Here is an 86,113-nt window from a genome sequence, read left to right as displayed (position 1 = left end):
CTGATCTACGAAGGCGGCATCGCCAACATGAACTACTCGATCTCGAACAACGCGGAGTACGGCGAATACGTGACCGGCCCGCGCATCATCAACGAAGAGAGCAAGAAGGTCATGAAGCAAGTGCTGACCGACATCCAGACCGGCGAATACGCCAAGAGCTTCATCCTGGAAAACAAGGCCGGCGCGCCGACCCTGCTGTCGCGTCGCCGCATCAACGCCGAGCACCAGATCGAAGTCGTGGGCGAGAAGCTGCGCGCCATGATGCCCTGGATCAAGGCGAACAAGCTGGTGGACCAGACCAAGAACTAAGATCGGTTTAGTCTTTAGGCTGTACAAGGAAAAGGACGCTTCGGCGTCCTTTTCTTTTTCTGCTCCAATAAATATCCCTCGTCATTCCAGCGAAGGCAGGGGGATGAGCCGCTCGGCGCAAGCCCGGCCCGCTTGCTGTAACATCGCCGTTCCCGCTTTGTTCCCCCTTTATTGGAGCGTCACATGCAATTGATCGGCATGCTCGATTCACCCTTCGTACGCCGCGTTGCGATTTCCCTGCAACTGCTTGGCCTGCCGTTCGAGCACCATCCGGTATCGGTGTTTCGCACCTTCGACCAGTTCCTCGGCATCAATCCGGTCGTCAAGGCGCCGACGCTGATTTGCGACGATGGCGAGGTGCTGATGGATTCCACGCTGGTCCTGGAATATGCCGAAGCGCTGTCGGCCTCGGTCTCCGGGCGCAGCCTGGTGCCGTCCGACCTTCCCGGCCTGCAGCGCTCGCTGCGCGTGACCGGTCTGGCCATGGCGGCGTGTGAGAAAAGCGTGCAAATCGTCTACGAACGCGAGCTGCGTCCGGCCGAGAAACTCCACCAGCCATGGCTGGTGCGTGTCTCCGGCCAGTTGCTGGCGGCCTATGATGCGTTGGAAGCGGGCTTTGAAAAACACCCGGCCGTGATTGCCAGCGCCACCATCGACCAAGCGACGCTGACGACGGCGGTGGCCTGGCAATTCACGCAGCAGATGGTGCCGGATACCGTGCCCGTCGCGCGCTACCCGGCGCTGGCGGCATTGTCCGCAGCCGCCGAGCAGCTACCTGAGTTCGCCGCCGCGCCGCATGGCGCGGGTACTTACCGCCAGCCCGGCTGAGGCGCTTATTCCGCCAGCAGCTTCTCGATGTCGGACACCATTTCCTCGGGGCGGGTCTGCGGCGCGTAGCGCTTGTAGACACTGCCGTCCTTGCGCACCAGGAACTTGGTGAAATTCCATTTGATCGCCTTGCTGCCCAGCAGGCCGGGCGCTTCTTTCTTCAGGAACTTGAACAGCGGCGCGGCATTGTCGCCGTTGACGTCGATCTTGGCGAACAGCGGGAAGCTCACGCCGTAGTTCTTCTCGCAGAAGGCGCCGATCTCGTCGGCGTTGCCCGGCTCCTGCGCGCCGAACTGGTTGCAGGGGAAGGCCATCACTTCCAGGCCGCGACCCTTGAACTGGCGGTGGATATGCTCCAGCCCGTTGTATTGCGGGGTGAAGCCGCATTTGCTGGCGGTATTGGCGATCAGCATGACTTTCCCGCGCAGCTGTTCCAGCGGGAATTCGGTGTTGTCGGCCAGCTTCGGCTGGAATTCATAAATGGTTGTCATCGCGGCCCCCTGGGTCTGAGTCTTTGCTGGCTATCATTTTAGCTATAACGGGAAATAATCGGGCGAACGCGCATGGCTGCGGGCCGTTTCCAGCGAAATAAGTTCGCGGTGCACCAGTTCGCCCATGCTGCCTTCCAGCGTCTGCATGCCAATCCCGGTGGCGGTCTGGATCGCGGAATACATCTGCGCGGTCTTGCCTTCCCGGATCAGGTTGCGGATCGCCGGGGTGGAGAGCATGACCTCGTGCGCCGCCACCCGGCCGTTGCCGTCCAGCGTCTTGAGCAGCGTCTGCGAGACCACCGCCTGCAGCGATTCGGCCAGCATGGCGCGCGCGCTTTCCTTGTCGCCGGCGGGGAACACGTCGACGATGCGGTCCACGGTCTTGGCAGCCGATGCGGTGTGCAGCGTCCCGAATACCAGGTGGCCGGTTTCGGCTGCGGTCAGCGCCAGGCGGATGGTTTCGGCATCGCGCAATTCGCCTACCAGCAAGACGTCGGGATCCTCGCGCAGCGCCGCCCGCAGCGCGCTGGCGAAGGAGCGCGTGTGCTGCCCGACCTCGCGCTGACTGACCAGCGAGCGGCGCGGTTCGTGGATGAACTCGATCGGGTCTTCGATGGTGAGGATATGGGCGGCGCGCTGCTCGTTGATGTGGTTGACCATGGCCGCCAGCGTGGTGCTTTTGCCCGAGCCGGTGGGGCCGGCCACCAGCACCAGCCCGCGCGGGCGCGAGGCCAGTTCGGCGCAGATGGCCGGCGCGCCGATGCCGTCGAGCGTGGGAACCTGCTGCGGGATATGGCGGATCGCGATGGCCGTGCCGCGCTGTTGCCGGAAGGCGTTGATGCGGAAGCGCCCCAGCGCCTGGTGCTGGAACGAGAAGTCGCATTCCAGGTGTTCGGCATAGGCGCGCCGCTGCTCATCGTTCATCACCGACAGCAGCATGGCTTGCAGCGTCTCGTCGGACAGGGGGCTGAGGTTGATGCGGCGGATGTCGCCATGCACGCGCAGCATGGGCGGCAAACCGGCCGACAGGTGCAGGTCGGATGCCTGGTTTCTGACGCCAAATGCCAGTAGTCCGGCAATGTCCATTTATAATCCTTGCAAGGAAATCACTAAGCCATCTATTTATATTCCCCGCAGCCGAGCCCCTCCCGGCACCGGATTATGTCGTCAATCGCCAAAAACTTGCAACACGTGCAACACCAGATCGCGTCGGCCGCCGAACGGGCGGGCCGCTCCCCGTCATCGGTACGATTGCTCGCCGTCTCCAAGACCTTCGGCGCCGATGCGGTGATGGCGGCGGTGCAGGCGGGGCAGCGGGCATTCGGGGAAAATTATTTGCAGGAAGCGCTGGAAAAGATCGCCGCGATGCAATCGCTGGCGCCGGCGGCCGGGTTGCAGTGGCACTTCATCGGGCCGATCCAGAGCAACAAGACCCGCCCCATCGCCGAGAGCTTCGACTGGGTCCATTCGGTGGACCGCGAGAAGATCGCCCGCCGGCTGTCGGAACAGCGCCCGCCGGAACTGGGGCCGCTCAATATCTGTCTGCAGGTGAACATCAGCGGCGAAGCGAGCAAAAGCGGGCTGGCGCCGGAGGAATTGCCCGGCGTCGCGGCGCAGGTGGCGGCATTGCCCAACCTGGCGCTGCGCGGCCTGATGGCGATCCCCGAACCGACCGACGATGTGGCGCGTCAGCGCGCGGCGTTCGCGGCGGTGCGAGGTTTGTACGAGTCGCTGCGCGCCGGCGGCTTGCCGCTGGACACGCTGTCAATGGGCATGTCGGCGGACCTGGAGGCGGCTGTGGTCGAAGGGGCGACCATCGTGCGGATCGGCAGCGCCATCTTTGGCGCGCGCAATTACGGGTAAGGAATATTCCGGCGTCGCCCAGGCGGCGCCTCTTTTATTGAGATCATCGAGAACAGCGCCCCGGAGCGGTTTTCCGGGCGCAACACAAGGAGCGAAAATGAAGATAGCGTTTATCGGCGGCGGCAACATGGCGACCGCCTTGATCGGCGGACTGGTCGGCAAGGTGGCGGAGCCGCAGAACATCCACGTGGTCGACCCCAATGCCGATTCGCTGCTGGCGCTGCAAAACAAGTTCGGCATCACGACCGCCACCGCCATCGACGGCACGCTGGCCTCCAGCGACGTGATCGTGCTGGCGGTCAAGCCGCAACAGATCCGCGACGTGATGGCCGCGGTGAAGCCGCTGATCGGCGCGCAGCTGGTGCTGAGCATTGCCGCCGGCATCCGCATCGCCGACATTTCGCGCTGGCTGGACGGCCACCAGGCGGTGGTGCGCGCCATGCCCAACACGCCGGCGCTGATCGGCCGCGGCATCGCCGGCATGGCGGCCGGCAACGGGGTCTCGACCCTGCAGCGCGCCCAGGCCGATTCCATCCTCAAGGCGGTCGGCGAGACGGTGTGGGTGTCGTCCGAAGAACAGCTCGACGCGGTGACCGCCATTTCCGGCAGCGGCCCGGCCTACGTCTTCTATTTCCTCGAAGCGATGGAGAAGGCGGCGGTGGAACTGGGACTGTCGTCGGCCGAGGGCCTGCAACTGGCCAAGGCCACGTTCGACGGCGCCACCGAGCTGGCGCGCCGTTCCGAAGATCCGGTCGCCACGCTGCGCGATCGCGTCACCTCTAAGGGCGGCACCACTTACGCGGCGCTGGTCTCGATGGAGCAGTCCGGCGTCAAGGATGCCATCGTCACCGCGCTCAAGGCCGCGGCCACCCGCAGCAAGGAGCTGGGCGACGAATTCGGCAAGGACTGATGAAGAGGATTGCAAGCATCGTCGCGGCGCTCCTGTTGGCAGGGTGCGCCTCGACAGCCGACAACGACGGTTATTACACCGTGCGCCGCGGCGACACTCTCTATAGCATCGGCCGCGATTTCGACCAGAGCCCGTCCAACCTGGCAGCCTGGAACCGCCTGCGCAATCCGAACGACCTGGAGGTCGGCCAGCGCATCCTGGTGCGCCCGCCTACCGGCATCGTGGCGCGTACCGGCGCCGGGCAGGGCAGCCGCGGCGCAGCGCCGACTCCGGCTCCGGCACGCAAGGCGGCGCCGGCCGCCAAGCCTGCGGCCAAGGGGGGCGACGATGACGCCCCGGCGCCCGCCGACGCCAAGCTGGACTGGATGTGGCCCACGCAGGGCAAGTCGGCGCCCAGCGGCGACAGCTACAAGAAGGGTATCGACATCGCCGGCAGCGACGGCCAGCCAGTCGTGGCTGCGGCCGCCGGCAAGGTGACTTATGCCGGCCATGGCATCCGCGGCTACGGCAACATGGTGATCATCAAGCATACGCCGGCGCTGTTGTCGGTCTATGCGCACAACAAGAGCATCGCGGTCAAGGAAGGGCAGATGGTCACGCGCGGCCAGCAGATTGCCGCGATGGGCAACAGCGATACCAGCCGCGTGAAACTGTATTTTGAAATCCGCCGCAACGGCAAGCCGGTCAATGTGATGGCCTTGCTGCCGCCGCGCTGAACCGTTCGGGAACTGTCATGGCAAGGCTTGAAGATATCGTCAGGAAACAGAAGGCGGGGGCTACTTTTGTCATCAGCGCCCAGATGCTGCATATGAGTCCGCGGGAGTTTGATGCGTTGGCCCAGGTTTGGGATGACGAGGGGGGGCCTGGGTTCAATGTGGCGGGGGTGCCGTTTCGGGTGGTGGTGGATGGGGAGTTTGTTATCAGTCGGGTTACTGTGATTCGGACTACTGCGGAGGTTTGATTTCTTTGGGTAGTCTGGTCTTGCTGCGTTCTGATGCACTGGCTTTATTGCTTGGTCTCTCCGGCCGGAGGTGAGCGCCGGGGGCGGCCCGGCAGCCGCTCACTTTTCTTGTCTCGCCAAGAAAAGTAAGCAAAAGAAGGTTGGAGCACTGCTCCAACAAGGCTACTAACCAGCCCCTTCGGGGTTCCCGCATTCCAGCGGCTGGTCAGAAGCGGACTTCTTATCCGGCTCGCCTTCGGCCTTGCGGTACTTTCCCTCGCCTGCGGCATCGATGCGGTGGCTCGCTATCTTCTATCGCCGTCATCCTGACGAAGGTCAGGATCCAGCGTCGTTTGCCGTTTGGTTCAATCCTTGCGCTGCAACCGATACACCACCGTATCCAGCGCCTTCAACCCACGCTCGATGAACTTGGGCTCCTTGTCCAGGATGTCGCGGCGGTCGATCGCCTGCGCCGCCGTATGCGGCGCGTAGATCTCCAGCACTTCCTTTTCCAGCACCGAGAACGGCGGCCCGTCCATCTGCTCCTGGGCATATTCCAGCGTGATCAGGATGCTGCGCGCACCGGCCGGCAGGCGGCCGTAGACTTGCTCTGCGTAACGCGCACGCATTTCCGGCGGCAGGGCGATCAGCGCGGCGCGGTCGTAGGCGCCGGTGCAGCCGGCCAGGGTGGCGTCGTCGAGGTTGAAGATGTCGCCGCAGATGATTTCGATATCGCCGGCCGTGTAGTGCATCCCTTGCGCCGATTCACGCACCTGCGGCGCGAGCCGGTTTTCGTTGAAGAACTGTTCTACGGCCAGCTGCGACAGTTCCACGCCCAGTACCTTGTGGCCTTGCCCGGCCAGCCACAGCATGTCCAGCGACTTGCCGCATAACGGCGCCAGCACCGTGCTGCCGGCCGGCAGTTCCAGCGAGGGCCAGTACTTCTGCAGCAGCGGCGTCACGCGCTGCTGGTGAAAATGGGTGCGTCCCTCGCGCCAGCGCTCCAGCCAGAATTCCGCTTCCATCGTGTCTCCTCTTGATCGTGATCCTGTGCGCCGTCAGCGCAACAGGTAATCCAGCGCTACGCCGGCGAAGATCGCCGCGCCCAGCCAGTTGTTGTTGTTGAAGGCCGCGAAGCAGCGCATGCGGTCGCGGCCGCGGATCAGCGTGTAGTGGTAGACGGCGAAGCCGCAGGCGACCAGCATGCCGGCCGAGAACCACAGGCCCAGGCCGTATTGCAGGCCCACGGCCCAGATCAGCGCCAGCGCGGCCGCGTAGCACAGCATCACCGCCAGCACGTCGTGGCGGCCGAAGGTGATGGCGGAGGTCTTGATGCCGATCTTGAGGTCGTCGTCGCGGTCGACCATCGCGTATTCGGTGTCGTAGGCGACGGCCCAGAAGATATTGGCCACCAGCAGCACCCAGGCCGCCGGCGGCACCGTGCCGGTGACCGAGGCGAAGCCCATCGGGATGCCGAAGCCGAACGCGATGCCGAGATAGGCCTGCGGGATCGCGAAGAAGCGCTTGAAGTAGGGATAGGTGGTGGCGATGATCACCGCCGCCACCGACAATTGCTTGGTCAGCGCGTTCAGCGGCAGGATCAGCAGGAACGACACCACCGCCAGCACGCCGGCCACCATCAGCGCTTCCCACGACTTGATCTTGCCGGAGGTCAGCGGGCGCTGTTCGGTGCGCTTGACGAAGCGGTCGAAGTCGCGGTCGGCGTAGTCGTTGATGGCGCAGCCGGCCGAACGCATCAGCGCGGTGCCGACGATATAGATGGCCAGCACGCCCGGCGTCGGGACGCCGCCCGAGGCCAGCCACAGGGCGATCAGCGTGGGCCACAGCAGCAGCAGGATTCCGATGGGTTTGTGCGCGCGCACCAGAAGCGCGTAAAGCTTGAGCCTGTTCATGCCGGGTCCGGAAAAGCGAAAGCCGCATTATAATTCGCCGCCGCGCGGCTTGCCGCTGGCCTTATGTGCCTGTTTTCATGTGACATTTGTTCAATCTCGCGGTGCTATTTTGAACAAGTTGTGGCGTCCGGACGGCCCGTCGTTGCAGTGCGATGCCATTTGGCCATGCTCTGCTGCACAGCGGCATAGGTTTTCTTTGCGCGCAGCCTTCGGTGCCGTTAATGTAACGCGGCTGTCACGGTGCATTGTTAGCATCAATACCCCTTTTTTCCGGAGTCTCCGATGAATGTAAAACAACTGGTCGCGGCCGGCATGCTGGCGACGATTGCATCTTCCTCCTATGCCGCCACTGAAATCTCCTGGTGGCATTCGATGACCGGCGCCCTGGGCGAGCGCGTCAATGCCCTGGCCGACGATTTCAACAAGAGCCAGTCCGACTACAAGGTGGTCCCGGTCTACAAGGGCACCTACGACGAGTCGATGGCCGCCGCCATCGCCGCCTACCGCGCCGGCAACGCGCCCGACATCCTGCAGGTGTTCGAAGTGGGCACCGCCACCATGATCTACGCCAAGGGCGCGGTCAAGCCGGTGTATGAAGTCATGCACCAGGCCGGCGAGAAGTTCGACCAGAACGCTTACGTGCCGGCCATCGGCGGCTACTACTCGACGCCCAAGGGCATGATGTCCTTCCCGTTCAACAGCTCCACCACCATCATGTTCTACAACAAGGACATGTTCGCCAAGGCCGGCCTGAATCCCGAGAAGCCGCCCGCCACCTGGCAGGAGTTCGTCGGCATGGCCGCCAAGATCAAGGCCAGCGGCGCATCGTGCGCATACACCACGACCTGGCAATCCTGGGTGCATTTGGAATCGTTTTCAACGTGGCACAACGTCGAGCTGGCGTCCAAGAGCAACGGCTTCGGCGGCCTCGATGCGCGCCTGAAGCTGAACAGCCCGCTGCACGTGCGCCATATCGAAAACCTGGCGAACTGGGCCAAGCAGGGCTACTTCACCTATGCCGGCCGCAAGGATGAAGCCAACGCCAAGTTCAATGCCGGCGAGTGCGCGATGATCACCGGTTCTTCCTCGGCCTATGCCGATATCCGCAAGAACGCCAAGTTCAAGTTCGGCGTCGCTCCGCTGCCGTACTACAACGACGTGCCGGGCGCGCCGCAGAACACCGTCATCGGCGGCGCTTCGCTGTGGGTGATGAACGGCAAGAAGGCCGACGAGTACAAGGGCGTGGCCAAGTTCTTCTCCTATCTCTCCAAGCCGGAAGTGGCGGCCAAGTGGCACCAGGACAGCGGCTACCTGCCGGTCACCAAGGCGGCCTACGAGCTGACCAAGCAATCCGGTTTCTATGAGCGCAATCCCGGCACCGACGTCGCGGTCAAGCAGATGATCGTCAAGACCACCGAGAAGTCGCGCGGCCTGCGCCTGGGCAACTACGCGCAGGTGCGTATCGTGTTCGACGAGGAACTGGAAAACGTCTGGACCGGCAAGAAGACCCCGAAGGATGCGCTGGATTCGGCCGTCAAGCGCGGCGACGAATTGCTGGCGCGCTTCGAGAAAGCCAACAAGGGCGCCCAGTAACATCGGTACCCGGTAGTGCCGTCGGCCGCGCCATTCGCATCGTTTGATGGGAGGCGCGGCCGATGGATTTTCCTGAAACTTCTTTTTTGGCCTGAGCGAACGTGGAAAAACGCGCGCGATTCAAATCCAAGTGGCTGCCGTATCTGCTGGTCGCACCGCAGATCCTGATCACTTTGCTGTTCTTTTTCTGGCCTGCGATCCAGGCGCTGTACCAGTCCGTGCTGCTGGAAGACGCTTTCGGCGGCTATTCCGAATTCGTCTGGCTGGACAATTTCGCCGCCCTGTTCGGCGATCCGACCTATCTCGAATCGTTCCGCACCACCGCGGTGTTTTCCCTGCTGGTGGCCTTCTCCGGCATGGCGATTTCGCTGCTGCTGGCGGTGTTCGCCGACCGCGTCACCAAGGGCGCGTCGATCTACAAGACCTTCCTGATCTGGCCGTATGCGGTGTCGCCGGTGGTGGTGGGCGTGCTGTGGATGTTCCTGCTGAGCCCGTCGCTGGGCGTGCTGTCGCACCTGCTGGGCAAGCTCGGCATCGGCTGGGACTACATGGTCAACGGCCGCCACGCGATGATCCTGATCGTGATCGCCGCCGTGTGGAAGCAGATCAGCTACAACTTCCTGTTCTTCCTGGCCGGCCTGCAATCGATTCCCAAGTCGCTGATCGAAGCCGCCGCCATCGACGGCGCCGGCCCGGTCAAGCGCTTCTTCACCATCGTGTTCCCGCTGATCTCGCCGACCACCTTCTTCCTGCTGGTGGTCAACGTGGTCTATGCCTTCTTCGACACCTTTGTCATCGTCGACGCCACCACCCACGGCGGCCCCGGCAAGGACACCGAGATCCTGGTCTACAAGGTGTTCTCGGACGGCTTCAAGGGCGGCGACCTGGGCAGCTCGGCGGCGCAGTCGGTGGTGCTGATGGCACTGGTCATCCTGCTGACCGTGGTGCAATTCAAATACGTTGAAAAGAAGGTCCAATACGCATGATCGAGAGACGTCCCATCCTTGATGCGATCGGCCACCTGGTGCTGATCCTTGGCGTGCTGGCGGTGGTGTTCCCGCTGTACGTCGCCTTCGTCGCCAGTACCCAGACCGCCGAGCAGTCGGCCATGTCGCCGCTGTCGCTGGTGCCTGGCGGCGAATTGTTCAACAACTACAGCACCGTGCTGTTCAAGGGCGCTTCCGGCCAGGTGGTGGCGCCGCCGGTGATCAACATGCTGTGGGTCAGCCTGGTGACGGCGCTGGTGATTGCCGTGGGCAAGATCGCCATCTCCATGCTGTCGGCCTTCGCCCTGGTGTATTTCCGCTTCCCCGGCCGCAACCTGTTCTTCTGGATGATCTTCGTCACCCTGATGCTGCCGGTGGAAGTGCGCATCACGCCGACCTACCAGGTGGTGTCCAACTTCGGCATGCTCAACAGCTACGCCGGCCTGACGATCCCGCTGATCGCCTCGGCTACCGCCACCTTCCTGTTCCGCCAGTTCTTCCTGACCGTGCCCGACGAGCTGGCCGAGGCCGCCCGCATCGACGGCGCCGGGCCGCTGCGCTTCCTCAAGGACGTGCTGTGGCCGTTGTCGCGCACCAACGTGATCGCGCTGTTCGTGATCATGTTCATCTACGGCTGGAACCAGTACCTGTGGCCGCTGATGATCGCCACCCAGCAGGACATGTACCCGATCGGCATCGGCATCAAGACCCTGATCTCCGGCGGCGATTCGGCCGTCGAGTGGAACATGGTGATGGCCACCATGATGCTGGCCATGCTGCCGCCCGGACTGATCGTGGTGGTGATGCAGAAATGGTTCGTCAAGGGCCTGGTCGATTCCGAAAAATAAATCTTTAGGCATTTAGGCAGAGCGAATATGGCAGCAATCCATCTCAAGCAAGTCCGCAAGACCTACGGCAAGGGCGGCAAGGCGGTCGACGTCATCCACGGCATCGACGCCGAGATTGCCGACGGCGAGTTCATCGTCATGGTCGGCCCCTCCGGCTGCGGCAAGTCCACGCTGCTGCGCATGGTGGCGGGCCTGGAAGAAGTCAGCGGCGGCCAGATCGTGATCGGCGAGCGCGTGGTCAACGACCTGGAACCCAAGGAGCGCGACATCGCCATGGTGTTCCAGAACTACGCGCTGTATCCGCACATGAGCGTGTATGAAAACATGGCCTACGGCCTGAAGATCGCCGGCCTGACCAAGGCGGAGATCGACGAGCGCGTGCAGCGCGCGGCGGGTATCCTGGAACTGGGCGCCTTGCTGGAGCGCACGCCGCGCCAGCTTTCCGGCGGCCAGCGCCAACGCGTGGCGATGGGGCGCGCCATCGTGCGCAAGCCGGCGGTGTTCTTGTTCGACGAACCGCTGTCCAACCTCGACGCCAAGCTGCGCGTGCAGATGCGCCTGGAGATCCAGAAGCTGCACGCCAACCTGCGCACCACCAGCCTGTACGTGACGCACGACCAGGTCGAGGCGATGACGCTGGGCCAGCGCATGATCGTGATGAACCGCGGCGTGGCCGAGCAGATCGGCACCCCGGCCGAAGTCTATGCGCGCCCGGCGACCACCTTCGTGGCCGGCTTCATCGGCTCGCCGCCGATGAACCTGCTGCGCGGCAAGCTGTCGGCCGACGGTGCGGCGTTCGAAGCCGAACAAGGCGGCGAGCGCGGCACGATCCGCCTGCCGCAGCCGGTGGCCGCGGCGGCGGGGCAAGAGCGCATCTGGGGCGTGCGCCCCGAGCACCTGCTGCCGGTGCTGGACGGCTCGCCCGCGCAGCTGGCGCTGGATGTGGAACTGGTCGAGGCGCTGGGCGCCGAGCTGCTGGTGCATGCGCGCTGCGGCGGGCAGTCGCTGGTGCTGCGCTGCCCGGCCAACATCCAGGTGGCGACCGGCCAGCGAATCGGCGCCACGTTCGGCGCGGCGGATGTGCACTGGTTCGATGCGCAGACCACGCATCGTCTCTAAGCACGTAGCGGAAAGTAAAAAGCCTCGCAATGCAAATTGCGAGGCTTTTCTTATTCAGGACCGGGGATGTGCTCCTGTTCCCCTAGCCGGTCGGCATGCAGCGCGTGCGTAGCGCACGGTCCGGGTCTTGTTGCGGCCACCAGCCATCGGCCTGCTCCTGCCCGGCCTTGCGCAAGGCCTGGCGCACTTCGGCGGCGGGCTCCAGGTCCAGGCGCATGCCGTGTTCGGACATGCGCGCGTAATTTTCCTGGATGCGGTTCTTGACGATCGACCAGCTCTCCTGCTCGGTCGCCTGGGCGGCTCGCGTCAGCGCGGCTTGCTGTTGCGGCGTCAGGCGGTTCCAGGTCTCGAGGTTGACCACCGTGTAGCTCAGCGGAATGGCGTAGCTGATGGCGGTGAAGTGGCCCAGGTGGTCCCACAGCCGGTTGCCCGCGCCGCCGTCGCCGGACGAGAGCGCCGCGTTCAGTTCCCCCGAGGCCAGCTTGGCGACGAGCGCCGAAAACGGCAGGTTGGCGCTGCGCGCGCCGACGCGCTGGAAGACGCCGCGGCTGTTGTCGTCATAGGTACGGATATCGAGGGCCTTGAGCGCGGCGATGTCGGCCACCGGCCGGGCCGACCAGATGCCGGAGGGCGGCCACGGGGTGGCATACAGCAGGCGCAGGTTCAGCGCCGCCAAGTGGCGTTCCAGTTCCGGTCGGGTACAGGTGAACAGCGCCTGCGCCTGTTCGAATCCGTCCACCAGGAAGGGCAGGGAAGAAAGCAGGAAAAACGGATCGCTGCCGCCCAGGATGCCGGCGAACAGCGTGCCGATCTCGGCCCGGCCTTCGCTGACCGCGGCGACCTGGTCACGGCCTTTGTAAGGATTGGCGGCTTCCTGCAGCGTCGTGACGGCGACTTCGCCGTTCGACATCCGGGCCGTACTGGCGGCGAACCGCAGGTCGGCGCTAGCGGTGATGGAAGCGGCAGGGTATTCGTTGATCAGGCGCAGGTTGGCGGCCTGCGCCAGCACCGAAGCTGCCGGCAGCAGGGAAATGGCGGCGGCGCAGGCCATTCGGCGCAATAGCAATATTGAGGATGCGGTATCGGACATGCTCTCTCCCCCGTTGCCGGCGTGATTGATGGCATTACTGCGATCCGGCGCCTGCGCGCGTACGGCCCTGCCAGGCGTGGTGCGGTCAGCTTTCGGCCAGTTCCGGCTCGCGCAGCATTTCCACGCCGTTCAGGTTGCAGGCGAACACCGCCTTCTGCACGGCATCGATCGCCGCCTGGCGGGTGAAGCTCTTGCGCCAGGCGATCACCACGCGGCGCGACGGCGCCGGGGCGATGAAGGGGACGTAGCGCACCATGCCGTCGCGCGCGTTGAGGTCGCTGATCGAGGCCTTGGGCAATACGGTGATGCCGATGCCCGACGACACCATATGGCGGATCGTCTCCAGCGACGAGCCCTCGAAGGTGCGGGCGATGCCGTCGCCGTTGGTCGAGAAGCGCGACATCTCGGGGCAGACTTCCAGCACCTGGTCGCGGAAGCAGTGGCCGTTGCCCAGCAACAGCATGGTTTCGTTCTTGAGGTCGCGCGCGTCGATTTCCTTGCGGTCGGCCCATTTGTGGTGGCGCGGCAGGGCCACCATGAACTCCTCGTCGTACAGCGGCAGCACGTTCAGGCCGTGGTCGGGGAAGGGCAGGGCCATGATGGCCGCATCCAGTTCGCCCTGGCGCAGCAGCTCGATCAGGCGAGTGGTGAAATTTTCCTGCAGGATCAGCGGCATCTGCGGCACGGTCTCGATCATGGTCTTGACCAGCGAGGGCAGCAGGTAGGGGCCGATGGTGTAGATGATGCCCAGGCGCAGCGGGCCCGACAGCGGGTCCTTGTTCTGGTTGGCGATTTCCTTGATGGCCGCGGTCTGCTCCAGCACCCGTTCGGCCTGCGCCACGATCTGCGCGCCCAGCGGCGTGACCGAGACTTCGGTGCCGCCGCGTTCGAAGATCACCACGCCCAGTTCGTCTTCCAGTTTCTTGATGGCGACCGACAGCGTGGGCTGGGCCACGAAACAGGCTTCCGCCGCGTGGCCGAAGTGCTTTTCGCGGGCGACCGCCACGATGTATTTGAGTTCTGTGAGTGTCATGCTGATAGGGCCAAATCCGATTTCAAGGACTATAGCGTATTTTTGAAATGGAGGCTCCGCGCCGCTTTGGCGGGCGCTGTCACGGCTTGGTCACAAAGGGCATGTATGTTGTCACGCACTTTTGGATGGGCGGGAATGCCCGCCGGCGCGTCAATCTTGCTCAAGGGAAATTCATGGATAACGAAGAACTGGTCAAGCGCATTCACCGCGAACTGGCCGACAGCTATGACGAAGAGATGGAGCTGGAGATCGAAGACCGCACCGTCGATCCGGTGACCGGCGAGATTGCCAGCGCGCACGGCGACGCCGAGAAGGAGTACCGCCGCCTGTATTTCCGCGAACTGTTCCGCCTGCAGGGCGAGCTGGTCAAGCTGCAGGACTGGGTGGTGAAGACCGGACACAAGGTGGTGATCGTGTTCGAAGGCCGCGACGCGGCCGGCAAGGGCGGCGTGATCAAGCGCATCACCCAGCGCCTGAATCCGCGCGTGGCGCGCGTGGCCGCGCTGCCGGCGCCCAACGACCGCGAACGCACCCAATGGTATTTCCAACGCTATGTGTCGCACCTGCCGGCAGCCGGCGAGATGGTGCTGTTCGACCGCAGCTGGTACAACCGCGCCGGCGTCGAGCGCGTCATGGGCTTTTGCAGCGACGAGCAGTACGAGGAATTCTTCCGCTCGGTGCCTGAGTTCGAGCGCATGCTCACCCGCGCCGGCATCCAGGTGATCAAGTACTGGTTCTCCATTACCGACGACGAACAGCACCTGCGCTTTCTTTCACGCATCCACGACCCGCTGAAGCAGTGGAAGTTGAGTCCGATGGACCTGGAGTCGCGCCGCCGCTGGGAGGAATACACCAAGGCCAAGGAAGTGATGCTGGAGCGCACCCACATTCCCGAGGCGCCGTGGTGGGTGGTGCAGGCGGTGGACAAGAAAAAGGCGCGCCTGAATTGCATCGAGCACCTACTGCGGCAGATGCCGTACCAGGAAGTGCCGCATCCGCCGGTGATACTGCCGGAACGCGAGCGCCACGAGGACTACGAGCGCCACCCGGTGCCGGATAGCATGATGGTGCCGGAGTACTACTGAGCCGGCGCGCAAACAAAAATGGCCGGTGCATCGCACCGGCCATTTTCATTCGTGGCTGCTGAGGCTGCTGAAAAACGGATCAGCCGAAATGCTTCTCGATGATTTCCCCGAACGCCTGTTCGGCGGACATGCCTTTGAGCATCAGCGCGCTGATGTCGTCCGAATACTGGTTGATCCCTTCCGGCAGCATGTCGCGGTTGGCCTTGAAGTAGGCGTACTTCTCGCCGTCGATGGCTTCGCGGGCGCGCGCCGCCGCAGTCGTCGGGCGGGCGGTGCCGGTGCTGCGGGCCGAGGCCGCGCGTGCCGCGCGCGGGATGCTGCTGCGCACGCCGCTGCCGCCGGTGGCTATGATGCGCTTGATCTGGTCCATCGTGAAGATGGGGGTGACGTTGCCCGCGCCGAATTCCTCGTCATCGGGACGATGCAGGTGGTGGTTGCCGTCGAAAGCCATCTTCTTGTCGAAGCTGTTGATGACTTCGTAGTGCGGCTTTTGCACCGAGCCGAACATGGAGAAATGGACACGGTCGCCATAGGCGGTCATCTGCCCGACGACGCCGTTGAGGAACTCGGGCTTGATGGCCTCGACGTTGCCGTGCCAGCGCTTGGTTTTGCTTGAACTCAAAATAAATCTTCCAATGAACCATGCGCGTCCTTGTACCGATGAGGTCATGCGGCAATCGCCGGCAAGGTCGCGCAAAATAAAAAAAGCGGGGATCGAGACAATATTATCCTCCTCTGTTCGTCATCTTGCATGCTCATCGTCGATTTTTTCTGCGCGGCGGGTTCGGGAAATCGCCCGCAAAGCCAGGTCCGATATGGATTTTCGGGTATTTGGATGGCTGCGATTGAAAACCCGCCATCAAGCCGCCATATCGCTATTTCGATGCAAGCATTTAATCGCATTTTTCGCCATGCCGGCCTGGGGCCGGGCTTCGGCTTATCCTCCCAACAACAAGAAAGTCCCCATGCGCCGCACCTATTTCGGAGTCATCGTCTTTCTCGGCATCCTCGCCGCCCTGCATGCGTGGATAGGCTGGCAACTATTGCCGGCGCTGACCGCCGATGCCGGCTGGATTGCCGCCGGCGCCGCCGTGCTGGCCCTGTCGCTGCTGCTGATGCCGGCCGCCTTGTTCGCGCCCATCCTGAAACGGCGCGGCATGGCCGAAGCCTCCGCCGACCGCCTGGCCTGGGCCGGCATGCTGGCCATGGGCGCATTCTCGTCGGCGCTGCTGCTGACCTTGTTGCGCGCCGTCGGATTGGCGCTGGCGCCGTTGCCGGACTTGTCGGCGATCCATCTGCATGAGTTGCGCGAGACCAGTGCCTGGCTGGTGCTGGCACTGACCGTCGCCGCGACCGCGATCGGTTTTCTCAACGCGCGCCGCACGGCGGCCGTGGTCAAGGTCAGCGTGCCGATCGCCAACCTGCCGTCGCAGCTGGAAGGCTTCACCATCGTGCAGATCAGCGACATCCACGTCGGGCCCACCATCAAGCGTCCTTACCTGCAGGCCATCGTCGACAAGGTCAACGCGCTCGATCCCGACGTGGTGGCCATCACCGGCGACCTGGTCGACGGCAGCGTGCGCCAGCTGGCGCCACATACCGCGCCGCTGTCGCAGCTCAAGGCGCGCCACGGCGCTTACTTCGTCACCGGCAACCATGAGTACTATTCGAACGCGCACGAATGGATAGCGGAGATCAGGCGCCTCGGGCTGACCGTGCTGATGAACGAGCACGTGGTGCTGCGCCATGAAGGCGCCGGGCTGGTGCTGGCCGGCGTGACCGATTTCACCGCCCACCAGTTCGACCCGGCCCACCGCAGTGATCCGCATGCCGCCATCGAGAATGCGCCCGCTGGCAGTCCGCGCATCCTGCTGGCGCACCAGCCGCGCAGCGCGGCGGCCGCCGCCGAGGCCGGCTTCGACCTGCAGCTGTCGGGCCACACCCACGGCGGCCAGTTCTTTCCCTGGAATTTTTTCGTGCCGCTGCAGCAGCCTTATGTGGCGGGCTTGAAGCGCCTGCGCAAGCTATGGGTCTACGTCAGCCGCGGCACCGGCTACTGGGGGCCGCCCAAGCGCCTGCTGGCGCCGTCGGAGATCACGCTGGTGACGCTGACGGCGGCTTGATTTCAGGCCGCCGCCTGTTCCTCATGCCCGCGCGCCAGCCGGCGCAAGGTCTGCGGCGGCTGCCCGAACAGCCGCATGCAGGCGCGCCGCATGCGCTCGGCGTCGCCGAAGCCGGAGGCGCGGGCGATCTGTTCCAGCGAGTCGGAGGATTCCTCGATGCGGATGCGCGCCGCTTCCGCGCGCATCTGCTCGATCGCCTTGGCCGGTGTCTGGCCGGTTTCGGCGGTGAAGGCGCGGTCGAACTGGCGGCGCGAGAGGCAGGCCACTTCGGCCAGCGCATCGACCGTCAAGTCCTGCTGCAAATGTTCGCGCGCGAAGCTCAATGCGCGGCGGATGCGCTCGCTGCCGCCGTCCATTTCCTGCAGCGCCGAGAATTGCGATTGCCCGCCCGGGCGGCGATGGTAGACCACCAGTTCGCGCGCTACCGCACGCGCCAGTTCGGCGCCATGGTCGTCCTCGATCAAGGCCAGCGCCAGGTCGATGCCGGCTGAGATGCCGGCCGAAGTCCATACCGATCCATCGCGCGAATAAATCCTGTCGCTGTCCACCAGCACCTTCGGATGCATCTTCTGCAGCTTGGCGGCCACGCGCCAGTGGGTGGTGGCGCGCTTGCCGTCCAGCACGCCCGCGGCAGCCAGCACGAAGGCGCCGGTGCAGACGCCGGCGATGCGGCGCGAGCGCTTGGCCGCGCGCACGATGTAGCTGCGCAACGCTTCCGACACCAGCCCCTCGCGCGGCGCGCCGCCGCCGGCGACCAGCAGCGTGTCGAATTTGGCATCACCGATGCGTTCGGTCTGGATGAGGGCACCGGCCGAACTGCGGATCAGGCCGCCCGGCTCCGACAGCAGCGACAGGCGGTACAGCGTCTTGCCCGCGACCCGGTTGGCGGCGTCGAATGCCGAGAGCGGGCCGGTGAAGTCGAGCATGCTGCAATCGGCAAAGATCAGGAAGGCGGTGTCGCGGATGGGCATGGGCGTCTCCGGAAGCGAATGGCTTGAAATGCCGGAATTATGACATTTTGGACGCAGATATGCAGCGCACACTGCGCAGGTCGATTTCACCGGAGCCTGTCATGGAACCCACCGCCGCTACCGTCGCCCAAGCGCATATCACCACACCCAACGCCGCCCGCCACCGCTGGAAGGTCCTGGCCGCCGGCGTGGCCGCCAATGCCAGTTTTTCCGCCATCTTTTCCGGCATCCCGGTGACCTCGGTGGTGTTGCGCACGGATTACCAGCTCAGCAATACCCAGCTCGGCCTGGCCTTGGGCCTGCTGAGCCTGGGTGTGGCGCTGGGCGAGCTGCCCTGGGGCGTGCTGACCGACCGCCTGGGCGACCGCAAGGTGCTACTGGCGGGTTTGCTGGGGACGGTGGCGGCGCTGTGGCTGCTGGTGCTGTTCGGGTTGCCGGGGCAGGGCGCCAACACTTACCGTTGGCTGTGCGCCGGGCTGATGCTGGCCGGCTTGCTGGGCGGCAGCGTCAACGGATCGAGCGGGCGCGCGATCATGGGATGGTTTCGCGACGGCGAGCGCGGCCTGGCGATGAGCATCCGCCAGACCGCGGTGCCGCTGGGCGGCGGCATCGGCGCCTTGCTGCTGCCGTCGCTGGCGGCCCATGCCGGCTTCGGCGCGGTCTATGGCGCGCTGATCGCGGGATGCCTGGCCGGCGTCTGGCTGACCTTGCTGTGGCTGCGCGAGCCGCCGCCATCGGCGCAGCCGCAGCAGGCCATCCGGCAGGAACATACCGCAACGCCGGCCTTGCGCAACGGCACAGTCTGGCGTCTGGCGCTGGGCACCGGTTTGCTGTGCGCGCCGCAAGTGGCGCTGATCAGTTTCGGCGGCATCTTCCTGCACGACTTCGGCCATGCCGGCCTGGTGCTGATCAGCGCGGTGATGACGGCCGTGCAAGTCGGCGCCGCGGTGTCGCGCATCGCCAGCGGGCGCTGGACCGATCGTCGCGGCAATCGCCGCGGGTTCCTGCGCGGCTGCGCCTTATTGAGTGCCGGTCTGTTCGCGCTGCTGGGCATGCTGGCCTTATGCGGCGCCGGGCTGGCGCCGCTGGCCTTGTCGCTTGCCGTCGCCGGTATCGCGGTGTCGGCCTGGCACGGCGTGGCCTATACAGAACTGGCGGTGCAGGCCGGGCCGGCGCAGATCGGCACCGCGCTGGGCCTGGGCAATAGCTGCGTATTCACGGTGTTCTTCCTGAGCGCGCAGGCGGTGCCGGCGCTGCTGCAATGGCGGGGTTGGGCCGCCGTCTGGCTGGCGATGGCGGCGGTGGCATTGGCGGTACGGCCGTTATTCCCGGCGCCGGGAAAGCAATGACGGAGGCGTGTTTTTCCGAAAAAGGCCGGTCTTAGACGACCGGTCTAATTTTTCGCTAGAATGTCCGCCATGCGAGAAAATTACGACGAAAACAAGCGGAACATCCTCATGGCCGGGCGCGCGATCATCGCGCAAAAAGGCTTCTCCGGCGTCGGCCTGTCCGAGATCCTGGCGGCGGCCGATATTCCCAAGGGGTCCTTCTATCACTACTTCGGCTCTAAGGAGCGCTACGGTCGCGAGCTCATCGAGCACTACGTCGAAGGCTACCTGGAACTGCTGGGCAAAGTGCTCGGAGACGCCGCCTATGGCGCCAGCGCGCGCGAACGCCTGCTGACCTACTGGGGCTATTGGCTGGAAAGCCAGTGCTGCCAGGAGTTCGAGCAGCGCTGCCTGGTGGTCAAGCTCAGCGCCGAAGTGGCAGACCTGTCCGACGACATGCGCGTGGCCCTGCATGAAGGCACCGGGCGCTTCATCGACCGTATCGCCGATTGCATCGGCGAGGGCATCGCGGACGGTTCGCTGCATACCGTGCTGGAACCGCAGGCCACCGCCACCATGCTCTACCAGCTTTGGCTGGGGGCGAGCCTGCTGTCCAAGCTCAGCCGCGACCGCGCGCCGATGGAAAGCGCGATGCACGTCACCCGCCGGGTGCTGGTTGTGCCGCAGTAGCTTCGCCGTTTTCTCTTGTCTTCCAAGCCCAGTCATTCCAGAAAGGACTCGCCATGAGTGCCAACCATACCGTCAACCGCCGGATCGTCCTCGCTTCGCGCCCCACCGGCGCGCCCACGGCCGCCAATTTCCGCCTCGAAGAAGCCGCCATCCCCGCGCCCGCGGAAGGGCAGGTCCTGCTGCGCGCCGAGTGGCTGTCGCTCGACCCCTACATGCGCGGACGGATGAGCGATGCGCCGTCCTATGCGCCGCCGGTCGAGATCGATGCGGTGATGACCGGAGGTACGGTTTCGCGCGTGGTGGCATCGCGCCATACCGATTTCCATGAGGGCGACCTGGTGATGGCCTACACCGGCTGGCAGGAATACGCGCTCGCCGACGGCAGCGGCCTGACCAAGCTGCCGGCTGGCTTCAGCCATCCTTCGCACGCGCTGGGCGTGCTCGGCATGCCCGGTTATACCGCCTACGCCGGACTGATCGACATCGGCCAGCCGCGTCCCGGCGAAACCGTGGTGGTGGCCGCCGCCACCGGCGCGGTCGGTTCGCTGGTGGGACAGATCGCCAAGATCAAGGGCTGCCGCGTGGTCGGCGTGGCCGGCGGCGCGCAGAAGTGCGAGTACGCGGTCAAGGAACTAGGCTTCGACGCCTGCATCGACCACCGCTCGCCGGATTTCGCCGCGCAGTTGGCCGCTGCCTGCCCCAAGGGCATCGATGTCTATTTCGAGAACGTCGGCGGCGCCGTGTTCGATGCCGTGGTGCCGCTGCTGAACGTGCATGCCCGCGTCCCGGTGTGCGGCCTGATCGCGCATTACAACGGCGGCCAGGTCCAGGCCGATGCCAGCGCGTTGCTGCGGCGCGTGCTGACGCAACGCATCCAGATCCGCGGCTTCATCATTTTCGACTACTACGTCAACCGCCCCGATCTGCTGGCGGCGTTCCACCACGATGTCGGCGGCTGGCTCAAGGAAGGCCGGCTGCGCTACCGCGAGGACGTGGTGCAGGGGCTGGAGAACGCGCCGCAAGCCTTCATCGGCCTGCTGGAAGGCAAGAACTTCGGCAAGCTGGTGGTCAAGCTGGACTGACAATCTATCCGGGCGCGCTGCCCGGCAACCCGGCGCGGCGGCGATCCCGCCGCGCTTTCAAGGATCGCATCCCCATGATTCCGTTTTCCGTCCTAGACCTGTCCCCGATCAACAAGGGCAGCACCGCCGCCCAGGCCTTCAACAACACCAAGGAACTGGCGCAACTGGCCGAAAAACTCGGCTACCGGCGCTACTGGCTGGCCGAGCACCACAACATGGCCGGCATCGCCAGCGCCGCGACTTCACTGGTGATCTCGCATGTGGCGGCCAATACCCAAAGCATCCGTGTCGGCTCCGGCGGCATCATGCTGCCCAACCATTCGCCGCTGGTGATCGCCGAGCAGTTCGGCACGCTGGAGTCGCTCTATCCCGGCCGCATCGATCTCGGCCTGGGGCGCGCGCCCGGCTCGGATCAGCGCACCGCCCGCGCGTTGCGCCGCCACATGGGCGGCGACACTGCCGAGAATTTTCCGCAGGACGTGCAGGAGCTGCAGGATTATTTCGCCGGGCCATCCGACTACCAGCCGCTGCGGGCGGTGCCGGGGGCCGGCCTGAACGTGCCGATCTGGCTGCTGGGGTCAAGCATGTTCAGTGCCCAACTGGCGGCTGAGATGGGCCTGCCGTTCGCCTTCGCCTCGCATTTCGCGCCGGGCTTCATGAAGTCGGCGGTGGAGATCTACCGGGCCCGCTTCAAGCCGTCAGCCGCTCTGCAAAAGCCGTATGTGATGCTGGGCCTGAACGTGTTCGCCGCCGATACCGACCGCGAGGCGGTGCGCCTGTTCAGTTCGCTGCAGCAGCAGTTCATCAACCTGATCCGGGGGACGCCGGGACAGTTGAATCCGCCGGTGGACGATATCGCCGATTACTGGCAGCCGGGGGAGCAGACGCATGTGGAGCGGTCGCTGGCTTGTGCCGTGGTGGGGGATCGGGAGTCCGTGCGTGAGGGGTTGCAGAACTTTATTGACGAGATGGCGCCGGATGAGTTGATGATTACTGCGCAGATTTATGATCATGCAGCGCGGTTGTATTCGTTTGAGATTGTGGCTGAGGTTCGGGATCAGTTGGAGCGTAGTGCTGTTGTTTAATGTGGTGGTATAGGTAGTCTGGTCTTGCTGCGTGCAGATGTACTGGCTCTATACTTATCTTTCTTCGGTCGGGAGGGAGCGCCGGGGGCGGCCCGGCAGCCGCTCACTTTTCTTGTCTCGCCAAGAAAAGTAAGCAAAAGAAGGGTTGGAGCACTGCTCCAACAAGGCTACTAACCAGCCCCTTCGGGGTTCCCGCTGGAATGAGGGGAAAAATGGGAAAGGCCGCAAGTCGCTGCGCTCCGGCGTCCTTTCTGATCCATTTTTCCCCTCATTCCAGCGGCTGGTCAGAAGCGGACTGCGGAGACGGCTCGCCTTCGGCCTTGCGGTGCTTGCATCTCGCCTGCGGCTTCGGTGTTTTTGATCGCTATCGCATCTACGCGTCATCCTGACGAAAGTCAGGACCCAGTGTCGTTAAGACGTTAGCAAAGCCGCAGAAGATAGCGAACCACGGTCCCAATCCCGATGCCGAAGGCGAGGCATTTAAGCATTTCCCCTTGTGGGCCAGCCGTTGGAGTGCGCTGAAAAATGGATCAGAAAGGACGCCGGAGCGAAGCGACTTGCGGCCTTTCCCATTTTTCAGCGCACTCCAACGGGTACCCCGAAGGGGCTGGCACTTAGGGGCCGTTTTCTTTGCTTACTTTCTTTGGCGGGCCAAAGAAAGTGAGCGGCTGCCGGGCCGCCCCCGGCGCTCCGCTTCGACCGGAGAAAGAAAAGCATAGAGCCAGTACATCTGCACGCAGCAAGACCAGACTGCCCAGAACAACCCAAGCAATCCAGAGATGTTGCCTTGCTTCAACTCCAACTTCAACGCCAAGAAAACATCGGCGCACCACCATCCCATCCCCAACTGACGGCAGCCCCCCCCCCTCCATCCCGCGTTCGTTGTCTTTTTGCACCGCCCCCTCCTCACAGAATTTCCCATTGTTTGAGATTTCGCGCCTATCTCCGGCATGTTGCCCGCATCCGTTTCCACCGTGCTCGTATTGATGGATATACTCGCCCACACCGCTTTCCCCCCGGAAAAATATTTGTCGTACTTTTGATTAAAGCCGATGAAAAAATGTGAACGTTCTGGCAAGATGCCATGTAAACAACGAGCGCGGCTCTCAGGGGGGAACCGTCATGCACTTGCCCGTATCGCCGCAATTTGTCCCAATTGAATAACAAAAAAGTCCCATCTCCTCCGAATCTGTCATCGCTGATCACGATGGGGGTGGTCGTTACCGTGCTGATCACGACCGTGTCGGTGCTGATCCTGGTGGATCAGTTCACCCGGGGCTACGCGCGCTCGGAAGCGGAGACTCGCCTCAAGCAGATCGCCTGGCAGATGCAGGAGGCGCTGGAGCGCAGCATGGCCGAGCGCCAGATCGATTTGCGCATCCTGGTGGCGCGACCGTCCGTCCGTGCCGGCAAGGATGTGCCGCATATGCGCGACGTCTTCAACGACTTGCAGGCCAATGTTCCCAACTACGCCTGGATCGGCATGGCCGCTCCCGACGGCACGGTATTGGCGGCGACCAACGGTGTGCTTGAAGGCCAGAGCGTGGCTGAGCGCCCATGGTTCAAGGAAGGCCGGAGCCATTTCTATTCCGGCGATTACCATCCCGCCATCCTGCTGGAGCCGAAGCTGCCGCAGCAGCCGGAACCCTGGCGCTTCGTCGATCTCTCCGCGCCGGTGCAGGACGTGCAGGGGCGCTTTATCGGCGTGGTCGGCATCCATCTCTCCTGGACCTGGGCGCGCGAGATCGCGACCAAGCTGATCAATCCGGCCGGCGACCGGTATGGCGTCGAAGTCATGGTCGTGCGCGCCGACGGCACCGTGATACTCGGTCCCAAGGAACTCGAAGAACGGAAGATCGCCACCGCCAGCTTCACCGCTTCGCAAAAATCGCAGGACGGCGGCGTCGTGCTGGAAGCATGGCCTGACGGCCGCCGCTACATCACCGGCTTTTCGCGCACCGGCCAGGGCAGCAGCATGATGCCCAACTGGAGCGTGATCGTGCGCCAGCCCGAGCATATCGCGCTGGAAGCCTTCCATAGCCTGGAGCGTCGGGTGATCATGGTCGGCGCGCTAATCGGCGCGGTGCTGGTGATCCTGGCCTATGCGCTCACGCGCCGCCTGGTGGGACCGGTCAATGCCTTGAGCGCGGCGCTGGAGCTGCGCGGCGCCGGGGCGCAGGACGTGCCTATCCCGCTGGTCAACAGCTACCGCGAAGTGCAGTTGCTGTCGGCGAGCTTGGTCAACATGGTGGAGCGGGAAGAAACCTACCTGCGCGAAATGCGTTCGCTCAACGAAAGCCTGGAACAGCGGGTCGCCGAGCGCACCAGCCGCCTGCATGAAACCGCCATGGCGCTGCAGCAGTCGCTGGACGTGCAGCACGCCAACCAGATCAAGCTGGAAGAAACCGCCGACGAACTGCGCGCGATCCTGGAGAACGCCCAGGATGCTTTCATCGCCGCCGACGAGCAGGGCGTGATCGTCGAATGGAACCGCCAGGCCGAACTGCTGCTGGGCTGGATGCGCACCGAGGCGGTGGGCCGCAAGATGGCCGAGCTGATCATCCCGCAGGACATGCGCGAGGCCCACTACCGGGGCATGAAGGAATTCCTCGAAACCGGCGCCAGCGTGGTCATCAACAACCGTATCGAACTGCAGGCCCTGCACCATGACGGCCACGAACTGCCGGTCGAGATCACGGTCGGCCACGTCAAGCGCCACAGCGGGCACCTGTTCATCGCCTTCCTGCACGACATCACCGAACGGCTGGCCTTCCGCGACCAGATGCGCGAGCTGGCGCTGACCGACATGCTGACCGGCCTGCCCAACCGCCGCGCCTTCTCCGACCGCCTGCCCGAAGCGATGATGCGCGCGCGCCGTGCGCATGAGCCGATGGCGCTGTTCTTCATGGACATCGACGGCTTCAAGGGCGTCAACGACCGTTACGGCCACGAGGCCGGCGATGAGCTGCTGGTCCAGTTCACCCGGCGCCTGCAGGATTCGGTGCGCGACGTCGACACCGTGTCGCGGCTGGCCGGCGACGAGTTCGTGGTGATCCTGGAAAAGTTGCAGACCCAGCAGGATGCGGTCAACGTGGCCGAAAAGATCCTCAATGCCATACGCGAACCGTTCGAGCTGACGCATTCGCGCATCAATGTCTCCAGCAGCATCGGCGTGGCCGTCTACCTCCCCGACGAGGATGGCGAGACCGGGCCGGAAGAACTGCTGGCCATGGCCGACAAGGCGATGTACGCCGCCAAGCGCCTGGGCAAGGACCGGGTGCATGTGGCCAAGATCACCGACGTCTGATCCCGCCTTTCCGCATTTCCCTTCATCTCGCCAATCCAGTGCCGCTCCGGTTTTCCCCAGGCCGGCTGCCGGCGCCTGTTTACATCCTGTTTACACCCCATCCCCATAGTTTTACCAGGATTTAACGCCCATCCGCCTATCGTTGGACTGTCTCCGATTCCGCATGCGGAACGGATCGAACAACGCAAACAATGGAGTGGGAAATGTGGCAAACCGATTTTCTCTATGTAGGCATGCTGCTCTTGTGCGGCGCCTCGATGTGGGGCTTCATCGCCCTGTGCAGCCGCCTCGAACGGCAGGAGGGCGACAAGAAATGAACGCCATGACCTTGCTCGGCCTGGCCGTTTCGGTCGGCCTGCTGGCGTACCTGGTGTACGCCCTGATCAAGCCGGAGGAGTTCTGACATGGACGGCAACGCCTATCTCCAACTAGCCCTCTATCTCGCCATCCTGCTGGTGCTGTCGGTACCGCTGGGCGGCTACATCGCGCACGTGATGGAAGGGAAATCGGCAATCAACCGTATCTTCGGCGGCGTGGAGCGCGTGCTGTGCCGCCTGTGCGGCATCCAGCGCGATGCCGAGATGGACTGGAAGCAATACGCCATCGCCGCGGTGCTGTTCAACCTGCTCGGCCTGCTGTTCGTCTACGCCCTGCAGCGCGTGCAGCAATGGCTGCCGCTGAACCCGCAGGCACTGGGCAACGTCGGCGTCGATTCCTCGTTCAACACCGCAATCAGTTTCGTCGCCAACACCAACTGGCAAGGCTACGTGGGCGAGTCCACCATGAGCTACCTGACGCAGATGGTGGCGCTGGCGGTGCAGAACTTCGTCTCGGCCGCCACCGGCATCGCCATCGCCTTCGCGCTGATCCGTGGCTTCGCCCGCCACAGCAGCAAGAGCATCGGCAACTTCTGGGTCGACATGCTGCGCTCCTCGCTGTACGTGCTGCTGCCGCTGTCGGTGGTCCTGGCGCTGGCGCTGGTGCAGCAGGGCAGCATCCAGAACTTCAAGCCCTACCAGGAAGTGAAGACGCTGGAAACGACCCACTACACGACGCCCAAGCTGGACGCCGCGGGCCAGCCGATGAAGGATGCCAAGGGCGAGCCGGTGGTCGAGGCCAAGAGCACCGATAAGCAGATCCTGCCGATGGGGCCGGTCGCCTCGCAGGAAGCGATCAAGATGCTGGGCACCAACGGCGGCGGCTTCTTCAACGCCAATTCGGCACACCCGTACGAGAACCCGACCCCATTGTCCAACTTCCTGGAGATGCTGGCGATCCTGATCATCCCCGCCGCGCTGTGTACCAGCTTCGGCGTATTGGTCGGCGACCGCCGCCAGGGCTGGGCCATCCTGGCGGCGATGACCATCCTGTTCGCGGCGATGACGCTGACGATCATGTATTTCGAATCGCAGCCCAACCCCATGCTGGCGTCGCTGCACGCCTCCGGCCCCGGCATGATGGAAGGCAAGGAAACCCGCTTCGGCATCATCGCTTCCAGCCTGTTCGCCGCCATCACCACGGCCGCTTCCTGCGGCGCGGTCAATGCCATGCATGATTCGCTCTCGCCGCTGGGCGGGCTGGTGCCGATGCTGCAGATGCAGCTGGGCGAGGTGGTCTACGGCGGCGTCGGCGCCGGCCTGTACGGCATGCTGATCTTCGCCGTGCTGGCGGTGTTCATCGCCGGCCTGATGATCGGCCGCACGCCGGAATACCTGGGCAAGAAGATCGGCGTGTTCGACATGAAGATGATGTCGATCGCCATCTTGATGACGCCGGCGCTGGTGCTGATCTTCACCGCCGTCTCGGTGATGGTGGAGAGCGGCCTGGCCGGCATCGCCAACCCCGGCGCGCACGGCTTCTCCGAAATCCTGTACGCCTTCAGTTCGGCCGCCAACAACAACGGCAGCGCCTTCGCCGGGCTTTCTGCCAACACGCCGTACTACAACATCACCACCGGCATCGCCATGTGGCTGGGCCGCTTCGGGATCATCGTCCCGGTACTGGCGATGGCCGGCTCGCTGGCCGGCAAGAAGCGGCTGGCCGCGACTTCCGGCACCTTGCCCACGCACGGCCCGCTGTTTGTGGCCCTGCTGATCGGCGCGGTGATCCTGGTCGGTGCGCTGACCTATGTCCCGGCGCTGGCGCTGGGTCCGGTGGTCGAGCATCTGCAAATGATGGCGATGTAAAAAATGGATACTGATATGACTACTCCTTCCTCCCATACTCCGTCCGGCGCCGCTGCGGCATCGGATGCGATACCGTCCGCCGCGCAGACCGCGCGCTGGATGTTCGATCCCAGGATCGTCAAGCCGGCACTGGTCGACTCTTTCCGCAAGCTGTCGCCGCGCGTGCAGTGGCGCAACCCGGTGATGTTCGTGGTCTACCTCGGCAGCATCCTGACCACGCTGCTGTTCATCCAGGCGCTGGTGTCCAAGGGCGAGGCGCCGGCCGGCTTCATCTTCGCCATCGCCGCCTGGCTGTGGTTCACGGTGCTGTTCGCCAACTTCGCCGAAGCGCTGGCCGAGGGCCGCAGCAAGGCCCAGGCGGCGGCGCTGCGCGGCGTCAAGAAAAGCGTGCTGGCCAAGAAGCTGCGCCGCGCCGAGCTGGTGCGCGGCGCCGGCGTCAGCCATGACCAGTGTGAAGTGGTGGAGGGCGGCTCCTTGCGCAAAGGCGACCTGGTGCTGATCGAAGCCGGCGACACCGTGCCGGCCGACGGCGACGTCATCGAAGGCGTCGCCACCGTGGACGAGAGCGCCATCACCGGCGAATCAGCCCCGGTGATCCGCGAATCCGGCGGCGACTTCTCGGCCGTGACCGGCGGTACCCGGGTGTTGTCGGACTGGATCGTCGTGCGCGTCTCGGTCAACCCGGGCGAAGCCTTCCTCGACCGCATGATCGCCATGGTCGAAGGCGCGCGCCGCCAGAAGACGCCCAACGAACTCGCGCTCACGCTGCTGCTGGTGGCGCTGACCATCGTGTTCCTGCTGGTGACGGTGACCCTGCTGCCGTTCTCGCAATTCTCGGTTACGGCTGCCGGCGCTGGCGCGCCGGTCACGGTCACCGCCCTGATCGCGCTGCTGGTCTGCCTGATCCCGACCACCATCGGCGGCCTGCTGTCGGCCATCGGCGTGGCCGGCATGAGCCGCATGATGCAGGCCAACGTGATCGCCACCTCCGGCCGCGCGGTGGAAGCCGCCGGCGACGTCGACGTGCTGCTGCTGGACAAGACCGGCACCATCACGCTGGGCAACCGCCAGGCCGCCGCCTTCCTGCCGGCGCCGGGCGTGTCCGAGCGCGAGCTGGCCGATGTCGCGCAACTGGCATCGCTGGCCGACGAGACGCCGGAAGGCCGCAGCATCGTGGTGCTGGCCAAGAACCGCTTCAACCTGCGCGAACGCGAAATGGCGGGCATGGGCGCGCAATTCATCCCGTTCTCGGCCCAGACCCGCGTCTCCGGCATCGACCTCGGCGCGCGCCGCATTCGCAAGGGCGCGGCCGACGCCATCCGCAAGCTGGCGCGGCAAGCCGACCAGCGCCTGCCGAACCAGGTCGAAACCGATATCGAAGCGATCGCCCGCCGCGGCGGCACGCCGCTGGTGGTGGCGGAGTGGCATAGCGATGCCGAAGCGGTCCATAACGGCGCGCCGATCCGCATCCTCGGCACGGTGGAACTGAAGGACATCGTCAAGGGCGGCATCAAGGAGCGCTTCAGCGAGCTGCGCCGCATGGGCATCAAGACCGTGATGATCACCGGCGACAACCGCCTGACCGCCGCCGCCATCGCCGCCGAGGCTGGCGTCGACGACTTCCTGGCTGAAGCCACGCCGGAGCAGAAGCTGGCGCTGATCCGCCAGCACCAGGCCGAAGGCAAGCTGGTGGCGATGACCGGCGACGGCACCAACGACGCCCCGGCGCTGGCCCAGGCCGATGTGGCGGTGGCCATGAACAGCGGCACCCAGGCCGCCAAGGAAGCCGGCAACATGGTCGACCTCGACAGCAACCCGACCAAGCTGATCGAGATCGTTGAGATCGGCAAGCAGATGCTGATGACGCGCGGCAGCCTGACCACCTTCAGCATCGCCAACGATGTGGCCAAGTATTTCGCCATCATTCCGGCCATGTTCGTTGCGACCTATCCGCAATTGGGCGCGTTGAACGTGATGCATCTGGCCAGCCCCGACTCGGCCATCATGTCGGCGGTGATCTTCAATGCGCTGGTGATCGTCGCGCTGATTCCGCTGGCGCTGCGCGGCGTGCCTTACCGCGCGCTGGGCGCGGCGGTGCTGCTGCGGCGCAATCTGCTGATTTATGGCGTGGGCGGGTTGCTGGTGCCGTTTGTCGGCATCAAGTTGATCGACATGCTGCTGGCTGCCTTTGGCTTGGTTTGAGCCATCCTGACTTCTCAAGGAAACATCATGAAATCACCTTTTTCGAATAATGCGCTGCGTCCCGCGCTGACCTTGTTCATCCTGTTGGGCGTGGTGCTCGGCGGCATTTACCCGGCGGTCGTTACCGGGCTGGCGCAGGCTTTCTTTCCGCGCCAGGCCAATGGCAGCATCATCGAGCGCGGCGGGGTGGCGGTTGGCTCTGAGCTGATCGGCGAGAATTTCTCCGGGGCCGGGTATTTTTGGGGGCGGCCGTCGGCTAGCGGCGAGTTTCCCAATAACGGCATGGCTTCCGGCGGCAGCAATCTGGGGCCGACCAATCCGGCGCTCAAGCAGGCTGCCGAGGAGCGGGTCAAGGTGTTGCGCGAGGCTGGCGGCGGGCCGGCTGTTCCTATCGATTTGTTGACGGCTTCCGGTAGCGGGCTGGATCCGCATATCAGTCCGGCGGCTGCGGATTATCAGGTGGGGAGGGTGGCTCGAGCTCGGGGGATTGGGGTTGAGCTGGTTCGTGGGTTGGTTGGGACTTATACCGAGGCGCCGCAGTGGGGGTTTTTAGGGGAGGCTCGGGTTAATGTGTTGAAGTTGAATTTGGCTTTGGATGAGGTGGCGCCTTTGCCTTTGGCTGCTAAGTAGTTTGGGTTTTTGGGTAGTCTGGTCTTGCTGCGTGTCGGTGTACTGGCTCTATGCTTATCTTTCTTCGGTCGAAGGTGAGCGCCGGGGGCGGCCCGGCAGCCGCTCACTTTTCTTGTCTCGCCAAGAAAAGTAAGCAAAAGAAGGCGACCGCTACTGCCCAGCCCCTTCGGGGTACCCGCTGGAGCGAGGGGAAAAATGGGAAAGGCCGCAAGTCGCTGCGCTCCGGCGTCCTTTCTGATCCATTTTTCCCCTCGCTCCAGCGGCTGGTCAGAAGCGGACTGCGGAGACGGCTCGCCTTCGGCATTGCGGTGCTTGCTTCTCGCCTGCGGCATCGGTGCGGTGTATCGCTATCGCATCTACGCGTCGTCCTGACGAAAGTCAGGACCCAGTGTCGTTAAGACGCCGGCAAATCCACAGTAGATAGCGAACCACGATCCCAATCCCGATGCCGCAGGCGAGGCATTTAAGCATTTCCCCTTGTGGGCCAGCCGTTGGAGCGCCATGAAAAATGGGCTCGGCAGAGTCGCTTCGCTCCGACTGCCGCGCTGATCCATTTTTCATGGCGCTCCAACGGGCACCCTCCGCAGGAGGGCTGGCACTTAGGGGCCGTTTTCTTTGCTTACTTTCTTTGGCGGGCCAAAGAAAGTGAGCGGCTGCCGGGCCGCCCCCGGCGCTCCCTTTCGACCGGAGAGACCAAGTAATAAAGCCAGAGCATCAGAACGCAGCAAGACCAGACTACAATGCTCTAAAACCATCCTCAAAATGACCACCCGCCCCAACCCCGACGACCTGCTCGAACGCGTAATGCGCGAGGAAGACCGCCAATCCCGCGGCCGCCTGAAGGTCTTTTTCGGTTTTTCGGCAGGCGTAGGCAAGACCTTCGCCATGCTGGAAGCCGCCCAGGTCCTGCGCGCGCAAAACATCGACGTGGTCGCCGGCGTGGTTGAAACCCACGGCCGCAGCGAGACCGAGGAACAACTGCAAGGCATCGAACGCCTGCCGATGAAAAAGGTCGCCTACCGCGACCGCCTGCTCCCCGAGTTCGACCTCGACGCCGCCCTGCAACGCAAGCCGCAAGTCATGCTGGTGGACGAACTGGCCCATTCCAACGTGCCCGGTTCGCGCCATGCCAAACGCTGGCAGGACATCGACGAACTGCTGCGAGCCGGCATCGACGTCTACACCACCCTCAACGTCCAGCACATCGAAAGCCTGAACGACGTGGTCGGCCAGATTACCGGCATCCGCGTGTTCGAGACCGTGCCCGACCACGTGTTCGACCAGGCCGACGACGTCATGCTGGTCGACATCCCGCCCGACGAACTGCTGGCGCGCCTGAAGCAAGGCAAGGTGTATATGCCGCAGCAGGCCGAGAAGGCCGGGCGCAATTTCTTCCGCAAGGGCAACCTGATCGCGCTGCGCGAGATCGCTTTGCGCCGCACCGCCGACCGGGTCGATGCCGACATGCGCGAGTACCGCGCCGACCGTTCCATCGCCCAGCTATGGCAGGCGCGCGAGCGCATCGTGGTGGCCGTCGGTAGCGGTGCCGGCGAGGAGCGGCTGATCCGCGAGGCGGCGCGGCTGGCGGCCAAGCTGCAGGCCGAATGGCTGGCGGTGCATGTCGACCTGGCCAATGGCAGCCAGGCGCTGGCCGGGCGCGAGCGCGTGCTCGGCTATCTCAAGCTGGCGCAGTCGCTGGGCGCGGAAACCGCCAGCATCAGCGGCGACGAACTCGCCACGGCGCTGCTGCAGTTCACCAAGAGCCGCAATGCGGGCAAGCTGGTGATCGGCCAGCAGCGCGGCCGGCTGGCCAAGCGCATCGCCGCGCTGGGCGAAGGCGTCGACATCTATACCGTCGCCCGCAGCCGGACCGCCGCCGGCGATGGCGACAGCCGCGAAGATTCCGTCGCCGATGCGGCGCAGGACCTGCTCACGCGCCGTCGGCGCATACGCGGCTATGCCTGGGCGGTGGCCAGTTGCGCCGTCACCACCGCGCTGGCTTTCGTGCTCAACGACTTCCTGCATCCGGCCAATGTCATCATGCTGTACCTGGTCGGCGTGATGCTGGTGGCGATGCGCCATGGCCGTTCGGCTTCGGCGCTGGTGTCGGTGCTGTCGGTGCTGTCCTTCGATTTCTTCTTCGTCGATCCACGGTTTTCGATCTCGGTCTCGGATGTGCAATACCTGCTGACGCTGCTGGTGATGCTGGCGGTGTCGCTGTTCATCAGCTCGCTGACCGCCAGGCTGCGGCGCCAGGCCAGCGTGGCCATGCAGCGCGAGACGCGCGCCTCCAACCTGTACATGCTGGGCAAGGAATTGTCGGCCCTGCTGACGCTGGACCAGATCCTGGAAATCGGCCGCCGCCACCTGGCCGCGGTGTTCGGCGCGCGCATCGCCTTTTTCCTGCCCGACAGCGCCAACCAGCTGCATCTGGCCGAGCCGGAGCAGGAGGCGGGCGGCGCCCATGTGCTCAAGAGCGTCGATGCCGGGGTGGCGCAATGGGTCTACGACAACGGCCAGCCGGCCGGCAAGGGCACCGCCACGCTGCCTTCGGCCGCCGCGCTTTACCTGCCGCTGACGGCCACCATGCGCACCCGCGGCGTGCTGGCCTTCGCCATCGAAGGCGCCAGCGAGGACGAGCGCCAGCTTGCCGCGGCACAGCTGGCATTGCCCGAGAACCGCCAGATGCTGGAAATCTTCTGCTCGCAGATCGCCATGGCCATCGAGCGCCTGCATTACGCCGAGGTGGCGCAGGATGCGCTGGTGAGCATGGAGTCGGAACGCCTGCGCAACTCGCTGCTGTCGGCCATCTCGCATGACCTGCGCACACCGCTGACTTCCCTGGTCGGCAGCGCCGACGTGCTGGCCGCCAATCCCCGGCTGGACGAGGATGCCCGCGCCATGGCGCGCACTATCGGTGAACAGTCGCAGAAGATGGTCGGCCTGATGAACAACCTGCTCGACATGGCGCGCCTGCAGGCCGGCGCAGTCACGCTGAATCGCCAGTGGAATGCGCTGGAGGAAGTGGCGGGGTCGGCGCTGCGCTTGCTGTCAAAGACGCTCGAAGGCCGTTCGGTCGAAGTGCGCCTGCCGGCCGGTTTGCCGCTGCTGCGGGTCGATGCGGTGCTGCTGGAACGGGTATTCTCCAACCTGGTGGAGAATGCGGCCAAGTATTCGCCGCCGGGCAGCGCCATCGCCATCGCCGCCCATGTCGAGACGCTGGACGGCGCGCAGCAGGTCAAGGTCAGCGTGTCCGACCACGGCCGCGGATTCCCGCCGGCGATGGCGCAGCACGCTTTCGAAAAATTCACGCGCGGCGACAATGAGTCCAGCACGCCCGGCGTCGGCCTCGGCCTGGCGATCTGCCGCGCCATCGTCGAAGCCCACCAGGGCCGCATCTGGATCGCGCCGCAAGAGCCGGGGCAAGGCGCTACCGTCTGTTTCACGCTGCCGGTGGAGGCGCAGCCCGACTTGCCGGAAGAATAAGGAAAGAACATGCAGGAACACGCAGGCAACATCGTATTCATCGAAGACGACCCGCACATCCGCAAGCTGGTGAAAGGCGCGCTGGAGCAAGAGGGTTTCATCGTCCATGAAGCCAAGACCGCGCGCGAGGGCGTGACCGAAGCCGGCACCCGCAAGCCCGACCTGATCATCCTCGACCTCGGCCTGCCCGACCTCGACGGCAAGCAGGTCATCAGCGAGATCCGCAGCTGGAGCGGCGTGCCCATCGTGATCCTCTCGGCCCGCACGCAGGAGTCGGAAAAGGTCGAAGCGCTCGACGCTGGCGCCGACGACTACCTGACCAAGCCGTTCGGCATGCCCGAACTGCTGGCCCGCATGCGCGCCCAACTGCGCCGCCACGCGCGCGCCTCCGGCGTCGACAAGGCGAGCGGCCGCTACCGCCTGGGCGAGGTGGTGGTCGACCTGCCGGCGCGCAGCGTCACCCGCAACGGCGAGGCGCTGCACCTGACGCAGATCGAATACCGCCTGCTTGCCACCCTGCTGCGCGACGCCGGCCGCGTGATCACGCACCGGCAATTGCTGGTGGCGGGCTGGGGACCGTCGCATGCGGAAGACCACCATTACCTGCGCATCTACATGCAGCGCCTGCGCCAGAAGCTGGAGCGGGATGCGGCGCAGCCGGTGCATATCCTTACCGAGATCGGGGTGGGGTATCGGGTGGCGGAAGTCGTGGGGGAGCCATGAGGAGGTGTGATTTCAACAGAATCGTTGTGATCGGGAACTCGGGGTCGGGGAAAAGTTGGCTGGCCGAGCAGTTGCAGCGGGAGACCGGAATGAAGTGGACGGACTGGGATTCCATCCATTGGCTGGCGGATGGCTATAACAAGGCACGCGAGCGGACAGAGGTGATTCGCATGGCCAAGGAAGTTGCTGTAGGCGATCAGTGGATTATGGAAGGTATCTACGGTTGGATTGCGACCGAAATTGCCGATAGGGCGACCATGCTGCTCTGGCTTGATATCGGGGAGGAGGAATGTGTCGCCAATATCCGGCAACGCGGCCCACGTGGCGGCGCGTCGGAACAGTCGTTTGCGGATTTGCTGGCCTGGGCCGACAGCTATTGCACGCGTGATGGATCGAGCGCCCGTATTTTTCATCAATCCTTCTTCGAAGGTTTTGCCGGAGCCAAGCTTCGCTTGTGTTCCAGAAAGGAGGCGAGGGATCTGATGGAAATGGTAATGCGGCAATTTTCGTATTGAACGATTTCACTCTATCGTTCTGAACCTAAAGATCCCCCCAGATATCGATCTGCCTGCGTATTTCGCCATTGCGGGCATCGCAGATGAACATCACCTCGCGCAGCTTCTGGCGCACCACGTAGCGGAAGTATTCGCGGTCGGTGCGAGCGACGAAATCCTCGCTTTCTATCTTCCCGTTCACCGCTTGCAATACCTGGCGGCGGCAGTCGCCGCGGTGCCGTTGCGCTTGCGGCGAAGGGCCGTAGTCGTCGGGTGAGCGGTAGGGGACCACCGCCTGGGCCAGTGGCAGCAGGCCGGCGCAGGCGATGAAGACCAGCAGCGCGGCCAGCGCGCAGCGGTAGTGGTGGCGGCGGCCGGTACGCAGGAAGAGATGGCGCGGGGAGAGCGGATGTAGGCGTTGGGTGCGCATGATGATGACTCCTTGTACCGGCCTTTCAAGTTCAAAACGTCTTGTTCAGCGACAGCACCACCTGGCTGCGCCCGATGTTCTTGCCGCGGATGGTGTAGCCGGCATCCGATGCGTTGGTGCCGGTATAGGCCAGTCCCAAGACGTAGCCGGAGAAATCACGGCTCAGGCCGAGCTTCCAGTCGGTATAGGACAGCATGGAAGCATTCGCTCCGGTATAGCGCTGGCGGCCGATGTGGGCAGCGCCGGTAATGCCGGCGAACAGTTCATGGTTGACCGACAGGTCGGCATAGCTGCTGCCGCTGGTGCCGGCGTTGCCGAAGGTATTGCCGGTGCTGTACGAATATTTGAAGGCGATCCATTTGGCATCCAGGCCGGCGTAGATTTCGGTAGTGTCGGGGCTGGTCATGCCGTCCGGATAGCTGCCGGGATAGGCGTAGTGCAGCACGCCGAGGTCGGCGTTGAGCCAGTCGGTGACGGCCGGTTTCCAGCCGGCATAGAGATCGGCTTCCAGGCTGGCCGAGGCGGCCGGGTTGCTGTCGGAGATCCAGCTGATGTTGGACATCCAGAGGCCGGCGTACAAGCCGTTGTCGTGGGTGAGGTCGAAGCCGCCTTGCAGTGCCGGCTTTTCGTTGGTCTGGGTGGTGCCGCGGAAGACGTACTGGCTGACGATGCCGAGATTGCCGGCCAGGTGCAGCGGCGAGGCGCCGGCGGCTTCGGTGTTGTCGGCGGCTTGCGCCGGTGCGATGACGGCGATGGCCAGCAGCGCGCCGGCAGCGGCCAGCGTGGCAATGCCTGCGAACTGGGCGTTGCGCAGGCGCCGGCGGCCCAGCGGCGCGTGTTGCGGGAAGACAGGACCTTGTTCTTGTTGTGCCTTGCGGTTCATGCTGGAAACTCCACGGGTTGAGGAGCTTCCAGCTTAGTTTTATGCGCGTTTAATCCTGGTAAAACTTTCGGTGCGCCGCATTAACGGGGCGTAAAAATTACGCCGGCGGCCCCCACTTCGGCGTGCGTTTTTCGAGGAAGGCATCGATGCCTTCCATCGCATCGTCTTCCATGATGTTGCGCGCCATGACATCGGCCGCGTATTCGTAAGCGTCGGACAAGGCCATCTGCTTCTGGCGATAGACCATGGCCTTGCCGTAGCGGATCGATACCGGGCTCTTGGCGACGATCTGCGCCGCCAGCGCGGCGACGGCGGCATCCAGTTCTTCCTCGGCCACCGCGTGGTTGATCAAGCCCCAGTCGGCGGCGGTTTGCGCATCGATGAACTTGCCGGTCACCAGCATCTCGAAAGCGCGCTTGATGGGGATGTTGCGCGTGAGCGCTACCGAGGGCGTGGCGCAGAACAGGCCGACGTTGATGCCCGAGACCGCGAAGCGTGCCGCATGCGAGGCCACGGCCAGGTCGCAGCTGCCGACCAGCTGGCAGCCGGCGGCGGTGGCGATGCCGTGCACGCGCGCGATCACCGGCATCGGCAGCGCCTGGATGGCCTGCATCACGCGGCTGCAGCGCTGGAACAGTTCCTGGTAGTAGCCGAGTTGCGGCGTGGCGCGCATCTCGCGCAGGTCATGGCCGGCGCAGAAGGCGCGGCCGCTGGCGGCCAGCACCACGCAGCGCACGCTGTCGTCCGCGGCCAGCCGGTCGAGCTGCGCCTGTAGCGCATCGAGCATGGCTTCGGACAGGGCATTGAATTGCTGCGGGCGGTTCAGCGTCAGCGTGGCCATGCCCGCCTTGTCTTCGCGCAGCAGGATGGGTTGGGATGCGTCTGTGCCGTTGGCTGCACTCATCGCAGGTCTCCTCGGTGTTTTTGGTCTGCGGAGATGGTAACGCGATGGCGATGCGATGTGCTTGCAATTATTTCACGCGGGTCCAACGGCTGCTGTTTCGCGCCAGCCATTGCGCGGCGATGGCGCGGTTGTCGTCGTCGTCCGGATGAAAGCCGGGGCGCAGGTAGCCCAGCAGCGCCCCGGTGCAACGGCGCAGCTGGCCGTTGCGGCCGAACCAGAAGCGCAACGCCGAACCCCAGGTGCGGGGGCGGAACAGGCTGCCGTCGCGCTTGAGGTTGAGCAGCGTTTGCACATTGCTTTCCAGCGAGAAGATGGCGAACACGTAGAGATACCAGGCCATCCGGCGCAGATTGCCGCCGCCCATGGCGCGGTAGAGGTCGAAGGCGACCGCCTTGTGTTCGGTTTCTTCCGAGGCGTGCCAGCGCCACAGCGTCTGCATCGGTTCGTCGGCGCCGTCCATCCAGCCGTGGCGCAGCAGGGCGTCGGAGAAGACGGCGGTGAGGTGTTCGTAGGCGGCGGTCACCGCCACCAGGTTCAGCGGCGAGAGGCCGAGCGCATGGCACCAGTCGACGCGGCGCTGGGCCCAGCCTTGCCAGCGGTTGCGCAGGTTTTGCCGTTCAAGATGGCGGTTGTACAGGCCGTGCAGGTGGCGATGCGTGGCTTCCTGGCCGGTGAATTGCGCGACCAGCGCATGCAGCGGGGCATGGGCCTCATCGTCCGGCAAGGTGGCGGCGCCCGCGCGCACCGCGTCGATGAAGAATTGTTCCCCCACCGGGAAACTCATCGACAGCGCATTGAAATACATGCTGCGATAGGCGTCGCCACCATGCCAGTGGCGTGCGAAGCCGGATGACAGGTCGATGGCGAGTTTGCGCACGGGAAGGTCGATGGCGGCGATGGGCATGAGGGCGGCTTGCTGCGATTAAAGAATATGAGCATTATTCAGTTTTGCCCGGCACCCCTCAACTCGTTTCAGGCTCAGTTTTCCATCATGGCACTTTCCCGCAAGAAAAAAACGCCGGAGGCCGCGCAGGCCATGCGCAAGCAGCCGGTGCAGGACCGCGCGCAGCGCACCATCGAGACCATCTTCGACGCCACTGCTCAGATCGTCGACGAACAAGGCGAGGCGCAACTGACCACCAACAAGATCGCCGAGCGGGCCGGTTTTTCCATCGGTACCCTGTACCAGTACTTCCCGACCAAGGAGGCGATCCTGCTGGCGATGATCCACCGCGGCCGGCGCAAGGTGATGGATGAGATGCAGGAAATGCTGGCCAGGTCGGTGGCGCAGGGCGCCGATCCGGAACGCATCATCCGCGAACGCATCCGGGTACTGATCGAAGCCTTCGGCGCCGGCGGGGTGTTCAAGCGTTCGATGATACGGCTGGCCTGGCGCATGGATCATCACGAGAACATCATGCAGGCCATGCGCGAGGGCGCCGAGCATATTGCGGCGGCATTGGCGCAGGTGGAGTCGCCGGGGATGCGCGTGCCGAACGCGGCGGGAATTTTTGTCCTCACCCGGGCAGTGATGGGGGCGATACGCAGCGCATCCCTGGAAGAGTCCCCCTTGCTGGGGACACGGCAGTTCGAGGACGAACTGGTGCGCCTGGCCTGGGGGATGTTGAGGGCTTGATGTTGTGGAGCGCCTCGGCGCGTTCACACCATGCCCAGCATCGCCTCCAGATCCTCGTCCTCGCTGGGCGGCGCCGACATGTCCAGTACTTCCTCAATATGGTGCAGGTGCCCGATCATCGCGGCCACCGCGTCTTCGGCGCGGCCGGCGGCGATCGCGTCGATGATGCGGCCGTGTTCGTCGTGGGCGCAGGCCGGCATCGTGGGGGAGTCGTACAGCACGATGATCAGGCAGGTGAGCGAGGCCAGTTCGCGCATCATCTTGCTCATCACCGGGTTCCCGACCATGTCGGCGATGCGGATGTGGAATTCGCCGGAGAGGCGGATGATGGCGCGGCGGTCGTTGTTTTCGCGGGCACGCGCTTCCTGGGCCACATGCTCGCGCAGTTGCGCGATGTGCGCGGGCTGGGTGTGTTCGCACAGGTGGCGCAGCAGGGCCGGTTCCAGCAGGCGGCGCGCGCCGAAGATGGCGCGCGCTTCGTCCGGCGTGGGGCTGGCGACGAAGGCGCCGCGGTTGGGGATGGTCGTGATCAGGCCTTCGTGCGACAACCGCGCCAGCACCTCGCGTACCCGTGTACGGTTGACGCCGAAAATGCCGGCCAGCTTTTCTTCCACCAGCTTGGTGCCGGGAGTGAGGCGATGTTCCATGATCGAGCCCAGGATGCGCTCGTAGATAAGGTCGCCGGCCATCGGGCGGGCGTTGATGGCTTGGCCGGGCAGGGGGCTGTTATCGGGTTTGGCGATGCTCTTTTTGCGGCTGGACTGGGTCGTGCTGGTGCTCATGTCGTCTCGGCGTAGGTTCTCGCCCGCAGCGTATGCCTGGCGTTATCGGTGTCGTGGTTGGCGCCATGATAGCTGAAAATTGTGGGATTGATTTGTCACAAAATAATAAGAATCCGTTGTGCGGGAGCGGGTCATTTTGGCGCACTTATGTGGTGAGATTTTTCTCTGCCTGATGCGTTTTTAGTTGCAAGTTGGTGCGAACCGCGATCTTTCCTCTTCGCCATCTTTTTGTCCTCACGGCTTGCTTGCCTCTGTGAGGCATGTCTTTGCGCGCCATCGCGTGGCGCATTCACCGTCATCTCCCTGGCTGGCACATCTATTGCATAAACGGTGGCAATGAAAAATTAAATTGTCACAATTTTTATGTGGTTTGTTAATTTCAGGGAGAAAACGATGCAAAAGCAAGTTCGCAAGTCCCCGTTCGGCCTGTCCTTCAAAGGTGTCGCCCTGGCTGCCATGCTGGCCTGCGGCGCGATGGCGGCGGGTTCGGCCGCCGCCCAGTCCAAACCGAAGATCAAGCTGGCCTATGCCAAGTGCGCGCACTGCATGTCGATGGCCATGGTGCCGGCGCTGGCGCAGAACGTGGAGATCGAAGGCATCAACTTCACCGCCGGTAGCGACGCGCTGACGGCGCTGGTCTCCAAGAGCGTGGACATCGCCCAGGTGACCTACCTCGCGTATGTGAGCGGCCTGGACAAGGGCTTCGACCTGGTGGCGGTGTCGGGCCAGGTCAACGGCGGTTCCGAGATGCTGTTGGGCAAGGACACCAAGCTGGCCTCGGACGACTGGGCCGGCCTGAAGAAGCTGATCGCGGACTACAAGGCGCAGGGCAAGCCCTTCCGCATCGCCGCCTCGCGCGGCAATGCGCAGGATCTGCACATGCGCGGCGAGCTGGCCGCGCACGGCATCGACCCGTCCAAGGACGTGCAGTTCGTCAATATCCCCAATCCGTCCGACCACGCGGCGGCGCTGTCGCGCGGCGAGGTCGAGCTGATCTGCTCGGTCGAGCCGTTCGCATCCCAGATCCGCATGACCGGCGTGGGCAAGCACTTCGCCTATCCGTACGACCAGGCGGCCGGCCGCCTGACCAACCTGATCGTGACCCGTTCGGACGTGATCAAGGAGCATCCGGCTGAAGTGAAGGAGACGGTGGCCGCCGTGGTCAGGCTGGTGGACGGCTTGCAGAAAGACAAGCAGGGCTGGGTCAACAGCATCGTCAAGGGCACCGGCCTGGATGCCAAGGTCGCTACCGAGGCGCTCAACAATGCCTATCCCGATTACCGCATGTACCGCACCCAGACCAAGGCTATCGCCGGCATGATGAAGGACCTGAAGTATGTCTCCGGCGACGTTTCCGCATTGGCGGAAAAGAACATGGACTACAGCTTCCTGATGGGCGTCACGGGCAAGCCGAAGTCCGAGCTGGGCTATTGATGAAGACGGAAGGAATCGCCATGAATGGATTGATGCGTTCCCTGTCGGAGGCGAAGTGGCGCTTCGCGGTTCCGGCGCTGCTGGTGCTGTTCTGGGAGGCATTCTCCCGTTCCGGCGTGATTCCGCCGGCGTTGCTGCCGGCGCCGTCGCGCGTGTTCGCCACCTGGATGGACTGGATCTTCGGCATCAACGATGCCGCCCAGGACAGCAGCGGCAAGTGGATCTACGACGCCATGGCAAGCTGCATGCGGGTGACCGCCGGTTACCTGATCGCGGCCGTGTCCGGCATCGCGCTGGGCGTGGCGATCGGCTGGTGGCGCTGGGTCGAGCGCGCCATCGAACCGACCGTGCAGATGCTGCGGCCGATCCCGCCGGTCTCGTGGATTCCGCTGGCCATCATCTGGTTCGGCATCGCCAACAAGCCGGCGATCTTCCTGGTGTTCCTCGGCGCCTTCTTCCCGATCCTGATGAATACCGTGCATGGCGTGAAGACGTCCGACCGCAACCTGCTGCGCGCCGCCGCCATGGCCGGCGCCAGGCAAGGGCAGCTGCTGCGTTTCGTGATCCTGCCGGCTGCCATGCCGAGCATCTTCGCCGGCTTGCGCATCGGCATCGGCAGCGCCTGGATGCTGACGGTGACGGCCGAGATGGTGGCGGTCAAGAGCGGCCTGGGCTATGCGCTATGGGATTCGTATTACTTCCTGCGCTATGACCTGGTGATCGCGGCGATGATCAGCATCGGCCTGCTGGGATTTCTGGCCGACTGGATATTGAAGCGGATCATGAATTCGGTGCTGCGCTGGCAGCATGTCTCCACCGTACAAGGCAAAGCGTAAGAAAGGAACATCATGGCATTCATCGAACTGAACGACATCGTCAAGGTGTTCAAGGACAGCAAGCGCGGCACGGAAATGCTGGCCATCGACAACGTCAGCCTCAAGTTGGAAAAGAAGGAATTCCTGTGCCTGCTCGGCCCCTCCGGCTGCGGCAAGTCGACGCTCTTGAACATGATCGCGGGCTTCGAGTTCCCGACCGGCGGCGAAGTCAAGGTGGCTGGCAAGGCCATCGCCGGCCCCGGCGCCGACCGCGGCATGGTGTTCCAGCAGGCCAACCTGATGCCCTGGCTGCCGGTGTGGGACAACGTCGCCTTCTCGCTCAAGCTGCAAGGCAAGAGCGCGGCCGAACGGCGCGCGGCGGCCCAGCCCTTCATCGAGACCGTGAAACTCAAGGGGTTTGAAAATCACTATCCCAGCGAGCTCTCCGGCGGCATGGCGCAGCGCGTGGGCATCGCCCGCGCCTTGCTGCAGAACCCGTCCGTGATCCTGATGGACGAGCCCTTCGCGGCCCTGGATGCGCAGACCAAGCTGGAGATGCAGGAAGAGCTGGTCGCGCTGTGGCAGCGCTATGAAGGCACCATCGTCTTCGTGACCCATAGCGTGGACGAGGCATTGATCCTGGCGACCAAGGTGGCGGTGATGACGCACCGGCCAGGGCGCATGCGCGAGCTGATCGACATCGACCTGCCGCGCCCGCGCGACACCACTACGACCGAATTCAACCGATACAAGCGCCATGTGCTGGGCCTGATCCGCGAGGAATCGGCGCTGGCGCATGCGGATGCCGCGAAGCTGGCGGCGTGAAAGGATACCAATGACGCAACGTACTTTGCTCGGCATGCTGACGCCGTCCTCCAACACTACGCTGGAGCCGGTGACCACCGCGATGATCGCCGATATCCCCGAGGCCAGCGCCCACTTCGGACGCTTCCGCGTCACCGAGATAGCACTGTCCAACCAGGCGCTGGCCCAGTTCGACGATGGCGAAATCCTGCGCGCAGCCGAGCTGCTGTCGCATGCCAAGGTCGGCAGCATCGGCTGGAATGGCACTTCGTCCGGCTGGCTCGGTTTCGAGGCGGACGAGCGTTTATGCAAGCGCATTACCGAAGCCACCGGCATTGCCGCCTGTACTTCCGTGCTGGCCTTGAACGAGATTTTCGATAAGACCGGCGTCAAACGCTTTGGACTGGTAACGCCCTACCTGGACGACGTGCAGGCCGCCATCGTCAAGAACTACGGCAGCGCCGGCTATGAATGCGTGTCCGAACGCCACTTGCGCAAGCAGGATAATTTCTCGTTCTCCGAAGTGGGCGCCGACGCGTTGCGCGCGATGGTGCGTGAAGTCGCCAAGGACAAGCCGCAGGCCATCACCATCTTCTGCACCAACCTGCGCGGTGCGCCGCTGGTGGAAGAGCTGGAGAAGGAAATCGGCATCCCTATCTATGACACCATCTCCACCGTAGTGTGGAAGTCGCTCAAGCAGGCCGGCGCCGACCCGTCGCGCATCCGCGGCTGGGGTTCATTGTTCCGCGACGTGAAGTAGGATCTTATGGACGCATTCGATGTAGTGATCCGCAACGGCACCGTGGCTACCGCTGCCGACATCATGCAGTGCGACGTCGGCATCAAGGACGGCAAGGTCGCCATGCTGGGACGTGGCCTGGCGCCCGGCAAGAAAGAGATCGATGCGACCGGCAAGCTGGTGCTGCCCGGCGGCGTGGATGCGCACTGCCACCTCGACCAACCGATGGAAGAGGGATTGAAGATGGCCGACGATTTCAGGAGCGGCACCATTTCAGCCGCTTGCGGCGGCACCACCACCGTCATCCCGTTCGCCGCCCAGGCCAAGGGCGGTTCGCTGCGCGCGGCGGTCGAGGACTACCATCGCCGCGCCGAGGGCAAAGCGGTGATCGACTACGCCTTCCACATGATCGTCAGCGACCCCAGCGAGCAGGTATTGAAGGAAGAGTTGCCGCAGCTGGTGCGGGAGGGCTATACCTCGTTCAAGATCTATATGACCTATGACGACCTGAAGCTCAATGATCGCCAGATACTCGACCTGCTGGCCCTGGCGCGGCGCGAGGGAGCGATGGTCATGGTGCACGCCGAGAACGCCGACTGCATCGGCTGGCTGACCGAGCAGTTGGAGCAGGCCGGCCTGACCGCGCCGAAATACCACGCGGCTTCGCGCCCGATGCTGGTCGAGCGCGAGGCCACGCACCGCGCCATCGCCTTGTCGGAGCTGGCGGACGTGCCGATCCTGATCGTGCATGTCTCGGGGCGGGAGGCCATCGAGCAGATCCGCTGGGCGCACGGCCACGGCCTGCGCATCTATGCCGAAACCTGTCCGCAATACCTAGTGCTGACGGCGGACCATCTCGACGACGGTTACCACGGCGCCAAGTGCGTGTGCAGTCCGCCGCCGCGCGACAAGGCCAACCAGCAATATGTATGGGACGGCCTGGCCAGCGGCCTGTTCACGGTATTCTCGTCCGACCATGCGCCGTTCCGTTACGAAGACCCGCAAGGCAAGAAACCGGGCGGCAAGGAGGTGCCGTTCCGCTACATCCCCAACGGTACGCCCGGGCTGGAGACGCGCATGCCGATCCTGTTTTCGGAAGGCGTGGGCAAAGGGCGCATCGACCTGAACCGCTTTGTCGCGCTGACCGCTACCGATCCGGCCAAGATGTACGGCCTGTATCCGCGCAAGGGCACGATCGCTATCGGCAGCGACGCCGATATCGCGATCTGGGATCCGCATAAGGAAGTCATTATCCGCAATGAGATGCTGCACCATGACGTCGATTACACGCCATATGAAGGCATGCGGATCACCGGCTGGCCCGAGACCACGCTCTCGCGCGGGGAAGTGGTGTGGGATGGCGGGCAGGTCCGGGGGGCTGTTGGCCGCGGGCAATTCCTGGCGTGCGGCTTGCCCGATCCGGCGCGCCCCAGGAAAAATATTCCTGCTTGATGGGAAAATATTTTTCGTGTCGCATGCCGGACAGCCCTTTAGCGGCGCCTAGTCCTTGCCGTAAACGCAGCAGGGGAAGGTCAAAGATAATGTCAGCCAGGCCAGTCCCGGGCACGCCAAGGGCGTGCCCGGGCGAGTTCTGGCGTTGCGCGCCGCCGATTGGCGGCGGCCATCGATGACGCCCCGGAACCCATTCCAACAACGTTCCGATGTCGATGATGAACAATCTTTCGCTCAAGAAAAAACTCTGGCTGCCCCTGATCTTCTCCCTGATCGCCTTGCTGTTCCTCTCGGTCTGGCACGCTTACCAGACCCGCGACCTGCAGATCGCCGAACGCCAGCGCGCGCTGGAAGACGTCACCGAGATGGCCTATACCGTGATCGCCGGCTACGCCAAGCTGGAGGCCGATGGCCAGATGTCGCATGAGGATGCGCAAAAGGGCGCCATCGCCCGCGTCAAGGGGCAGCGCTATACCGGCGACGGCTATGCGACCATCATCGGCGCCGATTCGACGGTGGTGATGCATCCGATCAATGCCAAGCTGGACGGCAAGAACCTGCTCGACTTCAAGGATGCCAAGGGCAACGAGCTCTACAAGATGATCGCCGCCATCGGCGCCTCGCCTGCCGGCAAGGGCTTCCTGGAGTACTGGTGGCCGCGTCCCGGCGCCGACAAGCCCAGCCCCAAGATGGGCTTCGTCAAGCGCTTCAAGCCCTGGAACTGGGATCTGATCTGCAGCGTGTACTCGGACGACATCGAAGCCGACTTCCGCAAGGCGCTGATCCAGGCCGTGGCGGTGCTGGTGGCGCTGGGCGTGCTGCTGTCGCTGATCGCCGGCCTGGTTTCGCGCAATATCTTCCGTTCCATCGGCGGCGAACCGACCGAGGCTGCCGAGATGGCGCGCAAGATCGCCGCCGGCGACCTGACCGGCACCATCCACACCGGCGCCGGCGACAACCGCAGCCTGGTGGCGGCGGTGGCCTATACGCGCGACCGCCTGGTCGATACCGTGCACGGCATCCAGAACGCCACCGAATCGATCAAGACCTCGGTGGACGAGATCGCCACCGGCAACATGGACCTGTCCAACCGCACCGAGCAGCAGGCCGGCTCGCTGGAAGAGACCGCCTCGGCGATGGAGGAGCTCACTTCCACCGTCAAGCAGAACGCCGCCAACGCCCAGCACGCCAACCAACTGGCGGCGACCGCCTCCAAGGTGGCCATCGCTGGCGGCGACGTGGTCGGCCAGGTGGTGCAGACGATGGATTCGATCAACGATTCCTCGCGCAAGATCGTCGACATCATCAGCGTGATCGACGGCATTGCCTTCCAGACCAACATCCTCGCCCTGAATGCGGCGGTGGAGGCCGCGCGCGCCGGCGAGCAGGGGCGCGGCTTCGCCGTGGTGGCTTCCGAGGTGCGTTCGCTGGCGCAGCGCTCGGCCGCGGCGGCCAAGGAAATCAAGACCTTGATCGATGATTCCGTGGGCAAGGTCGATGCCGGCACCCAACTGGTGCAGCAGGCCGGCCAGACCATGCAGGAGGTGGTCGCCAGCATCCAGGGCGTTTCCACCGTGGTCAACGAGATCGCCACCGCCAGCCACGAGCAGAGCGCCGGCATCGAGCAGGTCGGCCATGCCATCACGCAGATGGACGAAACCACGCAGCAGAACGCCGCGCTGGTGGAACAGGCCGCGGCGGCGGCGCAGTCGCTGCAGGAACAGGCGCAGAAGCTGGTGGCGCTGGTCGGCGTGTTCACGCTCGACCGCGGCCGGGCGGCGGCAGGGCAGAAGGCGCTGCCGCACTGATTGGCGGCGGCAGTCTGGACAACGGCGCCCCTGGTGGGCGCCGTTGTCGTTTGCGGGCTCCGTGGTGCGTCACGGCAGGCTTGGGCTGGAAGCATGGTGCAAAGCCAAAGATGCTGCACCAAAATGATTTGAAAAAATAATAAATCTGTAAAAATATTTTTTACAGCAGTAAATGCTGCAAAAGCCGCTTTCCTCTCTGCAATACGGCAGCACTATTTGCCGCCTCTTCTCTACCATGTAGCCGTTTTGGATGCATTGCAACATGCGCTGTTGCCATGCTCCTTTTGCCTTCCACGGAGTCCTGCATGTCGATCGAAAACGCGGTCCCCCGCGCCACCCCCAAGCCCGCCGCCAAACACAAGCCGATGAGCGGATGGTTCCTGGCCTGCGTGGTGCTGGCGATCTGCATCTGGGGCGGCAACTGGCCGGTGATGAAGATCGGCAGCCAGTTCATCTCGCCGCTGTGGTTCGCGGCCAGCCGCTTCTTCTCGGCCGCGGTATTGAGTTTCGCGATCGCCTTCGCCATCGGCAAGCTGCGCCTGCCGACGCGCCGCGAATGGCCGGTCGTTATCGGCGTGGGCGTGCTGCAGATGGGATTGTTCACGGCGCTGGTGACCGGCGCCCTGCATTTCGTCATGCCCGGCCGCGCCTCGCTGATCGCCTACGCCACCTCGATCTGGGTGGTGCCGGGGGCGGCGCTGGTGCTCAAGCAGAAGCTGACCCAGCAGCAGTCGCTGGCTTCGGTGTGCAGCTATGCCGGGATCGCGGTCATCGTGTTGCCCGCGCTGCTGCATGCCGACCTGCACAGCATGGTCGGTTACCTGATGCTGGGCGCGGCGTCGCTGTCGTGGGCCGCCAACATCCTGCAGATCAAGCTGACCCCGGGCGTGAAACTGGACTTCGACCTGCTGCCCTGGCAGACGCTGGTGGCCGCGTTGCCGCTGTGCGTACTGGCGTTCGCCTTCGAAGGCGCGCCAGCCTTCCTGCTCGACCATCACTCCTGGTACGTGATCGCCTATACCGGCCCGCTGGCTACCGCGCTGACGTTCCTGGTGGTGCTGCAGATGACCCAGCGCCTGTCGCCGGTGACGGTGTCGGTGTGCATGCTGGGCGTGCCGGTGGTCGGCTTGACGCTGTCGTCGCTGTTCTTCGGCGAGCGGCTGTCTTCCGACCTGCTGCTGGGCATGGGCTTGCTGTGCCTGGGGCTGGCCTTGCCCGCGCTGCCTTCCTTCGGCTGGCGCCGCGTGGCGCTTAGAACCCGTTTCACAATGAAACGGGTTCTTAAGGCCTGAACGGAAGCCGCGGCGTCAGCGCGCCGCCATGTAGCGTCCGATCCGTTCCACCAGCAGTTCGCGCAACGCCGTCACCGTGGGCGACAGCATCCTGCGGTGCGTGCAGACCAGGTTGAGCGGCGCGTTTTCCCCGTCGTAGTCGTCCAGCACGGTTTCCAGCCGGCCGCTGCGCAGGTCGGCCAGCACGTCCAGGCGCGACTTGTAGGCGATGCCGTGGCCGTTGGCGGCCCAGCGGTGCACCATTTCCCCATCGTCGCAGACGCGGTCGCCGTTGACCGCCACGTGCGACAACACGCCTTCCTTGATGAAACTCCAGCGCGTATGCAGCGTGTCCGACAGCAGGTAGCGCAGGCAGTTGTGCTGACGCAGGTCGGCCGGCGTGCGCGGGCGGCCGTGGCGCGCCAGGTAGTCGGGCGAGGCGCAGGCCACGCGGCGGTTGTCCGGCGCCAGCGGCAGCGCCACCAGGCTGGAGTCTTCCGGCGCGCTGTAGCGGATCGCCACGTCCACCGGCTGGCGGAACATGTCGGCCACGCGGTCGCTGATGCGCACCTGCAGCGTCACCGCCGGATGCAGCGACTGGAATTCGTCGAGCCATTGGCACATCAGGTTGCGTCCCAGGTCGGACGGCACCGACAGCGACAGGTTGCCGCCCACGATGCGGCGCCCGTGCGCCACCGCGTCGCGCCCGGTATTGACCTCGGCCAGCGTGTTGCGCGCGTATTGCAGGTAGCGCTCGCCATCGGGCGTCAGGCGCAGGCTGCGGGTGGAGCGCGTCAAGAGGCACGCGCCCAGTTCGCTTTCCAGTCGTTTCATGGCGGCGCTGGCCACGGCGGGCGTGATATCGTGCTGGCGCGCGGCGGCCGAGAGGCTGCCGTTGTCGGCGGCGCTGACGAAGATGAGCAGGTCTTCCAGGCGGATCATGGCAAGGGGCGGGAACGCAAAAAGGAAATGGCCCTTATTCTACTTTCAAAATATTTTTGAAAATGTTTCTGCGGCCATCTCCTTTTTCGAGACTGGCGGATCGCCGATGATAGCGGCCGGGGAACGCAGCAATGCGCTTCCATTCAGATCCAATGCGACCGCCATCAACAAGGAGAATCCATGAGCATCGTCCAATTCGCCAAGAAGCGCCATTCCGCCAAAGCCTTCGACCCCAACCGCAAGATTCCCGCAGGCGTGATCGCCGAGCTGCGCGAGCTGCTGCGCTTCTCGCCGTCCTCGGTCAACTCGCAACCCTGGCACTTCGTGCTGGCGTCCACCGATGCGGGCAAGGCGCGCATCGCCAAGGCGGCGGAGGCGGGTTTCCCTTATAACGTCTCCAAGATCGTCGACGCTTCGCACGTGCTGGTGCTGTGCACCCGCACCGCGATCACCGAGGCGCACCTGGAAGCGCTGCTGGCGCAGGAAGAGCATGACGGCCGCTTCGCCAATGCCGACGCCAAGGCCGGCCAGCGCGGTTCGCGCCTGTCGTACAGCGACCTGCACCGCTACGACCTGAAGGATGCGCAGCACTGGATGGACAAGCAGGTCTACCTGGCGCTGGGCACGCTGCTGCTGGGCGCGGCGACCTTCGAGATCGACGCGGTGCCGATGGAGGGCTTCAACGCCAAGGTGCTGGACGAGGAACTGGGCCTGCGCGCCAAAGGCTTCACCAGCACCGTGCTGGTCGGCCTGGGCTACAGCGGCGCCGGCGATTTCAATGCCAAGCTGCCGAAGTCGCGCCTGCCGGCAGCGACGGTGTTCACCGATATCTGAAAATGAAGATGCGGCCCGGACCTCAGATCTCCACGATCAGGTCCGGGTCGTAGCGCTCGTTCTCCGGCGTGCCGTCGCGCCGGAGATAGCCGCAGGGATTGCACACGACGCGGCAATCGCCGACGCGGTAGTCGAAGGAGTCGTGGGTGTGGCCATGCACCCACAGGTCGGCGCGTTCGACCAGCGCATCGAGGTTGGACGAGAACGCCGCCGACACCAGGTCTTGCGCATACCGTTGCGCCACCGAGCGCAGCGACGGCGCCATGTGGGTGATCACCACGGTGCGGCCGTCGAAAGGCGTTTCCAGTTTTTCCGCCAGCCAGGCGAGGTCGGCGCGGTGCAGCCGCACCGTGTCGTCCGGCGTCATCGGACGCACGCCGCCGTCTTCCACTTCGATGCGGCGATAGTCCATCATCACCGGCTCGGCCGCGGCCATCGCGCGCTGCCGGTTTTCCTCCCCGAACAAGGCGTAGTCGGTCCACAGCGTGGCGCCGAGGAAACGCACGCCGCCGATCACGGTTTCACCCCGCTCCAGCAGGCGCACGTTGGATGACGCTGCGCCCCGTTGCGCTAGATCGCGCAACGTGCCTTCCCAGGTATTCCCATAGCCTTCGTGGTTGCCGCTGACGTAGAGCACCGGCAGGCCGGCGAACGTGCGTTCGGCCCAGGCCAGCGCGCGCGCCGGCTTGTCGATGTCGCCGGCCAGGATGACGACGTCGGGGCGGCTGGCTTCGGGGCGGATGGGTGGTGCGTTTTCACGCCAGACTTCAAGGTGCAGGTCGGACAGGATCAATAGACGCATGGGGTGGGCGGGCCTTCGGCCGGCAAATAGTGGCATCGATACGACACCTTAACAGGGATTGGCCATCCCGGTGGCGCACCGATTCAACCCTTCCGCGACAGCTCGCAATACGGATGGAATTTCCTGCGTCGGCAGAGGAGATGCAATGTCGCCGGCGGCCTGGCATCGATGGCGCCGGCTCCTTGGCGGGAGAAAAATTTGCGAGTTTTTATGAGTTTATCGGCAAAGATTTTCTGTATAACGTTGTGAATAAGGGAAGCATTGCCAAGCTCCTGAGGGTGGGCCCGGACGTGTGTTTGGCAGGGGCGCGGCGGCGATGCTTCCAGTAGTCATAAGAATAGTATCGTCCGGAACGCTAGATAGATGAGAGTATTAATCGTTGAAGACGAGATCGACTGGCGCAACTCGCTTGCCGCCCATGTCGGGGGATTGGGCTACGAGGCCGGCACCTGCTCGGCCCTCGCGCAAGCGCTTGAAATCCTGAAAAACCGCCAGCCGGACATCCTGATCGCCAATGCCAGCCTGCCGGACGGCAATCTCCTGGCAGAACTCGCTTCGATCCGCCAGCATTTCCCATCGATGGGCATCGTCATCCTGGCAGCCAGCACCCGGCTGGAAGAGCGCGTGCGCGGCATGCGCGACGGCGCCGATTATTACCTGGTCAAGCCGGTCAAGCTCGATGAGATCTCGGCCACGCTCACGGCGCTGTCGCGCCGCATGAAGACCGTGCCGCACCAGCACCTGCCGGAGTCGGAGAAATGGAGCTTCAGCCGCAAGTCGGGCCGCCTGGCCGACGGCAATTCGGTATCGCTGCAATTCACCGACAAGGAAAGCATCGCGCTGGCGGCATTGCTGCAAAGCCCCAACTATCCGGTCTCGCACGCGCAGCTGTTCGACCTGCTCAGGTCCGGCGCCGAGGAATACGATTCACACCGCATCGATGCGCTGATTTACCGCGTGCGGCAGAAACTGCGTTCGCTGGAGGATGCGCCGATGCAGATCCGCAACATCTATGGCGAAGGATTCCTGATGCTGCGCCGGAGCGCATCGGTGGATATCGTGCTGGATTTCTGAGGCCGGCGGCTCGCAAAAGACGGCGATCGGAATTCGTGTCTTGGAACGGTATTCATCGCTGCTTTTACGGAAGTTGTGAAGGAGGCGGGTCGTATTGCTCATGAAATGACGGAGCGATGGCTCGCCTTGATTCTTTTGCTGCGATGCAAATTAATTCGCATCCGTTCGTCGCCAGGGTGAAGAATGAATTGGATGCTGCCATTGGCGTGAACGGCGGCAAAAAATGCTGCGTTGCGAAAGATTTGCCGCTTTCAGGTATCATGTTCCCTGTTTCGCCGCTAAAACGTAAATCTTCGCTTTGCGTTTTCCGCTGAATCTTCCTTCGCAGGCATGCCGCTTGCGATCCACCCGCTTGAAGACGATACGAAACCGGCCATCGGATCCGGGCGCCTTGGCATTTGCATCGGCAAATGCGGGGCGCACGGGCCGCGAGGGCCGCGTTGCCGGTCGTGTTGAAAAAACATGTCTATTTCCGCTCAATACTCCGGGGCCATCGACGAGTCCCGGCATCGACCCCTCACTTCCTCCGACTACAAGACGCTCGGCCTGTCGGCCCTGGGCGGCACGCTGGAATTCTATGACTTCGTCATTTACGTATTCTTCGCGGCGGTGGTCGGCAAGCTGTTCTTCCCGGCCGACATGCCGGAGTGGCTGCGCATGCTGCAGACCTTCGGCATCTTCGCCGCCGGCTACCTGGCGCGCCCGGTGGGCGGCATCATCATCGCCCACTACGGCGACGTGATCGGCCGCAAGCGCATGTTCACGCTGTCGATCTTCCTGATGGCGGTGCCGACGCTGGTGATCGGCCTGCTGCCGACCTACGCCAGCATCGGCGTGGCCGCGCCTATCCTGCTGCTGCTGATGCGCACCCTGCAGGGCGCGGCCATCGGCGGCGAGATGCCGGGCGCCTGGGTGTTCGTGGCCGAACACGTGCCGGCCAACCGCTATGGCTTCGGCGTCGGTTCGCTGACCTCGGGCATCACCGGCGGCATCCTGCTGGGTTCGCTGATGGGCATCTTCATCAACAGCGTGTTCGAACCCGGCGAGGTGGCCGGCTATGCCTGGCGCATCCCCTTCATCCTGGGCGGCGTGTTCGGCCTGGTGTCGGTCTACCTGCGCCGCTACCTCGAAGAGACGCCGGTGTTCCGCGAGCTGGCCGCGCGTCGCGCTCAGTCCCGCGAACTGCCGCTCAAGACGGTGCTGCGCGAGCACCGTGCCGCCAGCGTGCTGACCGCCGGCATGACCTGGTGCCTGTCGGGCGCCGTCGTGGTGGTGATCCTGATGACGCCGTCCTACCTGCAGACCGTGCACCACCTGCCGGCCAAATTGGTGATGCAGGCCAATTGCGCCGGCACGCTGATGCTCACCATCGGCTGCCTGGTTATCGGCTGGCTGTGCGACCGCATCGGCACGCGTGCCTCGATGATCATCGGCTGGGGCGGCCTGGCGCTGTCGAGCGTGTGGTTCTACGGCCAGTTGCCGGGTTCGCCCGAATCGCTGGTCTGGGGCTACGGGCTGGTCGGCCTGTTCGTGGGCAGTATCTCGTTGACGCCCATCGTCGCCACCCGCGCCTTCCCGCCGCCGGTGCGCTTCAGCGGTTTGTCCTTCGCCTACAACATGGCATATGCGGTGTTCGGCGGGCTGACTCCGATCCTGATTTCGCTGTGGATCAAGCAAGACGTGCAGGGGCCGGCGCACTATGTGCTGGCGCTGTCCATCCTCGGCGTGCTGCTGGCGTTCGTGCCGATGAGCAGCAAGGGATACCGCGCTGCCGGCAAGAACTGAGAACCAGGCATACCCATGAAAACCCGGAGTCCGCGATGCGGCTCCGGGTTTTGTTTTTTTGCCGCTCGCAGTCATATGGTTGTCATACGAATTACATATGATCGCCGATCAATCAAAAAAACATGACAGGGGTCGAGCATGGTGGACAGCCATTTCAGCCTTACCCCGGCGCTGGGGAGCAGCCTTTATCAGCCGACCGCAGGGGCGCTGGCGGTAGGCGTTCCGGTGGTCTCGTTCGATGAGAACAATGCCAAGGTGCTGGAAATCTTCGGCCAGCACAGGGAGCTGGTCAGCTTGCCGGTAGTCGAGCAGGGGCGGCCGATCGGCCTGATCAGCCGGCATATCTTCATGTCGCAGATGTCCAAGCCCTACCACCGCGAACTGTACGAGCGCAAAAGCTGCATCGCGTTCATGGACAAGGATCCGCTGATCGCCGACGCCGATACCCCGATCGAGACGCTGGGCGCGCTGGCGGTGGCTTCCGGCGACAAGACGCTGGCCGACGGTTTCCTGATCGTGCAGGACGGCAAGCTGTCGGGCCTGGGCTCGGGGCTGGAGCTGATGCGCATGCTGGTGGCCCAGCAGGAAGAAAAGAACCGCCAGGTGATGCAGAGCATCGACTACGCCAGCGTCATCCAGCGCGCCATGCTGAGCGCGTCGCGCTCGGCCATGTCGCAGGCGCTGGACGATGCCTGCCTGGTCTGGGAGCCGCGCGACGTGGTCGGCGGCGACTTCTACCATTTCGAACACCATGCCGACGGCTGGTTCGCCGCCGTTGCCGACTGTACCGGCCACGGCGTGCCCGGCGCCTTCCTGACCCTGATCGCTTCCTCGTCGCTGAAGCAGGCGCTGGAGCTGTACGGCCCGCGCGACCCGGCGCGGGTGATGCACGAGGTCAACCGCGGCATGAAGCGGGTGCTGGGCCAGCAGGCGGGTTCGGACAAGCCGTCGGAATCCGACGACGGCATGGACGCCTGTTTCTTCTGGTTCGAGACCGCATCGCGCCGGCTGGTCTGCGCCAACGCCAAGATGCCGCTGTTCGTCTTGTCCGGCGACGGCGCAACGGTGGAAGCCATCGAAGGCCAGCGCACCGGCCTGGGCTATGTGGATACGCCCGACGGCATGCAGTGGGAAAACCGCAGCATCGAAGTGGAGCCGGGCGCGCTCATCTTCGTTTCCACCGACGGCGTGACCGACCAGATCGGCGGCGCCAAGAACATCGCCTTCGGCAAGCAGCGCCTGCGCAAGCTGCTGCAGGAGCACAGCGACGCGCCGATGCCGGAACTGGGCCGGCAGGTGATGGCGGCGCACCGCCAGTACCAGGGCGCGCAGCGCCGGCGCGACGACGTCACATTTTTCGGGTGCCGGCCGGGCGCGGCGCCTTTCAACAACCACAGGCAACAAGAGCAACGGACATGAGCGTCATTGAGCGGGAATGGGAGTGGGCCGATTTCTACAGCTACGTCGAACGGCGCGACGTGATCTTCTACTACGTCGGCTATTTTTCGCAAACGATCATCGCGGCCATGGCCGATGCGGTCAAGTTGCGGGTCGAGCATACCGGCGCGGTCGCGCAGACCCGCCGCAAGCTGTTTTCGTCCTTCATCGAGATGGCGCAGAACATCCTGCATTACTCGTCCGACCTGCATGAGAAGGAAGGCCAGGCGACCGAACCGTTGATGCGGCATGGCGCGGTCTTCATCTCGCTGACCGAAGGGCGCTACTACCTGCATTGCGCCAATCCGGTCCGCAGCGAGATCGTCGAGAGCTTGCGAGAAAAGCTGGCGCACCTGCGTTCGCTGACCATCGACGAGATCAAGTCCGAATACAAGGAAATGCTGCGTGCGGAAACGCCGTCCGACAGCAAGGGCGCCGGCCTCGGTTTCCTGACCATGGCGCGCGATGCCAGCGCGCCGCTCGATTTCGAATTCTCGCCCGCCGCCGCGGACGACACCTCGATGTTCTACCTGAGGGCCACCATCTGAGGGGCCGGCGTATTCAGTCCGGTATCCGGCCCGTATTTTTGGAATGAATGTATGGATAACTTATTTATAGCGGCCAGTCCCAGTTCCCCGGAAGTGGATTTCCGCTTCGATGAACGCACGCTCTCCCTGAAAGGGGAGTCCTATCCCGAAAACGCGGCCCAGTTCTGGGGCGAGATCATCGCCGCGCTGCGCCGCTTCCTGGCCGCTGACGATGCGTCCGCCGCCATCACCGTGAACGTGGCGCTGGCCTACTTCAACAGCTCCAGCACCAAGATGCTGTTCTCGCTGTTCGATGCCTTGAACGAGAAGGCCGAGTCCGGCGCCGAGGTGGTGCTGAACTGGTACCACGACGAAGACGACGACACCATTTTCGAATTCGGGCAGGAACTGCAGGAGGATTTCCCCGCGCTCGCTTTCCATGACCATGCGGTAAAGAGCCAATGACCGACGCTGACCTTTTCGAGGCGGAAGCGGAAGCGCTGGAAAGCGCCCGGCGCGTGCTGGCCAGCGGCACCGGCGAGCTCGACCATTATCGCGGGGCGCTGGAAGTGCTGGTGCAGAACTACGGCCAGCTGATGCGCCAGAGCCGCCGCCTGATCTCGCGCAGCGACCGCACCGAGCGCGAACTGAACCAGCTCAATTCACGGTTGCAGCAGCTCAGCGACGAACTCGACTACAAGGCCCGGCACGACAACCTGACCGGCGCCCTGAACCGCGGCGCGGTGTTCGACTGCGCGCGCCAGATCCTGGAAAAATCGGCGATGTCGCTGGTGGTGCTCGATATCGATTTCTTCAAGCGCATCAACGACGAGTTCGGCCACCCCACCGGCGACGCGGTCATCCGCGAACTGGTGAGCCGGCTGCGCAACGTGGTCGATGGCATGGGATTGATCGGCCGCGTCGGCGGCGAGGAGTTTTCCATCCTGCTGCCCGGCATGCCGCTGGACGAGGCCGTGGCGCTGGCTGAAAAGATCCGCGCCGCGATCGCCGGCGAGCGCTTTTGCTGCCTGTCGGCGCGGCCGGTGACATCGAGCTTCGGCGTCGCCTGGAGCGCGGCGCAAGGCAATTTCGAAGATGCCTACGCGCGCGCCGACGAGGCCTTGTACCGCGCCAAGCGCGGCGGCCGCAACCACGTCGAACGCGAACAGTAATTCAGACCGACCGGGTCAGTCCGCCGTCGACGCGGATGTTCTGGCCCGTGATATAGGCCGCGCCCTCGGACGCGAGGAAGGCCACGGTCGCCGCGATCTCCTCGCTTTTCCCATACCGCTGCATCGGCACGCTGGCGCGGCGCTCTTCGCGCGCCGGCAGGCTGTCGATCCAGCCCGGCAGGATGTTGTTGATGCGGATGTTGTCCTTGGCGTAGGTGTCGGCGAAGATCTTCGTGAACGCCGCCAGGCCCGAACGGAACACCGCCGAGGTCGGGAACATGTCGCTAGGCTCGAACGCCCAGGCGGTGGAGATGTTGATGATGGCGCCGCCTTTTTGCTGCTGCATGAACGGCGTCACCAGCCGGGTCGGGCGGATCACGTTGAGGAGATAGGTGTCCATGCCGCGGTGCCAGTCGTCGTCGCTGATTTCCAGGATAGGCGCGCGCGGGCCGTGCCCGGCGCTGTTGACCAGCACGTCGATGCGGCCCCATTGCGCCACCGCCAGATCGACCAGTGCCTTGAGGTCGTCGGCTGACTGGTTGGAGCCGGTCACGCCAATGCCGCCCAGTTCTTTGGCCAGCGCCTCGCCCTTGCCGGAAGAGGAGAGGATGGCGATCTTGTAGCCGTCCGCCGCCAGTTTCTTCGCGGCGGCGGCGCCCATGCCGCTGCCGCCGGCGGTGATCAGGGCAACCTTGTCAGTCATGGAAAATCCTTTGTGTGTATGTGTAGAGTGTGGATTGAATGGAATGGCGGGATTCTAGCCGTATTGCGCGCACTTATCCGAGGCGCGCCTCGCTGGGCGGATGGCCGATGATGCGCTTGAAGGCGCGGCTGAACGAGGCTTCCGAATCGTAGCCCAGGCGGTTGGCGACCACCGCCACGCGCATGCCTTCGCGCGCGATCCAGTGGCGCGCCTGGAACATCTTCACGCGCGCCACGTACTTGGCCGGCGTTTCGCCGACGGTATTGGAAAACTTCTCGATGAAGCTGGAGCGCGACGCGCCCATCACCCCGGCCAGTTCCGCCACCGACCATTCGCGTTCCGGTTGGCGATGCACCGCCGCCAGCACGCGCCCGACCTGCGGGCAGCGCACGGCGGCGATCCAGCCGGTGGCATCGCTGCAGGCGCATTCGACCCAGGCGCGGATGATGCTGGCCGACAGCACATCGGCCAGGCGCGCCAGGATGCCGCAGGCGCCGATGCGGTTCAGGGTCACTTCGCGCTCCATCGCCTCCAGCATGGGAAGCACCGCCGGGTCCCGTTGCGCCAGGTCGTTGGCGCGCATGACATCGGGCATCATCGCCAGCAGCGGATGCAAGGGGTCGAGGTTGAAGCGCATCGTGCCGGTGAACAGGGTGTGCGACGGTTCGGCCTCGGTGCCGGCATCGGCCTCGGCGTTTGCCGTTTGCGCGGGCTTGGCGCCGACAGCCGCGCAGCCTGTGCCGTTGACCAGGTAGAGGTTTTCCGACACGGCCTTGCGCGCCAGCGTATCGATGTCCACGCAAGGCGCATCCGGCGAACTCGCCAGCACATGGAAGGTGCTGCGCGGCAACAGCAGCGCGTCGCCGGTGCGGAGCTGGATCCAGTCGGTCGCTTGCGTGCGCATCCAGCAATCGCCTTGCGCGACGAAATGGAAGGTCGCCTCGGGTCTGGCGGGGAACGCCACCGCCCACGGCTCGCGCATCACGCAGCGGCCATACTCCACCCCGTCCAGGCGCAAGCCCAGCAGGATCTCGGTCAGGGGATCGGGAATGTCTTTGGCGGCCATGGGGGAAGCACCTTTCGTTGTCTTGGACGAATAGTCAAGAGAATAGACGTTAATGGCATGGAAAGTCCAGTGGCTTGACCGTAGACTGCGGCATCCACCTTATATTGAGGACCGCCATGTCTGATTCCGCTTGCATTGAATGCCCCGATTCGTCCTACCCGGGCGACCCGGCCGCCATGACCGCCGACACTTCCGGCCGCGCCAACTGGGCCGGCATCGCCAGCCTGGCGCTGGGCGTGTTTGGCCTGGTGACCGCCGAATTCCTGCCGGCCAGCCTGCTGACGGCCATGTCGACCGACCTGGGCGTGTCGGACGGCGCCGCCGGCCAGGCCGTGACTGCCACCGCCATCGTCGGCGCCATCGCCGCGCCGACGATTCCGGTGCTCACGCGCAACTTCGACCGCAAGAAGGTGGTGCTGGCACTGACCGCCTTGCTGGTGCTGTCGAACGTGCTGGCGGTGACTGCCGGCAGCCTGTCGGTGCTGCTGGTCTCGCGCGTGATGCTGGGCGTCGCGCTGGGCGGTTTCTGGTCGATGGCCGCCGCGCTGGCGATGCGCCTGGTGCCGGAAAACGTATTCGCGCGCGCCATGTCCCTGATCCTCACCGGCGTATCGGTGGCCACCGTCTGCGCCGCCCCCATCGGCGCTTACATGGGCAACCTGTGGGGCTGGCGCAGCGCCTTCGTGGCGGCCGGTATCGTCAGCGTGGCGACGCTCGCGGTGCAGGTGTTCGCCATTCCCAAGCTGCCGCCCAAGGACAATCCGAACCTGAAGGTGCTGTTCGAACTGCTGGGCCGCTCCCATGTACGGGTAGCCTTGCTGGCCGTGCTGCTGGTGATCTCGGGCCACTTCGCCGGGTTCACCTATATCCGTCCGCTGATGGAACACATCACGCATCTGTCGGTGGCTACTATCTCGGCGGTGCTGCTGGGCTACGGCATCGGCGGCTTCTTCGGCAACTTCGCCGGGGCCTTCATCGCCGAACGCAGCGAGCGCCATGCCATCGTCTTCGGCGGGGCGGCGATTACCGTGCTGGCCGTCGCGCTGTGGGTGGCCGGCACATCGTCGGCGGTGACGGCGGTGTCGATCGCGCTCTGGGGCTTCGCCTTCGGCGCCTTCCCGGTCGGTTTCCAGACCTGGATCGTGCGCGCCGCGCCGGACCAGGCCGAAGGCGCGGGCGGCTTGCTGGTGGCGGCCTTCCAGATCGCCATCGCCAGCGGCGCGGTCGGCGGCGGCATCCTGGTCGACCAGGTCGGCGCGTTGGGCGGCCCCATCTTCGCCGCCATCGCGATCATGCTGGGCACCTTGCTGACCTTGCGCTACGGCCCGCGTCCGGCGCGCATCGAAACCGCGTGAAGCCGCTGTCGCGATGTTTTCCAACCTGAAAGCGAGTTAACGACATGCCATCCGATAAGCCCGTCAACCGTCGCATCGTCCTGGCCGCCCGTCCGCATGGCGTGCCGGTTCCCGCCGATTTTCGCCTGGAGCAGGGGCCGGTGCCGGCGCCGCAGGAAGGCCAGGTATTGTTGCGCACGGAATGGCTGTCGCTTGATCCTTACATGCGCAACCTGATGGAGGAAACCGGGCCGGGATATGCCGAGTCGATGTCCCTGGGCGCGACCATGGTCGGCGGCACCGTCAGCCGGGTCGTTGAATCGCGCCATCCGCAGTTCAAGGCCGGCGAGCTGGTGGTCGCCTACGCCGGGTGGCAGGACTACGGGATTTCCGATGGCAGCGACCTCATGCCGTTGGGCGACATCGGGCAGCCTTCGCTGGCGCTGGGCGGGCTCGGCATGCCGGGGTTCACGGCCTATGTCGGCATGCTGGATATCGGCGAGCCGAAACCGGGTGAAACGGTGGTGGTCGGTGCCGCCACAGGCGCGGTCGGGGCGGTGGCCGGGCAGATTGCGAAACTCAAGGGAGCGCGCGTGGTGGGCATCGCCGGCGGCCCCGACAAATGCCGCTACGCCGTGGAGGAACTCGGTTTCGACGCCTGCGTGGACCATCGCGACCCGCAGTTCGCGCAGCGCCTCGCGGCTGCCTGCCACGATGGCATCGACGTGTATTTCGAGAGCATCGGCGGCGCGGTGTTCGATGCCGTGCAGCCGCTGCTCAACCTCAATGCGCGCGTGCCGGTATGCGGCTTCATCTCACACTACAACGACAAAACGGCAAGCGGCCCGGATCGCCTGCCGGGATGGATGGCGACGCTGCTGGCCAAGCGCATCCGCATGCAGGGCCTGATCATCCTCGACCATTACGCCACGCGCTTCGATGCCTTCCGCCGGGACATGCTGGCATGGCATGCCGCTGGCCAAGTGAAGCTGCGCGAAGATATCGTCGACGGGCTGGAAAACGCCCCCACGGCATTCATCGGCCTGCAGCAGGGCCGCAATTTCGGCAAGCTGGTGGTGCGCGTCGCCGGGACCTGAGAGAAAGGCTTATTGGCGCGCCGCCAGCAGCAATGCGCCGGCGCCGATGAAGAAGCCGCCGGTCGCCTTGTTCAGGCGCGCCACGCCGCGCGAGGTGCGGATGAAGTGGCGGATCTGCTTGCCGCAGGCGGAGTAGACCGTGCTGGAGACGAACTCGGCGCCCAGGTAGATCGACCCCAGCACCAGGAATTGATGCGGAGCCGGCCGCGACTGGTCGATGAATTGCGGGAAGATCGCGGCGAACAGCATGATGGCTTTGGGGTTGGTGATGCCGAGCAGGAATTCCTGCATGACCAGCGCCCGAATGCCTTTTTGGGATGGGCGGCCAGCAGTCGGCGCCGTGCCGTCGGCCAGTTCCAGCCCCTGGAATTCGCGGCTGCGCCAGGCGCGCCAGCCGAGATAGAACAGATAGAGCGCGCCGACCCACTTGACCGCCGTAAACGCCGTTTCCGACGCCAGCAGCATGGCGCCCAGCCCGATCGCTGAAATCGTCAGGAAAATGGCGAACGCTGCCACGCGGCCGAAGGTCGCCAGCAAGGCGGCGGCGATGCCGCGCCGGATACCGTTGTTAAGTGCACAAAAGTTGTTCGGGCCGGGAACCAGGGCCAGCATGATGGCAACGGGGATGAAGAAGAGGGCATCCATGGGAATCGTCTTCGATGCAGGAAAAGACTGACGATTCTATAGCAGCGCCGGCACGTCCGGTAAAAATGCCTTACGCTGCATGCTGTTCCCATGACTGTCCAGGTTCCCATGAGCGATCTAATGCTGGCGAGTGCCTCCAGCGCCGATGCGGCCGCAGGCGATGAACTGGCGGCGCTGGCGCATCTGTTGTTCGCGCGCGGCCAGGTGCTGGTGCTGACCGGCGCCGGTATCAGCACCGCTTCCGGCATTCCCGATTATCGCGACGAAGACGGCGTGCGCCGCGGCCGCCTGCCGATCCAGGGCGCCGAATTCCGCGCCTCGGAGGCGGCGCGCAAGCGCTACTGGGCGCGCAGCATGCTGGGGTGGCCGCGCCTGGCGCAGGCGCGGCCCAATGCCGCGCACCTGGCCATCGCGCAACTGGAGGCGGCCGGGCGTGTGGCTGGCGTGCTCACCCAGAACGTCGACGGCCTGCACCAGCAAGCCGGCAGTCGCCGGGTGATCGAACTGCATGGCAGCATTCACGCGGTGCGTTGCCTGTCTTGCGGCACGATGCATGAGCGGGCGCAGGTACAAGAGGAACTGGAGCGGCTCAACCCGGCGCTGGCGCACGCCGAGGCCGCTGCCTTGCCCGATGGCGACGCCCAACTGGAACCGGACGCCGATGCCGATTTCCATGTGCCGCCGTGCGGCCGCTGCGGCGGCATGCTGCAGCCGGATGTGGTGTTCTTCGGCGACGGCGTTCCCGCCGCGCGCAGCGCCGAAGCGGAACAGGCCGTGCATGCCTGCGATGCCATGCTGGTGGTGGGATCGTCGCTGATGGTGCTGTCGGGATTCCGTTTCGCCCGCATGGCGGCGCAAGCGGGCAAGTCGCTCGCGGCCATCAATCGCGGCCTGACGCGTGCCGATCCGCTGCTTGCCTTGAAGCTTGCGGCATCGGCCGAGTCGGTGCTGCCGCGGCTGGCGTTGCTGCTGCTGGAAGGGCAACGTGGCTGATTGTGCGGCTGCATATCGATATCCGTTTTCCTTCCTTCAGCCGGGGGGCTGTGCTGCCAGATAATTCCTGGGATTCACCATCCCGAGGACATCATGAGCACAACCGCCAACGCATCCGCCCACGCGCTGCACCAACGCTTTTCCGACCTGTTCGAACTGATCGGAAAAGACGCCATCGCCCGCGAGGCGGAACGCCGCCTGCCGTTCGAGGAGGTGCGCCAGTTGAAGGAAGCCGGCTTTTCTTCCCTGCGCGTGCCGCTCGCGCACGGCGGCGCGGGCGTGAGCCTGGAGGATTATTTCTACCTGCTGATCCGCCTGGGCGAGGCCGAATCCAACCTGCCGCAGATCCTGCGCGTGAACGCCGGCTTCACCGAGATGCTGCTTGAACGCAAGGACGACGCCGATACCCGCCGCTGGCTGGAGCTGATCGGCAGCGGCAAGACTTTCGGCGCGGCCACATCGGAGCGCAATGCCGCCACCGGCAATTCCGTGCTGCTGGAAAGGGACGGCAACGGCCATCTGCGCCTGAACGGCGAGAAGTATTATTCCACCGGTACCTTGTATGCCGATTGGATACTGGTGCGCGCGCATGACGACGTGTCCGATTTCATCGTGCTGGTGCCGGCCGATGCGCCGGGCGTCGAACGCGTCGACGACTGGGACGGCTTCGGGCAACGCCTGACCGGCAGCGGCACCACGCGCTTCGATAACGTGCTGGTCGACGACAAGCAGGTGCTCGACCGCTACCATTCGTCGCAGCCGCGCCGCAACTCCATCCTCACCTCGTTCTACCAGACCTTCCACCTAGCCGCGCTGGCGGGCATCGCGCGCGCCGCGCTGCGCGATGCGGTGGTCTTCACCCGACCGCGCACGCGCACCTTCGGCGTGCCGGGCAATTCCAGCCCGCGCGAGAATCCGCTGGTGCATCGCGTGGTCGGCCGCCTGGCCAGCCTGGCGTGGTCGGCCGAGCAGCTGACGCTGGCCGTGGCGCGCGAGCAGGATGCGCTGCATGCCGCGCGACGCGCCGGAACGGTCACTACCGAGGATTACGACGCGCTCGACATCAGGACCTTCGAAACGCAGCAGATCGTCCTCGGTCAGGTGCTGGAAGCCACCACCTTGCTGTTCGAAGTCGGCGGCGCCTCCGCTACCAGCGAAACCCTGCGGCTGGATCGCCACTGGCGCAACGCCCGCACGCTGGCTTCGCACAACCCGGCGATCCAGCGCGAAGCCGCCATCGGCAATTACCATCTCAACGGCTTGCCGCATGATGAGCGCTTCGGCAACGGCTACGCCTGATCCCGCTCATTCGGCAACTATCCTCATGCGTATTGCTTCGTTCAACTGAAGCGATATTGTCCATGCTGAAACGACTTTTCTCCTCGCTGCTGTTGTCTGCCGCCGTTATCGGCATCGCCCATGCCGCGCCCCAGGAGCGCGAACTGAAGATCGGCTTCGTCCCCGGCCCCTACATCGACGAATTCAAGCTGGGCGTGCAGCCCGAGCTGGAGAAAAAGGGCTACAAGATCCGGTTCTACGAATTCACCACCGGGCTGGAAGCCAACAGCGCCGTCTTCAAGGGCGATATCGACGCCAACGTGATGCAGCACACGGTCTTTCTCGATTCCTACAACGAACGCAACAAGACCGACCTGGTGGGCATCGTCCAGGTGCCCACCCCGCCGATGGGCTTGTACTCCAAGAAACACAAGGATCTGAAGAACCTCAAGAAAGGCTTTACGGTGGCCGTCCCGAATGACCCGGTCAATTTGCAGCGCGCCTTGCGGATCTTGCAGCGGCTGGGCTGGATACGCATCCGCGAGAACAAGCCGGTCGATGTGACCGAACTCGATGTGGTGGAAAACAAGGTCGGCCTGAAGCTGGTGCCGCTGGAAAATGCGCAGGGGCCGCGGGCGCTGGACGATGCCGACTTCGCCGCGGTGCAGGGCAACTTCGCGATCTTCGCCAAGCTGAAGTTGTCCGAGGCTTTCGCCCTGGAAGAGATGACGTCGCCTTACATCAATGTGGTGGCGGTGAAGAAGACGCGCCAGGCCGAAACCTATGCGCGGGATCTGGCGCAGGCCTACCGTTCGGAGAGCTTCCAGAAGGCGATCCGTGGAAATCGCTTTTACGATGGGTTTACCTTGCCGGATTACTTTGCCGCCGATAAGCGCAATTAAGGCGTAGCCCGGTCATGAGTGTAGTGCGGCCGGGCGCGCCAACCCGAAATGCTCCCGCAATGTCCGCCCCGCATATTCGCGGCGGAACAATCCACGCTGCTGCAGGATCGGCACCACGCCATCGACGAAATCCTGCAGGCCGCTGGGCAAGGCGTCCGGCATCAGGTTGAAGCCGTCGGCCGCTCCGGCCTTGAACCACGCTTCGATCTCATCGGCCACCTGTTCCGGCGTGCCGACCAGCACGCGGTGTCCGCCGCCGCCGCATAGCGCGCGGATCAGGTCGCGTACCGTGTGCTGCCGGCCTTGCACCAGCGATAGCGTGGCGTGGAAGAAGGTGTGGTTGCCGTTGCCGCCCGCGGGCAAGGCCAGATCGGTGGGCAGCGCCTGGTCGAGGTGCAGGCGTTCGACCGGGAGGCCGAGGATGCCGGCCAGGCGTTTGAGGCTGTAGCTCCAGGGGATCATGTCGATCAGTTCGTCGCGCCGGCGCAGGGCCTCGGCTTCGGTGGCGCCGATGATGGTGGCCAGGCCGGGCAGGATCTTGACCGCGCGCGGGCCTCGTCCCAGCGCGGCGGCGCGTTCGTTGACGGCGCGGCTGTATGCCAGCGATTCTTCCAGGGTGTGCGCGGCCGAGAAGACGGCTTCGGCGTGGCGCGCCGCCAGCTCGCGGCCATCGCCGGAGCCGCCGGCCTGCACCAGCACCGGCTGGCCCTGCGGCGTGCGCGGCAGGTTGAGCGGGCCTTGCACGCTGAAGTGCCGGCCACGGTGGGCGATGGGGTTGACCTTGGCTTCATCGATGAAGCGGCCGCTTTGTTTGTCGCCGATGACGGCATCGGCGTCCCAACTGTTCCACAGCGCCTTGACCACCCCGGTGAATTCGTCGGCGCGCGCGTAGCGGCCGGCATGGTCGGGCGTGGCATCGAGGCCGAAGTTGCGCGCCGAGGCGGCATCGGCGGTGGTGACGATATTCCAGCCGGCGCGGCCGCCGCTGACATGGTCCAGCGTGGCGAAGCGGCGCGCGATGTTGTAGGGCTCGTTGTAGCTGGTGGAGGCGGTGCCGATCACGCCGATGCGGGTGGTGGCGGCGGCCACGGTAGCCAGCAATACGGTGGGCTCCAGCGCGGTGATCGGGCGAAAGTCGATCTGTTCGACGATGGCGGCGTTGTCGGCCAGGAACACGGCATCGAACTTGGCGGCCTCGGCGATCTGCGCCACCTTCACATAATGGGCCGCATCGGTGAAGGCCAGCGGGTCGGCATCGGGCAGGCGCCATGCCGAAGGGATGAACCCGGAATGCAGGATGTTGACGTTCAGGTGTAACTGGCGGGGCGGAGCGCTCATCGGTGGCCTTGCTGCCGCGTCAATGCACGCGCGCGAAGCCGTGGCGCTGCGCCAGCAGCTCGAGGATGCGGCGCGTATCGGTGACGAAGCGTTTGCCGTCCAGGCTGTGTGCGTCGTCCGGCGCCGGCAGCTGATCGCCAAGGATCAGCACCGGCAGGCTCTGGTGTTCGGCATCGAGCGCGGCGACGACTTCGGCCCGCGGTTTCGGGAAGGGCAGGCGCTTGATGTCCAGGTTTTTCGCGCGCTGCGGGTCGCCCGCCAGCAAGCCTTCGATAGGAAGGCCATCGGGGCAGGCGAAGCGTTCGCCCGGATGGGCGGGATCGGTGAAATCTTGCTCAAGCAACAGCAACAGGTCGCGGCTCATGGCGTTTCCTCAGGGTGGCGATCCGGGGATTTTGTGCCGCGTGCCTGGCGTCGGCCACGAATATATCCGCATAAACATATGTGCAGCGCGCGTCAGCCATGTGAGGGAAACCTGCATGCCTGAAACAATCACTTCTATCTGCGCGGGAAAATGAAAAATGCAGGGAGCGATCCCTGCATTTTTTCATGGCTTGGGCGAGAAGCCGGGGAGGCGGCAATGGACTCAGGTTGATGCCAGCGCTTGTTCCAGATCGGCCAGCAAGTCGTCGATATGTTCGATGCCAATCGACAATCTCACCGTGTCTTCCGTCACACCGGCCTTTTCCAGTTCGGCCGGCGACAGTTGCCGGTGCGTGGTCGAGGCCGGATGGGTGGCCAGCGACTTGGCGTCGCCGATGTTGACCAGGCGGGTGAACAGCTTCAGCGCATCCTGGAAGCGCGCGCCGCCTTCGCGGCCGTTGCCTACGCCGAAGGTCAGCAGGCCGGAAGCACGGCCGTTGAAATACTTGCGCGCCAGCGCATGGTCGGGGTGGTCTTCCAGGCCGGCGTAGTTGACCCAGCGCACCTTGGGGTGGCGTTTGAGGTATTGCGCCACCGCCAGCGTGTTGGCGGTGATGCGGTCCAGGCGCAGCGCCAGCGTTTCGATGCCTTGCAGGATCTGGAAGCTGTTGAAGGGCGACAGGGCGGCGCCGGTATTGCGCAGCGGCACGACGCGTGCGCGGCCGATATAGGCGGCCTCGCCCAGCGCTTCGGTATAGACCACGCCATGGTAGCTCACGTCCGGTTCGTTGAGGCGCTTGAAGCGTTCCTTGTGCCTGGCCCAGGGGAACTTGCCGGAGTCGACGATGGCGCCGCCCAGCGTGGTGCCGTGGCCGCCGAGATATTTTGTCAGCGAATGCACCACGATGTCGGCGCCGTGTTCGAACGGCCGCAGCAGGTAGGGCGTGGCCACCGTGTTGTCGACGATCAGCGGTACGCCGTGGCGGTGTGCGATCTCGGCCACGGCGGCGATGTCGGTGATGTTGCCCAGCGGGTTGCCGATCGATTCGACATACACGGCCTTGGTGCGCGCATCGATCAGAGGCGCGAACGACTCCGGCCGGCGCGGATCGGCGAAGCGGGTCTGGATGCCGAATTGCGGCAGGGTGTGGGCGAACAGGTTGTAGGTGCCGCCGTACAGCGTAGAGGCGGAGACGATATTGTCGCCGGCCTCGGCGATGGTCTGGATCGCATAGGTCACCGCCGCCTGGCCCGAGGCCACGGCCAGCGCCGCGATGCCGCCTTCCAGCGCCGCCAGGCGCTTCTCCAGCACGTCCTGGGTCGGGTTCATGATGCGCGAATAGATATTGCCTTGCACCTTCAGGTCGAACAGGTCGGCGCCATGCTGGGTATCGTCGAAGGCGAACGCCACGGTCTGGTAGATCGGCACCGCCACCGCGCGCGTGGTCGGATCGGGCGCGTAGCCGGCGTGGACGGAGAGGGTTTCGAATTTCCAATCGGGAGTATCAGCCATGGTGTCTCGCTCATCGTTGTTGGGAAGAATGTTCCGAGACGCTAGCGCGAACGCCCAAGCCGGCCAAGGAATGATTTGTCATATCGTTATTCCGGATGGCCGATGCAAAACAGCCCGGAGACGTTGCCGGCCCCGGGCGATCCCTGCCATGGATATATCCGCCGCAACACGGATGAGCCAGGCGGCTACAATGCCGCTTGGCGCCGGAAACTCGGGAATCCGGCGCGCCTTTCCTTTCTTTGCGGCGTGATTTCCAGATGGCGGTTCTGACTTCCTTATTGTGGCTGCGCTGGCCGTTGCTGCTGCCGCTGGCCGGCCTGGCCGCCTGGGGCGCGTGCGCGCTGTGGTTCCAGTTACCGGCGCCGCCGTGGGCGCGCAATGCGGCGATAGCCGCCTGGTCGTCGCTGGCGCTGGCGGCATCGGTTGCGCTGGCGGGGATGGCCGGCGCCGGCGGGTTCTGGTGGCTGGCGGCGTTCCTGTCGGCTGCCGTGGCGCTGCTGGCGTGGTGGCATACCATCCGGCCGTCGCATGGGCGGGTATGGGCCGACGATGTCGCGCGCCTGCTGGAGGCGCAGGTGCAGGGCGGCCAGGTGACGCTGGCCAATGTGCGCAACTTCGCCTGGCGCAGCGAGACCGATTACGACGCGCGGTGGGAAACGCGCCGTTACGACCTGGCGCGCCTGGCCTCGGCCGACCTGGTCCTGTCTTACTGGATGGGGCCGGCGATCGCGCATACGCTGGTCTCGTTCGGCTTCGACGACGGCCGGCGCCTGGTGTTCTCGCTGGAAATCCGGCGCGAGAAAGGCGAGAACTTTTCCGCCATCGGCGGTTTCTTCCGCCGCTTCGAGACGGTCATCGTGGCGGCCGACGAGAACGACATCCTGCGCACCCGCACCAATGCGCGTGGCGAAGACGTCTATTTGTACCGGCTGCGGCTGCGTCCCGAACAGTTGCGCAAGGTGTTCCTCGGCTACCTGGAGCGGGCCGCCCAGCTGCAGGCCGCTCCCCGTTTCTACAACACGCTCACCAGCAATTGCACCACCATCGTGTTCGGGCTGGCGCGCCGGCTGTCGCCGCTGCTGCCGCTGGACTACCGGCTGCTGCTGTCGGGATATTTCGCCGGATATGCCTACGACCACGGCGGCCTGGTGCCGGGTTATTCCTTCGAGCAACTCAAGGCCGCCGGCCGCATCACGCAGCGCGCCCTGGCGGTGCGGGCGGGGGATGACTATTCGACGGCGATCAGGCAGGGCGTGCCGGGCGTGGCGGAATCGGAACTGGAATGGGGAAATCGGCCGTCGGGACCGTTTTTTTCGGCGGGCGATACGAAATATTGAATTTAGCGGTCCGGAAATCGCTGTTCGCTTCGAATAGGCAATGGTGAGCTGCCGCATGGTGCGGCAGCCGCACCAACGCGACAGGTTTCCGATGACACCCCATATTCCCGCTCTGCTGGAGCAATTCCGTACCGATGGCATTTCTGCGACCCTGGATGGCGACGACGATATCGTCTTTACCCACAACGGCCTCTCCTATGTGCTGTGCCTGGATGCCGGCGACGCCCAGTTCGGCTGCCTGCTGCTGCCCAACGTCTGGCAGGTGGTTTCGCCGGCGCAAGCGCAGCAGGCGCTGATCGCGCTCAACGACATCAACTGCCGGCTCAAATTGGTCAAGGGAGTGATGAACGAGAACCAGGTCAGTTTCCTGATCGAGCTGTGGTTCCCCGATCCCGCCGCCTGGCGCTATTGCCTGGTGCGCACGCGCGATACGCTGGTGCACGCGGTGCATTTGTTCGTCGATGCGATGCAAGACGCTGCTGCTGCGCAATCTGCCTTACAATCCCCGCTTGGGGAAAACAATCACCGAGCCTGACTGTGGCGGATAACGTGAATAACAACGAGGAACTGGCGCGCCTGCTGAAGCTGTTCGCGTCCAGGAATCCGGCTGACCGCGGCGTGCAGGCGGCGCAGCGCGAGTTCTATGAATACCTGGTGAAGGGCCTGGAACGGCATGTGCTCACGCAGGTCATGTTCAACGAAGATGTGGCGCAGGCTGCGTTGCAGAATGCCTGGCTCAAGATTTTCATGACCGCGCATACTTACGATCCGAAGCTGGCCTCGGTGAAGACCTGGGCCAAGAAGATCGGCGAGCAGTGCGCCATCGACGAATTGCGCCGGTTCTATAGCCAACAGGAAAAGATCGTCGATATCGAGAAGCATGGCAGGGATGACGACGAACAAGGCGAACTGTCAGGCCTGGATGGTTTCGCCTGCAATTTGCCGGGGCCGGAGGAAGAGCTGGAGGCCAAGCAGGTGCAACAGGCCATCGCCCAGTGCATCGAGCGCCTGCCCAAGGGAAAGGGGCCGAATTACCGCCTGGCGATGAAGCTGTCGCTGGAAAACGAGTTGAACTACAAGCAGATGAAAGACATCCTGTCGGCGCAATCGCCGCGTTACCAGGACCTTAACGACGAGCAGGTGCGCAAGTGGGTACGCAAGGCGGCGGAGCGGATGAAGGGCTGCATTACCGCGAAGCTGGGGCGTCTCGGCAAAGGAGGCATGAAATGAGCGATGACCTGAACCGTTTCCGGGCGCATTGCTTCCAGTTCGCCTGCGACAAGCTCGACCCCGAGGAAGCCGCCTGGATGGAGGACATGCTGTCGCGCCATCCGGAACTGCAGGCTGAAGTCGATGCCGAGCGCGAACTGGTGCGCCTGGCGCGGGAAGGGTTGGAGCAGGAGCGCAAGCCGCTGGTGTCGTTCGAACAGATCCGCCTGGCGCTGGAGGCCGAACAGGCGCGGCGCGGCGCGGCCGGCGGCCGCCTGGCCGGCTGGTGGCGCCGGCTGGTGTCGACCCCGGCCAGCAACGGCAGCCGCTGGGCGGTGGCCGCGGTGGTCATGCTGTGCGTGACGGCGGCTTTCCAGGCGCGCCACCTGTTCGAGCGCGACGGCATTCCCGACGACGGCTATCGGGCGGTGGAGCCCGCCGGGCAGGGAGAAGAGGGCGTGCTGCTGGTCAGGTTCCGCGACGATGCCGCGCTGGGCGGCCTGCGCGAGCAATTGGCGGAGATGCACCTGCGCATCCGCAGCGGCCCGGCGGCCGACGGCACCTACCAGGTGGTGGTCACCGAGGGATCGCTGGCGCAGGCGATACAGCGCCTGCAAGCGTCATCGCTGGTCACGGAGGTGCATGCGATGGATCTGCGCGGCAGGGATCGGCCCTGATCGACAGGATCATTCCAATAGAACAGAACCCGACGTCGGTGCGTCGGGTTTTTTATTTTCCGGCGTCACAAAATAAATTTAAAAATTCCTTTCCGCTTTTTCGCCGTCGCTTCGAATAGGAGGGTGTCGGCGTCCGATCCCGGGCGCCCAACCCTACGACGGAGTGCATATGAACAAGCGCGGCAAAGTGGTGCGTGACACCAATGCAGGCACCGGCCTGATCTCGATCGACGGCCAGCAGTTCCCTTTTGAGCTGGAAGGCATGTGGAAATCCGACGTGGCGCCGTGCGTGAACATGGTGGTGGAGGTCGGCTTTGGCGCCGACGGCCGCGTGGCCTCGGTGCAGGTCGTGCCGGAAAGCCAGTTGGCGCGCGAGCAGGCCGAGGCGGCGATGCGCGCGACCAAGGACAAGGGCGCGGCGCTGGGCAAGGAGATGGTGGCGCGCTTCGGCGCGGGCACGCTGGCCGGCATGGCCGCGCTGGTGTGCGGCTGGTTCGTCTTCAACACGATCACCGTGCAGATCGCGGCCGGCTACAGCAGCGGGCTGTCGTTCTGGAAAGTGCTGGGCGTGCTCAATTCCCCGCTCGGCTTCATGAATGCGCTGGGAGGAGCGGGCGGCGGCAGCGGCGCCTATGGCCTGTTCGCGGTGCTGGCGCTGTGCGGCCCCCTGCTGCCGTTTTTCGTGCGCAACCCGCTGGCGCACCTGGCCAACCTGCTGCCGTTGCTGTTCATCGCGGCGGTGTGCGCGATCGGCTATTTCGGCCTCATGGACGGCCTGAAGCAGGCGCAAGGCGCGGCACTGGCGTTCGGCGGCCGGCAGGCGGCGGCGATGGCGGCCGAAATGGCGTCGGGGATGATGAAGGAAGCGCTGCGCGCCGTCTCCTTCGGCCTGGGCGCCTACCTTTCCGTGCTCGCCAGCCTGTACTTCGCGGGGCGCGGCGCCATCAAGTACCTGTCGTCGCGGGCCTGATCGGCCATCCGGCCGCGGCCTTTCACCATGCATCGCCCAATGTTTATTACCTGGATCAAGGAGAACCCCATGCGCCACATTCTTTATTCGCTGGCTGTCGCAGCAAGCATCGCCGGCCTGGCCGGCTGCAACGACAAGGCGGCGCCTGCCGCGAATGCGCCCGCCGCGCCGACACTGGCGGATGCGACCTCGGCCAAGGCGGCCGAAGCCGCCAAGCAGGCGGTGATCGCCAATGCCCGCGAGAAGGCCGACAAATCCACGCCGCTGGAGAATTACCAGGCGCTGGAAAGCGGCAACCAGCTGATGTATTCCTACCTGGCGCTGGCGGGCATGCCGGTCGACTACCGCGATATCGCCCGCAATGTGTCGGCCGACTATGCCCGTTCCAGCGACGAGTTCCAGAAGAACGACCTGCTCAAGGCCCTGCAGCCGAAGATCGACGCTTCGGTCGCCGCCGCCCGCGCCAACCGCTACTTCAAGATCGTGCTCAGCGACCCGGTGCAAAAGTACGACTTCGACAAGCAGGGTTTCCCCCTCAACAGTTCGGTGTGGGAAAACGGCGCGTACCGTTACTTCAACGACAACAGCGCGTACCACCTGAGCTTCACCAACGGCGAGGCGTTCCGTTATCTCTCCAACGTCCCCGAGGATGTCGCGCGCAATATCGAGCATCTGCGCGGCACCTATAACGCGCTGGAGCTGGTGGTCTATTGCTTCGCGCAGGAAGCGGATACGGCATCGCGCCAGGTGAAGGCGGAAATCGTCAAGGTGGCGGTGCGCGACAAGAAGGGCAATGTGCTGGCCCAGCAGTAGTTTTTCCTGGCGGCGATGCCCGGCTCGACAGGAGGGCATCGCCGTTTTTTTGACCGCCGGGGCGGCGCGGGCGGGCCGGCGGATTCGGGTAGAATCTGCTGCCAAAATCGGCGGCACTGCTCCAAGGGAAAATGCAAACAACAATGAAGCTGGAATCGTTCGCGGCGAGGGCCGGATGAAGCGCCGCGCCATCTTGCTGGGGGCCGGCGCTCTGTGCGCGGGAATGCCGCGCTGGCTTCTGGCGCAGGCGCAGGGCATGGAGCAGGTCGCCCTGTCCATCGGCAACAACGATTACAAGGATGCCGCGCAACTGGTCAACGCCGGGCGCGACGCCAAACTCATGCACGACACCTTCGGCCGGCTGGGGGCGCGCAGCGAACTGTGCACCAACCTCAACGGCGTCGGGCTGAACAAGGCGGTCGGCGATTTCATCCGCAAGATCCAGGGCCGCGAGATCGGCGTCGCCTGGTTCTTCTTTTCCGGACACGGCGCGGCGCTGGAGGGCAAGAGCCTGCTGCTGGGCACCGACGTGTCGCTGCGCTCGCAGGAAGAACTGAAGAAATCCGGCTTCGACCTGGACCGCCTCAAGGGCATGCTGGCGCAGGTCAAGCCGCGCATCTCGGTGGTCATCATCGACGCTTGCCGCAACAATCCGTTCCAGACCCGCGGGCTGGAACGCGGCGACAAGGGGATCGTCCCCAAGGCTTGGGACGGCACGCTCGTGGCTTATTCGACCGCCGAATATACCAAGGCGCTGGACTGGCCGCAGAAAAGCAATGGCCCGTATGCGGCCGCCTTGTCGGCGGCACTCACCGATTCCCACGCGCGTGGGCTGGAAGATGCCTTCCGCGCCGCGTCCGACCAGGTCTTCGCACAGACCGGCCATCAGCAGACGCCAGGTTATTACTCCGATTTGCGCAGCCAGGTCTGGCTGGAGGCGGGCAAGGTGAGCCTGCGCGCCTTGCCGCAAACGCAACTGGCCCAGCAGGCCGGCGGCGCGGCACGCTCCCTGGCCATGACCAGCTACCGCGCCGACCTGCCACTGGACGACCGTTACATCGGCACTCCGGTCGCCGAATGGGCCGAGACGATGTACCGCCTGGAAATCGGCGTGCCGCGCATGGACCGTTTCGAAGCGGCGCAGGCGATGGCGCGCGCCCGCCAGGGCAATGCCGCCGACCGCGACTTGTGCATCGCCGGACTGTTGCTGGAGGCGGGCAATCGCGGGCAGGGCATCGAAAAGAACCGGGGGCAGGCCGCCAAATTCTATGAGCGCGCCGCGCTGCGCGGTTATGTGCCGGCTCAGACCCTGCTGGGCGAGCTGGCGTATGCGCGGCAGGATTACGCGCAGTCGTACAAATGGCTGTCGGTGGCGTCCCGTTCGGGATACGGCCGCCCGCTGCTGGACCTGGCGCAACTGACCGGCGAAGGGCTGGGCACGGCCCAGGATCCGCAAAAGGCCGCGCAGTTGCTGCTGGAGTCGTTCAAGTCCATTCCGGGCCTGGCCGCGCCCGGCAAATAAACCGGCGTCACGGCGACTTATTCCGGAGCATCGCAATGTCCCGACAGGATTTTTTCTCTTCTTCCCGGCCGCAGCCGCCGGGATCGTTTTTCTCTTCCCAGGCGATGCTGTGCGTGGTGGCGCTGGCGGCCTTGCTCGGGCTGCTGGCCACCCTGGCTTATTGGTATCGGCCGGAGACGGGGGGCGGGCGTGCAGCGGCCTGCAATCCTATCCTTGTGACCTTCGCTGAAGATGCGCCGTTGGGGAAGCTGAACGGCCTGCTCGCCCGTCTCGATACCGGCATCGCCTTTGGTCCGGACCAGAATGGAGCGTTCGAACTGAGGCCGGCCGGCGGGAATGCCGGCGCCGTGGTCGATGCGCTCAACCGCGAGCCCGATGTGGTGCTCGTGGCGTCGCTGCGCGAGGCATGCGGACGGGCGCCATGACGCCTTGGCGCGGAATTTGCAAAAAGAAGCGATTTTTTGTTCCGCTTTTTGACGGTGCCAACGAATAGGAGGATGTCCCCGCGCAAGGTTCGCTATTCCGGAACCTGACCGCGAACCGGATACCCGTTCAACTTACTATGGCATCTCGATAATGAAAACTGCACACATCCTGCTGGCCGCCGCCTGCATCGCCACTTCCGCATCGGCGCTGGCCGCGCCCAACGAAGGCTTGTATGTCGCCGCCTCGCTCGGCCAGGCGCATACCTCGCTCGATACGTCCAACACCATGCACGCCACCACGATCACCAGCGACAGCACCAACAAGCTGGGCCTGGGGCTGGCGCTGGGCTATCGTTTCAACCAGCACATCGGCGCCGAACTGGCCTACGTCGACTTCGGCAAACCGACCTACGACCTGGTGCGCGGCACCAGCGGCGAGGTCAGCCAATTGACGGTCCAGAATACCGCGCTGGTGCTGTCGGCCGTCGGCTACCTGCCCCTGAACGAGGCGTTTACCCTGACCGGCAAGGCCGGCGCCGCTTTCGTGCATACCAAGGTCGACCGCGTCGGCGCGCCGGGGCATGACGACACTTACCATGTCTCCGACGACCAACTGCATCCGACCTTCGGCATCGGCGCCACCTACAAGTTGTCCTCCAACCTGGATCTGCGCATGAACCTGGATTGGTATCCGAAGATCACCAAGACCAATGACAATGCGACCGATACCAATGCCTACATGCTGGGCCTCGGTCTGCAATACAACTTCTGACGGCCGCGGCGGCGCGGGCTGTGCCTGGCCCGCGTCGCCGGCCATCGTTCACATCAGCGTCGGTCCGAACCGATCGGGAGTTCCATGAAAAACATCATTGCCGCATGCCTGCTCGCCTCATCGCTGGCCGGATGCGCCAGTTGGAAAGAAGAGCCGGTGTATATCGCCTACGGCAAGATCGTGGCGGTGCAGCCGCGCCTGGTGAGCGTGAACCGGCCCAACCTGGCGGGCGCCGCGGTGGGCGGCCTGGCGGGTGGCGTGGTGGGGCACCAGTTCGGGCAGGGCAACGGGAAAACCGCCCTGACCATCCTCGGCGCCGTCGCCGGTGCGGCGGCCGGCAGCCAGGTCGGCAGGCACCAGGAACTCAGCCAGGTGTTCGACCTGACGGTCAGGACCAGTAACGGCGGCACCACCGTCGTTACGACGCCGGAGCAGGGATTCATGCCCGGCCAGCAGGTGAGGATCGTGCAGCAGGGGGAGCGGACCGAGGTGGCGGCGATCCGCGAGTGACGCCGGGGCGGGTGCCCCGGCAGGTACTGAGGATCAGGCTGCGGGGGAAGCGCTGAGCATGCGTTCGACGTAGCGCGCGATCAGGTCGATTTCCAGGTTCACCTTGCTGCCGGCCTTCAGGTGCTTGAGCGTGGTCACTTCCACGGTATGCGGGATCAGGTTGATCGAGAAGCGGCAGGCATCGGCCAGGTCTTCGACGCGGTTGACCGTCAGCGAAACGCCGTTGACCACGATCGAGCCCTTGTAGGCGAGGTACTTGCCCAGCGACTTGGGGGCGTCGACGATCAGTTCGCGCGATTCGCCGACCGGTTCGAAGGAATGCACCCGGCCCAGGCCGTCGACGTGGCCCGAGACCAGGTGGCCGCCCAGGCGCTCGGCCAGGGTCAGGGCTTTTTCCAGGTTGACTTCGCCGGGGGCGTCCAGGCCGGCGGTGAGGTTCAGGCTTTCGCGCGAGACGTCGACGGTGAAGCCGCTGGCGCTTTTTTCCACCACGGTCATGCAGGCGCCGTTCAGGGCGATCGAATCGCCCAGGCCGACGTCGGCCATCGGCAGGGCGCCGGCATCGACGGTCAGGCGCACGCCGGCGTCGGGGCCGGCGGCGAGCGGTTGGACGGAAGTGATTTTGCCGACGGCGGCGACGATACCTGTGAACATGCTGTTGCCTCTGTAATGGAGCTGGCTTGCTGATTAATTGAACCGTGCAAGGATACGCAAATCCGGGCCTATCTGCTTGACCTCGTAGAAGTCGAGGCCGACCTTGCCCGACAGGTCTTCCAGCGGCGGCAGGTCGAACATGTTGCGGCCCTCGCCCAGCAGGTTGGGCGCGAGGTAGAGCAGCAGTTCGTCGACGCAGCCGGCGCGGATCAGCGCGGCGTTGAGCTTGGAGCCGGCTTCCACATGCAATTCATTGATCTGGCGCTGGCCGAGTTCGCGCACCAGCGCGGGCAGGTCGACCTTGCCGTCGGCGTTGGGCAGCACGATGACTTCGGCGCCCTGGTCGGCCAGCATGGCGGTTTTCTGCTTGTCGTCGGTGGCGGTGAAGATCCAGGTGCCGCCGCCCTGGATCACGCGCGCCTGCGGCGAAACGACGAGCTTGCTGTCGACCACGATGCGGCGCGGCTGGCGCGGCGTGTCGATGGCGCGCACGGTGAGTTGGGCGTCGTCCTTGGCGATGGTGCCGATGCCGGCCATGATGGCGCAGGCGCGGGCGCGCCAGATATGGCCATCGTCGCGCGCTTCCTGGCTGGTGATCCACTGGCTCTTGCCATTGTGCAGGGCGGTCTTGCCGTCCAGGCTGGCGGCGCTTTTCATGCGTACCCAGGGCAGGCCGGTGCGCATGCGCGTCAGGAAGCCGATGTTGATTTCGCGCGCGTCTTCTTCCAGCACGCCGCAGGCGACCTCGATGCCGGCCGCCTGCAGCTTGGCCAGGCCCTGGCCGGCCACCAGAGGGTTGGGGTCGGTGATGGCGGCCACCACGCGGGCCACGCCGGCGCGCACCAGCGCATCGGCGCAGGGCGGGGTGCGGCCGAAGTGGCTGCAGGGTTCCAGCGTGACGTAGACGGTGGCGCCGCGCACGTCCTGGCCGCGGGCGCTAGCATCGGCCAGCGCCTGGATCTCGGCGTGGTTGCCGCCGGGCGGCTGGGTGAAGCCGGCGCCGATGACGCGGCGCTCCTTGACGATCACGCAGCCCACGCGCGGATTGGGCGTGGTGTTGAGCATGCCGAAACCGGCCTGGATCAGCGCCAGCGCCATGGCCTGGTGGTCGTTGCCGACGTCGAGTTGGTAGAGCGGGTCTTCTGTCTGGGTCATGGGATGCAGTAAGGATGGGGCGGTATTGCCGCCGGATGCCCGTCAATATACACGGCTTTGGCGCCGGCCCGGCTGCGCGGCCGGATCGGGAAAAGCGGTTCAGCCGCTGCCGCAATTGTTGTCCCTGGCGGGATTGCAAATACGGACCCGTCCGATGAAATTGATGATGACGACCCGCGTCATGCCGCCGGCGCTGAAATACCAGCTACCCCTTGTAAGCGGTTGCCCGCTCGGATGGAACGCCACGACTGCGCCGCCCTGGGTGTAGGCCACGGCGATGCCGGGCGGCAATGGCGGTTGCGTCATCACGGTACGCCGGCCGGCCAGGATGCGCCAGCCGCTGTTCCAGTCGCGGCCGTCGGCTGGCGCCATTTCGGCGCGGCCGCCCTGGCGCAGGGCTTCGGCGCGGGTCAGGCTGGCGCCGTGGAAGAAGGCGTTGGCGGCGCCGATGAGTTGCTGTTCGGCGATGAAGTTCTGCAGCGCCGGCACGCCCGCGGCCAGCAAGATGCCGGCGATCAGCAATACCGCCATCAGCTCGACCAGGGTGAAGCCGCCGGAACGCATGGCCTTGCTCACCAGCAGCCGTCGCCGTCGGCGCCGCGCCGGCCGCGGCTGTCGGCGTAGAGCGCGCCGCATTGCGCATCGCGATAGCCGGCATTGACCAGCGCGCCGCCGGGCGTGGCCGTCACGCGCACGCAGCTGCGGATGTCCTCGTCGTCGCAGGCTTGCGCGGCGATGCTGTAGGCGCTGGTTTCCGGCCGTTCGCCTGAATACCATTTGAATTCGGTCTGGGCGGCGCCCGGAGAGAAGGCCTGGTAGCTGTGGCGGTAGGAGAATTGGCGTTCCTGCTGCAGCAATACCTGCAGCAGCGCGGCGCGGCCTTCGGCGCGTCTGGTCTTGAGGATGTGCTGGCTGTAGCCGCTCCAGCCCAGCGCGGCGAGGATGCCGATGATGGCGATGGCCACCGTCAGTTCGATCAGGGTGAAACCGTGCGGGGCGTTTTTCTTCATTGCGGGGATCGGAGTGTGCGCCATCCGATGGCCAGGCACTGTGCCTGGCCTGCGGCATCGGTGCGTCGTTGGACGATGCTTTGCAGTGGAACCTGTGCGCCGTCGCGGCCGAAGCCGGTGGCGCTGATCCGGTATAGGGAGGCGGCGATGCGTTCGATCCGGTAATGCGGCGGCAGCGTTGCGCCCCCGACATCTGGCGGCAGGCTGGCGGTGGATTGGCCGTCGGCCACGATGTGTGTATTGTTCCGTATCTGTTCGCAGGCATCGTCGAGCGCCGCCTGCGCCGCCATCCGCGCTTGCTCATGGAAACGATGGTTGCGCGCCGCCCGTTCGTCGAGCATCAGCAGCGATGCCGAGGCAACGCCCAGCAGCAGGATCACGGTCAGCATGATCAGCGCAATCATCAGCGTGGCGCCGCGCTGGCGGGAAGGCGGGTGGTTCATGGCAGCGCTGCCGGCATCGTTGCGGCGTTGCGCAGGAACACCGTGGTTTGAAAGACGGAGCGAAGGCGATGGTCGCCTTCCTTTTCCGTGAACCGGTAGGCGCTGTTGCCCTGATGGTCGAGGAACAGGTCGTAATTGCGCGCAGGTGTAGCGGGCGCCGACGCGCGCCGCTGGTTCCCGCGCACCAGCAAGGCGATGCGCACCAGCGCCACGCGCGGCCACATCGCGGTGTCGATGGCCGAAGCGTCGAGCCAGCGGTCGGGGCGGCCGTCGCCGTCGCTGTCCACGGCGTAGCGGACTTGCATCGCTTCGATGCCGCGCGCAACCGCGTCGGATGTCCAGGCGCCGCTCCGGCCCCGATAGCGGCAGCGCAGTTCGGGTTCGTTGCCGGCGCCTGCGGCGATGTAATAGATGACCCAACTACGCGCCGTTTCCACCAGCGGTCCGTCCGGCACGGCCGCGCCGCTGCAGTTGACGATGCCGCCGCCGGCATGTAGCGGCGCGCCGAAGAAGCCCAGCATCAGGATATCGCTTTGGTTGAGGCCGTTGCCGCTGGCGGCGCCGAAATGTCCCCATGCGGGATCGAGCTTGTTGGCTTGCCGGCTGTTGTCGATGCCGCGCAGGCCCGGCGACAGTACCGGGCGTTGCTGCATCGCCAGCGCGCTTTCCCATGGCAGGTGATTGGCTTGGCGCAATGCGTCGGCCAGGTGCGCCAGGGCCATGCGTCCGGTTTCCTGCACGCGGTTGGCGTCGTCGATGTCCTGGTATGCGGCGCGGGCGTTGTGCAGCAGCGCCGTGGCGGCCAGGATGAGCAGCAGGCCGGCGGCCAGCGCGGACATCATCTCGACCAGCGTCAGGCCTTGTTGGGGATGGTGTTGAAGTCGCCGCATGGGGATTCAGCGGCCGATGAAGACGCGCATCAGCGGCGCCGTGCCGGATGCGCTGCCGGTTTCTGCATCGGCGCGATGCCAGCCCAGCTTGACCATGATCGGCGAGGCCGGATTGCCGTCGCACTGCCAGCCATCGGCCGCGCTGTCGCGGCAGACCGTGGCGCGGGCGCCGGGGAAGTCGCGTGCCAGCCTGGCAGTCCAGTCGGCGATGGCGGCGTGGGCGAAGCCGGCGGCATCGCATGGCGAGGAGGCGCAGCCGGCGCCGGATGCGCCGGGCGTCTTGCCGGCATCGAAGACGAACAGGTAGGGATCGGCGCCATCGGCCGTCATCGCATGGTGCGCCGCCCGCAGTTCTGCCAGTTCGGCGGCCATGATGGCGGCCCTGGCTTGCAGGCCGTTGTCGCGGCTGCTGCGCAGGGCATGCAACTGCAGCATGACCATCGCCAGCGCGCCGGTGCCGATGACGAGCATGGCGACCAGCACTTCTATCATCGTGAAGCCGGAGGAACGGTGGGACATGGCCGGATTGCGGGAGGAACGAGGCAAGCGGCGAGTGTAGGGAAAGAAAAAGCGCCTTCACAGGGAAGGCGCTTTTTTGTGCGGCGGCGTCGAACTACTTCATCGGCGGCGTCGAATTTCAGAACGAGGAACCGGGCTGCTGCAGGAAGGCGCTTTCCTCGGCGCTGGAGGCGCGCCCGAGCAGCTTGTTCCGGTGCGGGAAGCGGCCGAAGCGCTCGATGACCTGGTGGTGCCGCTTCGCGTAATCGGCGAAGCCGTCGAAGGTTTCCTTGTCGGCGGCGCCAGCCTGCTTGGCCAGCGCGCGGAACAGGTCCAGCGCGTATAGCTGGTCGTCGATGTCTTCCGAATGCTCCAGCGGCAGGTAGACGAACACGCGGGCGATGGCCGGCAACTGCTGGTCGATCCCCATCGCCAGCGCCAGGTGGCTGTGCCGGCGCGCCAGCTCGTCGAAGGCGAACGCCTGCGCGGTATCGCGGTAGATGTTGCGCGGGAACTGGTCCAGCAGCACCAGCAGCGCCAGCATCGAACGCGGGGTATCGGCCCAGTCGGCCAGCCGGTTGGCGGCGGCCTCTTGCAGCAGCGGTTCGAAGCGCTGGCGGCAGTCGGCGTCGATCTCGGGATTCTTGCTCCACCACAGCGCCTTCTGGCGCGTGGCGACTTCGGTAGCCGGGACTTGCTCGAAGTCCTTGCCGAACCAGAAGTCGAGGACGGCGTCGGCCTGCTGTGGCGATGGCGAGGTCATGCTCATTCTTCGGTCACGGTGATCTGGACGTCGCCCAGCACCACCTTCTGGCCGGCGGTGATCTTGCAGGTCTTGCGCGATTCGGGTTTGCCGTTGACCTTGACGTGGCCGTCGGCCACCAGTTGCTTGCCGGCGCCGCCGCTGTCGCACAGGCCGCACAGTTTCAGTAACTGGTTCAGCTCCACGTGGGGGTGGCCTTGCAGCGGGAAGGTAATCTTTTGCATTGAGGTTCTTTCAGCAGCGCGGCATCAGGCCAGTGCCAGGGTGTGGGTGGCTTTGTCTAGCCAGGTGTTGAGGCTGTCGATCAGGTCGTGCTGGCTGAACGAGCAGCTTTCCTCTGTGAACAGGCTGCCGGCTTCCAGGCGGCCGAGCAGGTCTTCGGCGACTTGCTCGTAGCGCGGCGGCAGTGCCGCCAGTACGGTGCGCTGGGAGCGCCAGGCGCCGCACAGGGCTGCCACGCCGATGTCGCCATCCTGTAACTGGCGCAGCGCGGCGCGCATGGCGCCGAGATGTTGGGTGAGGTCGTTGGGCATGGATTTATCTGTGGTTAAAGCTGTTGCGCGGCAAAGGTATTGCAGGCATTGACCTTGCCTTCAGTGATGCCGCGCTTGAACCAGGCCACGCGCTGGGCCGAGGTGCCGTGGGTGAAGGAGTCCGGCACGACTTCGCCGCGCGCCTGGCGCTGCAGGGCGTCGTCGCCGATGGCCGAGGCGGCGTTCAGGGCTTCCTCGATGTCGCCGTCTTCGATGATGTGGCGCGCCTGGTTGGCGTGGTAGGCCCAGACGCCGGCGAAGCAGTCGGCCTGCAGCTCCAGCCGCACCGACATGGCGTTGGCCTGCTTCTCGGTCGCATTGCGGCGGGCGGCGTCGACTTTGTCGGAAATGCCCAGCAGGTGTTGCACATGATGGCCGACTTCGTGCGCGATGACATAGGCCTGGGCGAAGTTGCCGGAAACCTTGAAGCGCTGCTTCATCAGTTCATAGAAGGACAGGTCGATGTAGACCTTCTGGTCGCCCGGGCAGTAGAACGGGCCGGTGGCGGTCTGGCCCATGCCGCAGGCGGTCGGGGTGCGGCCGGAGAACAGCACCAGCTTGGGACGGACGTATTGTTTGCCGCTGTCGGCGAACAACTGGCCCCAGGTGTCTTCGGTATCGGCCAGCACGGTCGAGACGAAGCGTGCCATCTGGTCGTTCGGCGACGGTTTATGGGCCGGCGCCTGCTGTTGCTGCACCGGCGCCTGGCCGCCTCCGCCGCCGGAGAGCAGGTCCAGCATGGTCAGCGGATTGATGCCGAGGAAGTAGGACGCCACCAGCGCCACGGCCACCGTGCCCAGTCCGATCGAACGGCCGCCGAACGGCAGTCCGCCGCCCCCGCCATAACCGCCGCCGTCGCCATCGCCGCGGCGGTCTTCAACGTTGTCGCTTTCGCGGTTGCCTTCCCATTTCATGATGTGTCCTTTTCGATGCTGGCGCCGCATTTGCGGGCAATGCCGGGATTGTAATGGACTGCGCCTTCCTGCGGCGGATATGGCGTGTCGGTTTTGTCTGACGGCGCGGTGGCGACGCTGTCCGATTGCCATGGGCGAATCCGGCGGGCTATGTTGCAGCGTAAAAATGGAAACTCTTTGCAGTCAGGCAATTTGGTGGGACGATGGATGTATCTGGCACCTGTTGATCAATCAATAATAAAACTGGAGACTCGACATGATCTTGTGGCTAATCATTCTGATGGCCGGCGCCCTGGCGCTGATGATGGCACGCGCCAATGCATGGATGTGGATGCTGGCCGAGGCCGTCTGGATCTGGCTGGGCGGTTCGCTGGCCGGGGTCGATCTGCCGGTGATGGTGCTGCTGGCGATCCTGCTGTTTACGCCGACCACCTTGCTGGCCATCGTCTCGATCCGCCAGGCGCTGATCAGCCGCCCGGCCCTGGATGTTTTTCGCAAGATATTGCCCCGCATGTCGTCCACCGAGCGCGATGCCATCGAAGCCGGCACGGTCTGGTGGGATGCCGAGCTGTTTTCCGGCAAGCCGGACTGGCGGCGCCTGTTCGACGTGCCGCCGCCGCGCCTGACGGCCGAGGAGCAGGCCTTCATGGACAACGAGGTCGAGCAGCTGTGCGCGATGGTGAGCGACTGGGACACTACCGTGAAGTACCAGGACATCCAGCCCGAGGCCTGGCAGTTCATCAAGGACAAGGGCTTCCTGGGGATGATCATCCCCCGCCAATACGGCGGCAAGCAGTTCTCCGCCTTCATGCATTCGCAGGTGGTGATGAAGCTGGCTTCGCGCAGTTCGGCGGCGGCCATTTCGGTGATGGTGCCCAATTCGCTGGGACCGGCCGAGTTGCTGCTGCACTACGGCACCGAGGAGCAGAAGAAGCATTACCTGCCGCGCCTGGCGACGGGCCAGGAGATCCCGTGTTTCGCGCTGACCAGCCCGTATGCGGGATCGGATGCGGCGGCCATTCCCGATGTCGGCATCGTCTGCAAAGGCATGCACGAGGGCCGCGAGACATTGGGTTTCAAGGTGAGCTGGAACAAGCGCTACATCACGCTGGCGCCGGTGGCGACCGTGCTGGGGCTGGCGTTCCGCGTGCGCGATCCGGATGGTTTGCTTGGCGACGATCCCGAGCCGGGCATCACCTGCGCGCTGATCCCCGCCAGCCATCCGGGCGTGGTGATCGGGCGCCGTCATTGGCCGCTCAATGCGGTGTTCCAGAACGGCCCGACGCAGGGGGATGAGGTGTTCATTCCGATGGAGTGGGTGATCGGCGGCCTGGCGCAGGTCGGTCGCGGCTGGCGCATGCTGATGGAATGCCTGGCGGCGGGACGGGCGATTTCGCTGCCGTCTTCCAGCGTCGGCTTTTCCAAGCTGGCGGTGCGCGGCACCAGCGCTTACGCGGCGATGCGCCGCCAGTTCAAGATCGAGATCGGCAAGTTCGAGGGCGTGCAGGAGGCGTTGGCGCGCATGGGCGGCCACCTGTACATGATCGATGCCGCGCGCCGGCTGTCGGCTTCGGCGGTGGATGCGGGCGAGAAGCCTTCGGTGATCTCGGCCATCTCCAAGTACCACGTGACCGAGCGCGGGCGCATGATCGTCAACGACGGCATGGATGTGATCGGCGGCAAGGGCATCTGCATGGGGCCGGGCAATTTCCTGGCGCGCGCGTACCAGCAGCTTCCGATCGCGATCACGGTGGAGGGAGCCAATATCCTGACGCGCTGCCTGATCATCTTCGGGCAGGGGGCGATCCGCTGCCATCCTTATGTGCTCAAGGAGATGGCGGTGGCGGCGGACGATAACCCGGAACGGGCGGTGCAGGAGTTCGACAGGCTGCTGTTCGAGCATCTTTCCTTCGCCGCGGCCAACAAGGCGCGCGCGTTTGTCGGGGGCATCAGTTGCGGCTGGCTGTTGCCGTCGTCTTCCTACGCGGCGCGGCAGACGCGGCGTTATTACCGTTCGGTGGTGCACCTGTCCTCGGCCTTTGCCTTGTTGACCGATGCCAGCATGGCGGTGCTGGGCGGGTCGTTGAAGTTTCGCGAGCGTATTTCGGGGCGGTTGGGGGATGTGCTGTCGCAGCTTTATCTGGTGTCGGCGGCGCTCAAGCGGTATGAGGATGAGGGGCGGCAGGAGGATGACCTGCCTTTTGTCGAGTGGTCGGTGCAGGATGCCTTGCATCGGGCGCAGGAGGCGATCGTCGATGTGCTGCATAACTTTCCCGACCGCTGGGTTGGGCTGGGATTGCGGGTGGCGATCTTTCCGTTGGGGATGATTTATCGGAAGCCTTCGGATGCCTTGGGGACGTTGGTGGCCAAGGCGATGCAGAAGCCGGGGGAGAGCCGGGATCGGCTGGTTGCCGATGCTTATCTGCCTCGGGGGGAGGATCCGCTGGCTTGCGGGGAGAGGGCGTTTGCCTTGGCGCCGGTGGTGCAGCAGTTGGAGCAGAGGTTGAAGCAGGTGGTCAAGGATGGGGAGTTGCCTGCCATGCCGCAGAGCCTGGTTGAGATGAAGGCCTGGAATGCTCTTGCTTTGGAGCGTGGGTTTATTTCCGAGACGGAGAAGGTGGCGTTGGATGAGTTTGCTTATTACGGGGATTTGACTGTTCGGGTGGATGATTTTTCTGCGGATTTTGATCGGAATGAGATATTGGGGCGGTTGCCTTGAGGTTTGGTTTTCTTCTTGGGTAGTCTGGTCTTGCTGCGTGCAGATGTACTGGCTTTAGGTTTTTCTTTCTCCGGTCGGAACGGAGCGCCGGGGGCGGCCCGGCAGCCGCTCACTTTTCTTGTCTCGCCAAGAAAAGTAAGCAAAAGAAGGCGACCGCTACTGCCCAGCCCCTTCGGGGTACCCGCTGGAGCGAGAGGAAAAATGGGAAAGGCCGCAAGTCG

The 86,113-nt window shown here is 64.7% G+C and carries 87 protein-coding genes and 1 pseudogene; 56 read left to right on the top strand and 32 right to left on the bottom strand.

Going from position 1 to position 86,113, the window contains the following annotated elements:
- Positions 1-309, top strand: a pseudogene (locus J7548_RS20080) (ketol-acid reductoisomerase); the annotation flags it as partial.
- A gap of 183 nt (positions 310-492) precedes the next feature.
- Positions 493-1,137, top strand: coding sequence for a glutathione S-transferase family protein (locus J7548_RS20075; RefSeq protein WP_290978113.1), 645 nt, complete (start codon positions 493-495; stop codon positions 1,135-1,137).
- Positions 1,138-1,142: 5 nt separating this feature from the next.
- On the opposite strand, the gene J7548_RS20070 is transcribed toward J7548_RS20075, so the two are convergent.
- Both J7548_RS20070 and J7548_RS20065 read right to left on the bottom strand, forming a co-directional pair.
- Positions 1,143-1,628, bottom strand: a complete 486-nt coding sequence (locus J7548_RS20070; RefSeq protein WP_290978110.1) for a glutathione peroxidase — start codon at positions 1,626-1,628, stop codon at positions 1,143-1,145.
- 42 nt (positions 1,629-1,670) lie between these two features.
- A complete protein-coding gene (locus J7548_RS20065) occupies positions 1,671-2,714 on the bottom strand; it encodes a type IV pilus twitching motility protein PilT (protein ID WP_290978108.1) in 1,044 nt (347 codons plus the stop codon).
- 75 nt (positions 2,715-2,789) lie between these two features.
- Here J7548_RS20065 and J7548_RS20060 point away from each other — a divergent pair, with 75 nt between their 5' ends.
- From J7548_RS20060 to J7548_RS20045, 4 genes are all read left to right on the top strand, one after another.
- A complete protein-coding gene (locus J7548_RS20060; RefSeq protein WP_290978106.1) occupies positions 2,790-3,491 on the top strand; it encodes a YggS family pyridoxal phosphate-dependent enzyme in 702 nt (233 codons plus the stop codon).
- 97 nt (positions 3,492-3,588) lie between these two features.
- Entirely contained in the window at positions 3,589-4,401 is an 813-nt protein-coding gene (proC, locus tag J7548_RS20055) for a pyrroline-5-carboxylate reductase (protein ID WP_290978104.1), read from the top strand.
- Positions 4,401-5,117 (top strand): peptidoglycan DD-metalloendopeptidase family protein, encoded by a 717-nt coding sequence (locus J7548_RS20050; RefSeq protein WP_290978102.1) that lies wholly within the window; start codon positions 4,401-4,403, stop codon positions 5,115-5,117. The genes proC and J7548_RS20050 overlap by 1 nt, the downstream gene beginning before the upstream one ends.
- 17 nt (positions 5,118-5,134) lie before the next feature.
- Positions 5,135-5,362, top strand: a complete 228-nt coding sequence (locus J7548_RS20045) for a hypothetical protein (RefSeq protein ID WP_290978100.1) — start codon at positions 5,135-5,137, stop codon at positions 5,360-5,362.
- Between the two features lie 344 nt (positions 5,363-5,706).
- Here J7548_RS20045 and J7548_RS20040 read toward each other — a convergent pair whose 3' ends face one another.
- Positions 5,707-6,366 carry a thiopurine S-methyltransferase gene (locus J7548_RS20040; RefSeq protein WP_290978098.1) on the bottom strand — a complete coding sequence of 220 codons (660 nt, stop codon included), beginning with the start codon at positions 6,364-6,366 and terminating at the stop codon, positions 5,707-5,709.
- Positions 6,367-6,399: 33 nt separating this feature from the next.
- Entirely contained in the window at positions 6,400-7,254 is an 855-nt protein-coding gene (gene ubiA, locus J7548_RS20035) for a 4-hydroxybenzoate octaprenyltransferase (protein ID WP_290978096.1), read from the bottom strand.
- Positions 7,255-7,536: 282 nt separating this feature from the next.
- Between ubiA and ugpB the strand changes: the two genes are divergently transcribed.
- From ugpB to J7548_RS20015, 4 genes are all read left to right on the top strand, one after another.
- The gene (ugpB, locus tag J7548_RS20030; protein ID WP_290978094.1) at positions 7,537-8,847 is read left to right on the top strand and encodes a sn-glycerol-3-phosphate ABC transporter substrate-binding protein UgpB; all 1,311 of its coding nucleotides are present in this window, start codon (positions 7,537-7,539) and stop codon (positions 8,845-8,847) included.
- A 101-nt stretch (positions 8,848-8,948) separates the two neighbouring features.
- On the top strand, positions 8,949-9,833 hold the full coding sequence (ugpA, locus tag J7548_RS20025) for a sn-glycerol-3-phosphate ABC transporter permease UgpA (RefSeq protein ID WP_290978092.1): 885 nt from the start codon (positions 8,949-8,951) through the stop codon (positions 9,831-9,833).
- Entirely contained in the window at positions 9,830-10,681 is an 852-nt protein-coding gene (gene ugpE, locus J7548_RS20020) for a sn-glycerol-3-phosphate ABC transporter permease UgpE (protein WP_290978090.1), read from the top strand. The genes ugpA and ugpE overlap by 4 nt, the downstream gene beginning before the upstream one ends.
- 27 nt (positions 10,682-10,708) lie before the next feature.
- Complete coding sequence (locus tag J7548_RS20015; protein ID WP_290978088.1) at positions 10,709-11,800, top strand: sn-glycerol-3-phosphate import ATP-binding protein UgpC; 1,092 nt, start codon at positions 10,709-10,711, stop codon at positions 11,798-11,800.
- A gap of 82 nt (positions 11,801-11,882) precedes the next feature.
- Here J7548_RS20015 and J7548_RS20010 read toward each other — a convergent pair whose 3' ends face one another.
- Together J7548_RS20010 and J7548_RS20005 are read right to left on the bottom strand one after the other, a co-directional pair.
- Positions 11,883-12,890, bottom strand: coding sequence for a TRAP transporter substrate-binding protein (locus tag J7548_RS20010; protein WP_290978086.1), 1,008 nt, complete (start codon positions 12,888-12,890; stop codon positions 11,883-11,885).
- 85 nt (positions 12,891-12,975) lie between these two features.
- Positions 12,976-13,923: a LysR substrate-binding domain-containing protein gene (locus J7548_RS20005; RefSeq protein ID WP_290978084.1), complete on the bottom strand. Its 948-nt coding sequence runs from the start codon at positions 13,921-13,923 to the stop codon at positions 12,976-12,978.
- A gap of 173 nt (positions 13,924-14,096) precedes the next feature.
- On the opposite strand from J7548_RS20005, the gene ppk2 reads away from it, so the two are divergent.
- Positions 14,097-15,008 carry a polyphosphate kinase 2 gene (gene ppk2 / locus J7548_RS20000; RefSeq protein WP_290978082.1) on the top strand — a complete coding sequence of 304 codons (912 nt, stop codon included), beginning with the start codon at positions 14,097-14,099 and terminating at the stop codon, positions 15,006-15,008.
- A 79-nt stretch (positions 15,009-15,087) separates the two neighbouring features.
- On the opposite strand, the gene J7548_RS19995 is transcribed toward ppk2, so the two are convergent.
- Positions 15,088-15,630 (bottom strand): hypothetical protein, encoded by a 543-nt coding sequence (locus J7548_RS19995; protein ID WP_290978080.1) that lies wholly within the window; start codon positions 15,628-15,630, stop codon positions 15,088-15,090.
- 343 nt (positions 15,631-15,973) lie between these two features.
- On the opposite strand from J7548_RS19995, the gene J7548_RS19990 reads away from it, so the two are divergent.
- Complete coding sequence (locus J7548_RS19990) at positions 15,974-17,131, top strand: metallophosphoesterase (RefSeq protein WP_290978078.1); 1,158 nt, start codon at positions 15,974-15,976, stop codon at positions 17,129-17,131.
- Positions 17,132-17,133: 2 nt separating this feature from the next.
- Here the strand turns inward: J7548_RS19990 and J7548_RS19985 are convergent, their stop codons facing one another.
- Positions 17,134-18,102 (bottom strand): GlxA family transcriptional regulator, encoded by a 969-nt coding sequence (locus J7548_RS19985; protein WP_290978076.1) that lies wholly within the window; start codon positions 18,100-18,102, stop codon positions 17,134-17,136.
- A gap of 101 nt (positions 18,103-18,203) precedes the next feature.
- On the opposite strand from J7548_RS19985, the gene J7548_RS19980 reads away from it, so the two are divergent.
- The 12 genes from J7548_RS19980 to J7548_RS19925 all read left to right on the top strand — a co-directional run bounded on the left by J7548_RS19980 (position 18,204) and on the right by J7548_RS19925 (position 35,336).
- On the top strand, positions 18,204-19,451 hold the full coding sequence (locus tag J7548_RS19980) for an MFS transporter (protein WP_290978074.1): 1,248 nt from the start codon (positions 18,204-18,206) through the stop codon (positions 19,449-19,451).
- 69 nt (positions 19,452-19,520) lie between these two features.
- On the top strand, positions 19,521-20,120 hold the full coding sequence (locus J7548_RS19975) for a TetR/AcrR family transcriptional regulator (protein WP_290978072.1): 600 nt from the start codon (positions 19,521-19,523) through the stop codon (positions 20,118-20,120).
- A gap of 53 nt (positions 20,121-20,173) precedes the next feature.
- Positions 20,174-21,202, top strand: a complete 1,029-nt coding sequence (locus tag J7548_RS19970; protein WP_290978070.1) for an NADP-dependent oxidoreductase — start codon at positions 20,174-20,176, stop codon at positions 21,200-21,202.
- Between the two features lie 74 nt (positions 21,203-21,276).
- Positions 21,277-22,287: an LLM class flavin-dependent oxidoreductase gene (locus tag J7548_RS19965; RefSeq protein WP_290978068.1), complete on the top strand. Its 1,011-nt coding sequence runs from the start codon at positions 21,277-21,279 to the stop codon at positions 22,285-22,287.
- 1,207 nt (positions 22,288-23,494) lie between these two features.
- A complete protein-coding gene (locus tag J7548_RS19960; RefSeq protein ID WP_290978066.1) occupies positions 23,495-25,594 on the top strand; it encodes a diguanylate cyclase in 2,100 nt (699 codons plus the stop codon).
- 313 nt (positions 25,595-25,907) lie between these two features.
- Complete coding sequence (gene kdpF / locus J7548_RS19955) at positions 25,908-25,997, top strand: K(+)-transporting ATPase subunit F (RefSeq protein ID WP_290978064.1); 90 nt, start codon at positions 25,908-25,910, stop codon at positions 25,995-25,997.
- Position 25,998: 1 nt separating this feature from the next.
- Positions 25,999-27,780, top strand: coding sequence for a potassium-transporting ATPase subunit KdpA (gene kdpA, locus J7548_RS19950; RefSeq protein ID WP_290978062.1), 1,782 nt, complete (start codon positions 25,999-26,001; stop codon positions 27,778-27,780).
- A gap of 99 nt (positions 27,781-27,879) precedes the next feature.
- On the top strand, positions 27,880-29,982 hold the full coding sequence (kdpB, locus tag J7548_RS19945) for a potassium-transporting ATPase subunit KdpB (RefSeq protein ID WP_290978117.1): 2,103 nt from the start codon (positions 27,880-27,882) through the stop codon (positions 29,980-29,982).
- Between the two features lie 27 nt (positions 29,983-30,009).
- On the top strand, positions 30,010-30,612 hold the full coding sequence (kdpC, locus tag J7548_RS19940) for a potassium-transporting ATPase subunit KdpC (protein ID WP_290978060.1): 603 nt from the start codon (positions 30,010-30,012) through the stop codon (positions 30,610-30,612).
- 762 nt (positions 30,613-31,374) lie between these two features.
- Complete coding sequence (locus J7548_RS19935) at positions 31,375-34,098, top strand: sensor histidine kinase KdpD (protein WP_290978058.1); 2,724 nt, start codon at positions 31,375-31,377, stop codon at positions 34,096-34,098.
- A 9-nt stretch (positions 34,099-34,107) separates the two neighbouring features.
- Entirely contained in the window at positions 34,108-34,821 is a 714-nt protein-coding gene (locus J7548_RS19930) for a response regulator (protein ID WP_290978056.1), read from the top strand.
- A gap of 89 nt (positions 34,822-34,910) precedes the next feature.
- Positions 34,911-35,336 (top strand): adenylate kinase, encoded by a 426-nt coding sequence (locus tag J7548_RS19925; protein WP_290978054.1) that lies wholly within the window; start codon positions 34,911-34,913, stop codon positions 35,334-35,336.
- 25 nt (positions 35,337-35,361) lie between these two features.
- On the opposite strand, the gene J7548_RS19920 is transcribed toward J7548_RS19925, so the two are convergent.
- The 4 genes from J7548_RS19920 to J7548_RS19905 all read right to left on the bottom strand — a co-directional run bounded on the left by J7548_RS19920 (position 35,362) and on the right by J7548_RS19905 (position 38,436).
- The gene (locus J7548_RS19920) at positions 35,362-35,745 is read right to left on the bottom strand and encodes a hypothetical protein (RefSeq protein WP_290978052.1); all 384 of its coding nucleotides are present in this window, start codon (positions 35,743-35,745) and stop codon (positions 35,362-35,364) included.
- A 31-nt stretch (positions 35,746-35,776) separates the two neighbouring features.
- Complete coding sequence (locus J7548_RS19915) at positions 35,777-36,628, bottom strand: TorF family putative porin (protein WP_290978050.1); 852 nt, start codon at positions 36,626-36,628, stop codon at positions 35,777-35,779.
- Positions 36,629-36,725: 97 nt separating this feature from the next.
- The gene (locus tag J7548_RS19910) at positions 36,726-37,532 is read right to left on the bottom strand and encodes an enoyl-CoA hydratase (RefSeq protein ID WP_290978048.1); all 807 of its coding nucleotides are present in this window, start codon (positions 37,530-37,532) and stop codon (positions 36,726-36,728) included.
- A 67-nt stretch (positions 37,533-37,599) separates the two neighbouring features.
- Positions 37,600-38,436, bottom strand: coding sequence for a metal-dependent hydrolase (locus tag J7548_RS19905; protein WP_290978046.1), 837 nt, complete (start codon positions 38,434-38,436; stop codon positions 37,600-37,602).
- Between the two features lie 87 nt (positions 38,437-38,523).
- Here J7548_RS19905 and J7548_RS19900 point away from each other — a divergent pair, with 87 nt between their 5' ends.
- Entirely contained in the window at positions 38,524-39,168 is a 645-nt protein-coding gene (locus J7548_RS19900; protein ID WP_290978044.1) for a TetR/AcrR family transcriptional regulator, read from the top strand.
- A gap of 23 nt (positions 39,169-39,191) precedes the next feature.
- Here J7548_RS19900 and J7548_RS19895 read toward each other — a convergent pair whose 3' ends face one another.
- Positions 39,192-39,950 (bottom strand): GntR family transcriptional regulator, encoded by a 759-nt coding sequence (locus J7548_RS19895; RefSeq protein WP_290978042.1) that lies wholly within the window; start codon positions 39,948-39,950, stop codon positions 39,192-39,194.
- A gap of 393 nt (positions 39,951-40,343) precedes the next feature.
- Here J7548_RS19895 and J7548_RS19890 point away from each other — a divergent pair, with 393 nt between their 5' ends.
- The 7 genes from J7548_RS19890 (at position 40,344) to J7548_RS19860 (ending at position 48,294) form a co-directional block, all read left to right on the top strand.
- Positions 40,344-41,384, top strand: a complete 1,041-nt coding sequence (locus tag J7548_RS19890) for an ABC transporter substrate-binding protein (protein ID WP_290978040.1) — start codon at positions 40,344-40,346, stop codon at positions 41,382-41,384.
- 20 nt (positions 41,385-41,404) lie between these two features.
- Positions 41,405-42,220, top strand: a complete 816-nt coding sequence (locus J7548_RS19885) for an ABC transporter permease (protein ID WP_290978038.1) — start codon at positions 41,405-41,407, stop codon at positions 42,218-42,220.
- A 12-nt stretch (positions 42,221-42,232) separates the two neighbouring features.
- Positions 42,233-43,024, top strand: coding sequence for an ABC transporter ATP-binding protein (locus tag J7548_RS19880; protein ID WP_290978036.1), 792 nt, complete (start codon positions 42,233-42,235; stop codon positions 43,022-43,024).
- A 10-nt stretch (positions 43,025-43,034) separates the two neighbouring features.
- Positions 43,035-43,763, top strand: coding sequence for an aspartate/glutamate racemase family protein (locus J7548_RS19875; RefSeq protein ID WP_290978034.1), 729 nt, complete (start codon positions 43,035-43,037; stop codon positions 43,761-43,763).
- A gap of 6 nt (positions 43,764-43,769) precedes the next feature.
- Positions 43,770-45,194, top strand: coding sequence for a dihydropyrimidinase (gene hydA / locus J7548_RS19870; protein WP_290978032.1), 1,425 nt, complete (start codon positions 43,770-43,772; stop codon positions 45,192-45,194).
- 218 nt (positions 45,195-45,412) lie between these two features.
- Complete coding sequence (locus J7548_RS19865; RefSeq protein ID WP_290978115.1) at positions 45,413-47,002, top strand: methyl-accepting chemotaxis protein; 1,590 nt, start codon at positions 45,413-45,415, stop codon at positions 47,000-47,002.
- A 305-nt stretch (positions 47,003-47,307) separates the two neighbouring features.
- Entirely contained in the window at positions 47,308-48,294 is a 987-nt protein-coding gene (locus J7548_RS19860; RefSeq protein ID WP_290978030.1) for a DMT family transporter, read from the top strand.
- A gap of 15 nt (positions 48,295-48,309) precedes the next feature.
- On the opposite strand, the gene J7548_RS19855 is transcribed toward J7548_RS19860, so the two are convergent.
- On the bottom strand, positions 48,310-49,215 hold the full coding sequence (locus J7548_RS19855; protein ID WP_290978028.1) for a LysR family transcriptional regulator: 906 nt from the start codon (positions 49,213-49,215) through the stop codon (positions 48,310-48,312).
- A gap of 180 nt (positions 49,216-49,395) precedes the next feature.
- Between J7548_RS19855 and nfsB the strand changes: the two genes are divergently transcribed.
- Complete coding sequence (nfsB, locus tag J7548_RS19850; protein WP_290978026.1) at positions 49,396-50,049, top strand: oxygen-insensitive NAD(P)H nitroreductase; 654 nt, start codon at positions 49,396-49,398, stop codon at positions 50,047-50,049.
- A gap of 22 nt (positions 50,050-50,071) precedes the next feature.
- On the opposite strand, the gene J7548_RS19845 is transcribed toward nfsB, so the two are convergent.
- A complete protein-coding gene (locus J7548_RS19845; protein ID WP_290978024.1) occupies positions 50,072-50,851 on the bottom strand; it encodes a metallophosphoesterase family protein in 780 nt (259 codons plus the stop codon).
- 363 nt (positions 50,852-51,214) lie between these two features.
- Between J7548_RS19845 and J7548_RS19840 the strand changes: the two genes are divergently transcribed.
- The 7 genes from J7548_RS19840 (at position 51,215) to J7548_RS19810 (ending at position 56,846) form a co-directional block, all read left to right on the top strand.
- Positions 51,215-51,925: a response regulator transcription factor gene (locus tag J7548_RS19840; protein WP_290978022.1), complete on the top strand. Its 711-nt coding sequence runs from the start codon at positions 51,215-51,217 to the stop codon at positions 51,923-51,925.
- A gap of 116 nt (positions 51,926-52,041) precedes the next feature.
- Entirely contained in the window at positions 52,042-52,239 is a 198-nt protein-coding gene (locus tag J7548_RS19835; RefSeq protein WP_290978020.1) for a hypothetical protein, read from the top strand.
- A 148-nt stretch (positions 52,240-52,387) separates the two neighbouring features.
- Entirely contained in the window at positions 52,388-53,710 is a 1,323-nt protein-coding gene (locus tag J7548_RS19830) for an MFS transporter (protein WP_290978018.1), read from the top strand.
- A 138-nt stretch (positions 53,711-53,848) separates the two neighbouring features.
- A complete protein-coding gene (locus J7548_RS19825) occupies positions 53,849-55,129 on the top strand; it encodes a SpoIIE family protein phosphatase (RefSeq protein ID WP_290978016.1) in 1,281 nt (426 codons plus the stop codon).
- Positions 55,126-55,695 carry a SiaB family protein kinase gene (locus J7548_RS19820; RefSeq protein WP_290978014.1) on the top strand — a complete coding sequence of 190 codons (570 nt, stop codon included), beginning with the start codon at positions 55,126-55,128 and terminating at the stop codon, positions 55,693-55,695. The genes J7548_RS19825 and J7548_RS19820 overlap by 4 nt, the downstream gene beginning before the upstream one ends.
- Positions 55,696-55,746: 51 nt before the next feature.
- Positions 55,747-56,139: a DUF1987 domain-containing protein gene (locus tag J7548_RS19815; RefSeq protein WP_290978012.1), complete on the top strand. Its 393-nt coding sequence runs from the start codon at positions 55,747-55,749 to the stop codon at positions 56,137-56,139.
- A complete protein-coding gene (locus J7548_RS19810; RefSeq protein WP_290978011.1) occupies positions 56,136-56,846 on the top strand; it encodes a GGDEF domain-containing protein in 711 nt (236 codons plus the stop codon). Before J7548_RS19815 ends, J7548_RS19810 begins: the two co-directional genes overlap by 4 nt.
- A 1-nt stretch (position 56,847) precedes the next feature.
- Here the strand turns inward: J7548_RS19810 and J7548_RS19805 are convergent, their stop codons facing one another.
- Both J7548_RS19805 and J7548_RS19800 read right to left on the bottom strand, forming a co-directional pair.
- The gene (locus J7548_RS19805; protein ID WP_290978010.1) at positions 56,848-57,549 is read right to left on the bottom strand and encodes an SDR family oxidoreductase; all 702 of its coding nucleotides are present in this window, start codon (positions 57,547-57,549) and stop codon (positions 56,848-56,850) included.
- Positions 57,550-57,622: 73 nt separating this feature from the next.
- Complete coding sequence (locus J7548_RS19800; RefSeq protein WP_290978008.1) at positions 57,623-58,615, bottom strand: AraC family transcriptional regulator; 993 nt, start codon at positions 58,613-58,615, stop codon at positions 57,623-57,625.
- Between the two features lie 116 nt (positions 58,616-58,731).
- Between J7548_RS19800 and J7548_RS19795 the strand changes: the two genes are divergently transcribed.
- Entirely contained in the window at positions 58,732-59,970 is a 1,239-nt protein-coding gene (locus J7548_RS19795) for an MFS transporter (RefSeq protein ID WP_290978006.1), read from the top strand.
- Positions 59,971-60,014: 44 nt separating this feature from the next.
- Positions 60,015-61,046: an NADP-dependent oxidoreductase gene (locus J7548_RS19790; RefSeq protein ID WP_290978004.1), complete on the top strand. Its 1,032-nt coding sequence runs from the start codon at positions 60,015-60,017 to the stop codon at positions 61,044-61,046.
- 9 nt (positions 61,047-61,055) lie between these two features.
- Here the strand turns inward: J7548_RS19790 and J7548_RS19785 are convergent, their stop codons facing one another.
- Complete coding sequence (locus J7548_RS19785; RefSeq protein WP_290978002.1) at positions 61,056-61,691, bottom strand: LysE family translocator; 636 nt, start codon at positions 61,689-61,691, stop codon at positions 61,056-61,058.
- 108 nt (positions 61,692-61,799) lie between these two features.
- Between J7548_RS19785 and J7548_RS19780 the strand changes: the two genes are divergently transcribed.
- From J7548_RS19780 to J7548_RS19770, 3 genes are all read left to right on the top strand, one after another.
- Entirely contained in the window at positions 61,800-62,684 is an 885-nt protein-coding gene (locus tag J7548_RS19780) for an NAD-dependent protein deacetylase (protein WP_290978000.1), read from the top strand.
- A 93-nt stretch (positions 62,685-62,777) separates the two neighbouring features.
- Positions 62,778-63,983, top strand: coding sequence for an acyl-CoA dehydrogenase family protein (locus J7548_RS19775; protein WP_290977998.1), 1,206 nt, complete (start codon positions 62,778-62,780; stop codon positions 63,981-63,983).
- Between the two features lie 62 nt (positions 63,984-64,045).
- The gene (locus J7548_RS19770; RefSeq protein WP_290977996.1) at positions 64,046-64,864 is read left to right on the top strand and encodes a MetQ/NlpA family ABC transporter substrate-binding protein; all 819 of its coding nucleotides are present in this window, start codon (positions 64,046-64,048) and stop codon (positions 64,862-64,864) included.
- A gap of 12 nt (positions 64,865-64,876) precedes the next feature.
- On the opposite strand, the gene J7548_RS19765 is transcribed toward J7548_RS19770, so the two are convergent.
- The 3 genes from J7548_RS19765 to J7548_RS19755 form a co-directional block, all read right to left on the bottom strand.
- Positions 64,877-66,202 carry an LLM class flavin-dependent oxidoreductase gene (locus tag J7548_RS19765; protein ID WP_290977994.1) on the bottom strand — a complete coding sequence of 442 codons (1,326 nt, stop codon included), beginning with the start codon at positions 66,200-66,202 and terminating at the stop codon, positions 64,877-64,879.
- A gap of 19 nt (positions 66,203-66,221) precedes the next feature.
- Positions 66,222-66,566 (bottom strand): DUF3088 domain-containing protein, encoded by a 345-nt coding sequence (locus tag J7548_RS19760; RefSeq protein ID WP_290977992.1) that lies wholly within the window; start codon positions 66,564-66,566, stop codon positions 66,222-66,224.
- Between the two features lie 222 nt (positions 66,567-66,788).
- On the bottom strand, positions 66,789-68,078 hold the full coding sequence (locus J7548_RS19755) for an aminotransferase class I/II-fold pyridoxal phosphate-dependent enzyme (protein WP_290977990.1): 1,290 nt from the start codon (positions 68,076-68,078) through the stop codon (positions 66,789-66,791).
- Positions 68,079-68,335: 257 nt separating this feature from the next.
- Between J7548_RS19755 and J7548_RS19750 the strand changes: the two genes are divergently transcribed.
- The 10 genes from J7548_RS19750 (at position 68,336) to J7548_RS19705 (ending at position 76,313) form a co-directional block, all read left to right on the top strand.
- Positions 68,336-69,415, top strand: a complete 1,080-nt coding sequence (locus J7548_RS19750; RefSeq protein ID WP_290977988.1) for a DUF4105 domain-containing protein — start codon at positions 68,336-68,338, stop codon at positions 69,413-69,415.
- A gap of 91 nt (positions 69,416-69,506) precedes the next feature.
- Entirely contained in the window at positions 69,507-69,950 is a 444-nt protein-coding gene (locus tag J7548_RS19745; RefSeq protein WP_290977986.1) for a hypothetical protein, read from the top strand.
- 14 nt (positions 69,951-69,964) lie between these two features.
- Positions 69,965-70,645 (top strand): sigma-70 family RNA polymerase sigma factor, encoded by a 681-nt coding sequence (locus tag J7548_RS19740; RefSeq protein WP_290977984.1) that lies wholly within the window; start codon positions 69,965-69,967, stop codon positions 70,643-70,645.
- The gene (locus tag J7548_RS19735; RefSeq protein ID WP_290977982.1) at positions 70,642-71,301 is read left to right on the top strand and encodes a hypothetical protein; all 660 of its coding nucleotides are present in this window, start codon (positions 70,642-70,644) and stop codon (positions 71,299-71,301) included. The genes J7548_RS19740 and J7548_RS19735 overlap by 4 nt, the downstream gene beginning before the upstream one ends.
- Before the next feature lie 169 nt (positions 71,302-71,470).
- Positions 71,471-72,271, top strand: coding sequence for a hypothetical protein (locus tag J7548_RS19730; protein WP_290977980.1), 801 nt, complete (start codon positions 71,471-71,473; stop codon positions 72,269-72,271).
- Positions 72,272-72,340: 69 nt separating this feature from the next.
- On the top strand, positions 72,341-73,084 hold the full coding sequence (locus J7548_RS19725; RefSeq protein ID WP_290977978.1) for a DUF4852 domain-containing protein: 744 nt from the start codon (positions 72,341-72,343) through the stop codon (positions 73,082-73,084).
- Positions 73,085-73,307: 223 nt separating this feature from the next.
- Positions 73,308-74,606, top strand: a complete 1,299-nt coding sequence (locus J7548_RS19720) for a caspase family protein (RefSeq protein WP_290977976.1) — start codon at positions 73,308-73,310, stop codon at positions 74,604-74,606.
- A gap of 35 nt (positions 74,607-74,641) precedes the next feature.
- Complete coding sequence (locus J7548_RS19715) at positions 74,642-75,031, top strand: hypothetical protein (RefSeq protein WP_290977975.1); 390 nt, start codon at positions 74,642-74,644, stop codon at positions 75,029-75,031.
- Positions 75,032-75,182: 151 nt separating this feature from the next.
- Complete coding sequence (locus J7548_RS19710; RefSeq protein ID WP_290977973.1) at positions 75,183-75,803, top strand: outer membrane beta-barrel protein; 621 nt, start codon at positions 75,183-75,185, stop codon at positions 75,801-75,803.
- A gap of 84 nt (positions 75,804-75,887) precedes the next feature.
- A complete protein-coding gene (locus J7548_RS19705; protein WP_290977971.1) occupies positions 75,888-76,313 on the top strand; it encodes a glycine zipper 2TM domain-containing protein in 426 nt (141 codons plus the stop codon).
- A 33-nt stretch (positions 76,314-76,346) separates the two neighbouring features.
- Here J7548_RS19705 and J7548_RS19700 read toward each other — a convergent pair whose 3' ends face one another.
- The 11 genes from J7548_RS19700 to J7548_RS19650 all read right to left on the bottom strand — a co-directional run bounded on the left by J7548_RS19700 (position 76,347) and on the right by J7548_RS19650 (position 83,173).
- On the bottom strand, positions 76,347-76,967 hold the full coding sequence (locus J7548_RS19700; protein ID WP_290977969.1) for a riboflavin synthase: 621 nt from the start codon (positions 76,965-76,967) through the stop codon (positions 76,347-76,349).
- Positions 76,968-77,000: 33 nt separating this feature from the next.
- Entirely contained in the window at positions 77,001-78,122 is a 1,122-nt protein-coding gene (gene ribD / locus J7548_RS19695) for a bifunctional diaminohydroxyphosphoribosylaminopyrimidine deaminase/5-amino-6-(5-phosphoribosylamino)uracil reductase RibD (RefSeq protein ID WP_290977967.1), read from the bottom strand.
- A 99-nt stretch (positions 78,123-78,221) separates the two neighbouring features.
- Positions 78,222-78,698, bottom strand: coding sequence for a GspH/FimT family pseudopilin (locus tag J7548_RS19690; RefSeq protein ID WP_290977965.1), 477 nt, complete (start codon positions 78,696-78,698; stop codon positions 78,222-78,224).
- The gene (locus tag J7548_RS19685; protein ID WP_290977963.1) at positions 78,695-79,132 is read right to left on the bottom strand and encodes a type IV pilin protein; all 438 of its coding nucleotides are present in this window, start codon (positions 79,130-79,132) and stop codon (positions 78,695-78,697) included. The genes J7548_RS19690 and J7548_RS19685 overlap by 4 nt, the downstream gene beginning before the upstream one ends.
- Positions 79,129-79,575, bottom strand: coding sequence for a PilX N-terminal domain-containing pilus assembly protein (locus J7548_RS19680; RefSeq protein WP_290977961.1), 447 nt, complete (start codon positions 79,573-79,575; stop codon positions 79,129-79,131). The genes J7548_RS19685 and J7548_RS19680 overlap by 4 nt, the downstream gene beginning before the upstream one ends.
- Entirely contained in the window at positions 79,572-80,465 is an 894-nt protein-coding gene (locus tag J7548_RS19675; RefSeq protein WP_290977959.1) for a PilW family protein, read from the bottom strand. The genes J7548_RS19680 and J7548_RS19675 overlap by 4 nt, the downstream gene beginning before the upstream one ends.
- A 6-nt stretch (positions 80,466-80,471) precedes the next feature.
- Positions 80,472-80,984, bottom strand: coding sequence for a type IV pilus modification protein PilV (gene pilV / locus J7548_RS19670; RefSeq protein WP_290977957.1), 513 nt, complete (start codon positions 80,982-80,984; stop codon positions 80,472-80,474).
- Positions 80,985-81,102: 118 nt separating this feature from the next.
- A complete protein-coding gene (locus J7548_RS19665; protein WP_290977955.1) occupies positions 81,103-81,726 on the bottom strand; it encodes a DUF924 family protein in 624 nt (207 codons plus the stop codon).
- Between the two features lie 2 nt (positions 81,727-81,728).
- Positions 81,729-81,950: an RNA-binding S4 domain-containing protein gene (locus tag J7548_RS19660; RefSeq protein WP_290977953.1), complete on the bottom strand. Its 222-nt coding sequence runs from the start codon at positions 81,948-81,950 to the stop codon at positions 81,729-81,731.
- A 24-nt stretch (positions 81,951-81,974) separates the two neighbouring features.
- The gene (locus tag J7548_RS19655; protein WP_290977951.1) at positions 81,975-82,259 is read right to left on the bottom strand and encodes a hypothetical protein; all 285 of its coding nucleotides are present in this window, start codon (positions 82,257-82,259) and stop codon (positions 81,975-81,977) included.
- A 14-nt stretch (positions 82,260-82,273) separates the two neighbouring features.
- Positions 82,274-83,173: a neutral zinc metallopeptidase gene (locus tag J7548_RS19650; RefSeq protein WP_290977949.1), complete on the bottom strand. Its 900-nt coding sequence runs from the start codon at positions 83,171-83,173 to the stop codon at positions 82,274-82,276.
- A gap of 256 nt (positions 83,174-83,429) precedes the next feature.
- Here J7548_RS19650 and J7548_RS19645 point away from each other — a divergent pair, with 256 nt between their 5' ends.
- On the top strand, positions 83,430-85,892 hold the full coding sequence (locus tag J7548_RS19645; protein ID WP_290977947.1) for an acyl-CoA dehydrogenase: 2,463 nt from the start codon (positions 83,430-83,432) through the stop codon (positions 85,890-85,892).
- The last annotated feature ends 221 nt before the right edge of the window (positions 85,893-86,113 follow it).

Origin of the sequence: Herbaspirillum sp. (assembly GCF_017744395.1) — a bacterium.
GTDB lineage: Bacteria > Pseudomonadota > Gammaproteobacteria > Burkholderiales > Burkholderiaceae_D > Herbaspirillum.
The sequence above is the reverse complement of the archived record's forward strand: the minus strand, read 5'-3'. Positions and strand labels throughout refer to the sequence as shown.

Bases quoted from the DNA above. Each gene is read 5' to 3' on its own strand.
- J7548_RS20075 (WP_290978113.1), top strand. From the start codon at position 493: ATGCAATTGATCGGCATGCTCGATTCACCCTTCGTACGCCGCGTTGCG.
- J7548_RS20070 (WP_290978110.1), bottom strand. From the start codon at position 1,628: ATGACAACCATTTATGAATTCCAGCCGAAGCTGGCCGACAACACCGAA.
- J7548_RS20065 (WP_290978108.1), bottom strand. From the start codon at position 2,714: ATGGACATTGCCGGACTACTGGCATTTGGCGTCAGAAACCAGGCATCC.
- J7548_RS20060 (WP_290978106.1), top strand. From the start codon at position 2,790: ATGTCGTCAATCGCCAAAAACTTGCAACACGTGCAACACCAGATCGCG.
- proC (WP_290978104.1), top strand. From the start codon at position 3,589: ATGAAGATAGCGTTTATCGGCGGCGGCAACATGGCGACCGCCTTGATC.
- J7548_RS20050 (WP_290978102.1), top strand. From the start codon at position 4,401: ATGAAGAGGATTGCAAGCATCGTCGCGGCGCTCCTGTTGGCAGGGTGC.
- J7548_RS20045 (WP_290978100.1), top strand. From the start codon at position 5,135: ATGGCAAGGCTTGAAGATATCGTCAGGAAACAGAAGGCGGGGGCTACT.
- J7548_RS20040 (WP_290978098.1), bottom strand. From the start codon at position 6,366: ATGGAAGCGGAATTCTGGCTGGAGCGCTGGCGCGAGGGACGCACCCAT.
- ubiA (WP_290978096.1), bottom strand. From the start codon at position 7,254: ATGAACAGGCTCAAGCTTTACGCGCTTCTGGTGCGCGCGCACAAACCC.
- ugpB (WP_290978094.1), top strand. From the start codon at position 7,537: ATGAATGTAAAACAACTGGTCGCGGCCGGCATGCTGGCGACGATTGCA.
- ugpE (WP_290978090.1), top strand. From the start codon at position 9,830: ATGATCGAGAGACGTCCCATCCTTGATGCGATCGGCCACCTGGTGCTG.
- J7548_RS20015 (WP_290978088.1), top strand. From the start codon at position 10,709: ATGGCAGCAATCCATCTCAAGCAAGTCCGCAAGACCTACGGCAAGGGC.
- J7548_RS20010 (WP_290978086.1), bottom strand. From the start codon at position 12,890: ATGTCCGATACCGCATCCTCAATATTGCTATTGCGCCGAATGGCCTGC.
- J7548_RS20005 (WP_290978084.1), bottom strand. From the start codon at position 13,923: ATGACACTCACAGAACTCAAATACATCGTGGCGGTCGCCCGCGAAAAG.
- ppk2 (WP_290978082.1), top strand. From the start codon at position 14,097: ATGGATAACGAAGAACTGGTCAAGCGCATTCACCGCGAACTGGCCGAC.
- J7548_RS19990 (WP_290978078.1), top strand. From the start codon at position 15,974: ATGCGCCGCACCTATTTCGGAGTCATCGTCTTTCTCGGCATCCTCGCC.
- J7548_RS19985 (WP_290978076.1), bottom strand. From the start codon at position 18,102: ATGCCCATCCGCGACACCGCCTTCCTGATCTTTGCCGATTGCAGCATG.
- J7548_RS19980 (WP_290978074.1), top strand. From the start codon at position 18,204: ATGGAACCCACCGCCGCTACCGTCGCCCAAGCGCATATCACCACACCC.
- J7548_RS19975 (WP_290978072.1), top strand. From the start codon at position 19,521: ATGCGAGAAAATTACGACGAAAACAAGCGGAACATCCTCATGGCCGGG.
- J7548_RS19970 (WP_290978070.1), top strand. From the start codon at position 20,174: ATGAGTGCCAACCATACCGTCAACCGCCGGATCGTCCTCGCTTCGCGC.
- J7548_RS19965 (WP_290978068.1), top strand. From the start codon at position 21,277: ATGATTCCGTTTTCCGTCCTAGACCTGTCCCCGATCAACAAGGGCAGC.
- J7548_RS19960 (WP_290978066.1), top strand. From the start codon at position 23,495: ATGGGGGTGGTCGTTACCGTGCTGATCACGACCGTGTCGGTGCTGATC.
- kdpF (WP_290978064.1), top strand. From the start codon at position 25,908: ATGAACGCCATGACCTTGCTCGGCCTGGCCGTTTCGGTCGGCCTGCTG.
- kdpA (WP_290978062.1), top strand. From the start codon at position 25,999: ATGGACGGCAACGCCTATCTCCAACTAGCCCTCTATCTCGCCATCCTG.
- kdpB (WP_290978117.1), top strand. From the start codon at position 27,880: ATGTTCGATCCCAGGATCGTCAAGCCGGCACTGGTCGACTCTTTCCGC.
- kdpC (WP_290978060.1), top strand. From the start codon at position 30,010: ATGAAATCACCTTTTTCGAATAATGCGCTGCGTCCCGCGCTGACCTTG.
- J7548_RS19935 (WP_290978058.1), top strand. From the start codon at position 31,375: ATGACCACCCGCCCCAACCCCGACGACCTGCTCGAACGCGTAATGCGC.
- J7548_RS19930 (WP_290978056.1), top strand. From the start codon at position 34,108: ATGCAGGAACACGCAGGCAACATCGTATTCATCGAAGACGACCCGCAC.
- J7548_RS19925 (WP_290978054.1), top strand. From the start codon at position 34,911: ATGAAGTGGACGGACTGGGATTCCATCCATTGGCTGGCGGATGGCTAT.
- J7548_RS19920 (WP_290978052.1), bottom strand. From the start codon at position 35,745: ATGCGCACCCAACGCCTACATCCGCTCTCCCCGCGCCATCTCTTCCTG.
- J7548_RS19915 (WP_290978050.1), bottom strand. From the start codon at position 36,628: ATGAACCGCAAGGCACAACAAGAACAAGGTCCTGTCTTCCCGCAACAC.
- J7548_RS19910 (WP_290978048.1), bottom strand. From the start codon at position 37,532: ATGAGTGCAGCCAACGGCACAGACGCATCCCAACCCATCCTGCTGCGC.
- J7548_RS19905 (WP_290978046.1), bottom strand. From the start codon at position 38,436: ATGCCCATCGCCGCCATCGACCTTCCCGTGCGCAAACTCGCCATCGAC.
- J7548_RS19900 (WP_290978044.1), top strand. From the start codon at position 38,524: ATGGCACTTTCCCGCAAGAAAAAAACGCCGGAGGCCGCGCAGGCCATG.
- J7548_RS19895 (WP_290978042.1), bottom strand. From the start codon at position 39,950: ATGAGCACCAGCACGACCCAGTCCAGCCGCAAAAAGAGCATCGCCAAA.
- J7548_RS19890 (WP_290978040.1), top strand. From the start codon at position 40,344: ATGCAAAAGCAAGTTCGCAAGTCCCCGTTCGGCCTGTCCTTCAAAGGT.
- J7548_RS19885 (WP_290978038.1), top strand. From the start codon at position 41,405: ATGAATGGATTGATGCGTTCCCTGTCGGAGGCGAAGTGGCGCTTCGCG.
- J7548_RS19880 (WP_290978036.1), top strand. From the start codon at position 42,233: ATGGCATTCATCGAACTGAACGACATCGTCAAGGTGTTCAAGGACAGC.
- J7548_RS19875 (WP_290978034.1), top strand. From the start codon at position 43,035: ATGACGCAACGTACTTTGCTCGGCATGCTGACGCCGTCCTCCAACACT.
- hydA (WP_290978032.1), top strand. From the start codon at position 43,770: ATGGACGCATTCGATGTAGTGATCCGCAACGGCACCGTGGCTACCGCT.
- J7548_RS19865 (WP_290978115.1), top strand. From the start codon at position 45,413: ATGAACAATCTTTCGCTCAAGAAAAAACTCTGGCTGCCCCTGATCTTC.
- J7548_RS19860 (WP_290978030.1), top strand. From the start codon at position 47,308: ATGTCGATCGAAAACGCGGTCCCCCGCGCCACCCCCAAGCCCGCCGCC.
- J7548_RS19855 (WP_290978028.1), bottom strand. From the start codon at position 49,215: ATGATCCGCCTGGAAGACCTGCTCATCTTCGTCAGCGCCGCCGACAAC.
- nfsB (WP_290978026.1), top strand. From the start codon at position 49,396: ATGAGCATCGTCCAATTCGCCAAGAAGCGCCATTCCGCCAAAGCCTTC.
- J7548_RS19845 (WP_290978024.1), bottom strand. From the start codon at position 50,851: ATGCGTCTATTGATCCTGTCCGACCTGCACCTTGAAGTCTGGCGTGAA.
- J7548_RS19840 (WP_290978022.1), top strand. From the start codon at position 51,215: ATGAGAGTATTAATCGTTGAAGACGAGATCGACTGGCGCAACTCGCTT.
- J7548_RS19835 (WP_290978020.1), top strand. From the start codon at position 52,042: ATGGCTCGCCTTGATTCTTTTGCTGCGATGCAAATTAATTCGCATCCG.
- J7548_RS19830 (WP_290978018.1), top strand. From the start codon at position 52,388: ATGTCTATTTCCGCTCAATACTCCGGGGCCATCGACGAGTCCCGGCAT.
- J7548_RS19825 (WP_290978016.1), top strand. From the start codon at position 53,849: ATGGTGGACAGCCATTTCAGCCTTACCCCGGCGCTGGGGAGCAGCCTT.
- J7548_RS19820 (WP_290978014.1), top strand. From the start codon at position 55,126: ATGAGCGTCATTGAGCGGGAATGGGAGTGGGCCGATTTCTACAGCTAC.
- J7548_RS19815 (WP_290978012.1), top strand. From the start codon at position 55,747: ATGGATAACTTATTTATAGCGGCCAGTCCCAGTTCCCCGGAAGTGGAT.
- J7548_RS19810 (WP_290978011.1), top strand. From the start codon at position 56,136: ATGACCGACGCTGACCTTTTCGAGGCGGAAGCGGAAGCGCTGGAAAGC.
- J7548_RS19805 (WP_290978010.1), bottom strand. From the start codon at position 57,549: ATGACTGACAAGGTTGCCCTGATCACCGCCGGCGGCAGCGGCATGGGC.
- J7548_RS19800 (WP_290978008.1), bottom strand. From the start codon at position 58,615: ATGGCCGCCAAAGACATTCCCGATCCCCTGACCGAGATCCTGCTGGGC.
- J7548_RS19795 (WP_290978006.1), top strand. From the start codon at position 58,732: ATGTCTGATTCCGCTTGCATTGAATGCCCCGATTCGTCCTACCCGGGC.
- J7548_RS19790 (WP_290978004.1), top strand. From the start codon at position 60,015: ATGCCATCCGATAAGCCCGTCAACCGTCGCATCGTCCTGGCCGCCCGT.
- J7548_RS19785 (WP_290978002.1), bottom strand. From the start codon at position 61,691: ATGGATGCCCTCTTCTTCATCCCCGTTGCCATCATGCTGGCCCTGGTT.
- J7548_RS19780 (WP_290978000.1), top strand. From the start codon at position 61,800: ATGAGCGATCTAATGCTGGCGAGTGCCTCCAGCGCCGATGCGGCCGCA.
- J7548_RS19775 (WP_290977998.1), top strand. From the start codon at position 62,778: ATGAGCACAACCGCCAACGCATCCGCCCACGCGCTGCACCAACGCTTT.
- J7548_RS19770 (WP_290977996.1), top strand. From the start codon at position 64,046: ATGCTGAAACGACTTTTCTCCTCGCTGCTGTTGTCTGCCGCCGTTATC.
- J7548_RS19765 (WP_290977994.1), bottom strand. From the start codon at position 66,202: ATGAGCGCTCCGCCCCGCCAGTTACACCTGAACGTCAACATCCTGCAT.
- J7548_RS19760 (WP_290977992.1), bottom strand. From the start codon at position 66,566: ATGAGCCGCGACCTGTTGCTGTTGCTTGAGCAAGATTTCACCGATCCC.
- J7548_RS19755 (WP_290977990.1), bottom strand. From the start codon at position 68,078: ATGGCTGATACTCCCGATTGGAAATTCGAAACCCTCTCCGTCCACGCC.
- J7548_RS19750 (WP_290977988.1), top strand. From the start codon at position 68,336: ATGGCGGTTCTGACTTCCTTATTGTGGCTGCGCTGGCCGTTGCTGCTG.
- J7548_RS19745 (WP_290977986.1), top strand. From the start codon at position 69,507: ATGACACCCCATATTCCCGCTCTGCTGGAGCAATTCCGTACCGATGGC.
- J7548_RS19735 (WP_290977982.1), top strand. From the start codon at position 70,642: ATGAGCGATGACCTGAACCGTTTCCGGGCGCATTGCTTCCAGTTCGCC.
- J7548_RS19730 (WP_290977980.1), top strand. From the start codon at position 71,471: ATGAACAAGCGCGGCAAAGTGGTGCGTGACACCAATGCAGGCACCGGC.
- J7548_RS19725 (WP_290977978.1), top strand. From the start codon at position 72,341: ATGCGCCACATTCTTTATTCGCTGGCTGTCGCAGCAAGCATCGCCGGC.
- J7548_RS19720 (WP_290977976.1), top strand. From the start codon at position 73,308: ATGCCGCGCTGGCTTCTGGCGCAGGCGCAGGGCATGGAGCAGGTCGCC.
- J7548_RS19715 (WP_290977975.1), top strand. From the start codon at position 74,642: ATGTCCCGACAGGATTTTTTCTCTTCTTCCCGGCCGCAGCCGCCGGGA.
- J7548_RS19710 (WP_290977973.1), top strand. From the start codon at position 75,183: ATGAAAACTGCACACATCCTGCTGGCCGCCGCCTGCATCGCCACTTCC.
- J7548_RS19705 (WP_290977971.1), top strand. From the start codon at position 75,888: ATGAAAAACATCATTGCCGCATGCCTGCTCGCCTCATCGCTGGCCGGA.
- J7548_RS19700 (WP_290977969.1), bottom strand. From the start codon at position 76,967: ATGTTCACAGGTATCGTCGCCGCCGTCGGCAAAATCACTTCCGTCCAA.
- ribD (WP_290977967.1), bottom strand. From the start codon at position 78,122: ATGACCCAGACAGAAGACCCGCTCTACCAACTCGACGTCGGCAACGAC.
- J7548_RS19685 (WP_290977963.1), bottom strand. From the start codon at position 79,132: ATGAAGAAAAACGCCCCGCACGGTTTCACCCTGATCGAACTGACGGTG.
- J7548_RS19680 (WP_290977961.1), bottom strand. From the start codon at position 79,575: ATGAACCACCCGCCTTCCCGCCAGCGCGGCGCCACGCTGATGATTGCG.
- J7548_RS19675 (WP_290977959.1), bottom strand. From the start codon at position 80,465: ATGCGGCGACTTCAACACCATCCCCAACAAGGCCTGACGCTGGTCGAG.
- pilV (WP_290977957.1), bottom strand. From the start codon at position 80,984: ATGTCCCACCGTTCCTCCGGCTTCACGATGATAGAAGTGCTGGTCGCC.
- J7548_RS19665 (WP_290977955.1), bottom strand. From the start codon at position 81,726: ATGACCTCGCCATCGCCACAGCAGGCCGACGCCGTCCTCGACTTCTGG.
- J7548_RS19660 (WP_290977953.1), bottom strand. From the start codon at position 81,950: ATGCAAAAGATTACCTTCCCGCTGCAAGGCCACCCCCACGTGGAGCTG.
- J7548_RS19655 (WP_290977951.1), bottom strand. From the start codon at position 82,259: ATGCCCAACGACCTCACCCAACATCTCGGCGCCATGCGCGCCGCGCTG.
- J7548_RS19650 (WP_290977949.1), bottom strand. From the start codon at position 83,173: ATGAAATGGGAAGGCAACCGCGAAAGCGACAACGTTGAAGACCGCCGC.
- J7548_RS19645 (WP_290977947.1), top strand. From the start codon at position 83,430: ATGATCTTGTGGCTAATCATTCTGATGGCCGGCGCCCTGGCGCTGATG.